Raw genomic sequence first — 115,343 nt, 5'->3', positions numbered from 1 at the left:
ATCGTAGAATCGGTCACCAACCATTATGGCTTGAGATGCGTCGACACCCAGCATATCGAGAGCGGCTTGAATCGACTCAGTCTTTGAATAGCGCGTACCGATGACGCGACCGGCAATCGCCTCGAATTGATCCAGACCCAGGCACTCGGCCATGCGGCAGGTTACCGCTTCAATACGTGAAGTTGCGATAGCGAGGCGCTTACCCTTGGCATTCAATGCATCAAGTAGCTCGACGATCCCCGGCATCACGGGATAGTCTGCAGGTTCAAGGATTTCATCGAACAGTTTGCGATACTCAGCTGCAAACGCGATGGCATCCTCCTCTGATACACCGCTAATGAGCTTGAACCCCTCTTCCAGCGGCGGACCAACCATGAGCAGCATGCGCTCACGCGGAACGCTGATACCATGACGCGCAAGGGTCTCAGTTGCCACGCGTAAAATCGCCGGAACGGTATCAGCCACCGTGCCATCAAAATCAAATAACACCACAGGGTAGTCGGCAATGTCATGCGACGCAGACGCAAGTTGCGACACGAATTCTCCCAACGCTTGAATGATATGAAAACGCCCCTATCGCGTTATTTGCGACAGGGGCGTAAAGGTGCGAGTTAAAACGCAAAGCCGCGTTACTCGGCGTCAGCCTCCTCGGCCTTCTCCTCAGCCTCGGCCTCACCCTCGAGCGGGGTGACCTCGATCTCGATGCCGAGGGTCTCGGCAGCGGACTTCATGGACAGGGAGATACGACGACGGTCGAGGTCGATCTCCATGACCTTGACCTGGACCTTGGCGCCCACAGCGGTGACCTGGGCAGGCTGGTCGACGTGCTTGTTGGCCATCTCGGAGATATGCACGAGGCCCTCGATGCCGTCACCAAGGTCGACGAACGCGCCGAACGGGACGAGCTTGGTAACGGTACCCTCGACAATAGCGCCAACGGGGTACTTCTTGACCAGCGCGCGCCACGGATCCTCGGTGGTCTGCTTGAGACCAAGGGAGATGCGCTCGCGGTTCAGATCGACGTCGAGAACCTCGACCTCGACCTCCTGGCCGACCTTGACGACCTCGGAGGGGTGATTGACGTGGTTCCAAGAGAGCTCGGAGATATGGATGAGGCCGTCGATGCCGCCCAGATCCACGAACGCACCGAAGTCCACGATGGAGGAAACGGTGCCCTTGAGACGCATGCCGCTCTTGAGCTTGGCAAGAATCTCGGAGCGCTCGGCCTTGCGGGACTCCTCGAGCACAACGCGGCGGGAAAGCACGACGTTGTTGCGGTTGCGGTCCATCTCGATGACGCGAGCCTCGATGCGGGTGCCCATGTAGGAAGCGAGGTCCTTCACGCGGCGCAGGTCAACGAGGGAGGCGGGCAGGAAGCCGCGCAGGCCGATGTCGAGGATAAGACCACCCTTGACGACCTCGATAACCTCGCCCTCGACGTTCTCGCCGGCGTTGAACTTCTCCTCGATGCGGTTCCAGGCACGCTCGTACTCGGCGCGCTTCTTGGAAAGCACCAGACGGCCGTCCTTGTCCTCCTTCTGAAGGACGAGGGCCTCGATGGCATCGCCAACATTGACGAGGTCAGCGGGGTTGGCGTCCTTGCGGATGGACAGCTCGCGGACGGGAATGACGCCCTCGGACTTGAAGCCGATGTCAACGAGAACCTCGTCGCGCTCGATCTTCACAATGGTGCCATTAACCAGGTCACCCTCATCGAAATCGGTAATGGAATTGTCGATGAGGTTGTTCATCTCCTCCGTATCGACGTCGTCGAGGGAGAAAATGGACGAGTTCTGAATCTCACTCAAAGGTGGACCCCTTTCGAACTACGGGGCCCCGATTACCTGACCTGCAGATGGTTGCGAACGGCGGGCATGTGCCCGTAGAACGCGTGCACCGTTTGGCACAATCTCGGGGGCCGACAGATACTATCGTGACGCGGACGCAATCACGTTTGAATAGACTACGGGGAAACGCTGCAAATTGCAAGGATAAAGCGGCATTTTTGTGCGAGCGGCCTAATTTTTCCAGCCATCGTACACGCGAGTAACAACCCTTTGGACCATCGCAATCACGTGCATGTCGTCATGTGCAGGTGAATCTCACGATGATTCGCGACTCGACGAGTGCGGAAAATGGCATTTTGTAATCGAGATATAAGGGCTTCTTCATTTTTTCTTGGGACCAAAGCTGCCATACTTGGGTACAACACGTGATACGTAGCCTGCGTTTGTATTTGGAAGGAGGCGCTCATGGCAGATTTGAAGGCAGTCGTGTTCGATATGGACGATACCCTGCTCAGCATCAATCTGAGCGCCTTCATCGCCATGTATGCCATGGATGAAGCGGACTTGCTTGCAAAGATTTCCCGCAAACGCACGTTTACGCTGTTCAGCGCCTACGCCAGTGCGATGCTCGATCTCAATAACGCGGAGCGCGACGAGGGCGATACCCGTACGAATTTCCGTTATTTCTTCGATGCGCTTGAGACGCGCTGTGGACTCCCCTATTCGGATCCTGCCGTTCTCGATGCGCTTGATTTTTACGAGCGCGAAATCCTTCCCCGCAAAAACGACCGCGTGGTCAGCGCGCGTCCGCGCGAAGGTGCACAAAAGGCGGTTGAAACGGTGCTCGACCATGGCTATCGCATCGCGTTGCTCACCAACCCGAGCTTCTCACGTGCATGCATCGAATGCCGCATGGCGTGGGGTGACATGCTCGATATGCCTTTTGAGCTGGTGACCACATGGGAGAACTCCACCCGCTGCAAGCCGGATGCGGGCTATTACCGCGAAGCGCTGGACAAATTGGGTCTTGCTCCCGAGGAAACGCTTATGGTGGGCAACGATCCCAAGCGCGACTTCCCCGCTGCCAGCTTTGGCCTGCAAACCGCATACGTCGGCGCAGGCGCACCCAAACGTGCACTTTGGTGCGGGTCGATGGCGGATTTTGCGGCGAATTTCAACGAAATCGAAGAGCGCTTCCATATGCAATCGAAGGCGAACCGCGAAACGTAAAAGCGGCACGCCCACGTGAACGCGCCGCCGTAAAATCGCTTGCTTTATCCCGGGCGATAACCCAGGTTAAAACCGCTAGTTCAACTCGGTCTTGCCGATCATGATGTTCAAGATCTCGACATCCGTGTCTTTCATGCCAACACGGCCCACGTAGCCCATGGCGGCGATCGTCTCTTCAACCGTCTCCTGAACCACGCCCTCGCCGGCACGGAAGCCGCGACCAGCCAAGGCCATATCGCTTGCCAAAATGCCGGCATCGACGGCAGCGGAAATCTTCGCCGCGCAGCTCGCCTTGGCACCGTCGCACACGATACCGCCCACGTTGCCGAGTGTGTTCACCACCGTCGCGCCGATTTGCGCACGCGTGCCGCCGCGCATCCACGTGATAGCGGCAGCCGCACCGCATGCAGCGCAAACCACGCCACAAAAAGCGGAAAGCGCGCCGATGTAACTCTTCACGTGAACGGCGACGAGGTCGGCAAGCGCAACGGCACGCAGTAGCTGCTCACCCTCGATACCAAGGTCGGAAGCATATGTCGCCACGGGCAGCGCGCAGGTAATGCCCTGGTTGCCCGACCCGCACACAATCACAACCGGCAAAGCGCAACCGCTCATGCGCGCATCCGAACCGGCAGCTGCACGGGCACGGGCGCGACTCGCGAGATCTTCACCACGTGTGGCAAGCAGAGTACGTCCCACCTCAGCGCCCCACGCATTGGCAAGACCTTCCTCGGAGATCTCCGTGTTGAGCTTGATCTGACGCTCCAACGCCTCGCGGGCGGCTTCGATGTCACCGGTCTCGGCAAAATCGAGGATAACGTCAAGCGAAAGTCCCGGTACAGGGGCAGCCGGCTTGGTAGCCACATCGTTCTCGCCCGCGGAATTCAGCGCGGTCATGAGCGCGCAGGTACCGCTGCAAGTGTCCTCTACGCTTCCGCCGCGAGCCGCGGGGCACAGCTGCTGCGCAGCGACGCCATCGCGCGTGCAACGCACGACGTTGGTATGATGCTCGGAGATCGCAACCTCCGACACGTGACCCAAGGCATGGGCCTTGACCTCGATATACAGGTTGGGAACGCCCTCGACCAGCGACACGTCGCAGTAGCCTTTTTGAGCAAGAAGCTCACGCGTACGAGCACGATCCGCATCGGTAATGCCCTCGAGGACCTCAAGCGAGGCGGCGGCGTTACCGCCCACCGCACCGAGGACCGCTGCGGCTTCAACACCGCGCATGCCCTCGGAATTGGGAACGGTCACGCTTTTGACGTTTTTGATGATATTGCCCGAACAACCGACCTCGAGCGACTCCGGCTCGCACCCGAGTACCAAACGAGCGAGGGCCGCCGCATATGCAACGGCAATGGGTTCCGTGCAGCCGAGCGCGCAGATAAGCTCGCCGTTAAGCAGGTCACACAGGGCCTGATCACGTTCAGTCAACATCGTTACGCCTGCCCAAAGAAACGCTCAATCTCAATCTGGGCGTTATCAAGGCAGTCGGAGCCGTGAATCACATTCTCGTTCACGTCGTGCGCGAAGTCGCCGCGGATGGTTCCGGGGGCGGCGTCGAGCGGGTTGGTGGCGCCCATCAGGGTGCGCATCTTGGCAACGGCGTCGAGGCCGGAAACGATCATCTTGATGACGGGGCCGCTCGTCATGAACGAGACCAAATCGCCGAAGAAGGGCTTATCGGCCAGGTGGGCGTAGTGCTGCTCCACGAGCTCGGTATTGAGCTCGCACTTCTCCATGCGCTCGATGGTAAGGCCGCAGCGCTCGATACGGTCGATGATGAGGCCGCTCTTGCGATCACGAACCGCGTCGGGTTTGATCATGATGAAGGTCTTTTCGAAATTAGCCATGATAATTCTCCCTTGTCGTAGTTGTTGGCATAGGCGCAATGGCACCATGGCATCGTATCGTACCTGTGGCGGAAGCGACACCGCGTGAACGGGCCTCTCCGCAAACGGTCCACGTACAAGGGAGGGGCGGCTCGATCCCAAAGTATCACCTCGGAACATTCACCGCCCGCACACAATATGAGTGGGCTCAGCTCAGGTTTCCCATCTCAATCACCGGCGAAAGGCCCATCAGCGCCGCCTCGTCGGCAACGAGCGATGAGCACACGAGCTTCATCTGCTCCCTCACTGCCGCAGGAGCCGTACCGCCTTCGGTAAAACGAGCCGAGACAACGGCTTTGATATCGAGCGCGTTTGCGATGTCCTTGCCAAATAGCGGGCTCGCCTCCTGGAACACTTCAAACGGCAACTCATCGAGTTGGCATCCGCGATGCTCGCATTCGAGCACAAGACCGCCCACGATCGCATGGGCCTCACGAAACGCCATGCCATGCTTGACGAGGTAATCCGCCACATCGGTCGCCGCCAAATGCCCCTTGTTGCACGCCACACGCATGGCATCCGTGTTCACGGTCATCGTTTTTATCATCCCCGCCATCACCTCGAGGCTCTGCAGCAGCGTACGGGCAGAATCGAGTGCGCCCTCCTTGTCCTCCTGCAGATCTTTGTTGTACGCCAACGGCAAACCCTTGCATGTAACGAACAGCTGCAGCAAGTTGCCATACACACGACCCGTCTTACCGCGAATGAGCTCGGCGAAATCGGGGTTCTTTTTCTGGGGCATGATGGATGAGCCCGTGGAAAACTCGTCCGAAAGCGTGATAAAGCCGAATTCCGTGGTACTCCACAGCACGATTTCCTCGGACAGACGCGAAAGGTGCAGAGCCATGGTGCTGCATGCATAATGCAGGTCGAGCAGGAAATCTCGGTCACTCACCGCGTCGAGCGAATTGGGAATCACCTGCGTAAAACCCATGGCGTAAGCAGATGCCACACGGTCGAGCGGATACGAGGTCCCCGCAAGCGCCGCCGCGCCGAGCGGACTGGCGTCGGCCGCCTGGAACGCCGCGAGCAGGCGCTTGAAATCGCGCGTGAACATCCAGTAATACACCAGCAGATGATGGGAGAAGAGCACCGGCTGCGCATGCTGCAGGTGCGTCATACCGGGAAACACCGCCTTGGGGTGAGCGTTCGCCACATCCACCAATGTATGGCGGAGCTGCAGGTTCGCTTCCATCAGCTGCTTGGCAAGCGCCTTGGCGGCAAGGCGCGTATCGGTTGCCACCTGATCGTTGCGCGAACGCCCCGTATGCAGGCGCTTTCCCGCCTCGCCGATGCGACGCGTGAGCTCGGACTCCACCGCCATATGGATGTCCTCGTCGTTGATGTCGAACGCGAACGAGCCGGCCTCGATATCCGCCTCGATGGCGGAGAGCCCCGCCGTGATGGCCTCAGCGTCCTCGAGGCTGATGATCCGCTGCTTGGCAAGCATCGCGGCATGTGCCTTCGACGCCGCGATATCCTGCTTATACAGGTACTTGTCAACCGGCAGCGACGCGCCAAACTCTTGTGTGGAAGTCGCGACCGTTCCCTCGAATCGTCCGCCCCAAAGCGCCATGTGCATTGCTCCTCTCACCTGCGCTGCCCCTATCGCGAGGCCGCGCAACACCCGAACGCACGCCTGCCGCAAAACAGGCGTGCGCTGTTATTCCCGCTGGGCAATCCCATCCGTAACCGAGTCAGGGGATGCAAGTTGCCCAGATCAAGAGTTCCTAGTAGTTGACCGCCTTGCCATAAGCGACGGGCTGCGTCCCCGCCACCACATCGAAAGCGGCGCTTTGCGAAGGGGCCTCGAGTGCCGCCTTCTTGGTCGCCCACGTTTTGAGGGAAAGACCCTGGATGTCGATGAAGCCCTTGGCGGCCTTCTGATCGAAGGCGTCGTCGTTGTCATAGGTGGCAAGCGCGGCATCGTAGAGCGCTGCGGCAGAGGAACGACCCACCACCACGCAGCCGCCCTTGTAGAACTTGAGCTTGACCGCACCGGTGAGCTGTTGCTGCGTAGAGGACATGAACGCATCGAGCGCCTGTTTGAACGGGCTGAACCAGCGACCGTTGTACACCTGGTCGGCCCAAAGCTGCTCAAGGGCGAGTTTGTGATGGAGCACGTCGCGCTCCAGGCACAGGTCTTCGAGCGCCTTGTGAGCCTGAATGAGAGCGAGACCAGCTGGAACCTCATAGCACTCGCGGGACTTGAGGCCCACGTAGCGGTTTTCAATCATGTCGATACGGCCGAACCCATTCTCGCCTGCGATACCGTTGAGCTGAGCGATGAGCGCGGGCAGCGGCATCTTGGCGCCGTCGAGACTGCACGGTACGCCGGCCTTGAAACCGACCTCGACATAGGTTGGCTCATTGGGGGCGTCAACCGGATCGCACGTCATGGTCCAAATGTCCGCCGGCGGCTCAGCCCATGGATCCTCGAGCACACCCGCTTCGATAGCACGACCCCACAGGTTATCGTCGATGGAATAGGGCTTCTCGATGCTCTGCGCCACCGGGACGCCGTTCGCCTTGGCATATGCGATCTCGTCGGGACGCATACCGAGGTCCCACTCACGCACGGGGGCGATCACCTTGAGAGATGGGTCGAGCGTGGCGATGGAGGTCTCAAAGCGCACCTGGTCATTACCCTTGCCCGTGCAACCGTGGGCAACATAAGCAGCGCCGTACGTATGCGCGACATCCACCAAGTGTGCGGAGATGAGCGGACGCGACAGGGCGGAAAGCAGCGGATACTTATTTTCATACATGGCGTTGGCGGCGATGGCACAGGTGAGGTACTCAGAGGCGAACTCGTCGACCATGTCCACGACCTCGACGGCGACGCAGCCGAGCATCTTCGCCTTTTCCGCGATCTTCTCAAGACCGTCATGCTCCTGGCCGACGTTGCCGAGCATGGCAATGACGTCAAGGTTCATCTCATTTTGCAGCCATTTGATGCAGACAGACGTATCGAGGCCGCCCGAGTACGCGAGTACGACTTTTTCCTTGGTGAGTTCCTTGCTCATGGGTTCGTCCTTTCATCGACGTTTACACCGAAAGAGGGATGGACCCAATCGACAGCGGTATCACTTTGAGAGTTTGAGGCGCATGGCAGGTTGCGTACTATGGCGATGGGCGCGATGTACGCCTGCCATGGCGAGATAAAAGAAAACCGCCCTTGAGGCGGTTACTCTCTCGAAACGATAATCGATTGGGTCCCGGCGAAGGCCACGTGCGACCTTCATGACAACAGGGGCAACGAGTTATCGTCGTCGAGAGATTGCACGCTGGCGTCGGCGGTTCGCAGTGGCGGCGTTCTGGCCGGGCATGATGGCGGAATCCGCCAGAGCCTGATATGTAGCCAGTGCCTGAGTCACGTGAACGAACCTTTCGTAGCGCTTGTTAATCGCAATCAGTATCCGCAAACGGTTGGTTTTGCCCGCCAAGCGGCGTTTGCGATGTTCACTATAGTAGCCTAAAGCGCTTGCAGCACAAAGAACTTTTTCAAATCGCTTGTTTTGTTTCGAAGCAGTTTCGAGATGGCGCATCGCACGTGCGCGATGGTGAGCTTGTTGGACAAAATGTGTATCCGGGTCGGGGTTGATGGCGCGGGCCGCCGGCGTTTTCCCGCGTCATGCGGTAGCGAGTGCGCCGGAGTTCGGCCAAGTGCACGACGCGGATGCACGATACGGCAGGGTTTTTGCATCCCGATCGGGTTTTGCCGAGTAGTCGAAAAACCGTGGCGACGAAACCGCTGGTAGGGGCGTCGCCGTTTTTCCGAAACGGGCCGTCTACCCGGGATTTCGCCGAAGCAATGCGAAAACCCCACCTTATTGTGCAAAGGAATTTTTTAACGCGCCGACCAACTGGGGAAACGACGATGGAGATGAATACGCGCAGATGCGCGGCGCGGCGCGACACCGCCTTGCCGCCGAATCAGGCGCCGGGCGCGGCGCGATCGCATTTTCGCTATGTCGCGCCCTCATCCCGCAACAACAAAGGACCCGTTTCCGAGTCGCCCGCCCGCGTGTCATCCGGCGCTCGGGCAGTCCCGCCCGCGACGCACGCCCGCATATCGTTCCACGCGCAGTTCCGCACGCAAAGGAGGGCCCAGTGGGCCCTCCGTCTTGCGCAGGACTGTTCGAGCATGGAATGATATGCGAGCGAGCGGCGCACCCCCCGGACGGCCCTAAGTCGGACACCCATTTTGTCCTATGAGCTCGATAGTGCACAACGTGTCTTGTTCGTTTTTCTCAGCCAATGCCGTTGAGCGCTCGTTACTCGTCCTTGAGATAACGCGCCAAAAACTCGCGCGTACGCGGATGTTGCGGATTCGAGAACAACTGCTCGGGTGAACCCTGCTCCGCGATAATGCCCTTGTCCATGAAGACGACCTCGTCGGACACCTCGCGTGCAAACGTCATCTCATGCGTCACCACGACCATCGTCATGCCGTCGCGCGCAAGCTGATGCATGACCTCGAGAACCTCGCCCACGATCTCGGGGTCGAGCGCACTCGTGGGTTCGTCGAACAACATGAGATCGGGGCGCATGCACAGGGCACGAGCGATGGCGACGCGCTGCTTCTGACCGCCCGAAAGGCGGCGGACATCTGCCTTGGCGAACTCGGTCAAGCCGACTTCCTCAAGATGCTCCATAGCGACGCGTTCGGCCTCGTCTTTGCCCATCTTCTTGAGCGTCACTGGGGCGAGCGTGCAGTTATCAAGCACGTTCATGTTGTTGAACAGGTTGAAGCTCTGAAACACCATGCCGATCTTCTCGCGCAGCTGGTTAACACCCACGCGCTCGGCGACAAGGTCCTTCCCATGGAACCACACGTGTCCCGCATCGGGAGTCTCGAGCAGATTGAGGCAACGCAAGAGCGTGGACTTACCCGAACCGGACGAGCCGATGATGGTGACCACCTGACCGGGCATCACCGAAAGGTCGATGCCGCGCAGCACCTCATGGTCGCCGAACGATTTGTGCAATCCCTCGATGCGGATCATGGGTTCTTTGCTATTCGCCTCTTGCTCTGCGACAGATGCAGCCTGCGTGTCAGCGGCATTGTCGATAAGCTCTGCCATGGTCTACTCCTCTCCCACCAGCGTCTGATCGGACGTGCTGCCGAGCGGCTCGGGCTGCACATCGAAATGACGCGCGAACTTGCCGAGCAGCCACGAGGCGATCATGGTGAGGCACAGGTAAATTGCCGCCGAGATAAGACTGGGCTGCAGCTGGTTGTAATAGATGCCCGTCACGGTTGTGTTGGCAAACATCAAATCGAACGTGCCGATAACCGAAAGAACCGAGGAGTCCTTGATGTTCACCACGAGCTCGTTAGACAGACCGGGGATGGCATGTTTGATGCCCTGGGGGAACACCACGCGCGTCATGGCCTGCCACTGCGAAAGGCCGAGCGAACGGGCACCTTCCATCTGGCCGGGGTCGACCGCCTCGATACCGCCGCGCAGCACCTCCATCATGTACGCCGTGGAGTTGAGGATGATGGTGAGCAAACCGCCCCAAAACGGCGTCCACACGGCATTGACCTCGGTGGTGGACATACCGGTACCCTTGAGCAGGCCAAAGATCGCGGGATAAATGATCATGGCCTGAATCATCATGGGCGTGCCGCGAATCACGGTGCTGTAGCCCTTGGCAAAACTGCAGGCAACACTTTTGACGGCGCGCATAAAGTCGTTATCCGCACGGTCGATTTTCTGGATGCGGCAAAACGCGAGCAGCAGTGCGAGGAAGAACGCCGCAATGGTACCGAACACGGCAAGCTCGATCGTGGTGATAAGACCTGCCAAGAACGTGTAGCGGTCATGCCACACGATGTAGAACATGCCCTGCAGCAGGTCATCCTGCGGACGGGCTGTTGCTGCGAGCGCTGCAGTCCATGCCGAGGCGATTCCCATAACCAAGCGGTCGAGAATGAAAACCGCCGTGATGGCCCACACGATATACGAGCCGTAGCGCACAGCCTGTTTGACACCCGCACGTGCAAACGGGGCTTTGGCCGCATAACGCTCTCGGTACATGACTTTGAATGCCAGGGCGATGGCGCTCAGCACCAGCCATGCCACCAGCACGTAATACATGACAAGCTCGACCGTGTAATACGGTGCGAGGAAGCTGAGCGCGGGGCGAGACATGCTGGACAGCATCATGCCGATAAACGCCACCGCGCTCGTCCCGAGCAGCACATAACGGTGGTCGTTTAGCACGAACGAAGCGAAACGGCCACGCGCGGGCGCGCTCGAAAAAACGGTACTCATAACCTACTCCTTGCCAGAGAACCTAACGCAGCGCGGGCGCACGTCGAACTCTCGACGCGCGCCCTGATTCAAGCATTGACTGTACTGATTAGGCCGGCTGGCGATCCATGCACTCGTTCCAAATCTGCTGACGCTCTTCGACCGGAATGTCAGCAATGACCTCGTTGATCTTTGCGAGGATATCGTCCTGGCCTTTGGCGATCGCCGCGTTGTCGGGCATGATCGAATCCTCGAACGTGTCTGCCATATCAAGCTGCACGAAATCCGGATACACCTCGATGAGCTTGGGCACCGAGAGCATGGAGTACGTGATGATGTCGCACGTGCCCGAGGAAAGACCCTGAACGACCAGCGGCACCGTCTCGGCGGGCGTCATGTGATTGACATCGGGGATCTGCTCGATAACGTCGTCGAACATCGTGGCCGCCTGACCGAGGATCGAAGCGCCTGAAAGCTCGGCGAACGTCGTCGCAGAGGCGAACGGGGAATCGGCCTTGGTGATGAGCACGATATCGTCGTCGATATAGGACTCGGAGAAATCAGCGGCCTGGGTACGCTCGGGCGTCACTGACATGCCGGCACACACGATGTCGATCTGGCCGTTGTTCAGCGCGTCGATAAGCGCGGAGAAGTCGAGCTTGACGGCAACGGCCTCCATGCCGAGGGCGTCGGCGATGCGCTTTGCGACCTGCACGTCATAGCCGTCGGCATAAGCGCCGGAAACGTTCTCGATGGGAATGGTGGTGTCGGAAGCCTCGGATACCTGCCAGTTATACGGAGCATATGCGGCTTCCATACCTACGCGGAGCGTCTTGCCGTCGCCGAGAACACCGGCACCGGCTGCAGCGCCATCGGCAGCGCTACCCCCGTTGGAGCTCGGGGCGGCGGGTCCACATCCAGAGAGAGCCATCATGCTTCCCATGCCCAACACGGCGAGTCCCGAAAGCTTGAGGAATTCGCGGCGCGAACGCATGGTAGAAATTTGCAGGTCAAAAGTCTCGTTGTTCATGATGTACCTCCTGAAGAATGTAGTGAGACCCCTTCCGCACGGCGCAACCAGAAGGGGCCCATCCCCTTCTCGCTTACAACTTAATGTGACAAAGTTCCGCGTGCTGGCCATAGGTTACTCCATCGAAGTGGAGTGACAGCTGTCTCGGCATTCGGAAACCTAAAAGAAACACGTACCTTACAAGACCCTGGCTCTGTTCATCTGCGTCCGGACATATCGTTCCATACGCAGTTCCGCACGCAAAGAAGGTGCCGCTGGCGCCTTCGTCTTGCGCAGGACTGTTTGAGCACGGAATGATATGTCTGAACGCAATCGAACGGACTCCTTTTACTTCGCGTCCGCCCAGGTTTCGCCCACGCTGGCATCGGCGATGAGGGGAACACGCAACTCAACCACATGCTCCATCTCCTCACGCACCATTGCGATGAGGCGATCGACCTCGCCGGTCGGGCACTCGAAATCGAGTTCGTCATGCACCTGCAAGATCATCTGCGCCGCAAATCCCTCGGCACGCAGGCGCTCGGCCACGCGCACCATCGCGATTTTGATGATGTCGGCTGCCGTGCCCTGCATGGGATGATTCATGGCCGTACGCTCGCCGAACATGCGCTGCGCCGCGATGCGCAGCTCCGGAATGGGACGGCGACGACCATAAAGCGTCTCGGCATAACCCGTGCGTTTGGCCTCTGCCACAGTTTTGTCCAAATAAGTGCGCACCCCGGGATAAGCACGGAAGTAGGCGTCGATCATCTCGCGCGCTTCGGCCATGGAGATGTCAAGTGTCTGCGACAAGCCGTACGCCTGCTGACCGTACACGATGCCGAAGTTCACCGCCTTGGCACGTGAGCGCAGAGCGGGCGTCACGTCCTCAATCCCCACGCCGAACACGCGCGCTGCCGTCTCGGCATGGAAGTCCTCGCCCTCGATAAAGGCGCTCACCAAATGCTCGTCACCGGAAAGATGTGCGAGCAGACGCAGCTCGATTTGCGAGTAGTCGATGGCGACGAAAACCGAGCCCTCCTCAATGGAAAATGCCTTTTTGACCGCATGACCCAACTCGGAACGCGTCGGGATGTTCTGCAAATTGGGATTGGAGCTCGACAGACGCCCGGTGGCCGTGATGGTTTGGTTGTACGTGGTGTGGACGCGGCCATCCGCTGCACGCAAGGGACCCAATGTGTCGAGATACGTCGACTTGATCTTCGTCTTCTCACGGTATTCCAAAATCAGACGGACAATCTCATGGTCGTGCGAAAGGTCCTCAAGCACCTTGGCATTGGTGGAATAGTATCCGCGCTGGGTCTTTTTGAGCCCCGCGGTAGGCAGGCCGAGCTTATCGAACAGAATGTGCGAGAGCTGCATGGGGCTCGACAGATTGAAGGAGTCGTCGCCCGCAAGCTCGCGGATGCGCGACTCAAGCTCCTCGATCTGTCCCGTAAGCGCAGTGGACTGCTCCGCCAGATTATCGGGGTCGACATACATGCCCGCGCGCTCCATGCACGCCAATACACGCACGAGCGGCATCTCGATTTGAGAGAAAATGGGTGCGGCGTTGTTCGCTTCCAATGCCGCAGCCAGCGGCTCACGCACCTCACGCGCGAGATAGGCAGCGCGTGCAGCGCGAACCGGGGCGTCGCTCGCGGCGCCGTCCTCCCCCACCGCAAGCGGTAGCGTTACATGCAGGTATGTGCTCGCCAGGTACTCGTCGTCAAAGCCCGAACGAATCGAATCGAGAAGGTACGCCGCGACCACGGTGTCGAATATATGCGCGGGATCGATGTCGAGCGCATTCATGTGCTCCGGCATGCTCGAGTCGATGGGAGAAAGCTCGTGGAGTAACGCCTTGATATCCGGCGCCACGACCTTGCCCTCGATAAATGCACGCAGAAGCACGCCGCCAATCAGGCCGCACGCCCCTTCAAGACCCTCAAAAGCGGCCAAGCCGAATGCACTTTCAGGCTCTTCGAACGAGAGCAAGGCGCGCTCGGTGCATACCCACAACGTATGTGTGAGGCCGAAAAGCGCCCCCTCCTGCTTGTCGTCATCGAGCGTGATGCCCAACCACTCATTTGCCTCAATGGCACGGGACAGCTCGGCAAGCGCCTCGGAAACACCCTCGCCCGTCTCCGCACGCGCCGACATGACCGCAGGCAGTTCGAACGGAGTGGCAGCTTCCACCGCCGAAGCACTGGTACCCAGCAACGCCAGGAAGCGATTTTGCATGGCGCCGATGCCAAGTGTGCCAAACGCCGAGCTCACCGCCGTAGCGTCATACGACGGGAACGAGACCTCGGATAGATCGCACTCGACAGGCGCGTTCGTCATGATGGTCGCGATTTTGCGCGAGAGCAGCGCGTCGTCGATGTGGGCGCGCAGGTTCTCACCCATTTTGCCCTTGACCTCGTCGGCATGGGCGATTACCTCATCCAGGCTGCCATATTGGGCGATGAGCGCGCTCGCTTTTTTGGGGCCGATGCCCGGGACGCCGGGAATGTTGTCAGATGTATCACCTTTAAGACCGTAGAAATCAGGCACCAAATCGGGCGTGATGCCGTGATACAGGTCGTCCACGCTCTCAGGCGTCATGATAGCGATGTCGGAGAGGCCTTTGCGTGTGGATACCACGTTCACGTGCTCGGTAACGAGCTGATACATATCGCGATCGCCCGTCACCAGGTACATGTCGCAGCCCTGCTCCTCACCACGGCGCGCAAGCGTGCCCAGGATGTCGTCACCCTCCCAGCCCTCGACCTCGAGGACGGGAATGGAAAGCGCGGACAGCAGCTCTTTGATCATGGGGAACTGCGCATGCAGATCGGGGTCCATGGGCGGACGCTGCGCCTTGTAGGTTGGCAGCATTTCCATGCGGACGCGCGGGCGGCCCTTGTCGAACGCGCACACCACGCCATCCGGCGTGAACGTGTCGACCATTTTGAGGAACATGTTGAGGAAGCCGAACACCGCGTTGGTGGGGCGGCCGTCCGGCGCGTTCATGGTGGGCGGAACAGCGTGGAAGGCGCGGTGCATGAGCGAGTTGCCGTCGATGACGGCGATAACGCGACGGCGGTCGGAAGCGGCGGGGTCGGCGGACGCGGCAATGGAAGTGTCAGTCATAGGAAGTCTCTTTCCCGATGAAATGTGTTTAACTCAGTCTACGGCACCGTGCGGACAGCGTGGCGCACGACAGTGTTCGCACGGTAAAATCACGCGCTGCCGCACGCGAACTTGCGTGAGCAAAATCGCACCGTGTTACCATAGCCTACGGTATGTACATCCACCTAAGGAAGGACTCCCATGGAGCGACCGAACGCCTGGAAGAACTATAACGACGACGCCCTTGCCGATCTTGAGCGACTCTGTACGGACTATCGCACGTTTATCAGCGAGAACAAGACCGAGCGCGAGTGCGTGACCGCCTCCGTCAAGCTCGCCGAAGCCGCTGGCTACGTGAACCTCGACACCTGCATCGCTGAGGGTCGCAAGCTCAAGGCGGGAGACAAGGTCTACGCCGTGAATCACAACAAGACGCTCATGCTCGTGAATATGGGCGAGCGCCCGCTCGAGGAGGGCATGAACATCCTCGGTGCGCATATCGACTCCCCACGCCTCGACCTCAAGCAGAACCCCCTGTACGAGGCCGGCGACATGGCCTATCTCGACACGCACTACTATGGCGGCGTCAAGGCCTATCACTGGGTCGCCACTCCGCTGGCGCTGCACGGCGTGGTGTGCAAAAAGGACGGCGCCACGGTGAACGTCGTGGTGGGCGAAGACCCAGCCGATCCCGTGTTCTGCATCTCCGACCTGCTCATCCACCTCGCAGGCGACCAGATGGAAAAGCCCGCCGGCAAGGCCGTCGACCATGAGAACCTCGATGTGATCGTGGCCGGCCGTCCCGTGGTGATCGAGGGCGACGACGAGGCGAAAGAGCCCGTCAAGCAGATGTTCCTCGACCTCATCAAGAGTAAGTTTGACATCGAGGAAGAGGACTTCCTCTCCGCTGAACTCGAGGTCGTTCCCGCCGGCCCGGCTCGCGAGATGGGCCTCGACCGCTCCATGATCATTGGTCACGGCCAAGATGACCGCGTGTGCGCCTATACTTCACTTGCCGCCCAGCTCGCTGTCGAAAAGGTCGAGCGCACGAGCGTGACGCTGCTCGTGGACAAGGAGGAGATCGGCTCCGTGGGTGCGTCCGGCATGACGAGCCGCTTCTTTGAGAACACCGTCGCCGAGGTCATGGCGCTCGCCGGTGAGGACAGCCCGTTGGCGCTGCGTCGCGCGCTTGCAAACTCCCGTATGCTCTCCTCCGACGTTTCCGCTGGATTCGACAACGCCTACGCCGACCGCTTCGAGAAGAAGAACGCCGCCATCATGGGCCACGGCCTGTGTTTCAACAAGTACACCGGCTCACGTGGCAAGGGCGGCTCCAACGACGCCGACGCCGAGTACATCGCGCTGCTGCGCGACATCATGGATGAGGCGGGTGTTGCCTTCCAGACCTGCGAGCTCGGCCGCATCGGCGCGGGCGGCGGCGGCACCATCGCCTACATCCTGGCTGAATACGGCATGGATGTCATCGACTCCGGCGTTGCCGTGTTGTCCATGCACGCCCTGTGGGAGATCACGAACAAGGCCGACGTCTATGAGGCGTACAAGGGCTACATGGCGTTCATCAACCGCGCATAAGTTTCCGCCGCTTATTCGCTCTCGCTGATTCCCGTAAAAGTCCCATTCGGTAAAACGAATGGGACTTTTACCTTAACGGCCCCTTTAAAATCGCTACCCTCATGTGGGAAGGTTAAACGCGGTAGACCAAGTAGACAAAAAATGAGCAAGTCATCTACCAGCAGTTTTTATTCCTGGGTTACCTTGTCTACTTTCGAGATCCGAATTGACCTTCCCATATGAGGGTAGCGATTAAACCCATCGAGGCATCCAAGCGTCTTACCGTGACTCATGTATCGTTTTAATTGTAAATCTCCAACTAACGACGATGACTCTTGTGCGAAGAATTCCAATTTCCGATTGAACCCCAATCCGAATACAGTTCTCGCCTTAGTTTTTCTTCTCGTTCAAGCAAAAGCTCTTTCTTTTCGCAGTACTTTTCACCAAGCTTCTCCGCGATTAAACGCACCATAGCCCGATGCCGTTGAGGTTGTACGAGCTGAGCATATGTGAGAGGAATGTACTCATATCCCATTGATGCCAAGGCTGTTTGACGATTAAAATCCATCATCTGCTGGTCTGCGTTTCCATGAATCAGTCTGCTTTGACATTCGACAACCAGCTGTTTGAGCCCGTCTTTACTCGTCAGAAGCAAGTCGGCATAGCATACACCCTGATCGCACAGCGCCCTCGCTTGACGACTTAAAGGGATTTTCTCGTTAAGAAGAACATTGAAACCCTCTCCGCCACGGGGCCTAGACAATCCATATTGAAGCCCGGCACAAACTTCAAAGGGAGACCGCGCTTCGCCAAGAAAACCCTCTGCAGCTTTCAGCAAACGAGCCGAACCACGACGTCCCTTGCTCCGTTCCGCAAACGCAATAAGCTCATCAACGCCGAGCAAAGGCGGACGTTGCCAAAGATCGGTCAGTTCATGCCGCGCATTCAAAACCGGACTCCATCCATCGCTTCCATGCCAGCCACTATCAATCAGAGCTTTAACCTGATTACGATGCTCAGATGGAAGTTTTACAACCGCAAATCCGCCGAGCATCTCATGCACGAGCATCCCCAGTTGAACATCTGATAAAAAGGAGGCTAATCCCAAAAGCGTAAATGCCGGACTTGCCACTTCGAAATAAGATCCAATCCGAGTAAAAGAACCCGACGGCAAATCTCCGGTCCAAAGATGGTTACATTGATACCTGAATCTTCCTCGATGAGATTGATCGAAAACAAGCACATGAAGCTGGCACCCTAGATAGCCAGAGATTGCTTCATCATTTAGGAGGGCAGATGCGTTGATGCGACTTGTTCGATCGAGACGCGCGAGAAAGTCCTCTCGACAAATAGAGGGAATACGGTGGTAGCGTAAAGCCGATATGTTGCAAATAAGCATGTCCATAGCTCTACGGTATCCGAGCAGCATGGTGATTGAGTCCAAATCGGGCAGAAAACAAATGCTTGTCTGTCGTACTTTCTGGAAGTATCTAACATGCAACCTGAAGCTTTGACGTGACCATCTGATTTTCGCTGGTAGCAAAGGCGTTGTAATCCGACTAACCTGACATCTGAAGTAGCTTCTCCGCAATAACAACATCTAACATCTTTGTATAACAAAAAGCGTATTAATATATTATAATTCTTATATATTAAAATACATATCGCATTATTGCTGATCGCCGCTCTGCTACGTACGGCAAACCATTAATCGCAGGTATAATGGCATCTGGAAAAATGCTTCCTACGCACAGAAGGCGGATGCATACGTGAACTCTGCAAACCACATGGAACATCATGCAATAGGTCGACACCTCGTCTCGGTCGCAGTACCGGTCTACAACGTCGAACGTTACCTTGACCAGTGCCTGGGCTCCATCCGCAGCAGCCTCGGCCGTTCGCTGCAGCTGATCATCGTAAACGACGGATCCACCGACGGCAGTCTCGCAATTGCCGAGCGCTACGCCGAGCGCGCCGAACGCGACCCTTCGCTGCCCGATGTCTGCATCATCTCCAAGGAAAACGGCGGTTACGGCGCGGCGGTCAACACGGGCTTCGCTGCGGCGGATGGCGTATACCTGGGCATCGTCGAGCCGGACGATTACCTGGACGGAGACCTGTTCGGTGAGCTGTTCGCCATCGCCCAAGCGTGCGACATACCCGACGTGGTGAAATCGACCTACAAGCGCGTGTGGATGCCGGATACTCCCGAACAGCGCATCTGGGGCTCGCTCCTGCGTCATCGCGGCGTGCGCACCTGGAGGCAGGGCGTCACGACGCTCGGTGAATCGCCTTTGCTGGTGCGCTGGCACCCTTCCGTGTGGTCGGCTATCTATCGACGCGATTTCCTCGAGACAACGAACACCCGCTTCATCGAAGCTCCGGGTGCGGGCTGGGTCGACAACCCCTTCGTAATGCGTGCCATGTGCCAAGCCGAACGCATCGCCTTCACCGACGACGCCTGGTACTGCTACCGCGAGGACCGCCCCGGTTCGAGCAGCGTTCTCAAAGGGGCGGACCTCTCACTTATCCGTTGGTTGCAAATGAGGGACGAGGCTGCGCAAAGCCGCTGGGCAAACGATGAGGGCGTACTCTCGTCCCTTGCGAGCATCGGTTTTCGATACGCCGCACATCTGTGGGATACGCCGGCCATGGACGACCCGCGTATCGCCGATCTGTTACACCAGGTCCTGCGCGGCATGAACGTGGACGCTGCACTCGGACTCAAAGACGTATCGCCTGCGGTGAAACAACGCTATCTCGCTGAAACCGGCTATGAAGGTGATGCGAACGCCGCAGGCGGAAACCACGCGTACCGTCTCGCACTCATACGCGAACTTGTATACTCTTGGCGCGAGAATGGTTTGTTCTTCGCCTGCGAGCGCGCCGGATTGCATCGGCACGCCGATGATTCTCAACCGAGCGCATAAAGGGAGCGGACGTGGCACTCAGCACACACGACAACATCGACGAGAACCGCACCGAGGCTGAAAACGCGGAAAGCGTTGCGGCTCAAACGGCTGACGGCAATGCCACGGATGCCGCCTCCCCACTCGTAAGCGTCATCATCCCCGCCTACAACGTTGAGGCCTACGTCGAGGCGGCCGTGCGCTCCGTACTTGATCAAACGCTCTCCAACATCGAGATCATCGTAGTGGACGACGGCTCCCGCGACGGAACCGGCACGATTCTCGACCGCATGGCCGCAGAAGACCCGCGCCTCACCGTGCTGCACGTGGAAAACGGCGGAGCCCCCGCGGCGCGCAACCTTGCAATCGACCGGGCACACGGGCGCTATATCGTCTTTGTGGACGCGGACGACGAATGCGTGCCCCATATGCTCGAAACGCTCTACAACCTCATGGAGCGCGATGGGTGCGAGCTCGCTGTGAGCGGCTTTGAAATCGTGACCACAACCGGCTACGGCAACGGTGAAGACTCGGGCGACAACACCTACGTCGAGGTCAAACAGGTGCCTGGCGGCACGTATCGCACCGCCGAGGAATTCCACCATGCCTCCCCTGAGCTCTTCGACAACAACATGCTCTATCCGCCCTGGAACAAGATGTTCCTGGCCAGCCGCTTAAACGACCTCGACATCCGCTTCCGCGATGTTTTCTGGGACGACTTCCCCTTCGTGCTCGACTACATTCGCGACGTAGAGCGCGTCAGCGTGACGAGTGAGCCACTCTATCGCTTCTTCCGCCGCCGTGCCGACTCCGAAACCGCCCGCTACCGCGACGGCGTGTTCGAGAAACGCGAAACGGAAAACGAGTGGATGCGCGAGCTCTATGCCCACTGGGACATGGCCGACGACACCGTGGCTGACGAGATGGTGAGCCGTCGCTATATCGAGCGCCTGGTGGGGTGTGTGGCGAACGAATGCTCGCCCAAGAACCCCAAGAGTTTTGGGCAAAAACGCGCTAAGGTGGCCGAGATGCTCGCCTCCCCCGCCGTACGCCCGGCGCTTGCCAGCGCGCGTCCGCACAGCACCAAGATGAAACTCATGCTCGTACCCTATCGCATGAATAGCGCAACGCTCTGCCTGCTATCTGGCATGTTCATCGAATGGGTGCGCGGCGCTGCCCCCACACTCTTCGCCAAGCTCAAGGCAACGCGTTAACGAAGGCCAAGCCTCCGTCCGACTCCATCGAGCCATCAGTCGAGGAGCTTGGGCGCTGCAAACTTGGTGTAGAGCACCAGCCAGATAAATGAGATCGCAAAGCCGGCGATGACGTCGGTGAAGTAATGCACTGCAAGGTAGATGCGGCTAAATCCGATGAGAGCGATGAGCACGGCAAGGGCGGAGCATATAAGTACGCGTATACGCTTGTCCTCAACCGTGCGCCACACCAGCCAGATCAACAGGCCGAAAAACGCCATGGCCGCCATCGAATGCCCCGAGGGAAAACTATATCCACCCGCATGCACCAAGCGCAGGGCCACATCGGGTCGCGGACGCTGCACGATGGCTTTGAGCACCTGGTTGAGCAAGGCAGAGCCCGCGATGTTGAACGTGCAGAACCATCCCGGATGCCTGCCGGGAACAAATGCGGCGAGCACAAGCAGCATCACGATGAGCGTTGGCGCCGTGGCGATATTGGACAGCGACTCCATGAGTGGCGTGAGCCATGGAGTGCGCACGTTGTTCACCACGAAATCGGTGATGAGCATGTCTATCGGCATGGTCACGCCCTTCCTGAACGTTAGTGCTCGACGACACGGGCCGTCGATTTCGCCGTGCTGTCATCGAACACAATGTGACATTTCCATGGCGAGCATTGTACCCATGCGCTTCCACTATCTGCGGCAATTCTGCGCTTCTGCAGTACAAACGCGTATTTGACCATGTCCGGACGATGCCATATTATCGAACATAAGTTCTATAGTGCTTCTTGGCGAAGGGAGGCTCATGGCCTACCGCGTTGACGATTTGAATGCCCATCCAACCTCCAACACATGGGAACGGACCTATATCTGCATCGACCTCAAGACGTTTTACGCCTCGGTGGAATGCGTCGATCGCGGATTCGACCCGTTCAAGCAAAACCTGGTTGTGGCAGACCTGGAACGTGGACGCTCGACAATCTGTCTTGCCGTGAGCCCTGCCATGAAGAACTTGGGCGTACGCAATCGATGCCGCGTGTTTGAGATTCCGGACTCCATCGACTACATCGCCGCAAAACCGCGCATGCGCCACTACATGGAGGTGTCTGCACGTATTTACGGTATCTACCTTGAATACGTGAGTCCGCAAGACATACACGCCTACTCCATCGACGAGTGCTTCATCGACGCTACGCCCTACCTTGCTCTTTACGGCCTGACGGCCTGCGAATTTGCCGAGCGCCTGCGCCGAGCGGTACTCGCGCGAACCGGAATCACTGCCACCGCAGGCATCGGACCTAATCTTTTTCTCTGCAAGGTGGCACTTGACATCACTGCCAAACATGAAAAGAACGGGATCGGTGTTCTCGACGAAGAACGTTTCAAACGCGAAATCTGGCGTCATCGACCCATCACGGACATTTGGGGCATTGGACCGGGAACGGCAGAACGCCTCGCAAAATACCATGTCTACGACCTCATGGGTGTCGCTGCGCTTGACCAACGCATCCTGTATCGCGAATTTGGCGTTAACGCAGAGTATCTCATTGACCACGCGCATGGCGTCGAGCCCTGTACCATCGCCGAAATCCAAGCGTATAGACCTCAGGACACCTCTTCGGTCAACGGACAGGTGCTGGCACGCAACTATTCCTATGGGGAAGCGTTGACCGTACTGCGCGAAATGGTGGAAAACTCCGTACTCGACCTTGTGGAAAAGGGGTTGGTGGCCAGCAGCATCTCACTCTCGGTGGGATATGGAAGCGAGATAAAGGAGCTGCGTAGGCTCGATGCGAGCGGAAGCGCATCGTATGTAGACGGCTGCGGGCAGCGACGCAACAGTACAGCTGAAGACGTTGCACGACAGACAACACGCCCCCCAAGAGTAGCCGCTTCAGCTGCGCGAGAAAGCACTGGTGCTCGTAGAGCTTCTGGCCAACCTGATGCGAAACGCAGTTTCCAATCCCTCAAATCCCCGGGCGAATGTTCATGCGAGAAGCCAGCTTCCCCCGAATTGGAACGCGATCTCATAGCCGAAGGAACCGTGCAGCGCGCAATGTTTCGAGGCGAACATGGTACGCAGCCCGTTCACGGACGTAAAGGATATGGTCATGCGGGCAAACAGCGAAAGCTCGGCGAACGCACGAACTCGCGTAGGAAGCTCTTGGCGTATTTCGAAACGCTCTTTGAGCAAAGCGTCGATCCGCGGCGGCCGATTAAGCGCATGAGCATAGGGTTCGGCGGATTGCTGCCCGAGGAGTTCGCGACAGTCGATCTGTTTACCGACGTAGAACGCGAGGAACGTGAGCGTGAGCTGCAGCGGGCGATCATCGACGTAAAAGGCCGTTACGGCAAAAACGCGCTCATCATGGGAAGAAGCCTGCGGTCAGAAGCCACGGGACGTGAACGCAACGATCAGGTGGGAGGACATCGTGCCTAGAGACTATTTCGATACGGCCCTGCATGACCAGAGCACGAATCGCTTGACTGCCAATGGGCAACCACGCGCAAGCCGTGCCGCGCAGTTCATGCCCTTTGCCGCTTTAACGGGATACTACGAACTCGCTCGACAACAAGAACGCGTGACGGAACCGCGTCATGAACTCACCGAGGAGGAGGCCCTCGCGCTCTCACGAACCATCACGCAGGTCAAACGCGGCGATATGATTCGCGTGACGTATTACGACTGGGATGCGTACCGCACCGCCTCGGGCATGGTGGCACGTATAGACACGACGCTCAGACGGCTGCAGATTGTCAAAACCGTCATTCCCTTTGACGACATCCGTTCCATTGAACGCGATGCGCAAATTGAAGAGGGCTAAAACTGCAAGGAAGCAAACCAGAACCCGAATACCCCACATCGAACACAAGCTCATGATGTCGTTGTATAGGAACGAGTAAACGTGGAACAATGAAAAGGTCGTTAGCACATCTGCGAGGAGGATATTTTGGACGAAGTAAGACAATCCGCCTATCGTGCAACTGCCAATACCATCATCAAAAAACTTGAACGTCGCAACATGACGGGACATCATTGCGCAACAGCCGCTGAGGCCGTCGAACTCGCGCTCGAACTCGTTCCTCACGATGCAAGCGTGACTTGGGGAGGAAGCGTAACGTTTGGGGAAAGCGGCGTGAAAGCCGCCCTTGCCAATGCGGGATGCCGTATGATTGATCGCGCTGCAGCTACCACACCTGAAGAGCAGGAGGAAATGTGGCGCAACCAGGTAAGCGCCGACTGGTTCTTTATGAGCACGAACGCCATCACGGTCGACGGAGAGCTCGTCAACATCGACGGCAACGCCAACCGACTCTCGCTCCTGTTGCATGGTCCCAAACACGTATGCGTCATCGCCGGCATGAACAAGGTGGTGGCGGATGTCGAAAGCGGTATCAAGCGCATCCGCACCGTATCCTGCCCCCTCAATGCGGCACGTCTGCACACGAACACCCCGTGTGAACTCACGGGAGTTTGCGCCGAATGCCATGCGAAAGGCTGCATGTGCTGCCAAGAGGTCATCACGCGCCATTCGCGCCACAACGACCGTATCCACGTCATTCTCGTAGGCGAACAACTCGGATTCTAGCCATCACAATCCGGCGGCAACACGTTATCTGGAAAGGACCGACATGAACAACTTCACCTTCTGCTCCCCCACCAAATTGATCTTTGGCAAAGGCGTCATCGACCACGTTGGAGAAGAGCTCGCCCACGCCGGCTACAAGCGCGCACTCATCGTATACGGACAGGGATCGGTGGTTCGTACCGGCACGCTCGATCGCGTGAAGGCATCGCTCGAACATGCTGGCGTGGAATACCGCGAGCTCGGCGGCGTGCGCCCCAATCCGGAGATCGGCTTGGTGCGTGAGGGCGCCGAGATCGTCCGCCGTGAGAGCATCGACATAGTGTTGCCTGTAGGCGGCGGGTCGGCGATGGACTGCGCGAAGGGCATTGCTCTGGCAGCGCCCTATGAGGGCGATGCGTGGGACTTCTGGCGCAAGCGCGCAAAACCCGAGCGTCATGTGCCTGTGGCCACAGTGGTGCCCACCCCCGCCTCGGGTTCCGAGGCATCGAACTCTTGCGTGATAAGCAATGATGCGGAAAATCTCAAGTGCGGCTGCACCACAGAATTCAATCGCCCCGTCATCTCGTTCCTCGATCCCGAACTCACCTTCACGCTGCCCCCTTACCAAACCGCCGCGGGCGTGACGGATATGATGGCGCACATCATGGAACGCTTCTTCTCGGGAGAGCCCTCCGTGGGCGTCACCGACAATATCGCCTGCGGGCTTATTCGCGCCGCGATCGACGCCGCAAACATCGTGATGGACGAGCCGGAAAACTATGACGCACGTGCCGAGCTCATGTGGGTGGGAACGCTCGCCCATAACGGTCTTGCCGGCTGTGGCTTGGGTGTCCCGGGGCAGCGCGATGGCGACTGGAGCTGCCACGGACTCGAGCACGAGCTCTCCGCCCTCGACACTACCATCACCCATGGAGCAGGCCTTGCCGTTATATTCCCGGCTTGGATGCGCTACGTATGGAAGAGACATCCCGAGCGCTTCCTTGCATTCGGCAAGCAGGTGTTCGGCATTGAGCCGATCGACCCCGAAGTCGATGATCTGTCTGACATCGACGAGGAAATCACGCCGGAACGCGCGGAGCACGATGCCGTTGAGGCGACCATTGACGCACTGCAAGATTTCTTCGCATCCATCGGCATGCCCACCACCCTCACTGAGCTGGGTGTTCATGCGGAAGACATCGATCAGCTGCTCAAGGGACTTCGCATCAATCGCGGAGAGCTCTTTGGATCGTTCCAGAAACTCACGTTGGATGATGCCCGTGCCATTTACGAAAGCGCGCTGTAAACTTCTAACGCCCCGATAAACCGGGGTAAAACGACGGTCAACGATAATAGCCCCGACGAGCCCATCGCTTATCGGGGCGATTGCCTTCAGTACATCGTCGCATGAATGAAATGAGCGTCTATGCCAGCAACCCGACCTGCTCCTTGAGCGCGAGAATGCGGGCAAGCGACTCATCAAGTCGCTCCGAGGATATGTCTCCCAGCTGAACTGCAGACAACACGCCGTTATAGGCTTCCTCAAGGTTCTCGGGCATGAGCAGCATGTCGCCACCAGCTTGGAAGTAGCGCACCGCCGCGTCGGCAGGTGTGTAATTCTCGGTAATGGCTCCCATGGCAAACGAATCGGAAACGATTACACCGCCAAACCCAAGCTGGTCGCGCAGCACATCGGTCATCATGGTCTTCGAAAGCGAGGCAGGCAGGCCATCGGCCGCAAAGTTCGGTGTCTCGATATGCCCAACCATGACGAGTGGGCAGCCAGCCTCAATGCCGCTGATAAAAGGAAGGAACTCGCATGCCTCGATGTCGGCGCGGGAACGCTCGGCATATACGGCGCCTGTATGCGAATCTCCCGCCGTATCGCCATGGCCGGGAAAATGCTTGATGCAAGGCAACACGCCCGCATCGAGCATGGCGTCAACCTCGGCTGCGACCATATCGGCAACGAGCTGCGGGTCGCTTCCGAACGAACGCGGACCGATCACCGTGTTATAGGGATTGGTGAGCACGTCGGCATCGGGTGCAAAATCGACGTTGAATCCAATCTCGTGAAGATATGAGCCGATGGAAGACCCCACATACGCCGCGTGCGTCACATCTCCCGAAGCTCCGATGTCGGCCATATTCGAGAAATGTTCGACGTCAAAATACCCGCTGTTCGCCACGCGGGCCACGAGCGGACCACCCTCCTCGTCGATAGTCAAGAACGGAGCGATACCGGCGCCTGCGACACAGCCCATCTCGCGCGTATTCGCAAGCATGTCGCGTAGCTGCTGATTTCCCGTAATGTTCCGTCCAAAGTAGCACAGGCCACCCACGGGATAGGTCTCAAGCGCAGCACGGGTCATGTCTCCAGCAGCCGTTGCCACGCTCACGCCCGTCAGCGATTCAGGCGTTACGATGAACAGCTGGGCGACCTTTTGTTCCATCGTCATTTCCGACAGTTTTTTCTCGGCGAACGTTGGCTCGGGCTTATTATCCTGCGCATCGGATAGTTCGGATGAACCAAGTTGCAGACCAGGTTCAGAACCTTCGTGATTGCAGCCTGAAAGCAAAGTTGCTGCAGCGCATCCAGTGGCTGCGAGAATTCCTCGACGTGAAACGTTTTGATCAGCCATGACGACCTCCCGCACCCTTTTCCCTCCTCATAAAGTGGCATATCAAATCGATAAACGCAAGATTTTGAGAGAAGAAATGCGAGGGTACCATCACAAAAAAGCGTCCGCGCATCGACGGACGCTTGTTACATGGGCCAACTTGAAACGATATGCATGGCTGTCATACGCTCGCGCATGGCAGCGATACGGACGGCATGTGGGAAGACGCGTATGATTGAAAACACGCTAGGCGATATGTCCCAAGAAGTCCTTGGTTCGATCCGACTTCGGGTGATCGAAAACCTCCTCGGGCGTGCCCTCCTCCACGATGACGCCACCGTCCATAAAGATCACGCGGTCGGCGACATCGCGCGCAAAACCCATCTCGTGCGTCACCACGATCATGGTCATACCCTCGCGCGCCAAATCACGCATGACGCCCAGCACGTCGCGGACAAGTTCGGGATCGAGTGCCGACGTTGCCTCGTCAAACAACATGACATGCGGGTTCATGGCGAGCGCACGGGCGATTGCCACGCGCTGCTGCTGTCCGCCCGAAAGCTGCGAGGGCATGAAGTCGACACGTTCAGCGAGACCCACCTTGCCGAGTTCCTCGATCGCAATACGCTCCGCTTCCTCGGCTGAACGCTTGAGCACCTTTTGCTGGGCGATCATCACGTTCTTCTTAGCGGACAAATGCGGGAACAGATTGAATTGCTGGAACACCATGCCGAGCGTCGAACGGACCTTATTGATATCGACGCCCTTCTTGGTGATGTCAACGCCCTCGACCACGATTTCACCTGAGGTAGGAGTCTCAAGAAGATTCACGCACCGCAGCATCGTGGATTTGCCGGATCCCGAAGGACCGAGCACCACGACGACCTCACCGCGATGGACATCGAGATTGATGTCACGTAGCACGACGTTATCGCCAAAGCTTTTTTGCAGTCCGCGAATCTGTACAACGACCTCGTTCGTTTGACCCTCCGGGGCACACGGCTCTGCCGTCGAAACATGTGTCATATCACTCATGAGACTCGCTCCTTACAGATTGGCGATGTGATCGGGCGGCGTCGGAACCACGGTCCCCGCGCTCTTTGCGGGCTTCTTCTCAACCTTGCCGGCATTTGTTCCCGCAGTGGAACGCGTGAGCCGCTCTTCGAGAGCGCTGACCACGCGCGCCAGGGGAAGCGTAACCACCAGGTAGAACAGGGCGGCGACCACATACGGGGTAATGGATCCCGTGGTAGCGACAATCGTCTTGGCGTACATCACGATTTCCATCACGCCGACCGCGGCGAGAAGCGACGTGTCCTTATACAGCAAGATGAATTCGCTGGTAAGCGTAGGGATCACGTTGCGGAAGGTCTGCGGGATGATAATCGAGACCATGGTCTGCGTGGCAGTCATACCGAGCGAGCGCGCCGCTTCGGACTGGCCTTTGGGAATGGACTGGATGCCCGCGCGGAAAATCTCGCAGAGATACGCCGAGGAATTCATGCCCATCACAATGACGCCCAAAACGTAGTTATCGATGTTCACACCTGCAAGCGGCAAGCCGAAAAACGCGATGTAAATCTGCAAAAACGCCGGTGTGCCGCGGATGAGGTTCACATAGATGCTCGCAAGGGTACGCAGGATGCGCGACTTGGACACACGCATGAGCGCAAACATGAAACCGAAGGGAATGGCGAGCGGAAACGCCGCCAGCACGATGGCGAGCGACATGAGGAAGCCTGTAAAGATAATGGGCAGGCTGCTCACCACGAGAACCGGGTTGAAAAACAGGCGCAGGAAGGTGTTCGAATTCCACGACGCAACCCAAGGCTGCTCTTCCAAGTAGGATTTGAACTGGTCAAACGGGGTTACCGACGTGATATGAACCGCTGGGATGCCCGCCACCTCGTGTTCGCTGCCGTCGGCAAGGACATAGGTTCCCTCGCACTGCATATCGCCGCCCTCGGACGGGAACACCACGCCGTACACCTCAAGGCGGAAGAACCGCCCCGCTGGCGCCGTTTCAGGGAATGCAAGATGCAGGGTATCGCCATCCTCTTCAATGGCAGGCTCGATGAACTCGCGCTCCATGAGGTCTTCGCCGAACAACATGGTAAGACGCAGATTCTCCGTCGAATACGTCGCCCCCTGGGGGACGGTGAGCGAGAGTCCTGAGAGTGCCTCGTCTTCATCTGCCTGAACTTCCCAGGTAATGCGTGTCTCGACGCCACCGAGAACGTCGCTTCCCGTGTCGCCGTTGGGGCGGCACGTGAGCTTCTCGACCTCAAGCGCCTGAGCCGAAGCAGGTGCCATGCTCATGGCAGCGCAAGCGACACAGCAGGCGACAAACACACGAAGCAACACGTTGCATGCGTGCGCCCATGTTCCGCAGAGACCACTGGCCTCCTGTGTTTTCCCGTTTCCCATGACATTACCTTTCATCAAGCAGCCGTTTTCATGTACGGCGGCAACTAACCTTCGTGGTGCAACTTCGAAGGCAAATAAATGCCCTCCCCGCTTCCTGCGAGGAGGGCGATTGAACCCGAAGCTTAGACGCCGTACTTGGCCTTAAGCTCGTCGATCGTCCCGTCCTCGGTGAGCTCGGCAATGGCCTCGTTCAGGGCCTTCGTGAGCGCAGGGTTATCCTTGCTGACTGCGATGGCATATTCCTCGCCCGTCGACACGGACTTTATGATCTGCTCGTTGTCGAAGGAGCTCTCAACCAGCTGGAGAGCGACGGAGCGGTTGGTCACCAGCGCCACAACCTGGTTGGACTGGACGGCGGCAAAGCAGTCGGTGGCGTTCTTGAAGGGGACCAGCTCAGCCTCGGGGAAGTTCTCCTTGGCATATGCCTCGGCAGTGGAACCGGACTGAACGGCGATCTTCACGCCCTCGACGTTCAGGGCCTCCGTGTAATTGTCGCCCGTGATGTCGGCGTTGTCCTTCATGGTTACGATGGCCTGGTCGTCCATGTAGTAGGGATCCGTAAAGTCGATCTCCTTCTCGCGCTCGGGCGTGACGGAAATCGCGGCGACGCCGATGTCGAACTTGGTGGCAGAGGCAACACCCGCGCAGATGCCATCGAAGTCCATGTTCACAATCTCGAGGTCGAGACCGAGCTTATCGGCGAGAATGCCAGCCAACTCAAGGTCGAAGCCCTTGTACTCGCCGTCCTCCATGTACTCGAACGGCTCGTACTCCGCCGACGTGCCGATTGTGAGCTTGCCCTCGCTCACAAGGGAATAACCCTCAGCGGTAGTATCCCCAGCCGGGGCGGAACCTGCGTTACCGGCAGCTCCACAACCGGAAAGCGCCATTACCCCTACCATCGCCACAGAAGCGGCGAGTGCTCCAAACTTCTTCATGGTCTTATCCTTTCTTACAAAGTATCGAATAGAAGCGGCAATTGCTTGAGGGGGCAGTATACACGCATTTGCATCAAGAGAATAAAAAATGCAGAAAGTTTCATTTCTGTTTCAATTTCATCTAAAGGAATGCATGAATCTGTTTCCTTGATGCAATTTTATTCACCGATACCAAGCTTTTCTTTGATCGTTTTTACAAAAGAACGGCCCATACTTGGTAGACATATACAAAGGCCCGACTCCACATTGGAATCGGGCCTTGTTCGATAGCGCGATGAGCACGAGCAATGCGCTCGATACCGCGCTGTATGTTTGATTGGGCGAAATGGCACCGGCAGGTTTATGCCGGTTCGTCATTCACTCCATCTTCGGACACATCTGCAGGCGGCTGGTCTGCCGGGGATGGCTGCGTCGCGCGATAACCGGAAATCGCCGTTACGGTACGCACCGATGCGGGCTCTTCGTCCTCGCCCGTTTTCTTCGCATAGCTGAGCGTGATGGAATCCCCCGTACGATAGCGCACGATATCCAACAAGCCGGGCAACGCCACGTCGTAAATCGCATTATCGCCTTCAAGCGTGAGATAGAAGTGCGAATTTCCGTCAATCACAGCCTGCGCCATACTCGCGATGGTTCCCGTCACCTCGACCTCGGAACCCACCTGCTCCACTTCCTCTTCAGAAAGGGCACCGGAAGACGCAAGCAGCTGCAGATAGTTTTCCTGGCAAGCGGCGACCGTCGCACCCGTTGCCACACTTTGATAATGCTCGACATTGATCATCGCGTACATCTTCACGAGGCCAGCATTGTCTTTAAGCGCCATGAAATATGTAGGCTGACCTGCGATATTGAGCAACAACGGATACGTTGCCTCATATTTGAGGTTCTGAACCTGTCCCTCGGCGGACGCCATCGCGGAATCCTCGGTGGCACCGGCAACCGGATAGAAATGAGACTCGCCCGTTCGCTGGTTCACCAAAATGAATCCGATGTTGGAGCTGTCCGCCGTTACCGAACTCACTCCCGTATACATATAGACGTCATCGCCTTGCGCAACATAGTTGTAGCCCAAGTTGCCGTCGGTGCCGCGCGTGGTGTGCACCACGCCCTGCTGGCCGAGCCACGAGTTGAGCCAGCCGTTCTTGTAAGCGCCACTCCAGTTATATTGCTCCACGATCAGATCGCTCGGATACGCGCGGTCCACCCATGCGGGGCAATCCTCGATGGCGTAGTCGGCGGTCTCACCTGTGCAGGCGTTTACCAGTACGACGCGCTGGATTGTCGTGCCCTCGAACAAACCGATGGTACGCCGCTGCACCGGGAAAACCCACCACGGCGTCCCGTCCTCATCGAGCTCGAAGCTCTTCTGGTCGAACATATAGGTGGGGTATTTGAGCTGCGCATAGCGATCGATATTGCGGGCGAGCGGTTCGCTCTCGGAGTAAAGAATCGGCTGCTCCAGGCGCACGACCTCGGACTCCTGCGTAACCATGTCGACCAGCACGTAGGCGGGAATGCCGCGAGAACGGTTACTCAGCCATTTGAACAAGTCGGCATACGTAAGCGGGCTCACGCGCACGGGTCGTCCGCGGTAGTTGATTTGGCTATATGCATCGGAAATCTCGAACTGACTCACGTACTCAGGGATGGAACCCATGGCACGCGAACCGAGCAGCTGTGCCGACGCGCGGTCAATCACGGGAACATCGGCGTAATCGACCTCTTCGATATCCTCGGAGAAGTCGCCTTCGGTCGTCTTGAGCACCGTGGCGTAGCGCTCGGCGTTACCGGGAATGAACGAGGCGCCCATGAGCACGCCCACAAAAAACAACACGATGACAGCAGCGGGAAGCGCCACCAAACGATTGAGCAAGGTTTCGTGGTGTGCAGAGCGAGTCGCGGCGATCTTGAGGCCGACGATCGCCACGATAGCGGCAGTGTTAATCCAGTTCCACACCTGCGGACTCTGCAGGTTGAGCGCGGGGTGGAACCACCAATAGCTCACCGCAGCGGCAATGAGAAGAACAACGACAAGTATGATGAGCGCGCGCCGACTCCATTGAGCGAGCCGTTGCATAAAAGCTGGAGTCGCGCGCCTTGCATGGCGGCCACGTGGGCGCTTAGTGCGCTTTTGCTTTCCATTCTTGCCGGAATGCGCGGTTTTTCCCTCGTTCGCAGCATCAGAGGTGGATGATGCCGACCCATCCGCATCCGATGCGGCGTCTTCGACCTCAACCTCGACGTCGATGGGTTCGTCGTCTGCCCCGCTCGGGATTTCAACGCCCGCCCGACGCAGCATTTCCAAAATCTCATCATGGTTCATGGAACAACTCAATTCATCCGTTCCCGTGCAATGTGGGGATATCGTACCCCATCGCGGCACCCGCTTTCATTACAACCCTCTTGCAACCATTACGGCTTCCTTACAAACATGGGCTTTTATGTGAAAGCTTGACCTGGAGCGCAGTCCAAGGGATAACGTTGTGCGCGCAACGAAAGGCCTCCGCGCGAATAAGCGCGACCACATACTCCAAGGAGCACCCATGTCGCAACGCAACGTATCTAAACTCGAGAAGCCCGCCATCAAGCGCACGCTGAGGCGTTTTTGGGAAGTCACCCGCATGAAACCCGGTGCGGCGTTTCTCGCCGTTTTCACGTCCGTGGCTTATGTGGCGCTCCTCACGTTCGTGAACACCTGGCTGATGGGCCTCATCGTGGATCGAGTACAAGCATCTCCCGTCGCAGCCGAACAGGTATGGGAGGTTTTCGGCCCGTACATTTTGGCACTGCTCGTCGTGAACCTTGTGGGTCAAATCTGTTCCAAACTGCAGGATTACGCTGTCTACAAGCTGCAGATAAACGGCAACTACCACCTTGCCCGCCTGTGCTTTGACACACTTTCCAACCAATCCATGACCTTCCACACCAGCCGTTTTGGCGGAGCGCTCGTAAGCCAGACGAGCAAGTTCATGAGCGGCTACACGCAGATGGTCGATGTCGTGGTGTATTCGCTCATCCCCACCATCGCCTCCACCGTCTGCACGTTTGTCGCCTTGACTCCTGCCGTCCCCGCATACGCGGTGGTGCTCGCCGTGATGCTCGTGGTGTACGTGATAGTGGCAACCCGCCTGTATCAGCGTATCTTGCCGCTTTCTGCCGCAACGGCCAAAGCGCAAAACCATCTTTCGGGCGTGCTCTCCGATGCTGTGACCAACATCCTCGCCGTCAAGACGTGCGGACGCGAGGACTTTGAGAAGCAGCTCTTCGACGAGGCGGACCTTGCCGCCATGCAGGCGGAATCCCGCAGTATGCGCGCCACTATGCAGCGCGGTTTTACCACGAGCGGCATCATTACCGTCATCATGCTGGTCGTATCCATTTTCGTGGCAGGCGGCAACGCATGGTTCGGCATTTCGAGCGGCATGCTCGTCATGATGTTCACCTACACCTACCAGCTCTCCATGCGATTCAATTACATCAACTCCATGATGCAGCGCATGAACCGCGCTATCGGCGACGCAAGCGAGATGGCGCGCATTCTCGACGAACCGCGTCTGGTTGAGGATGCCCCGGGTGCACCCGCGTTAACGGTACGCGAAGGTGCAATCGACTTCGAGGGACTTGGCTTCGCGTACAGCGATGCGGCTGAGGGCGACCATGTGTTTACCGACCTCAACCTGCATATTCCCGCTGGTCAACGCGTTGGTTTGGTGGGTCGCTCGGGCAGCGGCAAGACGACCCTCACCAAGTTGCTGCTCCGTCTTTCCGATATCCAGGACGGACACATTTACGTGGATGGTCAGGACATCTCCACCTGCACGCAGCAAAGTCTGCGTCGTCAGATTGCCTACGTGCCCCAAGAAGCGCTCCTGTTCCATCGCAGCATTCGCGAGAACATCGCCTACGGACGACCCGATGCAAGTGACGAGGAGATTCGTCGTGCTGCCGAGCTCGCCAATGCGCTTGAGTTCATCGATCGCCTCCCCGCAGGGCTCGATACGCTGGTCGGCGAGCGCGGTGTCAAGCTCTCGGGCGGCCAGCGTCAGCGCGTGGCAATTGCGCGCGCCATCCTCGCCGACGCGCCCATTCTCGTGCTGGACGAGGCGACCTCGGCGCTTGACTCCGAATCCGAGGCATTGGTGCAGGGCGCACTCGAAAACCTCATGCATGGACGCACGTCCATCGTAGTGGCGCACCGCCTCTCCACCGTTGCCGCACTCGACCGCATCGTAGTGCTCCGAGACGGCGATATCGTCGAAGATGGCACCCATGCGGAGCTTTCCGCATCCGATGGCGAGTACGCCGCTTTGTGGAATCGTCAGACCGGCGCGTTCCTAGAGACGGAATAACTCGCCAGGGATCCCGAATCCATTTCATCGTCTGCTCGGGCAGTCCTGCTCGCACGAAGCGTCCACTGGACGCTTCGGCTCGTGCGGAACTCGCATTCGACGAAATGGGTTCGGTCCCTTGCGGGCTATCACCGACGATGATTCATTTTCTACACCTACTCCGCCAAACTGCGCAGATACGTGATTTCGTGAGCGTAGCCGGAGAGGTCATCCTGCGGTGTTTCCAAAATGAACGGCAGGTCATGCAGGGCAGGATGCGTCACCAGTGCACGCAGCACAGCTTCACCGCCGCCGAGCTCTTCGTCACCCAGATACCCCTCGCCGATGCGTGCGTGGCGATCCTTGTGTGCACCACACGGGTTCTTGGAATCGTTGAGGTGCACGGCCTTCAAGCGTTCAAGCCCCACCACGCGGTCGAACTCCGCCAACACGCCGTCCAAATCATGCACGATGTCGTAACCGCCGTCGTGAATGTGACACGTGTCAAGGCAAACACCGAGCATCTCCGACCTTGCAAGTTCCGGTCGGCGCATCGCAACCGCCTCGATAATCCGCGCAAGCTCCTCAAAGCTCCGCCCGATCTCGGTACCCTTGCCCGCCATCGTCTCAAGCAGCACGCACGTGCGCTGCCCCTCAAACATCACATAGCACAGCGTCTCTGCAATCAGGACGATCCCCACATCGGCACCCTGCCCCACATGTGCCCCGGGATGAAAGTTGTAATACTGCCCTGGCAATGCCTCCATGCGCTTGAGGTCTTCCGCCATCGCCTCGAGGGCAAACTCGCGGGCACGTTCCTTGGATGAGCAGGCGTTATACGTATAGGGCGCATGAGCAACCAGACGCCCAAACGAATGCTCGTCCAATATGCGCTGAAGTCCCGCGACATCATCCAAGTCGAGCTCCTTGGCGTTGCCGCCGCGCGGATTGCGCGTAAAGAAGGCAAACGTGTTCGCCCCGATGGATAACGCAGCTTTGCCCATAGCGGTGAAACCTTTTGAAGTGGAAAGATGGCAACCGATTGTCAACACAGTGTTTCCCCTACCCTACTCATCGAGCACGCGCACGCCCAGCAAGCCCGCCAACTCAATCGCCTGCTCGGGCGCAACGATGATTCCGCGCAACTCATGGTAATCGCCCGACAACACCGGTGCCTGGAATATCGAGGTTGAGAAATCGATGCCCGCGAGCTTCGTGCCAAACACGTCCAAACGAGTAAGGTCGCATTCGTCAAAGCTCACGCGCTTGAGCTTGGCGCGCTGCAGTGCCGTCTCTCGAAGCCGACAGGAATGCAGCCTGAGCTGATCGACCGAAACTTCTGAGAAATTCGCATAGGAAAAATCCGTATCGCACGCGAAAACCCCCGCAAGACGCGCTTGAAGCAAGCTCAACCCAGGAGCAGAGCACCCCACGAAGTCCACGCGGTTGAGCCAGCCCTTATCCATGGCGCAATTGATGAATCGGCAGTTCTCAAACCTTACGTCGCGGAAGGTGCTGTCACGAAAATCAACGTGGTCGAACTCGCATGAGCGAAATGTCATTCCTTCGCAGGTCGCCGCATGGGTGCACTCGTACGCAAGCTCCATGTCCTCTACCAGCGCATGGGCAACGTACGCATCCTCATCCTCGAACACATCAAGCAGCTCATCGCTGCCCAGTTTCTGCGCAGGCGCACCGGCAACCTCTGCAAATCCCTGAAAGCGCTTGCTCAGCACCACACGTCTCCTCATCGCATGCAACCGGCACCTTCATCCAAACAAACCAACGAAAGCACCGGACCGATACCCTGCCAACCATCATACCCAAACGGCTTGCACCACCGTGTGCCCCGCGCGGTGTACACGAATTCCCCCACTGCCCTACCACTCGCATGCCTTACTATGAAATACGTATTCGATTCGAGGGGAGCATATCAACTCGTGAAAGTCATCGTCCACACCGACGGCGCATCGCGCGGTAATCCCGGGCACGGAGGCTACGGCGCCGTACTGTCCTACACCGCCCCCTCGGGCAAAGAACATACGCTCGAACTCTCGCGCGGCTATGAGCGCACCACGAACAACCGCATGGAGCTGCTGGGAGTCATCGCTGCGCTTGAGGCGCTCAACCGCCCGTGCGATGTTGAGATTCACTCCGACTCGCAATATGTTTGCAACGCCTTCAATCAGCATTGGGTTGAGGGGTGGATCAAACGCGGATGGAAAACCGCCGACAAAAAACCGGTGAAGAACGTCGATCTGTGGAAACGCCTACTTGCAGCCAAGGAGCCCCATCACGTGAGCTTTCATTGGGTGAAGGGGCATGCCGGACACGAACTCAATGAACGGTGTGACGAACTTGCCACCGTCGCCGCCGATCACGGACCCCATCACATCGACACCGGATTCACGGAGGCCTAGACGCAAGGCGAACAACGTCTCAAAATAGTAGTGTCAACTATGAAAAGTACCCAGCCAGTTCGTCCACCCTTGTTGGGCCCTTGAAAAGCACGCATTCCGTCAAGCTCCATCCATCCCAGTCCTCATCCGTACGCGAGCGAGTAGAAGGAGAAACCATGATCCGCATCGCAACCATTGGCACCAACACCATCACCTCCGTATTCATCGATGCAATCTCCCAAACTCCCGGTGCGACATTCATCGGCGCCTGTTCGCGTGACGCTGAGCGCGCGGCGAAGTTCACGGCAGAGCACGGCGGCGCCTATTCGTTCGCCTCTGTTGAGGAAATGGCCTCCCATCCCGAAGTCGACGCCGTATACGTGGCAAGCCCCAACGCCCTCCATCACGACCATGCTCTTACCTGCATCGCCGGCGGCAAGCATGTCTTCGTCGAGAAATCCTTCTGCGCCAACCAGCGCGAAGCCCGTGAGGTGTTCGGCGCCGCCGACGCAGCGGGCGTCGTTGCATTCGACGGCATGCGCCCACTTCACGACCCGGCGTTCTACGCAATACGCGATACCCTCCCCCAGCTGGGAACTATCCGCCGCGCCACCATTCGCTTCGGCAAATACTCAACCCGTTACGAGGATATTCTCGCCGGGCGTCACTCGAACGTCTTTGATTGCAATTTGGCCACCGGTTCGCTCATGGACATCGGAATCTATAGCGTCGAACCTCTCATCGCCCTATTCGGTGCTCCCACTTCGGTCAAGGCGGCAGGTGCCCTGCTCGATGAGTCCCTCTATGACCTCACGAATGGTCCCATCGACTGCGCAGGCATCATCTTGGCAACCTACCCCAACATGGTAGCCAGCACGCATCATGCCAAGAACGTCAACGACCTCGCCGAAAGCCAAATCGAAGGAGAACTCGGCACGCTCACGATCGACGCCATCGCAAATCCCGAACACGTGCGCCTCGATATGCGCGTCCAGAATCCATCGCTCGGTTCCCTTGGCTATTCGGTCGCTCAAACCGTCACGAGCGAACTTGAGCTCCCCGCCCAGCCCGCCAATCTCATGTTGCACGAAGTCGAGGACTTCACCGCTGCATGCGAGGCAGTCGCCGCCGGTACCAAGCCGGCTGAAGCTCCCGCTGGCCCCTTCGGAACCGTGGGAAGCTTCCGCGCCGTTACGCTCGCATCGCTTGCTGTCATGGATGAAGCACGCCGTCAGATGGGCGTGACTTTCCCTGCAGACAAACAGTAGCGTCAACGAGCTCGCCGGACTCCGCTGTACAAAAGCTCTATCTGCCTGCCCAAACGCATCGAAAAAATCCCACCCCGTGAAAATGGGGTGGGATTATCTATCCCGTTTCAACCGCAGAACCTACACCAGCCCAAAGTGCCGGCAGGCATTCCAAATGCCATCGTCATCAACATCGGTGGTGACATACGTCGCCTGAGACTTAACGTTATCCCACGCATTGCCCATGGCAACGCTCGTACCCACCTCCGCAAACATCGACAGATCGTTTTCACCATCGCCAAAGGCGATCGCCTCCTCGGGCGCAACGCCAAAGCGCTCGAGCGCGGCGCGCACGCCCAAATGTTTGCCGCCACCATGGGGTACCACGTCGCAAAACAACTCGGTCCAACGAGTCACGTCGACGTTTTTCGTTTTGTCGAGGAACAAGCGGTCGTCTTCCGCATCGCAAAACACATTGAGCTGGAAAACTGGTGCGGTGAAGGCATCTTCTAAATCACCGGGAACGTATGTGACGCCGACTTTTTGAGAAACTTGGCGGATGCGCGGGGTAAGCTTGCTAAAAAATGTACGGTCGCGCTGCATCACCGACATCTCATAAAGTCCTTCGTAGCAACCGTCCACAATGGCGCGAACATCTGCCTCGTCAATGCTCGCTTCCCGAAAAACCCCATGCTCGTCGTAGCAAAGCTGACCGTTAAACGTCACATAGCAATCGAAACCCTCGCGTATCTCCTCGGGAATCTCGTGTGGGGAACGACCCGTCGAGATGACGATCTTGATACCGCGCTCGCGCATCGACTCGATGGCGCGCCAGGTGCTCTGCGGAACGCGATGGGTTTTGAACTCCAGAAGCGTTCCATCGACATCGAAAAAGGCTACTTTATACATGGTTGCGATTACCCCTCAGTTCCACGCGGCGGGCGTTGTTCCGTATAGCGTTGCGCCGTCTAGCTATCTTAAAAATCCGCCGCCGCTTCGCTCTCCATCCATTCCTGTTGGAACTCGGCATAACGACCCTCGATAATCGCTTGACGTGCGCGACGCATGAGATCAAGCAAGAAATAGATGTTGTGCTGTGACAGCAAGATGCCGCCAAGCATCTCTTTTTGGGAAACCATGTGACGGATGAGCGCTCGGCTGTATCCACCCGTACACACCGGACAGGTGCACTTCTCGTCGATAGGGCGGGGATCCTTGGCGTACTTCGCATTCTTGAGGTTCATGCGGCCCGTGCTCGAAAAAGCCGTGCCCATGCGGCCCGTGCGCGTGGGCAACACGCAGTCGAACATGTCGATGCCGATACCCACACCGCGCACCAGCGTGGTCGGATTGCCCACGCCCATGAGATAGCGCGGCTTAAGACGCGGCATGTGCTCGCTGACCAGCGGAGTAAGCGTTTCGAACATGACCTCGTGCGGCTCTCCCACCGAATAGCCGCCAATGCCGTAACCGGGAAAATCGCCGGCTTCTTCCAGATGCTTGAGCGAGCGCAGGCGCAGGTCCAAATGCATGCCGCCCTGCACAATGCCGAACAGCGCCTGGTCATCGCGCGTGTGGGCCTGATAGCACTGCTCCGCCCACATGCTGGAAAGTTCCACCGCGCGCTCCACGAACTTTCGCGTAGCGGGATAACCAGGACACTGATCGAGCTGCATGCAGATGTCGGATCCGAGCTTCATGGCAATTTCCATGTTGTCTTTCGGGGTCCAGAACACATGCGAACCGTCGTAGTCCGTCGCGATAAAACGCACGCCCTCGTCCGTGAGCTTGACCGCGTCGCTATGCGAGAACACCTGAAAACCACCGGAATCGGTGAGAATGGGACCATGCCAGTTCATGAACGTGTGCAAGCCACCCAGCTCCGCAATGGTGTCCGCACCGGGGCGCATGGCCAGATGATACGTGTTGGCGAGTACAATCTGCGCGCCGAGTCCCTTTACCGTCTCGGTGGGAATGCCTTTCACATTGGCCTTGGTGCCCACAGGCATGAAGATCGGGGTCTCGATATCGCCGTGCGGCGTGTGGAGCACGCCTGCGCGCGCATGGGTTTTGGAATCCTCGGCAACGATTTCATATTTGAACAGGGACTGATCCATGTAGCTCCTACCTTAAAACAATCAAAACAATTACCAGGACAATTACCAGCACGATACCCGCCACAAACACCATAAAACGTATGCGGGAATTGCGCGTGCGCTCGCGAACAGCATGCTCCGTGGCAGCCAGTTCCTCAATCTCGCTTTCGCGTTCAAGGCGTTCGGCGCGATCGGCTTCAAGCGCGCGGGCAAGCGCTTTAGTCGCCTCGGGATGCGCGTGGATATCGTTCGCCTCATCGATGAGAGCCTGAGAAGCGTCGATGATCTCCTGCTGCTCCGTTGCTACACGCTGTTGCTCCTTCGACGCCTTTTCAAGCGTTGAGATCACGCGGCGTTGCTCCTTTTGCCGCGCTTCCGCCTCGTCTTTAGCGGTCCCGTACGCATCGCGCGCTTCATCAGCCGCTGCAGCGACGGCCTCGAAGGATGCCTTGGCGGAGGCAATGGGGCGCTCCGCCTCTCCCACGGCCACCACGGCGGCATCAACCGCCGCCTGGGTCTCATATTGAACGCGCGGCAAATCCTCCTGAGCCAGTCGCAACGCATCGGCGGCATCGGCGATTTCCCCATCGAGCTGAGCAGAGCGAACCGAATACTCCGCGGGATTGACAGAAGGGGTACGCTGCAGGTCGGCGAACTCGTTATTGAGCGTATCGAGTAGCGCCGCAGCGCTTTCAATTGCCTTTTGAGCAGCAACGACACCTTCTTCGCGTTCCTGCTTCGCGCGTTCGAGATTGTGCTTGGCATCATCTACGCGCCGTTGCAACCTGCGACCCGATTCTCGCGCAGACTTCTCCTTGTCCTCCGCCGCTTCGAGCGCGGACTTCAAGCGGCGCTCCGTCGTGGCATCGACATCGCGCATGTCATCGAGCTTTTTCTTTGCTTGGGAAATCTCGCCCGCCAGCTCCTCGATACGCTGCTCGGCTGCACGCTTCGCAGCTGACGCATCCTGCAAGCGGGAGCTTTCGCTGGAGACGATGCTTTCGTAGCGAGTCTCCACATCACGACGATGTTCGAGCTCGCACTCGCGCTCTGAAATGGTGTATTCCAAACGGCCGAGTTCATCGCGTGCCTCTGCGTGGGCACGACGCGCGGCGCTCATCTCCTTTACACTCGCCACGCCCTCGGCAAAGAAGTTACCTGCAAGCTCATTCGATTTTTGCTCGGGGACAGCAGGCTCATCTTCCTGGGTAAAGGCTTGGGTATCGGGCCTGTCTTCCTTCTCTCTCGATTCGGATGACGCCACTGGCACTTCGCCCCTGGCTGCCCGCTCCAAAAAAGCCGGCATAGTCGAGGCTGTCCTATCGTTGTTCAAGTCGTTGACCAAGCCATCAAGCTCGTCGTTGTTCTTCCCGATCTCGTTCATGTGATCCCCTCATATCGGCAGGATGCCGCATGTTCATTTTCTGTCTATCATCATATCGTCTCGGTAGGACAACGAATCGCCTGACGCATCTATTACCGCAAAAGGAAATCAAAGTTGCACGTGTCCGCAAATGATTAGCCTTCATTGACATATTGGCGAATCGATTATGGACAAAGCAAACGGCTATTCGAGAAAATGCAAATACGGGGTAGAATATCCGTTGTTTGTGGCGTGCAAAAGGAATGCACGCGCGCGGCGAACGTATTCGCCGCATCGACCGAGAGGGGACCCATATGGGACTTTTCACTGGTAAGACTGTTATCGTAACGGGTGGCGGCAAGGCCACGCTCAAGGACGGCTCCGCCGGCTCCATCGGTTACGGCATCGACATCGCCTTCGCCAAGGAGGGCGCCAACCTCGTTATCACCGGTCGCAATGTTGCCAAGCTCGAGGCTGCCAAGGAGTCCCTCGAGGCTGAGTACGGCATTGAGGTCCTCCCTGTTAAGGCCGACGTTTCCGCTGGCCAGGATAACGAAGCTGTCGTGCAGCACGTCATCGACGAGGCTATCGCCAAGTTCGGTCGCATCGATGCGCTCGTGAACAACGCCCAGGCTTCCGCCTCCGGCGTCACCATCGCCGACCACACCATGGAGCAGTTCGACCTCGCTCTGTACTCCGGCCTGTATGCCACCTTCCTGTATATGCAGAAGTGCTACCCGCACCTCAAGGAGACCAAGGGCTCCGTCGTGAACTTCGCCTCCGGCGCCGGTCTGTTCGGCAACTATGGTCAGTGCTCCTACGCTGCCGCCAAGGAAGGCATCCGCGGCCTGACCCGCGTTGCCGCCAACGAGTGGGGCAAGGACGGCGTGAACGTCAACATCGTGTGCCCGCTCGCCTGGACCGCTCAGCTCGAGAACTTCCAGATGGCATATCCCGAGGCCTTCGAGGCCAACGTTCATATGCCGCCGGCGGGTCACTACGGTGACGTCGAGACCGAGATCGGCCGCGTGGTCGTTCAGCTCTGCGGTCCCGACTTCAAGTACATGAACGGCGAGACCGTCACTCTCGAGGGCGGCATGGGCCAGCGTCCGTAAGGATTTCCATCGCTCGCATCGCGTGATATACGCACAAAGCCCGTCTGGTTTTTCGCCAGGCGGGCTTTTTGTGCAACGTGCCGCATCTGCACAAAAAAGCGGCAGCACCACTACGATGCCGCCGCTCGTTCTATGCTCTGTACGGTGGAACCACGCCCTTCCGCAATCGCCGGAACACGCCATGCAATTGCTTTGGGTCCATCGATGCGTATCCTCACCGGTCGTTATCCGGTACATCGCCGGGAACACGCGATCACACTCGCGTTCTACCTCAAAAACTCGACCTCGGTTTCGCAGGCAACGGACCCAAAGGCTGCTATATCATCCATCACCACGGGCCCACCTCCTTATCCGGTCGCGGTAACGTTGCGACGCTTGTATTTCTTACTCTGTGTATGCCCCAAAGCGCATACATCTATACCTGATATCCAAAAAAATTTGAAATAAATGGAGAAAGATGAAAGGCCTCTCCTATTCGATGAACATGGCATCACCGAAAGAGAAGAAGCGATAACGCTGCTCAACCGCTTCGGTATAGGCTTCGATGATCTGATCGCGCGTGGCAAGCGCGCTCACGAGCATCATGAGGGTCGAACGCGGCACGTGGAAATTGGTGATGAGCGCATCGACCACATGGAACGTCGATCCCGGCATGAGGTAGAGGTTGGTGGTCGCGTCCTCACGCACCACGATGTCACCCGCGCCCGTCGTGTCGGCGCTATCTGCACGGCCCTCGAATCCGCGCGCCGTCACAGGTGGAACGCTCGCGGCAACCGAGGCGTCCCACGCGCTTTCGAGCGAGCGCACCGCCGTAGTGCCCACCGCGATCACACGATGGCCCGCGGCCTTGGTGGCGTGCACCGCCTCCACAACCGAAGCGGGAACGTGGTAGCGCTCGGTGTGCATGACATGCTCGGTGGGATCGTCCTCCTCAACCAGGCGGAACGTGTCGATACCCACCTCAAGCTCAACGGTGGCCCAACCGCAGCCCTTGTCTTTGATACGCTGAATGAGCTCGGGCGTGAAGTGCAGACCTGCCGTCGGAGCCGCAGCGGAGCGTTCCTCACTCACGGCATACACGGTTTGGTATTTCTCGGGATCGCCCTCGTAGCTCGTGATATACGGCGGCAACGGCACATGGCCCGCGGCATGAATCGCCTCGTCGAGCGAACGGGGCTTGCCCGTCTCGTTCTCCCCCACCGGCTCAAAGCGCACCAAACGCCCGCCCTTGGAATCGTCCACAAAATCGAGAATCTCCGCCGTGAGCACCACAGGAGAATCCTCAGGTGCCAGCATGCCGCCGGCACGATATTCCACACGGTTGCCCGGCTTGAGGCGCTTGCCTGGATTGACCAGGCACTCCCACACGTGTCCGAGCGGATCGACATCCTCGCGACGACGCAGTAGCAGCGTTTCAGCGACGCCGCCCGTCGGCTTGCGGCCGATCAGGCGCGCCGGCATCACGCGCGTTTGATTGGCGACAAGCAGGTCGCCCGGCTCAAGATAGTCGATGATGTCGTAGAAGTGCTTGTGCTCAACAGCGCCCCCGCTTGCCAGGGCGACCGCGCCCGCACCGCATTCACTCGCCGGTGCATCGCGATGAAGCACGAGCAGACGACACGAGTCACGTGGCTCGGCGGGCGCCTGGGCAATGAGTTCGTTGGGAAGATTGTAATCGAAATCGTCGGTGCGCATAACGGCGCCTTTCATGAGTTGCTCAATACCAGCAGCTCATGATAACGCAGCCTGACCCTCGCTACGCTCAGCCTTACTGCGCTCCTTCTCAGCTTTACGTTCATCGCGCAGACGAGCGCGATCCATCGCTGCCTCGGCGGCGGAAAACCTGCAGCCGCAATACTTTTGCCGATACATCCCAAGCTCACGCGAATGACGCGTTGCCTCGGGATACCACGGGCGAAAATCGCGAATCACCGGAATGAGGCCATGAGCTGCGGCCAGCGCTTCAAGCACTTCGTTGCAGGTATCGAACAGCTGATACGGGGAAACGGCCAACGTGGTGGCGATATGCGTGAAGCCCTCCTCTTGAGCGACGCGACACGCCTCGGCAAGGCGCATGCCGTAACATGCGCGACATCTCCGCTCGCGGTCAGCCCCCAGCGGGGCGACAGCACGATCCCAACGCGCGCGATCGTCCCCCGCCTCGATGAGGCGAATCCCCCGTTTGCGCGTCCACACGCGCAGCTCGTGCAAACGGCGATCATGCTCAGCAAGGGGTTGGATGTTGGGATTAGACCAGCAAATCGTGGGCTCAAACCCTTCTTCCATCAACAAACGCACCGGTTCGAGCGAACAGGGGGCGCAACAGGCATGTAAAAGCAGACGCGTCATGAGGATTTGCCTCCATCGACAACGGAAAAGCCCGCGCGTTTCTTCGACGCCTCGTCTTGCCCGACGGATGCATCGGAAGCAGGGGCGAAGTCGCTCGTGGAAGAGGAAATGGAATCAGAAACGCCCATGGAAGTGGGAGCTGAGGCGCTTACAGAAACAGGCTTGTCGTTTCGTGTGGCAGAAGACCCGCCTTGAACGACCCGCGCCCTTTCTTGAGCAATGGGGGCATCGCTGTAAAACTCAACGCCCCATTCGGTGTCGCGACAGTGCGTGATGCGCCCATCCCGACGAATCGCTCGAACATACTCCCAGTCTCCCGTACAACCCGAAAGGTGCGCGACCGCGACCAAAAGCGTCCACAAAGGCCAAGTAAAACCGAATCCAATAGCAAATACCAGCGCCGTTACCACAACCGTGGGGGCAAGCGCGATAACCTCGTACTGTGCACGGGAATACACGATATCCGTGGCGCTCGCATAAATCATGCCCGTCTTCATATTGGCGCCAAACGAGATGTGGGCGCCCGGAGGAGCGAACTGTTTAAAGAAAAACGCATGAACCAGCTCGTGCAAAGCAAGGGTGGCGACAATCGCCAGCGCCAGAGAGATCCACCACACCCAACTGGGGCTTGCCTCGCCTTCAACGCCCATGAGTGCCAGACCCAAGGTTCCCAAAACATCTCCCAGTTCAAACGGCACAAGCGGGGCATTTCGGAATTCGCGCAAGGCAGTTATGGCACATGCCCACATAACACCCGCGACGATGCCCAGCTCAAACACCAGCGCAGAATCGCGCTTGATGGCATGCAGGAACGCCTGGTCTTCAAAAACGTGTATGTCACCGATTTTCCTCATGCGACTAAGTGTAGCGTCCCGTGCGGACAGCTGTGCGATAATGTGAGATTGCATCGGGCAACGGCCCGTGTGCATACGCATGCAATCGCCGAGCGGTCCGTCTCGCATCGGCGTCATTCGTCCCTATTCCGTTTTGAAGGAGACTCTATGGCAACCACGCCCAACCGAGCAGATCGCCCCGCCTGGCCCAAGCGCGCCGTCGTTACCGCGGGCATGCCCTACGGCAATAAGGGCCTGCATTTTGGCCATGTGGGCGGCGTTTTTATCCCGGCAGACTTCTATGCGCGCTTCCTGCGCGACCGTCTGGGTCGCGAGAACGTGATCTTCGTCTCCGGCACCGACTGCTACGGTTCCCCCATCATGGAGGGATACCGCAAGCGCCACGAAAACGGCGGTTACGCCAAGCACATCTCCGATTACGTGCAGGAGAATCACGACAGCCAGGCAACCGACCTCGCGAGCTTCGGTGTCTCGTGCGACATCTACGCCGGCAGCGCAATCGAGCCGTCGGTCCACGTGCATGAGCGTACGACAAGCGAGATCCTGCACCGCCTGCAGGAACGCGGCGTGCTCACCAAGATGTCCACCAAGCAGTTCTACGACGCATCGGCGCAACAGTTCCTCAACGGTCGCCAGGTCATCGGCCGCTGCCCCATCCAGGGCTGCAAGTCTGAGAAGGCTTACGCCGATGAATGTGACCTCGGCCATCAATTCGAGCCCGAGGAGCTCATCGCACCCAAAAGCCAGCTCACCGGCGAGACGCCCGAACTCGTTCCGGTCGACAACCTGTACTTTGACCTGCCCGCCTACCTCGACTATCTCAAGGAGTACACCGCCGAGCTCGAAGCCGATCCCACCGTGCGCTCCGTGGTGTCGAAAACCATGGAGGAGTGGCTCAACCCCGCCCAGCTCTACATCCAAAACAAATTCCGCGAGGCATTCGACGCGATCGAGGGCGAACTGCCCGAGCATACCGTTGAAGAGCCGGAGGGCAACAAGAGCTCGTTTACGGTGACCTTTCCCAGCTGGAAAGAGCGCGACGAGGCCCATGAGGTGCTCAATCGCGGCGGCGTGCGCTTCCGTTCCGGCAAGGCGCTCGTGCCGTTCCGCATCACCGGAAACGTCGAGTGGGGCGTGCCCGTTCCCAACGACTGCGGCTGCACCGACCTCACCTGCTGGGTGTGGCCGGAAAGCCTGTGGGCGCCTATCAGCTTCACGCGCACCGTGCTCGCGCGCGATGCGAAGAAACTTGGAAACGCAGGTGCCTCTGAGGGTGTTCCCACCTCCGCGATCGAGGACGCCGCTGCATCGGGCGAACCCGCAAGCGACATCATCCCCGAGCCCAGCTATACGCATTCCAGCCTAGACTGGCGCGACTGGTGGTGCTCCGAGGACGCCAAGGCGTACCAGTTCATCGGCCAGGACAACATCTATTTCTACTGCATCGCCCAAACGGCGCTCTGGGAGGCTCTAAATTGGGGCATGCGGCAAAGCACGGTTGCGGCCAACTACCACATCCTATACATGGGCAAAAAGGCCAGCTCCAGCTCGCAGACCCCCCCGCCGCTGGCATCCGAGCTTCTCGACCACTACACCCCCGAACAGCTGCGCGCCCACTGGCTCTCGCTCGGTTTGGGCGAAAAACCGGTGAGCTTCTCTCCCAAGGCGTTTGACCTGCGTGAAACGGGCAAGAACCCCGACGGTTCCGCGCTGCTCGCTCGCGATGACAAGCGCGTCATCGACCCGGCGCTCAAAGAGGGCGCCATGCTCACCGGCGTGTTCAACCGTCTCGCACGCTCGTGCTTCTACGGTATCGCACCCAAGGACGGCGACACCGCGCCCTATCGTACGGGCTGCATTCCCGCAGGTACGCCTTCTGCCGAGGTCGTCGGGGAGGCGGAAAAGGCAATCCTGTCGTTTGAGCAGGCTATGTACACCTTTGAGCTGCATCATGCGCTCGCCGTATGCGACGAATTCCTGCGCGCTGCCAACAAGCGTTGGAGCGATGCGTCCAAGGCGGCCAAAAATGCTGAGGACGACGCGGCGATGACGCAGGCGCTGGTGGATGCATTCCACGCTCTGCGCGTGGGCGCTGTGCTCATGCACGGCATCGTTCCCGCAGGCTGCGAACAGATTTGCGAGCATTTCAACGTGGCCCCGGAGGTGTTCTTCAACTGGTCACACATCTTCGATACGTGTGACGAGCTGGTCGAGAGCCTGGGCGAGAAGCCCGGCGAGCACGCGGTCAAGCCGCTGCCCCCGCGCTTCGACTTCTTCGCCAAGCATCCGTCGCAGTTTTAGCGCCTGCAGTAAACGCGGATTTGGAATAACCCAAAAATTCGCTGAATGCAACATCGGCGCCGATCCGTATTGATTGTCCAAGCAACCGTGCTATCTCCCAAGAGTTGTGTAGTGCGGTTGCTTACGTTTCTAGCTAGCTCCAAGGAGATACTATGTCCCTCGTGATGCGAAAAACGACAAAAGATGACGTTCTAACTGCTGAACTCGTGCTCCGTGACGGCAAGGCCGCACTCCATGCCCTCAACGTGCCTCAGTGGCAAGGCGAATATCCCAATCGCATCGACGTCGCTGAGGACATCGAGCACGGCGTGGGCTATGTGGCGGAAAGCGAGACCGGAGCCGTCGTGGGTACGCTCGCGCTGACGTTTGGCGGCGACACTACCTACGACGCCCTTGATGGCGAATGGCTCACCGATTCCACTTCCGTTGATGCGCGCTACGCGGTTATCCACCGCTGCGCCGTGAGCGCGAGCGCAGCTCACCAGGGAGTCATGACGTTCATGTTCTCGGAATGCGAGCGTCTAGCGCGCGAACATGGTTGCGAGAGCATGCGTATCGACACACATCGGAACAACCTCCCCATGCAGGGCCTCATTGCCAAGCGCGGTTACACGCACTGCGGCGCCATCACGCTGCCCTACCCTGGCGAGATTGACCCCGAGCGCCTGGTATTCGAGAAGGTGCTGTAGCTCCCATGGCTCGCCCCGGCATCCAAAAGCACCTCGCTATCGCGCCGCTGTTGCAATGTCCCATTTGCGGACACGCGCTTCATGCACGCGAGGCTTCGGTTGCCTGTGAAAATGGACACGACTTTGCCATCTCCGCCAAAGGTTTTCTCAACCTGTGCCCCCAGCAGGCGCCGCACAAGGGTTATGACGAGGCGTTCTTCTCCAGCCGACAGAGCGTCATGGAGCACGGCTACTACAACGTGGTGAGCGAGGGCATCATTGATGCACTGCGGGAACTGCCCCGCAACGCCGTGATCCTCGATGCAGGGTGCGGTGAGGGCTCCTATGCCAAAGCGCTCTGCGCCGCAATGGGCTGCACAGTCATCGGGTTCGACATCGCACGCGAGGGCATTCGGTGCGCTGCCCGCGGTGGAGGTCCGGTGCGCTGGCTCGTTGCCGACCTGGCTCACATTCCCGTTCGCCCTGCGCAGGCGGATGTGATTCTCAACGTATTCACACCCGCGAACTACGCGGAATTCCAGCGAGTGCTTAAACCCGGCGGCATGCTCGTCAAGGTGATTCCAGCGCCTCAACACATGCACGAGCTGCGCGAACTTGCAGGATCACAGCTTCGCAAGACGGAATTCACAGACCACGGTGTTGCCGAACATCTTGAACGCCATATGCGCATCGTGCAGCGCACGCGCGTCACCCGCACTTCTCCCGTTACACCGGAAGACGCCGTCGATCTTGCGCGCATGAGCCCCGTCTCGTTCGGCGTTAATCTTGATACACTCGACCTCGCTGCACTCTCCCACATCACCGTGGACGCGGAAATCATCTGCGCCACGTTCTAGCCTGCTGCTGCACGACTTCGGTAGCAGAGGGCTAGTTTATCTTTACGCCCGAAAAATCGCCTGTTCGGCAAGCGGCATGTTGCAGAAGATGCGTTCGACTGCCGCCTCGTATTCTCCGACCTTGCGAACCTTCCTCACCGCCCTATGCACTGCAAGCGGCTCGGCAAAGGCAAACTTGGCGTAGAACCACCACTCCTTCATGCGGAACACCGCGTTGCCGCCCATCTCGTCCAAATACGCACCGAACAGCTTGTCGTGGAAATACCTGAGCTCTTCACGAGTTGCAGCGGAACCACCGTTAATCATGCGTGCAAGCGCCGGATTCGCAAGAATCCCCCTGCCCAGCATCACATGATGGGTTTCGGGATATGCCTGAACGAAAGCATCCAAGTCGGCGAGACAGAAGACATCGCCGTTGTAGGCCACGGGAAACGGCGCTTCCCGCAGTGTCCTGCCATACGTCTCCCATCGTGGTTTGCCCTCATATCGGTCCTTCTGGACACGCGGATGGACAATGAGTTCAACAATGTTATGCCGAAGAAACGTCTTGAGTATTTGCTCGTATTCCCCATCGTCGGTAACGCCGATCCGCGTCTTAACCGAAACGGGGATAGGAGACTTTTCGCAAATCTCCCCTAGGAACACATCAAGGTCTTCGAGATTGCGGAGAAAGCCAGACCCCTTCCCCTTTGCCACAACCGTCCCCGAGGGGCACCCGAGGTTCAAATTGACTTCCTTGTAACCCATGTCGGCAAGCGAGCGGGCTGCCCGAAGAAAGTCATCGGCGTCCTTGGTAAGCAACTGCGGAACAACATCCAAACCCCGATTGTTCGCAGGATCGATTTCATCGCGGTCGCGTCCGCCAAACGAGTCCCCCACCTTCAAAGGGGTGAGAAAAGGCGTGTAATAACGGTCGAGCGCACCAAAACACTCCGCATGTACTCTGCGGAACACATGCCCCGTAATACCCTCCATGGGCGCAAGCGACAATATCACCGACGCATCAACCTCTCTATTCGGTCTTTTGGTCACAATTGCTTTTCTTTTTTGCAATCCCGAGCATAACGCTTCGCACAGTCTCGCTGCAATCAGGCATAGAAACTTCTCGTAAGCAGCCATATGCTCTTGAATGTGTTTTCTTGCTTCATTTAAAAAGAAATAGAGCAAGAAACAACATTGAGAGACGCCCGAGGAACCAAACCGTCCCGCTGTGACCGAAAATCGTTACCGCTTGCTGTGGCTGTTGCGCCAAATCTCGCGACCCAAACCCAACGCAAGAATCAGCGCGCTCGCGTATCCCAAAAAACCGATAACGGGGATACCGAAGATAACCGGCTCGATTTTGGCGTAATACACCACCGAGGAACCGATAAACAAGCCTGCAATCACAATGGACATCGAAAGACGGTCCACGATTCCGCCAACGTGGCGAAGCACCTGTTCAGAGCCGAGCACCTGCGTGTTGATCTTAAGCTGCCCGCGTGTGAGCATACGCGAAGCCAAACCCAGCTGCTCGCCCATCTCGAGCTGACCGCGCAGCGAACGCAAGCTGGCACTTGATAGTTCCTGCGCCGTCTCTTGCATACGCACGAAGCTACTTTTTTCGTTTGCGATGTGTTGCGAGATGATCTCGATCATATTGACGTCGGGCATGTATTCGCTCAGCAGACCCTCGAGCGTGACCATACCGCGCGCGAACATCGTCACCACGCTCGGAAGCTCAACGTCGTTTTTACGCGCCAGGTTGATAATCGAGGTCAGAAACTCGCCGATATTCAGATCGGCCAAATCGAGACCGGCAAAATCAGCCACGATGAAATCGAGGTCGGAAAGGAACGTCGAGTGATCGAGCTCGGACGAATCGCCGCGCGTAACGGCAAAGCGCATGAGCGAGTCTTTGAGCTTGGGAACGTCCCCTCTCGCCACGGAGAAGATCATGTCTTTAACGATGCCGCGGTCATGGCTCGACATACGACCGACCATACCGAGATCAATGAAATACACCACGCCGTCTTTGACGATGATGTTGCCTGCATGGGGATCGGCGTGGAAGAAGCCGTCATTGAGCACCTGCGTGGCATAGTCCTCCACGATAATGCCGCCGATTTCTTTCAGGTCATACCCCGCCGCAACGAGCGACTGGGGGTCGGCAATCGAGATGCCGTCGATGTAATCCATGACCACGATGTGCTCGGTGCAGTACGCCAAATACGAACGCGGGCAGGAAACACAGCCCGTTCCCTCATGGAACCGATGGAAATCATCGAGGCTGCGTGCCTCCATAAGGAAGTTCGTCTCTTCGCGAAACGATTGCCACAGCTCCTCGACCACGTCTTTGAGGTCCACGAACTGATCGGTCCGCACGAAATGCGAAGCGTGGCGGACGATGGAGCGCATGATATCGATATCCTGCGCCATGACCTGTTGTGCGCCAGGGCGCTGCACCTTGATTGCAACGTCTTCGCCGGTGACGAGGCGACCGCGATGAACCTGCGCAAGTGAGGCGCTACCCAGCGGTTTACGGTCGATATGCTCGAAAATCTCATCGAGCGGTCGGCCGTATTCCGTACGCAGGCACTCGTTTACCACCGCAAAGGGAACGGGATCGACCTCGGTGCGCAAATGGCTCAATTCGTCGCAGTATTCCTGCGGCAAAATCTCAGAACGATTGGCGAGAATCTGCCCCATCTTCACGAACATAGGACCCAGATCCTCGAGCATGCGACGCAGGCGACGAGGCGTTAAATCGTGCCACACCTCGTATTTGTAGGCGATTTTGATAATCTCGGCAATGCGCCTGCGTCTACCTGCCGCTGAGAGCTGAATCTCCTCAGAAGGAGCCATGACCTCGGGCTCTTCGGGAAACGCATCCGCCACGCGGCTACGACGGCTCCAAAGCTTCTGGAGCTCCTCTTCCACGCCCTCGAGGTTAACCGTCTCCTCGGGTGAAAGCGGGCGACGTGCGCCCGCCTCATGTTTGTTCGTCTCGGCAGTCATGTCAGATTACTCGGATTACTCCTCGACAGGCGAATCGACGCCCTCTGCTGCACCATCCTGGGCAGCGGAATCATCCCCGGACTCTTCCTCTACCTCAACGGTCACTTCAACCGTGACGGTGTTGTCGTCAACGGAATCGACAAGGTCGCGAACGTGCGCCATGAAGGCGACGCGCTCGCTCTTGGTGAGTGCGCGGACGCGAGCGAGAATCAACTCGTCGAGCACACGCTCCGCTGTGGTCTCGCCCTTCTGGCTCAAGCGTTCGGTAACCTCGGAGAACGTACCGCCTGCCTGCTCGAATGCATCCGATACCGAGCGGGCAAAATCGGGGGTCTGCTTGTCCTTGCGTACCTGCTCGCCCTTTTCGGCGAAGTCCTCCAGCGCGTCATGGGTCATCTCGGCTGCAGTTGCGGCAACTCCAAACCCAACATTCACCATGCCATTGATGAGCTCTTCAAACTTAGTGGCCATAGATGCCTCCTCTAATGGCTTGCATGTGCCTTTGCGAATACCGGCACCCGGCAAGCCTTGTTGCATTGATGTCCTTGTACCCGAGGCTGCACATCGTAACAGTGCGACGGCGAACGGTATATCCGCGCCGCCGCACTCGCCACTTTGCCTTAGCGCTCGTTATCCGACATCGCAAAGCCGTTCTTCATCGCGCAACTCGTGATGTACAGAACCTGGTCGAGCAGCTTGTCGGTCTCGGTCTTGAGCGTATCGCACATCGCGGCATTTGCCTGAGCGAGCAACGCGGAAACCTCTCCCGCTTCTGCATCGGCCGCAGCGCAATCGGTCTCACGCAGCATCTTGTGCCCCAGTGCGCCAATCTTCTCCTGATAAGACTCGATCTTTGCGCCCGTCTCGTAGAAACGCGCATTGGCCAAAGCCGCAATCAGGCGATTTGCCCAATAGAAGTTCTCGGTGCTCACACGCGCTGTAGTGTTGGAGAGATACTCGGGGAACTCATCGACATTTGCATAGAGCGCCACGAGGGCGTTGAACGCGTTGGAGCCAAATGCCATCCACTGCACGCAAGCGAACTCGGCGGGAACATAAGGACGAATCTGCAGCACAGCGAGCTGGCTGTTGCGATTGACGCCAATGGGGCGGTAGGCGCTGCGCGTAGCGGGCGTGCCCTTGGTTCCATAGCAGTCGTACGGCGTACCCTGGAAGTGCGACGAGAGGACGTACTTCACGTCCTCGATAGTCACCTTGCGCTCAGGAACGCGGCTCCACGAAATATCATCCGACTCGGGCGTGTACAGTGCGTCCGGGCCATCCCAACCATCGTGCGGATTCAGGCAGCGCTGCATATACCAGGCACGCGGAGTGTTGTACACATGGTCGGAATCGGAATGGGAGCCGAATGCATCGCGCGGATTGAAAATGTCGCCCTTTTGCAGGCCCGACATGATCTCGAGGCTCATTGCGATGAAATCGTCTTCTTCATCCTCGGACTCGTCGGCGTCATCCCAAAGTTCCGAATCGCAGAATTCCTCCTGCTCAAAGGCGTTCACCATGGTGAGATTGAGGTGGTTCTCTTCCATCCAAGCGCGCAAGTCGGAGCTCGCCATGTGGGAAACCTGCTCGCCCTCGGCATCCAACAGGTCGAAGTAATCGATGCCGAGCTGATTGGGCATGGTCACGTACGCATCGTCGGGCACGCGCTTAGCAATCCAATGATGACCACCGATGGTCTCGAGCCACCAAATCTCGTTGATATCGGAGAACGCGATACCGTTCATCTCATACGTTCCGTACTGCTCAAGCAGTGCGCCCAAACGCTCAACACCCTCACGTGCGGAATGAATATACGGAAGCACGACGGTGACGAAATCTTCCTCGCCCAAACCGCCAATCTGCTCGGGAACGTAATCGACATCGCCCGGCTCGCCCTTAGCGGGCACGTAATCCACCAGCGGGTCGGCACCGAGCACGCGCTCGTTGCTCGTAATCGTTTCGGTCGCGCTCATTCCCACGTTCGCCTCGTTAAAACCGGCGGCAGCCCATGGACCATGGCCGGGAACGGCATCGGGCCCGCAAGAGTAACGCATGGGATCGTTCGGCAAATCAAGGGAAAGATGCGAGTGCCTGCCAACATAGGTACGCGGCTGCTCCTCGGGTTTTACCACCGCCATTTTTTGCGGCTCGAAAAGCCCGTTAGGAGAATCTTCGTTACGGGCGACGATGGTCGACCCGTCATAACTTGCTTTTTTCCAACCAGAATCGTGGTACAGGGCATAGCTCCTCCTTGCTTGTTCGGTCACTGCGTCCAGTGTACCCAACCATGCGGACATACACGGCGCGTATCGACTAATTGTTTCCATCGAGTTTTTCCCACAGCACTCCAGCCTATCGGAGTACGATGGCATACGTATTCGCAATCGCAAATACATCTCCCGCCCTTAATCACGAGGGCGAACACAGAAAGGTGCATCATGGCAACCGGCACAGTCAAGAAGTCCTTCTTCAAGGAAAAAGGCTTCGGATTCATCACGCCCGACGAGCCCATCAACGGCTCGAGCAACGATGTTTTCGTCCATTTCAGCGCCATCCAGATGGACGGTTACCGCACGCTCGACGAGGGCGATCGCGTCGAGTTTGAGGTTGGACCTGGCAAAAAGCCCGGTGAGACCCAGGCAGTCGAAGTCCGCAAGATCGGTTAGCAGGCCCTAACAACTCAAGAGCGAGGCGGCAGACTTTAGGTCAGGCAATGCACGTTCATCAAGTGAGGCGCTCGCAAGGGCGCCTTTTTCTTGGCAAACAAGCGGGCTGTCTAGATTCGATTTGCTTTCGATTTCAGCAGCGCAATACGCATTAACCTGAACAGTAGACAGGCATTACCTTGAACCCGCTTGCATTCAGCACAATGCAAAACGGGGACCAGCCTATGCCAATCCCCGCCCTTCAAACAGTAACGTCCTGCTACAACAACCCGTGTTGCGCCTTGGCGGCAAGCACCACATTGCTCATGAGCATGGCGCGCGTCATGGGACCAACGCCACCCGGAACAGGCGTGATGGCTCCAGCGACCAGCTCCGCGGAGGCAAAGTCCACGTCACCGCACAGTTTACCGTTCTCATCGCGGTCCATACCGACATCGATGACAGTGGCACCGGGCTTGATCCACGGGCCCTTGATCATCTTGGGAATACCGCACGCGGCAACGAGAATGTCCGCACTTTGGCAAATACGAGCCAGCTCACGTGGGTCGGTATGTGAATGCGCAACGGAAATCGTCGCGTTTTTCGCGAGCAGCATGAGCGACATGGGCTTGCCCACAATCGAAGAACGACCGACGATAACCGCGTTCTTCCCAGCAGGGTCGATGTCATAGGCATCGAACATCTCCATGATTCCCGCCGGCGTACAGGGACGCAGGCCGGGCAGCCCGCGCACGAGCTTGCCGAGGTTCTCGGGATGAAAACCGTCGACATCCTTCTTCGGATCGATGGCGGCAACGACAGCTTCCTCGTCCAAGTGCTTGGGCAACGGCATCTGCACCAAAATGCCCGCGACCTCGTTATCGGCATTCAGTTGCCCAACGAGCTCCATGAGCTCCTCTTGCGAGGTCTCGGCAGGCAGTTTGTAGTCTTTCGAGGGGATGCCGCATTGCTCGCAGTCGCGCAGCTTTGCACGCACATACGTCGCAGAACCCTGGTCGTCGCCGACCAGGATCACCGCCAGACCGCAAGCGATGCCTTGTGCGGCGAGCTTTGTCACCTCAGCAGCCGCACGTTCGCGCGTCGTAGCGGCCAGGGCTTTTCCGTCAATAATCGTTGCCAATGAGATCGCTCTCTCCCCTAATCAAAGGTCCCCGACCCGTCGGTCGGGGACCCCATACGTTTACGCAGCGCGTTGTTCGAGCCGTCTTAGAACAGGCCGGAGATGACGCCGTTGTCGTCCACGTCGATCTTCTCCGCAGCGGGGACCTTGGGCAGGCCGGGCATCGTGAGCACGGTGCCGGTCAGCGCGACCACGAAGTGAGCACCAGCGCTCACCTTGAGTTCGCGCACCGTGATGCGGAAGTTCTCGGGAGCACCGAGCAGGTTCGCCTGATCGGAGAAGGAGTACTGAGTCTTGGCGATGCAAACGGGCAGGTTGCCGAAGCCGTTCTTGCGGAGGTCGGCGAGCTGCTGCTTGGCTGCGGGCGTGAAGTCCACACCATCGGCACGATAAATCTTGGTCGCCACGGACTCGATGGCATCGGCGATGTCGATGCCCGTCTCATAGGAGTAGTGGAAGTCGTTCGGCTGCTCCACCAGGCGCATAACCTCGTCGGCAAGCTCGAGCGCACCCTCGCCGCCCTTGGCCCAAACCTCGGAGAGGCAGACGTTCACGCCGAGCTTCTTGCACTCCTCGGCGATGAGCTCGAGCTCGGCCTCGGTATCGGACGGGAAGCGGTTGATGGCGACCACGCAAGGCAGGCCATAAACGCTCTGAATATTGTCGACGTGACGGAGCAGGTTGGGCATACCGGCGCGCAGAGCCTCGAGGTTCTCGTCATTGAGGTCTGCCTTGGCAACGCCACCGTTGTACTTGAGAGCGCGGGCGGTGGCAACAACCACAACGGCATCCGGATGGATGCCCGTCATGCGGCACTTGATGTCGAGGAACTTCTCGGCACCCAGATCGGCGCCGAAGCCAGCCTCGGTAATGGCGATGTCGCCGAAGCGCATGGCCATACGCGTTGCCATAACGGAGTTGCAGCCGTGCGCGATGTTGGCGAACGGGCCACCGTGGACAAACGCGGGCGTGTGCTCGAGGGTCTGTACCAGGTTGGGCTTCAAAGCATCCTTGAGAAGCGCTGCCATAGCGCCCTGGGCCTTGAGCTGGCTGGCGCGAACAGGTTCGCCGGTGTAGGTGTAGCCCACCACGATTTCACCCAGGCGGGTCTTGAGGTCGGAGATGGACGTGGAGAGGCAAAGGATTGCCATGATCTCGGAAGCGACCGTGATGTCGAAACCGTCCTCGCGCGGAACGCCCTGGGCCTTGCCGCCCAGACCGTCAACGATGTGACGGAGCTGACGGTCGTTCATATCGACCGCACGCTTCCACGTGATGCGCTTGACATCGATACCGAGTTCGTTGCCCTGCTGGATGTGGTTGTCGAGCATGGCGGCGAGCAGGTTGTTGGCTGCGCCGATGGCGTGGAAGTCGCCCGTGAAGTGCAGGTTGATGTCCTCCATAGGGATGACCTGGGCATAACCGCCACCAGCGGCTCCGCCCTTGACGCCGAACACGGGGCCGAGGGACGGCTCGCGCAGGGCAACGGCGCTCTTCACACCGCGGCGACGCAGACCGTCGGCAAGACCGATGGTGGTCGTGGTCTTGCCCTCGCCAGCAGGCGTGGGATTGATGGCGGTGACGAGGACGAGCTTGGCCTCGTGATCGCTTGGCTCGTTGAGCAACGAGTAGTCGACCTTGGCCTTGTCGAAGCCGTAGGGAATCAGGTGCTTGGGATCCACGCCGGCGGCCTCGGCCACCTGCTGAATCGGCAACGGCGTAACGGAATGGGCAATTTCAATGTCGGTCAGCACGGTATGCACCTTTCTCGCGTGGGTTTGCCCATCTAGAATAGCATGCGCGCGTGTACTCTCGAACGGTTCGGGCAATGGCTCCATAGAATGGGACGAACGGTATGGGGCACGAATCGCCCCCATCTATCAACATTGATCCGTCTTTGAGAGAGAGCCATTCGCGCATACCCAACAAAGGCATGCGCCTATATCAAACTCTCGGAGTCAGTGGGTTAATTTTCCACATCACCGCAGCTAACACGCAGACGCCGGCATCCCCAAATGTTCAAACGCGGCAGGAGTCGCCACACGCCCCTGCGGCGTACGCACAATCAGCCCGCATTGCAGCAAATAGGGCTCATACACATCCTCGAGCGTGTTGGCGTCCTCGCCCGTCGCGCTCGCCAAGGTCGACAAACCGACGGCACGACCGCGGAACGTCTTGCAGAGCGTCTCCAAAATCCGGATGTCCATCCAATCGAGGCCGAGCTCATCGATCTCGAAGAACTTCATAGCCTCTCGCGCTATGCCAAGTTCAATCGACCCCTCGCCGCGCACCTGTGCATAGTCGCGCACGCGCTTGAGCAGGCGATTTGCCAAACGCGGCGTACCACGTGAACGCGAGGCGACCTCCAAGGCAGACTCTCGGTCGATGTCCACACCCAAAATCGAGGCAGAACGGCAAACAATGTCGGCCAAATCCTCGATTCCGTAATAATCCAAGCGGAACGAGATTCCAAAACGATCGCGCAACGGCCCGGTCAACATGCCCGAGCGCGTCGTTGCACCGACAAGCGTGAAATGCGGGATCTCCAAGCGGATGGAACGCGCGGCAGGGCCCTTGCCAATCACAATATCGAGCGAAAAGTCCTCCATCGCCGGATAGAGAATCTCCTCAACCTGGCGATTCAAGCGATGAATCTCGTCGATAAAAAGTACGTCGCCGGGCTGCAAGTTGGTCAAAATAGCTGCAAGATCACCCGTACGCGCGATAGCCGGACCCGAGGTCGTCTTAATCTGAGCTCCCATCTCGTTGGCGACAACAGACGCCAACGTGGTCTTGCCCAAACCCGGAGGCCCCGAAAAGATCACGTGGTCCAGGCACTCGCCGCGTGTCTGAGCGGCCTCAATCAAAATACGCAGGCTCTGCTTGATATGCTCTTGCCCACAGTAATCCTCGAGTTTCTGAGGACGAAGGCCGCGCTCGACATCCAAATCGTCGGACGTAAGCTCGCCCGTCACAAATCGCTCGTTATCACCGCGACCGCCATGTGCAGCGGGCGTGGTCTCCCACAGGTCGGTTGACTCGTCAACTTCCCACATCATGCATCCATTCCCAAACGCTTCAGCGCCGCAGCCAACAGATCCTCGACGCGCATATCCCTGCCATCATACCCGCTGAGCGCCAAATCGACTTCCGCAGAAGTAAAGCCCATGGAAAGGAGTGCCGCTTGGGCATCGTCCAAAACCGTCGAAACTCCCGCGGTGGGACAATCGAGCGGCAATGGGACCGTATCGACCGATATCGACCCGGCAAGGCTTCGGTCCTTGGAGAACACGCTCTTCAACTCGAGGATGAGACGCTGCGCGGTCTTTTTCCCCACACCGGGAACCGTCGCCATCCCCTTGGCATCCTCTGCCATGACCACGGTATACAGCTGAGAAACGGAAAACTTGGAAAGCACGGCCAGCGCCAACTTTGCACCGACGCCCGAAACAGCGACAAGCCGGTCAAACATGGTGCGCTCGTCCTTAGAGTAAAACCCAAAAAGCGTCATGGAGTCTTCTCGCACCACCATACGCGTGAACAGGCGAACTTCGCTTCCAAGCGTTGGCAGCAAGGCGGCAGTTGAGCTCGAAATACCCAGCTCGAATCCAACGCCGTTGACATCGACAACTGCCATGCTGGGGGTTGCCTCAAGCAATATTCCTGCAATCTGCGTAATCATGCGTAGGGGTTTCCCTTCTGCTGAACATAGGCTCCGTTGGAGCTTGCATAGGTGCGGCGAAGATGAGCGTGACACACCGCGCAGGCAAGCGCATCGGCGGCATGGTCGGGTTTGGGATCGTGGTCGAGGTGTAAAAGTGTCCGTACCATATACGTGACTTGCGTCTTGTCGGCCGATCCGGTTCCAACTACCGCTTGCTTGATCTGCATAGGCGTGTACTCGCCCACCTCGACCCCGCATAACGAACAGGCAACGAGCGCCGCCCCGCGCGCGTGCGCGGTCGGGATGGCAGAGCGAACATTCACACCAAAATAAATGCCTTCAATAGCTGCTTCCTGTGGATGGTATCGTTCTACAACCCTCGCGAGCTCATCGGCTATTCGACGAAGACGAGCGGCAAGGTCGGATCCGGACGATGTCTCGATGCAACCATAGGCGCGGCAACGGACTTCTCCGTGGCGCTCCTCGACAATCCCCCAGCCGGTATTCGCCAAACCGGGATCGATGCCCAAGATAACCATGTCCCTCCCCCAACTCACTCGTTTCGAACATCTGTTCTACTATACCATGCGATGCGCACGTTGAGGAGAGGCGCGTTAATTCAAGGAAAAGAAATTGAAGCCACCGGGAGGCATTGACCCGGGCATTTGCCCGAAGTCATGGGGAGGCATGGCACCGGGCGTCTGACCGAACCCGTCAGAGGGGTCACTGCCCTGTTCAGCCATACGACGCAGCATCTCGCTCATATTCCCCTCAAGCTCTTGAAGCTCATCGCGCATCCGCTGCTGCCCCTCATCGCTCATGAACTCCGCTTGCTGTTCGGGGGACAAGCCGAGCACCGAGGCGATCATTCCCATCACTTCGCTTCGCACTTGCTGTCCGCGTTTTTCGCCATGTTTTTCGAGCCTGCGATACTCCGCCTCGGCAAAATCCAGAGCACGGAGCGGTTCGGCACCATGACGTCCCAGATCGGACCAGGCAAGCGAAACGGGCCACATGCGCTCGGTAAACGAACGCGCGGAGACTATGGGTACAGACGGCAACAGACGGCGTCCCGACTCGTTGCATCGAATGAGCATCATCAACAGCGCTGCAGCCTCGGGGGATGCCACAAACAAAGAGAGATCTTCCAACACGCGATTGTTGTCCACGTGCTCCAAAAGAGCGCTGTCAATGTCACCGGGCTTCACCTTGCAAAGCACCTGTTCGGCACGTTGCAACAGCACCTCGTCGAACTGCAGCTGCTCCACGGCATCGCTCAAAAGCGCCTTCATCGAACGCTCGACGGATGCCAAACTCACCAGCTCATCGGGCACCACCGCAGACGTTTGATTGCGCATGCGGGCGAGCCATTCCAGGCTCGACAAATACACGTCGCCAAACGGCGCGAGTGCGCGACGACACAGAGAAACAGCTGCATTGGCACGCAGGGCATAGTCGGTTTTGGTGAGGGCAACAAGCGGAATCGCCTTCTGCTCCTGAGCGGTATCAGCCAAAAACAGCCCTTCAACCTGTCTATTTAGCTTGTACGAAGAACCCGCTGGAACATCTCGATCAAGCAAACGCGACAAATCGGGTGCAGAGCGCTCGATAAGGCGAATGTGCAGTCGAGAGGAAACATCGCGCACATGGGCAGCGCTAACAGCGGCGCGCGCTTCCTCTTCGGGGGTCTGCGCATCTCCGCAATCGACGAACAGGCCGAGCACGTTACGGGAACCAAGGGCGTCAACCGCCAAGGCGGCAAGCAAACTGCTCTGCAAATCCCCCGTCAAGGAAACAACCGCACGATTCATACCCGCTGCTTCAACCGCATCGCGTACATACAGTCTGAGCGACTCCCACAGCCACGTTTCCTTATGATACGACGGCAGCTCGTGTGCCTCCAGCGCGTCGACATGCACGCCGCGCTGAATTTCCTGCACGAGCAGCGACTCTTCAAAGCACGGTGCCTGCGCGATAACCCTGCCGGAGTCGTCCATTACAAACGAGCCGCCCGTAAAGACGCTGTCGTCAAACCCACCGACGGGAGCCATGCATGCCATCCACAGGCCCGCGCGCTCGACTTCCGAGCGATAATAGCCATCGTTCACCGATGCCACGGCGGCCGTCGCCTCATTGGAAGCGTCGTAACCCTGCACGGGGAAATACACCACCAAATCGGATCCATGCGGGACATCCGAACAATCGCGGAAGAAATCAAAGGTAACCGCCACGCGCGCACCCGCAACCTCGAACACGGGCGGCGCCCAGGGAGACATCGGCATCTCCTCGTGATGGGCGATCATCGTAAGACGCAGCGGAACGACATTCCCACGCCTGAGCAGCATCACCTCAAAAAGCGGTCCACCCTCAAGCGGCAAGATAACGGGCACCAGACACGCAATGCCCGATGTCGAGATAGCAGTGGCGACCTGCTGCAAATGATGCAATAAGTCGTGCTCGAAATTTGGATAGTCGACGAGCGTCCCCGGCATGACACCTGCAAAGAGCGGGGCAGGCAGGCACAGCAAATCTGCACCGGCCTCCCCCGCCAAAAACACCTGCTGTTCCAAACGAGCGCAGATGCCATCCAGGTCGCCGAGACGCGCATCAATCTGCGCGAGGGCGAGCTTCATGCCTTAGAACTCTGCCTTCCAAAGGCCGTGCAGGTTGCAATAGGCGTAAACGATGCCAGTCTTGGCGCCGCCCGCAAAGAAGGTGGTGGGAACCTGACCGGGCTTGAGATAGTGAATCTCCAAGCGGCCTGCCGCCTCAAGGGCAATCCACTCGATGTAGTGCTCGGGCTCCATGGGATGCTCGACTTCACCGACCGTCACGTTGATCACATGACCTTCGCGCTGCAAATCGACTACGGGCACGTGCTTCTCCACCGCAGCGTCAACGGAATTCGCCACAACCTCGGTATAACCGGCGGGAGCAACCATGTCGGGATCGACCGCGGCCAGGAACTTGCCGCACTCATCGCACTTGAAAAACGTTGCCATATCAATCATCCCTTTCAGATGTATCTACCAGATACGCTTGGTATAGTATGCCCGATTATCCACCCTTTATGCGAGAAGAGCTAGATAACGGTCACACGTCCCTTATCGCCCACAATGCCGCGCACCTCCGCCATCAGCGGAATCGACCGCGCGTTCACACGTGTGGGAATCTCGGCTCGCATCGTTTGCCCGTCACCCTGCTCAATGAAGAGCTCCACGCGGTCTCCGCCTGGATTGGTAGAAAGCACCGTTGCCAGGCGCGTCATGTTCGCCTGCGAGAAGCGCGAGCTCGGCACCATGATCTCGAAGACCTTGGGACGACTCGTCTCCTCGTTGAGCAACAGGGGTTCGATCTCCTGCGCGATGATCTGGTCGCCTCGATCCGAACGCTCGAGCTTTCCGCGCACGCGGATGAACGCATCGGAGAGCACGGCCCCCGTCTCGGGATCCGTCTCACCGTACAGATACGACTCGCATTGCTTGTAGAGCTTGGGGAAGACCACGATGGTGGCCTCGCCTTCCATGTCCTCAAGCTGCACGATGGCCATGGGATCGCCGTTTTTCGTCACGCGCTTGCCCACGCTGGAGACCATGCCGGCCCACCAGAATGCCTTCCCCTCGGGAATCTCACGGTTGATGGCGCTGCCCGAAGGCCCCATGGTTTCAAAGCCCGTATCGATTTGCGACAGGTTGTATTCGCGCGACTTGGCGAGCGTGTACTCGTACGGTCGCAACGGATGGTCGGAAACGAAAATGCCCAGCACTTCTCTCTCAAAGGAGAGCTTCATGTGACGGTCCCACTCCTGGCCGTCCGGCTCGGGAACGACGATCTCAAAACCCGAACCCTCGACGTCGCCGAACACGTCGAACAGCGAGGTCTGACCGGTGGCGCGGTCTTTCTGGCGCTTCGTCGCAGCATCGATGATGTTCTCGGGGTTGTCGCGGTCGACGAAATGCATGAGCTGACGACGCGGATAGCCCGTCGAGTCAAACGCGCCCGCCTTGATGAGCGCCTCGACCACACGGCGATTCGCCTGGCTAGAATCCACACGCTCCACGAAGTCATGTAGGTTCTTGAAGAGACCGCCCTTCTCGCGCTCCTCGATGATGGCGCGCGTAACGCCCTCGCCCACGCCTCGGATGCCAGCCAAGCCAAAACGCACGCCGTCGGCCGTAGCCGTGAACTCCGTACCGGACTCGTTGATGTCGGGCGGCAGCACCGCGATGCCATCGTGACGGCACGCGGAAACATAGTGCACGATCTTGTCGGTCTTGCCCGTATACGACGTCAGCACAGCGGCCATGTACTCGTTGGGATAGTGAGCCTTGAGCCAGGCGGTTTGCATCACGAGGATGGCGTAGCCGGCGGAGTGCGACTTGTTGAATGCGTAGGATGCGAACTCGAGAACGTCGTCCCAGATCTTCTGCGCGGTTGCACGGGCGTAGCCGTTCTTCTCCGCACCGTTCATCCAGTGGTCGTAAATGGTCTCGTCTTCACCGTCTGACCAGTTGAAGACCTCCTCGGTGAGCATCTTGATCTTCTTTTTTGCCACCGGTTTGCGAATACGGGAGTCAGATTCGCCCTTTGAAAAGCCGCACATCTCAACCGAGATGAGCATGACCTGCTCCTGGTAGACCATCGTGCCGTAGGTTTCGCCCAAGATGTCGTCGAGACGCGGGTCGTAGGAAACGGCCTCTTCCTTGCCGTTCATGCGGTTGATGTAGCTCGTGACCATGCCGGCGCCGAGCGGACCGGGACGGTACAGGGCGATAAGAGCGACGACATGCTTGTATTCGGTGGGACGCATGTTCTTGATGGTCGCCGTCATGCCGGCAGACTCGACCTGGAACACGCCCGCAGTGCGGCCGGCGCTCATAAGCTCGAAGATCTTTGGGTCGTCAAACGGAATGGCGTCCACATCGATGTCGATGCCGAAGTTCTTTTTGATGTTGGCTTTTGCCTTTGAAATGACTGTCAGGGTGCGCAGACCCAGGAAGTCCATCTTAAGCAGGCCCATGTCGGCAACCGTATGGCCTTCGTACTGGGTGATCTCCACGCCGCCCTTGGTATCGAGCTTGGTAGGAACGTGCTCGTTGACCGGATCGCGGCAGATGAGAACGGCGCACGCATGCACGCCCTCACCGCGCGTCAAGCCCTCAATGGAAAGCGCCGTGTCGATGATACGGTGCGAGTCTTCATCTTTCTGGTAGGCCTCCACAAAGTCGGGGCTGTACAGGTCCTCCTTGCCGGGAACCTTTTCAAGCACTTGCCTGAGTTTGACCTTGGGGTCGGAAGACACCATCTTGGACAGGCGCTGGCCCACGTACACGGGGTAATCCAGCACGCGAGCCGCGTCGTTGATGGCCTGCTTGGCCTTGATGGTCGAATAGGTGATGACGTGCGTGACCTTCTCGGGGCCGTAGAGCTGGCGAACGTGCTCGACAACCTCGAGCCTTCGCTCATCGTCGAAGTCCATATCGATATCGGGCATCTCGGTACGTTCGGGCGAGAGGAACCTCTCGAACATGAGGCCGTTCGAAAGTGGATCGAAGGTGGTGATGTCCATGGCATATGCAACGAGTGCACCGGCAGCCGAACCACGGCCCGGACCGACGCCGATGCCGTTTTGCTTGGCCCAGCGCACGTATTCAGCCACGATGAGGAAGTACGCGGCAAAGCCCTTGTCACAAATGACCTTGTACTCGAACTCAAAACGCTCGCGAATGTTCACGCCGGCGATTTCCTTGCCATCCCAGTCGGGACCATAGCGCTTGGCCAAGCCCTCCTCGCACTCGCGGCGGAACTGGCTCTCGTGCGTCTCGCCCGGGTCGAGCAGCGGGTAGTTGGGCAGGATGATACTGTCCCAATCGAGCTCGACGTCGCACTTCTCAGCGATCTCGACGGTGTTATCGCACGCCTCGGGGCAGTACGGGAACAGCGCGCGCATCTCGTCCTCGGTCTTCATGTAGAACTCGGAGCCCTGCATGCGCATGCGGTTGGGGTCATCAACCTTGGAGTTCATGCCGATGCACATCATGACGTCCTGCATGGGGGCGTCATCGCGCGTGAGGTAATGGAAATCGTTGGTTGCGATGACCTTCACGCCGACGCGCTGCGCGATGGCGATGAGCTGCTTAGAAAGGTCCTCGTCAGTGATGCCGGAGTCGGTCGTGATTCCGTGTTCCTGAATCTCGATGTAGAAATTGCCGGGCTCAAAGGTATCGCGGAAGGTCTCGGCCCACTCGATGGCGGTCTCGATTTCCCCACGGTCGATGCACTTGGGGATAATACCCGCGATGCACGCCGAAGACGCGATGATACCCTCGCGATGACGGCGCAGGTTGTCGAGCGTCACGCGCGGTTTGTAGTAGAAACCCTTGACGGCAGCCTCGGAGACGATCTGCATGAGATTGACGTAACCCTCTTGGTTCCGTGCGAATAAGACCAAGTGATACAGTTCGGGCTTGCGGTCGCGCGCAAGGGTCTCGTCGGGTGTGAAATAAACCTCGCAGCCGAAAATGGGCTTGATGACCAGCGGGGGTTTGAGGTCGTCGATATTGCCCGTTGCCTCCCACTGCGCGATGTCCTTCATGTGCTGGGCGTACCCGCGGGGATCTTTTTCCGAATCGGGCACCTCGAGTTCGTCGCGACGGCCCTTGGACAGGAATGAGCGATCGTGGCTCCACACCTTGTATTCCGGCGTGGAGTGGTTGATGGCATCGCAGGCAAGGCCGAGCTCCGGGATGCCGTACATATACCCGTGATCGGTGAGGGCGATGGCGGGCATGCCCAAGTCGACGGCGCGCTTGACCATATCTTTAATACGCGTGGCACCGTCGAGCATCGAGTACTCGCTATGGTTGTGCAGGTGGACGAACGCCATGTACTTGAGCTCCAATCTGATGTGCTATGAGAACTCCGAGCCACAGCTCGGTCGCATTTTGAACAGGTTCGATTCTACCTGACCGACTGGACATAAATCGTGTAGGCCTCATGGCGCGCGGACAATTTCCCAACAGACGTGAATTCGCTTCGGATCAGACATACTCCTTTCAGGTGTGGCTTCGCTTCGCTCCACAAAACACCTTTCAGGAGCATGTCCGCCTCCTCGCGATTCCACTGCTGGAGCTAAGCGCACGGACTGCTTCCCGAAGGGCTTTTTGTGAGCGCAGCGAACCACGCCCGAAGGAAAATTGTCCGTGCGCTCGGGTTACCACGGCGCTACATCTCATATGCGACCACCTGGGGTTGTGTAGGATCGTCGGGGTCCACCTGCTCCACGCGTACGAACTTGAGCGTCACCTCCGTGTATCCCTGCTTATGCAGCACATCGGCATAGACCTGCGCTTGCAAATGGTGCTTTTCCTGCAATTGCTCAGACGTCTCGCTCGGCGAACCACCGGTCTTGTAGTCGATGACCAGCGCGCGCTCGGGATGAGCGGGGTCGATGCAGAGCAGGTCGATCGCACCCTCGGCATACGGGGCAAAACGCTCCGCGAGGTCGTCCATGCCGCGGCTGTAGAACGGAACCTCCGCCCGCACACACGGCCACTCAAGCGCCTCGGCACGAACCTTCGATGATGTCCAACGAGCGAGGGCGGCGTCGATACGTGTACGCTGATCAGGCCCACAGCCCCAAAAACGGCACAACGCGTCCACGCGCTGCGCAGGCACATTCGGAGCATCCATCTCGACCATCCACTGGCACGCATCGTGGAACACCGAGCCAAGCGCCGTCGCGTCGCTCGCGCCACCATTTTGAGAACGCGCAATGCCCGGTTCGACCCCGGCATCTATTGCAGAAGAACCCGCATCATCGGAAACAACGCTCTCCGCCTCGTCGTCAACATGGAAGCGCTCCGCATGTGCAAAGTCCTCCGCCTCGGCATGAAGCTCTTTCGAAACGGAGGAGTAACTGTACGACAAGCGCGCAGGGCGTTCGCCGAGAGTCACGCTCACAGGCACACGAGCGGGCTCAACCAACGTAAACTGACGTGTACGCGGCGTCTGATCCGTCTCGGGCTCTTCCCCATCATCTGTGTGAGGGCCAAACTCCTCAAGGCTATACAAACGATGGACGCCGGCCTTCTTGGGGAAAGGCAAATCCTTGCCCAAAAGCGTGAACTCAAAGTCCCCCTCATGCGAGTTGGAAAATGCAAGCGAGGTCGACGAAAGATCCGGCAGGTCGTTGTTGCCGGCATCGACCGGCAGTATCCTGCTCAGCACCTCACCCACAAGCGACGTACCGTGGCCGCGAACCATCTCAGAGGCCGCACTCGCCCCCATCGCCAAAATCGCAACCTCACGTGCACGTGTCAACGCGACGTACAGCAAGCGCGCGGCCTCTTCGTAGTCAAGCGAACGGCTCCTGTACCTCATATACGCATGTGCTTCCGCAGCGGTTTGGGGAAGCGAAGCGGGCAGCGTCTCATCATCGAACGACGGCTCATCAAGCATGTCTTTATCGCCCGCAACCTCATGAAGATTGGGGACGGCCGTCCATCGAACGGCGTCACCCTGCTCGCAAAGCTGCAGCAAATCACTATCGTTTGAAATGCCATCACACTCCGCCACGGCAACGACGGGGAACTCCAAGCCCTTGGATGCATGCACGGTCATGATGCGCACCGTGTCCTCACCGCCGCCGTTAAGCGTTGCGGGCGACTCCTTGATGTGTTCCACATGATCGGCAAAAGCCCGCGCAACCAGACGCGGCGCGAATTCGCGACCCGCACTCTCCTGCCCCACAATGCCGAGCGCTTTAAGGACGTTGGCCGCAACGGCGCGATCCTGTGCCCCACCGCGCTGCTCGAGGCGATACAACCAACCCGATTCGTGAACGGCATCGCGCACGATCGCGGACATCGGGTCGCATCCAACACGGGCGAGGGCTCGCGACAAAACCTCACGGGCGCGCATGAGAAGGAGCACGTCACCAAAGGATTCAAGCAGCTCACCGTTTAAAAACACATCTCCCGTCAGGGTGCGTGTGTCGACAATCCGAGTCTGCTCATCGACATGCGTGGCGAGTGCCAGAAGTTCCGTTGCACCCAAGCCGAACATGGGCGACGTGAGCAACGGCATCAGACCATTTTGCCCGTCGTCGGGATTTGCCAAAAATGCAAGCAGGGCTTTGATGGCGCCAACCTCAGGCGCATTGCGGAACACCGACGTGCCACCCGACACCACGCACGGCATCCCGGCCGCGCGCACCGCTTGCGCATACATGTCGGCATTCGTGAGTTTTCTCATAAGGATGACCATGTCACCAGGAGCAAAACCCTCCTCGTCGCGCAGACGCGCAAAGCGCTTCGCGATCGACGTGGCCTTTTGTTGGGCGCGCTCATCTGAGGTACCGCCAGCCACCAATATCGCCTGACGGCGCGACGTCGATGCGCCCAGCACGCAAGCACCCTTGCGATCCTTCTCGCCGCATGATTCCAAATGCAGGAAGTCGCGTCCCAGCGGGTTCTCTTCGCCCCCCTCAAATACCTTGTCGGCAAAGGTCAAAATGTCCGCATGGCTTCGATAGTTGATATCGAGGCTCAACACCGTGCCTTCGTCTTCGACCTCTCGCTTTTTGTTGCGAAATACCGAAACGTCTGCACCACGGAAACGGTAAATCGACTGCTGGGCGTCACCCACGGTACAGAGCTCGCGGCCGTCAGGGCTACAGAGCAATCGGACAAGTTCCACCTGCTGTTGGGCAGTATCCTGGAACTCGTCAACCATGACCATCTTGAATCGCCCGGCAAACTCCGCTCGAATCTGCGGGTCGTTTTTAAGCGCGTCATACGCGAGCGACAGCAAGTCGTCATTGTCGAGAACGGACTTTTCACCCTTGAGCGCCTTGAATTCGCGCTCGACCTCCTTGGCCAACTCAAGAAGCTGCTCGCAGGCATCCTGACGCTGCGCCAAATACGCCTCGGCAAAGAAAGCGGTACGCTCGGCGCGAACGGCGTCAACCGCTTCTTTCTCGTCCTTACCCATACCCTTCGCGCGTTTATTCAGTTTTCCACATGCGTTAAAGCACGTACGGAGCGCAGGCAAGTCGCGTTCGGAGGCAACATACGTCTCAATCGCATCGAGCGCGGTGCGAGCAATGGGAGCGTTGGCGTACGCAGGGGTCTCGGCTATCTCACGGTACGCTTCCATGAGCAGGACGTACGAAGGACGAGGCACGACCTGCTCAAAATCGTCAAGCGCATAAACGGATGCCGAAACCTCAGAAAGCATCTTGGTGAGAAGCGAGATGAGATCGTTTGCACAGAAAGACATCCCCGTGCTCTCGAGCTCAAACGCCGAAAGCAAAGCGCTGTAAGGCCCCTCACCTGCCGCATCATTGGACTGCGCTCGGCGAATCACATGCTCGATTGCCGAACGTTTCAAATCGTCCGCATAAAGCGCGACCTCAAACGATGGATCGATACCCAAATCGAGCGCATGGGCGCGAATGATGCGCGAACACATGCCATGAATGGTCGAAATCCAAGCGTTGTCTACTTTGGATGCCTCGTCATCCATCCCCTCTTCAATGAGCGCCGCGCGGATGCGCTCTTTTAGCTCAGCGGCGGCTTTCTCGGTAAACGTGATGGCGAGCACCTGGTCGATGCTGTCGAGAAACGGCTCGGGCACGTTCGGGTCTGCCCATTGATCGCGCGGCTTCGAGCCGGGGCGCAGAGCATGCATGATGCGTTGTGTGAGCACGAACGTCTTGCCCGATCCGGCACCCGCCGAAACGAACAGGGGCCCCTCAAGCGTCTCGACGATGCGCGCCTGTTTTGGATTGAGTCCCATCTAGCGCCTCTTTTCACACATGGTCAGCGGGCAGAACTTGCAGGAATCCGAAGTCGGACGCGGAGCGACGTCTCCAGATTGCAGTCGATCGAGTTCGAGTGAGATGGCATGTTCAACGTGAGAGAGCAACTCCGAGAACTCCATGGTTCCATCGTGTTTGACTCGCGTGCGGCCTTTGACCCCCGGAAACGATGTGAGCTTGTCGTCGGGAAACGCCGGCGGCTCGCATTCGGTCAAATTGTTGGAAACCGCACCGGCGATGGAAGGGCCACGCAAGCCGTAGTACACGGCACCTTGGGCCTGTCCATCCGTTACTCGCTCCAAAGCGCTCGCATACATGAGCGTTTGCACCTTGGGAGATTTGTCCTTATCCCTTCCCGGAAGCCAATCGCTCGGCAGCGATTCGTTCTCATCTAGCTGCATCGTGGGGTCGGCGCATGCCATTTCCGCCGCATTGGCACCCGTTTTGTAATCGATGACCACAAAACGCTCGCCATTCCCCGCGCTGGGGGCAAAATCCACGCGGTCGATGCGCCCGCCTAAAGGACGCCCCGCATAGGTAACACCCTGCTTATCAAAGGAATACTCGAATAGCGTCGGAACGTACGGGGAAAGCATCACGGCATCATGGTCTACAACCCTATGAAACCGGGTACGCAAAGCATCGATGCGCGCACGCTCAAGTTCGTCCAAGGCAACCAGGCCATTGCGAACGGCGCGCGGGCGCTCATCCTTCGAATATTTGCCATGGGTGTAGCGACCGTTTGCATGGTCCTCGCACATTTCGTCGAACGCGATGTCCATTTCCTCGTGGCAACGGTCGACATTCTCGGGTGTAATGCGACCCAAACCGCACTCAACCAAACGCTCGTAAAAGCGCTGCATGACATCATGCGAGAAGTTTCCGATCTCAATGGGGCCAAACTCCACATCCAGACGGCGCGAGTTAACTCGATTGTTCACAAACCAGCGATACGGGCAGGCTAGATAGTTCTCAATCTGTGAGGCAGAAAGCGTACGCGTAACAAGACGACCGCCCACGCTGCGCTGACGCAGCAAAACATACGCGGCAAGTTCATCGTCAAGCACATGCTCGCCCATGCGAGGAGCATCATCCACGCACGCGCCCTCCCCGCCTGCGGCATCGAGGTTTTCGTAGAGCATGTGCTCTCCGGGCAGAACTGCGATGAGTTCAAGGTGCCCCTTCGCCGCCGCCTTATCCCGAAGCTCGGCGTAGGCAAGCGCGGGGAACCGCTTTTCCGCCGCATCGTCGAAACTCACATAGGAAAGCACCGCATCATGACGTGCCGCTTGCAAGCAGCGCGCAACAATATCGCGTTGGCATGCCGCCGCGGCGGCACTGATACCGGTACAACCGAGCTTTGCAGCAAGTACGGAGCTCACCGTATCGCGCTCGGTGAGCGGATAAGACTCGGCATCGACATCGGCAAGCAGCACCGCGCCAAAAGCGGCATCCTCATGTTCGGCAAGGCAATCAATACGCATGATGGACACGCAAGGCGCTCCGCACGGTGTGTCGGAAGCGTTAACTTGTTCCGTAAACGGACCATACGCACGCATCGTGGACACGTTCAGTTCACGCAGCGCCGTAAGCGCCGCTTCGTCGGATACACCCAAGATGCGAGCTTGCTCAAGCACCTCACGAGCACTTTGCAGGGCAAAAAGCTCGCCACATTGGGCAGCCGGCCCTTCTGTTCCAAACGCGGAAGGGGGCATTCCCTTGGCCGCCTCATACATCAAGCGCAAGGCCCGAGAGAACTGCTTGGCATCGAGTGCATCGATGACATCTTTGACCACCACGGGACACGGAACGCGCCCCTGTTCCTCCGCGCGAGCGCGTTCACGGTTGAGCTCACGGCTCTGCATGCTATCAAGCTGCGCAAACAGCGACTGCTTGGTGAGACCGCGGTTCTTGCGCAATTGGGTATCGAGCGCCACCGCAACATGACGAACGAAGGGTCCCACACCCGAAAACGGCGAGCGAACCCAGTCTGCCACTTCGGGCGCGGGCCACCATGCACTTCGCTCCTGCGTATCCATGCGATCAAGCAGGTCGATAAGCTGGAAAAACGCTTGGCCCGCACGCGTACGGGCAAACTGCTCGAAGTCCTCCGCTTGAGCGGAAATCCCATGGGTAGCCAAACGGGGGCCGAGTTCTCGCAAAAGCGCCATGGGGTCGGGCGCGCCAATCGCCACGCATTCCTCCAACAGGCAATTTGAACCAAGTTTGACAACAAGCTCGGTATACGACGCTGCGCGAGCCGTGGGCCCACATACCTCGGCAAACGAGGGCTCGGGCGCATGAGGGCCCGATTCCTTCACAATATGGGCTGCGCAATCAAATCGATCGCACACGCTCTGTATAAGCGCGCTGTACCGATCGTTGTACAGGAAGGCAAGTGAGCCATTTTGCGCAACGACTTCGAGCAAACGCAATAAGTGCTCGGAAAGCTCCGTTATCCCACGAACCGCTACCGCACGCGCACACGCAGGACAACGCACGGAGAACTGCGTGCCCAGAACCTCGGCCGCTGCCGACGGCTCGATGAGACTATGGCCGTCCAGCAACGCCCCATAACGTTTCAGCATCTCAATCGAGCGTTGCTCGGCACGGGAGAGCTTGGTCTGACCGGACGATTCAGATGCGACATACGGATAACACTCGCGAGCCATCTCGGCAAGCATGTTCACCGATCCGGGATTGTTCTTTAACGATGAGGTCGAGGCTTCCTCGTCTGCATCGGCATCTGCAAGAACCTGCGCCATGAGCAGACGGCGCTGCAACGTGCTTGCCAGTTGGCTGCCGTCGCCAAATTGCTCCCACAAACCGGCAATCCATGCCTTGGGAGTCACCACATCGACGCCCGTCCCCACACCAGCATCTGCCAAATTACGACGGCAAACTTCGCCTTCGGCATAACTGGGAACAAGCAATGTCACGCGACCATAATCGTGTAGCAAACTGGCAATTTGCCCGATTTCCCCCGCGTTGAGTGCCGTACCGGCATTCGTTGTATATGCAGAACTCGCCATATCGCCTCGCTCGAACGTACTTTTCCCACCGATTATCCTACACGCCCGCCCGGACACGAAATCAAGTATGGACGATTTGGTGCACAAAAAAGCGGCCTGCGATCCCCCGCTGGCCGCTTCGATCCACGTATGCCTGGAAAATCTCCAGCCTTGGTAAATTACTGGAAATTCATCTCCAAAAACGAAAGGGCCGTCCACTTGGAACGACCCCATCCAATACCCATTCAAACAGCCTTGCTGTCCTACTTTGCGCCCTCAAGCTTGACGAGAACGCTGCGATAACCACCACGCTCGCCATTAAGCGCCTTGGAAACGCGGCTCACCGTGGTGGAAGAAGCACCCGTGCGTGCCTGGACCTCAACGTAGGGCTCTCCCTCATCGAGGTAACGGGCAACCTGCAAACGCTGGGCAAAATCGCAAATCTCGCGCGGCGTGCAAAGATCGACGAGAAATGCGCGGACCTCGTCGCGGTCCTCAAGCGACATGACCGCATCCACAAGCTGCTCGACATCAGCTCGCTCGAGCATCTTTTCAATATTCAAATAGCTCACCAGCCCATCCCATCCGTGCGTCCAAACACCTAAATCCGTGCATATCGGCGTAAAAACGCTGACCACTCGCGTAATCAGCAAGCAAAGTTTAGCACACTACTGTACTAAAGTACGCAGGGGCTCACATTATTAAAATTGCATATATCGCATTTGCATGCTGGGGAAATCGCTTGTATTTCACCGCAACGACGCCATTTCACAGACCGGCTTTCTGCCCGGCATGACTTGGACACGCCATGGGTACAAGCGTCATAGCGTCTGCTTGGGCGCACACCTGACCATCTGCAACACGTCCGTTCGTACCACCCCTGCAATAGGCTTCCAAACCGTTTCATGCATGCGCCCGCACACACAATCGCGGTTCGCATGTCTCAAGAAAGGACTCGCCGTGAGTTTTCTCCTCAATTGGCTTTTGACTTCGATTGCCATTGCAATCGCAACCTTCATCGTCCCCGGCATCATACCGTTCGGCATAGCTGAGACATGGATCTGCTTTGCCGGGGTCGGCCTGTTCCTCGGCATCGTCAACTCGCTGGTCAAGCCCTTCATCACGCTGATATCGCTGCCGCTCACCTGTTTAACACTGGGCATTTTCCAACTCGTGGTGAATAGCTTCATGCTCGAACTCGCCAGTTGGCTCTCGGTCAACCTGCTCGGCGCGGGCATCGCTATCAGCGGCTTCGGTTCCGCATTCATGGGCGCCATCATCGTGAGCATCATGTGCGCGATTCTTGGTTCAATCGTCGACGAAGACTAGGCACGCAGGGCAAGACACGTGGCAAGCGAGCACTCTTGCCCCAAGCCAACAATGTCTTGTTTTTCAACTGGCAACCATCCTCGTTCTTTGACGGGCAGCTACTTTTGCTCCTCCGTCGCGCAAGCCGCAGGATCTACCATAAGATCGGCAAGGCGCACCCCGTCGAGATAGCCTGAAATCATCTCGTCCAACTTGGTCCACATGCCGATGGTCCGACACGCCTCCGCATGCGGGCAATTCTTATGAGCTCCGTCGAGACAGGCAACGGGCGAAAGCGACCCTTCCGTCAGGCGTAAAATCTCCCCTACCGTGAACTCCTCGGGCGAGCGCGTAAGACGATAGCCACCGCCTTTTCCGCGCATGCCTGAGAGTAGGCCGTTGCGAACGAGAGTCGACAGGATATTCTCGAGATATTTTTCCGAAATTCCCTGGCGCTCGGCGATATTCTTGAGGGGGATGCGACCTTCATCGTCGTGCTCAGCCAAGTCGACCATGACCCTCAGCGCATAGCGCCCTTTTGTGGAAACCAACATGACGCATCCTTTCATGATCGATTGTTACTTGCAGCCTAGCATATTCCCTATCCACAGGTCGGTATTATCGTCAACGGCGCACGTAAGCGGCGTAAAACACCCGTTCCCGCCATATAGGCATACCGTTCGCGGCACCTATTTCGGCCTTAATTAGAAACGATTGACGCCAGATTCGCGCGGAATACGTAATGCAAAGTCATTCAGCAACTGAAATACCTGGCATCAATCACATTATTGCAGCGCAACGCTCCGCGCACATAGTGGGTTTGCGGGTAAAATCGTTGCTGCCCAACGTATCGCCCAACGCCACAGCAAAGGAGGAAGCATGTCGAAAGAGCGCGTCTTGGTTGCCATGAGCGGCGGCGTCGACTCAAGTGTCACCGCCTACTTGCTCAAGCAAGCGGGATACGACTGCTTGGGGGCTACCATGCTGCTCCATGGCTCGGGACCCGGCGATACGTGCGGTAGCGGATCGGATGCGGATGATGCCGCAGCCGTTGCGCACTCACTTGGCTTTGCGCACAAGACCATTGACATGCGTAAAACGTTCGCCCACGAGGTTATCGAAAAGTTTGTGCGCACGTACGAAGACGGGCGCACGCCCAACCCGTGCATTGACTGCAACCGGTATCTCAAGTTTGGCGCACTACTCGAGCGCGCGCTTGAACTCGATTGCTCCTATATTGCGACAGGCCATTATGCTCAGGTTTCCACACTTGCAAACCGATCAGGCGCAAGCACTTCGGCTGAACTTGCAGCACGCGCGGCCGAAACGGAATTGCTCGGAAAGATTGCCCAACGCAGCGGCGGCGCAGACCGTGTTCACACGCTCAGCTGCGGGGTTGATTCCACCAAAGACCAAAGTTACGTGCTGTACTCCCTCACGCAAGAACGCCTCATGCACACGCTGCTGCCTTTAGGTGGCCTGCGCAAGGAGCGCGACGTGCGGCGCATCGCGCGCGAGCAGGGCTTTGCAAATGCCGCCAAACGCGACAGCCAGGGCATTTGTTTCGTCCCCAAAAACGACGTGGCGGGCTATCTCGAACGGCGCCAGGGAGCCCCACTCCCCGCAGGCAACATCATCAACACCGCTGGTGAGATACTCGGTACGCACGAGGGAGCCATTCGCTACACCATCGGGCAGCGAAAAGGGCTAGGGGTCGCCTGTGCGCATCCGGTCTATGTCACGGACATCGACACCCGTGCCAATACCGTTACGCTGGGAGAACGAGAAGACCTTCTAGCACGGGGCCTCATTGCAGACGACTGGATTTGGAGCGCGCCCGCCAACGTTATGGAAGAGCTCCTTGATGAGGCAGGCAGCGAAGGCCTGCCTGTCAGCGCGAAGATTCGCTACCGTCATGCGAGCCGCATGGCAACGCTACGCAGGTCGAAAGAAGCGCTCGGAGCCATTGTGCTCACCTTCGATGCGCCCGAGCTAGCCATCGCCCCTGGTCAGGCAGTCGTCGTCTACGCAGGCTCGGTTGTACTTGGCGGCGGCACCGTCTTACGCGCATTCTGACAGGCAATCACCAGCTCACTTGCATGGCAAAAGCGCCGTCAGGAAGTCACCATATGCCCAGGTGTGCAATCCGCCTGTCAAAAACGAACAGCTACGCCCCGTATCCCCCGCGTGCCCAAATATAAACCACTGCGTATACGATGAGGAGAACAGCAACGAGCACTTTCTTCCACAAAGGAAGGGATGGCTGTGGACGAGTATTCCGTGCAGGTACATTGAAATTCGGCGGCGTATCATTCGCGGGAGCTACTTGTCCGCTGCGCTCGCTCGAAGGAACACTGCCCTCATTGGCAAACATGTCTCCCATGAGCTGGGAAATGTCTTGAACTTCCCCTTCAAAAGAGGGTTCAGCTTCCCGCTTTGAACGGTCGTCCAACATATGAGCTCCCTCACAAACCGCTTACCGACGCATTACGCCTTCGCGGTCGTCTTCCGCACTTCACGATCCCAGAACATGAGCAAAAACGCTGCAAGTAACAGCAGCGAGCACACGCGGATAGCCGCCAACCCAAAGCGATCCAAGCACCAGTTGCCCAAAATCGCACCCACCACAAAGCAGGCGATCACGCCGAAGTACAACAGACCGTTTTCCAAAAACCCGCGATTGTGCGTGATGATGTAATCATCCACGTTTTGCAATGCGCTGCGCAGGTTGCCAATGCACATGGTCGTGGCCACGCCCTGACCGTGAATCTTCCTAAAGCTCTCCACTTGCATACCGCAGGCAAGCGACGTCAGGCAATTCGCCACCAAATTCTGATCGTCGCTCATGCAGCTCACCACGAGCAAGATGATGCCTTCAAGCAGCACGGTAACCTGTCGCCAATGAATGCGGCTACCAAAACGCTCGTGCACCAAATCACTGCCCATAATCCCAAGGGCAAACGAGAGCACCGGCAAAAAGAACGTCGCGGCACGCGCGAAGTTGCCCTCCGAGATATGCACACCCGTGAGCAAGATATTGCCCGTTTGCGCGTTGGCGAACACACCGCCGCGACCCATATAGGAATACACATCCATAAAGCCGCCCACCAAGGCGAGAATGATACCGAGCTCAATAGACTCGGAAACCTGTTTCGCGCGTTCCATGACACCTTTCCCCTTACGGCGCTGCCAGCCTCCCTATAGAATACGATAGATGCATGCACCATGCGAAACATCCAAATCGGAGGAAACATCGTGGCAAAACACAACAGCGCACATCAGGTGAACAGCCGCCCCACACGCGAGGCGTTTTTGCCCGTTACGCGCGCCGACATGGATGCGCGCGGCTGGGAGCAGTGTGATTTCGTGTACGTCAACGGCGACGCCTACGTGGATCACCCCTCCTTTGGTGCTGCCATCATCTGCCGTGTACTCGAAGCGCATGGCTACAAGGTGGGCTTCATCGCGCAGCCCGATTGGCGTGACCCGTCCTCCATCCAAATACTCGGTGAGCCGCGCCTGGGGTTTTTGGTCTCCGCCGGCAATATGGATTCCATGGTCAACCACTATTCGGTAACTAAACACCGCCGTCGCGAGGACGCCTACACCCCCGGTGGTGTCGCAGGCAAGCGACCCAACCACGCCGTGGTGGTCTACAGCAACCTCATTCGCAGCGTGTACAGGCACACACCCATCATCCTCGGCGGCATCGAGGCGAGCCTGCGCCGCCTTGCCCACTACGACTATTGGTCCGACCAGCTCAAGCGCTCCATTTTGCTCGATTCCGGCGCCGACCTGCTCATTTACGGCATGGGCGAGCACCAGATCGTCGAAGTCGCCGACGCCCTTGATGCTGGACTCCCCATCGAGCAGATCACCTACATCGCCGGCACGGCCTGGCGTGCCGCGGGTACAAATGCGCTCGATTCCGTAGTCGACTACGAGCTGCTACCCAGCTGGGACGAGCTCAACGCCGACCGTCTCAACTACGCCCGCTCGTTCAACACACAATATCGCAATATGGATGCCATCACCGCCGTACGCCTGGTGGAGCCCTATCCCCATAACGTATGGGTCGTGCAGAACCCGCCCGCACTTCCGCTCACGGAAGAGGAGATGGACGCGGTTTACGACCTGCCCTATGCTCGCGCATGGCATCCCGACTACGACGCTGCCGGCGGCGTTCCCGCATTTGCCGAGGTGAAATTTTCCCTCTCATCAAATCGCGGGTGCTTTGGCGAGTGCTCGTTCTGCGCACTGGCCTTCCATCAGGGGCGTGTACTGCAAACACGCAGTCGAGAGAGCATTGTGCGCGAAGCGATCGAACTCACACACGATCCCGACTTCAAGGGCTATATCCACGACGTGGGCGGCCCCACGGCGAACTTCTTCCGACGCGCCTGCGATAAACAGGTCAAGCATGGAGTTTGCCAGGGCAAGCGATGCCTTTGGCCCAAGGTGTGTCGTCAGATGAAGGTTGACGAGAGCGGTTACACCGAGCTCCTGCGTGAGTTACGCGAAATACCCGGTGTCAAAAAAGTTTTCGTACGCAGCGGCATCCGTTTTGACTACACCATGGCAGATCCGTCCGACGAGTTCCTCGAAGAGCTCGTGCAGCATCATGTGAGTGGCCAGCTCCGCTTGGCCCCCGAGCATGTGAGTGACAAGGTGCTCGCCATCATGGGCAAGCCACGTCGCGAGGTCTACGACGCATTCTGCAAACGCTTTGACGAGGCGTCAAAGCGTGCGGGCAAGCAGCAGTACGTAGTTCCCTATCTCATCTCCAGCCACCCTGGCTCGACCATGAAGGAAGCCGTCGAGCTCGCCGAAGCCGTGCGCGACATGGGATACATGCCCGAGCAGGTACAGGATTTCTACCCCACTCCCTCCACCATGTCCACGTGCATGTTCTACACCGGCGTGGATCCACGCACCTTGGAGCCCGTTTACGTCGCGCGCAACCCACACGAGAAGGCCATGCAACGTGCGCTCATCCAATATCGCAAGCCGGAAAACTACAAGCTCGTCAAAGAAGCGTTGCACAAGGCAGGTCGTGAAGACCTTATCGGCTACGGCCCCAAATGCCTTATCAAGCCCGTTCCCCCGCGCCCCACCGCAGCGGGAGCCCCCAACAAAAATAATTCTAAACATCAGGCAGCACCGAAGAGGTGCGCGGCGCGGAAATCATCAACCCGCACAAGCGGTAGCGCTCAAAAAAAGCGCTCCCCCAAAGGGAAGCGCTCTTAGCCGCATATCGATTTTCTAATCGGAATCCGGCAGCTTGCCAAACGTGGCAATGTACTCCTCGTCATCCATCCAATCGATGATGTCGCCTGGCTTGCATTTCAACGTCTCGCAAATAGCGGTGAGCGTGGAAAAACGGATTCCCTTCAGACGCCCCGTCTTGATGCGCGATACGTTAACCGGCGAAATACCGATCTTCTCGGCAAGCTCGAGGGAAGACATCTTACGGTCTGCCATGACTCGATCAAGTCGCATGACAATCGGCATTGCATGCCCTCCTCTCGTTACAGAATGTTATTTGAATCTTCTTGTAGCATTCTCCCATACTCAAAGATAGCAGATAGCGCAAAGAAAATCAGTGAAAAAAGTAACACACGAAGGTTCAAAAATGGTTCTTGTTTCAAACTGCCCGTTAGTTGAGCCAATTCTGCAGGCATTGTGAAAGAGGGGGTGAGCAACCCGGCGATGACGATGAGCACATAGAGCACGCCCATGGCAAGCAACCGACGGGTCTGCTTGGGAGAGAAGAACTCCCCTTTTCGCGTGATGGCAAGAGAAAAGCGTACGAATAGAATCAAAACGATGGAGTCAAATACCAAGGTGAGCGCATCGAGCACGATTGTAGTGACAACGTTGAAGTTGGATATACTCGAGGCGTCGGCCAAAATGGTCAACTTGTTGAAGCAAATCCAAAGATTGAGTAGCACACCAACGCACATTACGACGCAGACCGCACTCAACCCCCATTTCATTTTTTTCTGACGATCCGTCATCGTACGCCTTTCCCACAGACTTACTAGAAGCCGATCTTGATTCCACCGATGATCGCGCAAGCGGCGGCGGGGGTTTCCTGCTCAATAGTAAACAGCATGATAAACTACTCCTTTTTATTTAGGAAACCTGAGATACAAAAGCCTCAACTGTTTTATCGAGACTTCGGCGGTAGAAGACGCAATACGGATCGCGCCTGCCAATTTCGCCGTTTTCATCGTAAGATCGGGCCCGACATCCACCTCCACACAGGTACCGATGTTCGCACGATGAGCAGCCTGCAATCTCATCGACTGCAGGCATGGAAAACTGTTTGATGTGCTTTGCGAGCGTAGTCGCATCGTCGGCAAACGCATTGCCCAAAAGCAGCTCGGGCTTATGCAGCATATGACAGGGATACACGTTGCCGTTTGCCGCAACGCTCACATTCGTTTTGCCCGCACCGCATGCGCGACGAACACGAAGCGCGCGACGGAGATCGAACTCGTCATCAATCGAAACAACAGAGGCTTCCTGCCCCAGCGAAAACATCCGATCGGCCAGCTCGCAAAGGCACGCGTCGCACGGCATAAGATCTCCCAGCTCTGCGCTCGACCCACTCAATAGGCTGAAGCCCACAGTTGCGCCCAACTGCTCTGCCACCTCAAGATACACTGGAACGTCATGTATATTTTTGGCGTGGAGGGTGGGAAGGATGTGCGCATGGATGCCCGCCTCTTTGACCATTGCAACGGCATGGATGAGCCTGTCGAAGAGCTGATGCTCACGAATATATGCAGGACCATCAGGCGACGCACCATCGAATGAGATGGAAACGATGTCAGCCAGGCCTGCCAACTGCGCAAGGTTTTCTTTGGTGCACAGCGTACCGTTGGTGAGTACGACGACCTCCCCCATGCCGCACGTCTTCGCATGCCGCGCAATATCTGCCAGGTCCTGACGCACAAACGGCTCCCCGCCTGAAATCACCAAACGCTTCACGCCAAGTTCAGCCAACACGTCAACCGCATGCTCCAAATCGGAAAGCGACGGGTCACATGCACGATTACGATTGGCATCTGCAGAATAGCAGCCCACACACGATAGATTGCAGGTGTTCGTCACATGAAGGTAGGCGGACTGCAAAACGAGTCGCTCTTCCAACTCATCAAAGGCGCCCTGTGACTCCAGATATGTCACAAGCTCTGCGCACTTATCTGTAATCTCATCGGGAGAAACCTCACGGACAAGCAATGCGTCGCACAGGTTTGCACCCGCGAATGTGAGGCCCACCAATCCGCCTGTCGCAGTATTACCCACCACGGGAATACCACCCAACGAAAAACGAACGATATGCGATCCGAACTTCACGAAGTGATACCCCATCCCACGCAATATATGAACAGCACTAAGCGCAGGATATTAAACTATTTGTATAGCATATATGTAAAGTGTAGTTTACAAGGCTCTTTCGCCAAATGGGAAACGTGAGTCCAAGCGGGTGCGCCTAACGAGTGCACTCAGCGCGTGCGCTCGATCTCCACGGCGACCGTCTTAAGCGGTAAACCGACCGGAGCCCATGGCTTCTCAATCCTCACACGCACGCCGTAAGCGCGCGGATACCGATCGAGCAACATGGCGGCAGTCCCCTCGGCGGCAGCCTCGATGAGTTTGAAAGTATGCGCGCGCAGGAACTCGTCGATGGCATGCGCCGCATCACCATAATTGATGGACGCCGACAAGTCGTCCGTCTCCCCGGCGCAACGCGTATTGGTGTAGAAGGTCACGCTCACCACGAACTTTTGCCCAAGCTTGTTTTCCTCAGGGTAGACGCCATGGCGCGCGAACACCTCGAGACCCTCGATGCAAATCCTGTCGAGCTGATGCAGCTGCTCGGAGCCCACCGTCGCAAGCTGCGTGCGCGTTGCCGGCAGACCAGCCTCGCGACGCGCCAGCGCTCCGCGATCGTCAACGATGTTTTCGGGAAGATGCTTCTGTTCCATGTTCGTCCTCCTCAGGACAGATGCTTAAGTGCTGTAAGACGTGCGCAGCTAGATGCGCAGCTCAAGGTTCTTGCGCTCGTCCGGCCAGTTGCAGTCGTCCCGAACAGGGCAGGCATAACACGGGCGCGAGATATGGTCGGCTTCTTTGATAAGACGCGCAAGCACGCATGTGCGCGTAGGAGAACAGTTCGATGGGTCCGATTCTCCAGCCTTGCTCGAACCGCGGTGCCCTCGAATGGCCTGCAAGATGCCAGCACGCTCTTGCTCGGAAAAACGCATATCCTCGGGAAGCGAGTCGAGGATCGCCGCAGCCACACGTACGCCCGCCTCATCATGTGGCTCGCCCGTGGCATACTGGGCGGCACGCCCTATATCATGCAAAAGCGCCGTGGCGTACATGACCTCGCGATCAACGCAGGCACCTTGCTCCACATTCAGAATCCAGGCAATACGTGCCACGTCGAGCAGGTGGGCACGTCCGTGTTTGCAAAACTGGCGATGTTCCTCGGCGCTTTCGATACCGGAGAGCGCCTCCAAAAACATGGGCGTCTCGATAATCGCCTGGACACGCGGCATATCCATCATCGCACGGCCTCCTTCCTCCCCCATCCTACCCACCCCGAACCGAGACGTCCCCTTAGAAATCACCTACCCAGTCCTACACAATTCCTTCACGATTTAGTAGAATGGAAAGCCGCGAGCGCCATAGGACACGCATTCGCCGTGCCGTCTCGGACGCTTTGCAGGAAGGAAGCATCTATGGGCCTTTTCTCATGGTTTCACAAACGTTCCGAGGAGCATGAGCGGCAAGATGCGCCCCCGGCCACCTCTCAAGAAAGCGCGCCCGCGCAGAACGCACAGCCCTCACCTGAATGGGAATTGGTTCCGGCATATCTTCCCGTAGACCCGCATGAACATACCGTCGCAGTCGTGATTGCCTCAGCCATCGCCGCGGGCGACCGCACTTCAAGCGAGCTCAAAGTCAAGCGTGTGCTCTTGCCAAACCCCGAGCATCGCCTTGTCACCGCCATCGCCACGGCCCTTGCCGCCGGCGCACTAGAGCACAGCTCTTTTTCCGTCAAAAACATCTACAAGATGAAAAAGGAGGGCAGCCATGCTGCGTAAATTCAAGATCTCGATCGACGGGACCCAGTATCTGGTTGAGATGGAAGAGGTCGGCGCCCCTACACCTACACCCGCTGACGTCGCGCCCGCGACTGTGGCCGTACCCGTAGCTGCACCTGCCCCGACACCTGCAACCCCCGCCCCGGCACCCGAGCCCGAACCCGCAGCCGCAGCACCTGTCACCCAGGCGCCCGCAGGCGCCTTCGTGCAGACCGCTCCGATGCCCGGTACCATCCTCGACATCCATGTGAAGGTGGGCGACACCGTCACGATAAACCAGCCCATCATGGTGCTTGAGGCCATGAAGATGGAAAACGAGGTCGTCGCCGACAAGGACGGCGTCATCGCCTCCATCAACGTGGAGAAGGGTGCCATGGTCAACCCCGGCGACGAACTCTTCTCGCTCAGCTAACCAACCAGACACTTTGCATCGCGCCGCCCCGAGCGGCGCTTTTCTACCAATCCGGAAATCGAGGTCGTAATGGAAACATTACTTGAAGGCGTCATCGCGCTGGGAGCCGAACCCGGCCGCATCGCGATGATTGCAATTGGCTGCCTGCTCATGTACCTGGGCATTAAGAAGGAATACGAGCCCACGCTGCTCGTCCCCATGGGACTCGGCACCATCCTGGTCAACATCCCGGCGTCCGGCGTGCTCATGACCGGCACCGAACCCGGCCCGTTCCAGATCCTGTTCGATGCCGGTATCGAAACCGAGCTCTTCCCGCTGCTGCTGTTCATCGGCATCGGAGCCATGATCGACTTCGGCCCGCTGCTCGCCAACCCGTTCCTTCTGCTCTTCGGCGCCGCGGCGCAATTCGGCATCTTCTTCGTCACCATCGTCGCCGTGCTGCTCGGCTTCAACATCAACGACGCTGCGAGCGCGGGTATCATCGCCGCCGCCGACGGTCCTACGTCGATCTTCGTGGCCAACTCACTCGGCTCCAAATACATGGGCGCCATCATGGTCGCCGCGTATTCGTACATGGCGCTCGTGCCCATCATCCAGCCCATCGCCATCAAGGCCTGCACCACCAAAAAAGAGCGTGCCATCCGCATGGTCTATCGCCCCGGCGAGGTGTCGCAGACGGCCAAGATCCTCTTCCCCATCACCATCTGCGTGGTGGCCGGCCTCATCGCACCCGTGTCCTTGCCACTCGTTGGCTTCCTCATGTTCGGCAACCTGCTGCGTGAGTGCGGCGTGCTCAACTCGCTCTCCAACTCCGCCCAAAACGAGCTCGTGAACCTCATCTCCATCCTGCTCGGCCTCTGCGTGTCCGTGAAGATGGAGTACAGCGAATTCCTGCAGTTCGACACCCTCATCATCATGGGCCTGGGTCTGCTGGGCTTCATCATGGACTCCGTGGGCGGTGTCATGTTCGCCAAACTGCTCAACCTCTTCCGCAAGGAAAAGATCAACCCCATGGTGGGCGCTGCGGGCATCTCCGCCTTCCCCATGGCTTCCCGCGTGGTGCAAAAGCTCGCCACCGAGGAAGACCCAGGCAACTTCATCCTGATGCAGGCTGCTGCGGCAAACGTCGCCGGACAGATCGCCTCGGTGGTTGCCGGCGGTCTTGTCCTCGGCCTGCTGCTATAGAAAGGAGCGCTTATCATGGCAGAATTCCTGAATGGCATCGCTCTTTCGGGCGACCTTCCCGTCGCATTAGAAATTCTCGTACTGGGCTGGGGCGGCATCTTTGTCGTCATGATCCTCATTTACCTGATCTCGATGGCGCTCGCCAAGTTCTTCCCGCCTTCGAAGGAGGGCTAAACCATGGCTCAACGCGTTCGCTTTATGGAAACCGTTCTACGCGACGGTCAGCAAAGCCAAATCGCCACCCGTTTGCCCATTGAGGACATGCTGCCCATCCTCGAGACGCTCGACCAGTGCGGTTTTGAGGCGCTTGAGGTGTGGGGTGGCGCCACGTTCGACAGCTGCCTGCGCTACCTCAATGAGGATCCGTGGGAGCGCTTGCGCACCATCCGCGCGCATGTGAAGAACACCAAGCTGCAGATGCTGCTCCGCGGCCAAAACCTGCTGGGTTACCGCAACTACGCCGACGATGTGGTCGAGGGCCTCGTAACCAAGGCCGTGGAAAACGGCATCGACGTGGTGCGCATCTTCGACGCGCTCAACGATACACGCAACCTCGTGACCGCCACACGCGCCGCCAAGGAAGCTGGCGGCGAAGTGCAATCGTGCATCGCATACACCACAAGCGAAGTGCACACGGTGCAGTACTTCACCGACCTGGCGCTTGAGATGGCCCGCACCGGCGCGGACTCCATCTGCGTCAAGGACATGGCCGGCGTCCTCACACCCGAGGTCGCCTATGAGATCGTGAGCAACATCAAGGAGGCGTGCGACCTTCCCGTGCAGATCCACACGCATGACACGGCGGGCATCTCGCAGCTCACCTACCTCAAGGCGATTGAGGCGGGTGCGGACATTATCGATACCTGCTCCTCCCCCTTCTCCGAAGGCACAAGTCAGCCGCCCACTGAGTCGTTCGCGATTGCGCTTGAGGGCCTGGGCTATGAAACCGGGCTGAACATCGACAAGCTCGAAGAAGTTGCCGCATACTTCCTGCCCATCCGCAACCGCTTCCTGGACGAGGGACGTCTGAACGCTCGCGTGATGGGCGTCGACCCCAAGGCGTTGGTGTATCAGGTTCCGGGCGGTATGCTTTCCAATCTGCTCGCCAACCTCAAGGATATGCACGTGGAGGAAAAATTCCCCGAGGTGCTCGCCGAGGTTCCGCATGTGCGCGCCGATTTGGGCTATCCCCCGCTCGTGACGCCGCTCTCGCAGATGGTGGGTTCGCAGGCGCTTATGAACGTGATTTCAGGCGAACGTTACAAGGTGATTCCCGCCGAAATCAAGGACTACGTGCGTGGACAGTACGGACGATCGCCTGCGCCGATTTCTGATGAGATTCGCAAGAAGATCATCGGCGATGACGAGGTCATCACCTGCCGCCCCGCCGATTTAATTCCGCCGCAAATGCCGCACCTGCGCGAGGAAATCGCGCAGTACGCGCGCAGCGAAGAGGATGTGCTGTCCTATGCGCTTTTCCCCGACCAGGCACGCGACTTCCTCGGCCGTCGCGAAGACCCGTTCTATGACGTGCCCGTACAGGAAGTCACTGTTAGCGTGGACGTGGCATAACGAGGCACGAGTCTTGACGTAACGCGACGGTTTGCGCTGACGCGTTACCGAAGAGCGCGCCGGGTAGGCGCCGATGTGCCTGACGTGGCGTGACGGTTTGCGCTGACGCGTTATCGGGCATCCAACCTATCTTGCAGGCCGCAATGACACAGCGACGGCATCGTATTTGATATGCGTGCCGTCGCTTTTTTGCAGCACGGCGCGGCCCCAAGCGTCGACGCCTTTGAATATGCCCTGGTCAATTAGGTCGCCATCGATGGCATAGACGTGCACTGGTTCGTCGACAAAGGCGAGCGCGGCGTTGTACGCATCCGCAAGCCCATACAGCGTGGGAGTGTCGCTCGTAGCACCCGCCACATGTCGCTCCCACGCGTTGACCTCAGACAAGATGCCCGCACGCACTCGTTCTGCCAAGTCGTCCAAACTTGGGGCTTCGCACACATCGTCGAGCGCGTCGATCAGCCCCGCGGGAGGCAAAGCTGCGGGGCCGGCACTTGCTGTTGTGCCCGCACGCTCGCTCCCCACTTGTCCATGCCCAGTTTGCAGGAAGCCCTCATGTTCAACTTGCCACACGTCCCCACGCTTAAGCTGCGGTACGTGCATGTTGACGCCCACACCGCATACCGCATACGTGCCGGCATTCGAAGTCCCCAGTTCAACCAGAATACCCGCAAGCTTTCGTCCTTCAACCACCACGTCGTTGGGCCATTTGAGCTGAGCGCGCGAGCAACCCGCCGAGCGAAGGGCCCTAAGGATTCCCAATGCGCAGACCACGGGTAAGCCAGGAAGCATATGCGGCGAAACGTTCGGACGCAGCAACACCGACAAGTACAGGCCGCCTTGAGGCGATGCCCAGCCGTGCGCACGCTGACCACGGCCCGCCGTTTGCACACGCGCCCGAACCGCCATACCATGCGGCGCATCCGCGCGTCCGCGCACCATGAGCTCGGCGTTGGTGGAACCGAGCTCGTCATACACTTCTATGGGGGGAAGACTCATTTTGCCCTAGCGCCCCAGCATACGGAAGAACCGTGCCTCGAGGGCAGGATCGTCTTCAAATACGCCGCGACGCACGAGCGTCGTGGTCTTTGTTCCGGGCTTTTGCACGCCGCGCATCGTCATGCACATGTGCTCGGCTTCAACCAGCACAATGGCACCTGCGCAATCAAGATCCTCCATAAGGGCATCGGCGATTTGTGCCGTCAGGCGCTCCTGCAATTGCAGGCGGCGGGCAAATACCTCGACCGTGCGCGCAAGTTTAGACAAGCCCGCCACACGCCCGCGCGGCATGTAGCCGATGGTCACCGTACCGTAAAACGGCAGCATGTGGTGCTCGCACAGCGAGTAGAACATGATGTCGCGCTCGATGACCATACCGGAATCGGAAACCTCAAAGGTCTTGGACAGATGGTCTGCGGCACGTTGGTCCATACCGCCTGCGAGCTCGGCATACATGCGGGCCACACGGTCGGGCGTCTCAACGAGACCCTCGCGCGTGGGGTCCTCGCCAATCCCCTCAAGCAACAGGCGAACCGCCTGCCTTACCTTCTCTTGATCGACCATCTTGGACCTCTCCCCACTTCTGTTCTTCACACGCAGTATGGTAACACTGCCCCGATGGCCTAATTACCGTGTGAGATACGGCTTTAGGCCGAAAGCCTACATGCTGTGCGTGGCGTACACTTCCTCGTCGTTCCACAGGCAAATGGCCTCGGCAGGCGTCTTTCCCGCCGCCAAAGCGGCACGCGTGGCTTGCATGTCGATCAAGCGCTGATTCGACGACCCACGAAAACGTAGCGTGATGTCGTACAGTTCCTGCACGAACGGACCGTCGACCAGGATGTCGATGCACTCCATCAGGCGATCGGTGTACTCGGTATAGTGGCGTCCGCCGGGAACGAGCTCGACATGCCAGGTGTCGCCGGTAAAGCACCAAATCGACTTACCGCTCCCCCGCGGGAACGTCTCTCGCACACGCTCAATGAACTCCACCAAACCCGCCTGGTTCTCGGGCTCCATAGGCTCGCCGCCCAGCAGTGTGAGACCGTCCACGTATGAGGGGCGCATGCTCTCGATAATCTGATCTTCGACCTTACGCGTGAAGGGATTGCCCGCAGCAAAGTTCCACGCTACCTCGTTGAAGCAGTTCTTGCATCCGCGACGACATCCGCTCACGAACAGCACCGTACGCACGCCCTCGCCGTTAGCAATATCGAAATATTTGATCTCAGCGTAGTTCACGACAATCTCCGATCCACACTAATAAGCTTGTTTTTGAGATACAAGGCCGTGCAATATGACCATCTCGCTCGAAGGGTCATATTCGTATATCACATCAAATGGACCCACTGCGCACTTACGCACCTGTAAGCCGAAAGCCTCAATGATTGAAGCGGGCAAATTACGAGACCCGCTCTCGGGAAACATTTCTATCATTTGAAGCGTTAGCCTAAGCCGCTTCTCCATCCTCTTGGAATAAATCGTTGATGCATCATCGAGAAACTGCTCGGTATACCGCAGTCTAGTCACAAGAAGCCACCCGTTCATGCAAAGCTGCGAAGAACGCATCGGTTCCCTCAATATAGCGGCCCTCTGCAATATCAGCTCGGCCGTTGAATATACAAGCCTTAACGCGCTCGGCGTATGCGGCCTCTTCGGCCGCATCTTTCAACCTTTGCTCAAATAGCTCCTCGCTCATGAGAACAAAAGCCGCATTGCCATTCTCCGTGATATGGACAACGTCATTACGTGCGGCGTCCCTCACCTCGCGTTGACGGGTTTTTAGGGCAGCAGAGGAATAGATACTCGCCATACCTCATTCACATCCTTTTTAGATGCCTTTTTAGGTATCTCATATGGTACCAGATTTAGGGATAATCCTCATCATCTTACGTACACAAAGCAGTTGCAGAGTGTGCGCAGGATGGCTGCGACATATATCTCCCGCGCGCAGTTCCGCACGCAAAGGAGAGCCCAGCGGGCTCTCCGTCTTGCGCAGGACTGTTTGAGCACGGGCGATATAAGTCGCAGCCGCGCCCCGTCGGGATCAAATTCTACAGATGCAGCACGCGATCGCGGATCTCTTCGGTACGTCCCTGGTTCCAGAACTGCGTACCGATATAGCCGCAGGTACGACGGGCAACGTTCAGCGTTTCCTGGTTGCGGTTGCCGCACTTGGGGCACTCCCACACCAGCTTGCCGTCGTCCTCGACGATCATGATCTCGCCATCGTAACCGCACTCCTGGCAGTAGTCGCTCTTGGTGTTGAGCTCGGCGTACATGATGTTGTCGTAGATGTACTGCATCACGCGGATAACGGCCTTGAGGTTGTCCTGCATGTTGGGCACCTCGACGTAGGAGATGGCACCGCCGGGGCTCAAGCGCTGGAACTGGCTCTCGAACTTCAGCTTGTCGAAGGCGTCGATCTCCTCGCTCACGTGCACGTGATAGCTGTTGGTGATGTAGCCCTTATCCGTGACGCCCGGGATGATGCCAAAGCGGCGCTGCAGGCACTTGGCGAACTTGTAGGTGGTGGACTCGAGCGGCGTGCCGTACAGCGAGTAGTCGATGTTCTCCGCGGCCTTCCACTCGGCGCACTTGTCGTTCATGTGCTGCATGACGTCCATGGCAAACGGCGTACCCTCGGCAGCGGTGTGCGAGGCGCCGGTCATGTACTTCACGCACTCATAGAGGCCCGCATAGCCGAGCGAAATGGTGGAATAACCGCCGTACAGCAGCTTATCGATGGTCTCGCCCTTGTCCAAGCGAGCCAGCGCACCGTACTGCCACAGAATCGGAGCGGCGTCGGAAAGCGTGCCCAGCAGGCGCTCGTGACGGCAACGCAGAGCGCGATGGCAGAGCTCCAGACGCTCATCGAAGATCTCCCAGAAGCGATCCATGTCCTGATGCGAAGAACAGGCCACATCCACCAAGTTGATGGTCACGACGCCCTGGTTAAAGCGACCGTAGTACTTGGGCTTGCCCGGCTCGTAGTTCTTGGCGCGGGCGATGTTGTCATAACCGTTGCCCGTGCGGTCGGGCGTGAGGAAACTGCGGCAGCCCATGCAGGTGTAGCAATCGCCGTTGCCCGGCTCCTCACCCTTGGAGAGCTTGAGCTCGCGCATCTTCTTCTCAGAGATGTAGTCGGGCACCATGCGCTTGGCAGTGCACTTGGCGGCGAGCTGCGTGAGGTAGAAGTACGGGGAGTCCTCGGTAACGTTATCCTCTTCGAGCACGTAGATGAGCTTGGGGAACGCCGGGGTAATCCACACGCCCGCCTCGTTCTTAACGCCCTCGTAGCGCTGGCGCAGCGTCTCCTCGATGATCATGGCGAGGTCACGCTTCTCCGCCTCGGAACGGGCCTCGTTGAGATACATGAACACGGTCACGAACGGAGCCTGGCCATTCGTGGTCATAAGGGTCACGACCTGGTACTGGATGGTCTGGACGCCGCGGCGGATCTCGTCGCGCAGACGGGTCTCCACGACCTCGGCGACCTTCTCCTCGGGAGCATCGACGCCCAGCTCCTTGAGCTCGGCCTCCACCTGACGGCGAATCTTCTGACGGCTCACCTCGACGAACGGGGCGAGGTGCGTAAGCGAGATGGACTGACCGCCGTACTGGCACGATGCGACCTGCGCGATGATCTGCGTGGCAATGTTGCAGGCGGTCGAGAAGCTGTGGGGGCGCTCGATGAGCGTGCCAGAGATGACCGTGCCGTTCTGCAGCATGTCCTCGAGGTTCACGAGGTCGCAGTTGTGCATATGCTGGGCGAAGTAGTCGGAGTCATGGAAGTGAATGATGCCCTCATTGTGAGCTTCGACGACCTCGGCGGGCAGTAACACGCGCTGCGTGAGGTCCTTGGAAACCTCGCCGGCCATATAGTCGCGCTGCACGGAGTTAACCGTGGGATTCTTGTTGGAGTTCTCCTGCTTGACCTCTTCGTTATTGCACTCGATGAGCGAGAGGATCTTGTCGTCGGTGGTGTTCTTCTGGCGCTTGAGGCTCTGCACGTAACGGTAGATGATGTAGCGACGGGCGACCTCATAGCGATCGAGAGCCATGATCTCGTCCTCGACCATGTCCTGGATCTCCTCAACCGAAACGGTGTGACCGGCGGTCTCGCAACGATCGGCGACGTTCTGAGCGGCATAGACCACCTGGCGCTCGGTGAGACGCTCGTTGTCCTTCACCTCTTCGTTGGCCGCCTTGATGGCGTTGATGATCTTTTGTAAGTCGAATACAACTTCGGATCCGCTGCGTTTAATGATCTTCATGACCCGTCCCTTTCACGAGGCGCAAGCGCGCATGCATACCGTTTTCAGAAAGAAAAGCCCCGTTTTGCGTCACGACACAGCGCGAGAAACCGGGGGCTCAACTGATGTCCGCTCTCTATAATAGAGCATCTTTTGGCCATATCTGGTGATTCTTTTTTACATGCACCACTATATATAGTGTTTTAGCAGGTAGACGTAATGTGCTTATTTTGACGCGCATTCGGAAGGGATGCCGACGCAATGAAAGCGTCTTGCCCCACAACGTCCCGACCAGCAGGTTTGATGACAGCTGGGAAAAAGTGGTCTTGTGGACGCTCCACAAGTTTTCCGCTTACCGTCCGCAAACGGTCAAAACCATTTCATTGAAGCGTACCAAACCACATATTGTGATTGGGGGTACGAGGCACTCAGTACCATCTCCGTTCGACATACCCTCGCCCGAACCACATCTGCTTACACTGCTTTCATTTGACACGGGATTCGAAAAGCGTCGCATATACGCAAGAAAATGTAAAGAAATACAAAAACTTGCGGTCCTGCGACGCTTTTGTTTACCGGAGCGTAAAGTCGAGCATTCCGAAGCGCCTGAAAAAACGCCAAACCTCGCACTTATTGCACGCGAAGAATCGCCTCATCACCTTCACGGTCGATTTGCCAGCGGATCGTGGAAACGGCCTGCAAAAGCTGCGTATCATGCGTGACGAGGACAATCGCGCCCGGAAAGGCGACAAGCGCCCGCTCGAGCGCTTCGATTGAACCCACATCAAGATGATTTGTCGGCTCGTCGAGGATGAGCAGGCACGGGTCTCTCAATAGTTGCTCGGCAATGAGAAGTTTCTTGAGCTCACCCGGGCTGATATTCGATCCTTCACACAGCGCATCGGGATCGGTGTTCAACCCTGCGACCAGTGAAAGCACGCGACCCCGGTCCGCGTTATCAAGCGCACGCAGCCGCTCAAGTGCCGCACGCCGCATGGACCCATCGACTTCCTGCGGAATAAACGCGTATTCAATTTGCTCGGGAACCAGCGCCAGCATATGTCGCAACAGAGTCGTCTTCCCCACGCCGTTTTTGCCCGACAGGCCCACATGGTCGCACGGCTCAATCCAAAGCTCGGGGACATGCAATGTTAATGCGCCGTTTCGCACGTCACGGGCGGGAATGTGCAGCACGGACTTCGACTGCGCGGCATGTCCCGGCAGCACAATCGACGCTTCGTAACGTTTGAGGGTACGGCTTTCCAGCGTTGCTTTCGAGGCACGATCAGCACGACTCGCCATCGCGCTTGCCGCTCTGCCCGCAATTGCATCCTTTGAAGTGACCTTCGCAAGACCAAGACGCCCGCGCGTATCGCTATCGTGCTTATCCACATGCCGAGCACTCAAGCGCGCCTTCGAACGGGCGGCCTCCTCGTTGCGCCTTTGAGCCTCAGCGACAAGCCTGCGCTCTTCACGTCGAGCGTTCTCATGCTTTTTCGCCTGCGCATCCCGCTCGTTGCGCGCCAACTCTGCCACCTTCGAATACCCACCCGGACGCGTCACGATGCGTCCGGCTTCAAACACGACACATTGATCGACCAGCGCATCGAGCAGTGTGCGGTCATGGGAGATCAGAACACCGATCCCCTTGTATGACTTTAATCCCCGCAGTAAGAGCTCGCGCGTCGGCGCGTCGAGGTCATTTGTCGGCTCGTCCAACACAAGAACCTCGGGACGCCGACAAAGTGCGCACGCAATCTGCACGCGCTTCTTTTGACCGCCCGAAAGATGGCCGTAATCCCACATCCACGCCTCGTCTATTTCCAACAAGTTCCGGAGCTGCAGGGCCTCGCGCCCCCAATCGACGGCAAATTCATCGAGGTTATCGGGCGCACGTGACGTGTCCTGCGGACAATAAACGGCGAACAGCCGGGGAAACACCGAGCCGGCATCCGGTACAAGCCGACCTGTGGCAATGAGAGCAAGCGTGCTTTTCCCGCATCCGTTGTCGCCGATGACGCCGGTCCAGCCGGACGGAAACGTTGCATTTACGCGCTCGAGAGCGGGCGTTGCAGCACCTTCGTAGGTGTACGTGATATTGGTAAGGTTCAACTGCATGGTATTCCTCCAAAACGGAGGTCGTAATCGAGGTGCATTGCGACGAACATTTCACATGTGCGCGGAACACGCCACATGACACAAGCCACACCACGGCGGGTCAAACAGAAAACAAACGCGTCCGACAACGAAGCGAACCGATGAACTGTGCATAGACTCCGAACGGCGAAAGGCCTACAAGATGCATAACGATGCGGCACCCGAAACACGACCGAGTGATTACAAGGAAGTTGGTTGCCTAAACGGCATCGTTATTTCTTCATGCACCCGACCTCTCCCGAGGCGTCGCTTGCCAAAGGCTCCGCCGGAACAATGCGACGATTATAGCACCAGATCAAGTGTCCGATCCGCTTTGAGGTGGCAGTTGGTCACCAAGTCGACATTGCGGGCATCGGAGTTGAGATAGAACTGCTCAGCCTGCTCGGGTGTGCTCCCGCCGGCAATCTTGCGGCCAACCAGGCGATCGTGCAAAACCGCGGAATCAACGGAAAGGAAAACGGTAAGATCTGCAAGTTGCGCGAGCTCACGCCAGGGATCGGCATCGAGAAGCAGGTAGTTACCCTCTACGAGCAGCGTCTCCGCCGTGAGCGGGATAGTCTCAGACGAAACGTCGTGAAGCTGGCGAGAATACACGGGCCAACGGTCCCGAGCAATAAGGGCGGAATGAAGTGCGTCGAAATCAAACGTCTCCGGCGCGCCCTTTACAGATGCAAGATGATGCTCCTTAAGCCAGGCGTTCGTGTGGTGAAAGCCATCCATGCCGAGTGCCTGAATCGAGCATCCCGCCGCGCGCACGAGAGCCTCGATGACTTGGACGAGCGTCGACTTTCCCGACCCGGGAGCACCGGCCAGCAGCACGAGCTTCGGACGTGTGCGAACGATATGCTCTACCAGAGGAACAATCTGCTCGTTCATCATCTCTGCGGAATAATGGGCCTCAACGGGAAGGCCGTTCACCATGAGAGAATAGTCGGCTGCCTCCCGAACGACTGCCGATGATTGACTCAGAGCTTTCCCCACACCTGCAATTCCCTGCTCCACGACCTGCCTCCTTGCCCTTGGCGAATGAAGCGAGCTTCCCAAACTATAGTCGACAGCCCGCTTTGCGCTCACGCACGGTAAGATAAAACACGATGAAACGGTAAACAGCCGAGCAAACATCAAACATCGACTAAACCTGATAGGCAACTACGACCCGCAGGAGAAACTATGAAAGAAACGCTTACGTATATCGGAGAACAGCTGCACGCGCTCACCGCCATTGCCAGCCCCACCGGATACACCGCGCACGCAGCAGATTATCTCATGGAAACGCTCACCGATATGGGCTTTGCGCCCGAACGCTCCAACAAGGGAAACGTGCTCGTGTGCATCGGCGGCGAGGGTGACCCGCTCGTGCTCGCCTCGCATATCGACACCCTCGGCGCGATGGTCCGCTCCATCAAGGACAACGGGCGTTTGCGCCCCACCACGCTCGGAGGACACCAGTGGAGCACGGCCGACGGCGAGAACTGCACCATCCACACACGCGACGGGCACGTTTACACGGGTGTGGTGCTCAACACCGAGCCCTCTGCCCACGTCGCAGACGAAGCGGTCGAAATCAAAGAGGAGAACATGGAAATCCTGCTCGACGAAAACGTGTCGAGTAAGGAAGATGTGCTGGCACTCGGCGTGCAGACCGGCGACATTATCGCTATGGACCCGCGCACGGTCATCACGAAGAGCGGCTATATCAAGAGCCGTTTTCTAGACGACAAGCTTTCCGCCGCGATTCTATTGGGCATCGCCCGTGCCGTGCGCGAGGAAGGGCTTGCGCTCAACCGCAAAGTCACGCTCATGTTCACGGTTTACGAGGAGGTCGGTCACGGCGGAGCGGTGGTGCCCGCCGATACGTGCGAGATGATCTCGGTTGATATGGGTTGCGTGGGAGCCGATCTCGGCTGCACCGAGCGCATGGTATCCATCTGCGCAAAGGATTCCGGCGGTCCCTACAACTATGAGCTGGTCGGCAAGCTTGCCGAACGGGCGCGCGAACATGGGCTCGGCTATGCCATAGACGTGTATCCGCATTACGGCTCCGACGTCGAGGCGACCGTTTCCGCTGGATATGATATCCGCCATGGCCTTATCGGACCCGGCGTGTACGCCTCACACAACTACGAGCGCTCCCATCTGGACGGCGTGCGCAACACCTACGAGCTCGTCCGCGCTTATATCACGGATTAGCGCTGCGTCGAGAAAGCCTTCGGAAGACGGCTGCAGTGCATGACGGTTACAGTGCACGACAACAGCACGCCGACGCAGCACGCTGCAACAGTGAGAAAATGCAACGCGCCGCAGTACGCTGCAAAAGTACGCCGCCGCAACGCCCACCGTTATCGCATGGTATTCGGCTCGCAGCTACAACACCCAACCGCCATCGCATCCTTGTTAGAAAGGCGCTGTATGCCCACGCTCTTCATCGACGCCGACGCCTGTCCCGTTACCCGCGAAGCTCTCGCCGGTGCGCGAGCGGCGCGCATCCCATGCGTTATCGCAGGTAATACCACGCAAAACCTCGAACGACGCATCCGTCGGGACGACCCGCGCGACGCCGATCACGCCCGCGGTCGCGACAACACGCACCCTGGATTTTGGGTCGAGGTGCTCGACGTCTCCACCGGTGCCGACAGCGCTGATTTTGCCATCATCGAGTGCCTCGAACCAGGTGACGTCGTGGTGACGCAGGACATCGGGCTGGCGAGCATGGCGCTCGGACGAGGCGCCGCCGCCATCGGCGTGCGCGGACACATCTACGAAAAGGCGACGATCGACATGCAGTTGTTCATTCGCCATGAAGAGAAGAAGGTTCGGCGCGCCGGCGGACGGACAAAGGGACCATCCGCCTTTACCGATGACGACCGCGAGCGCTTCACCCGCAACCTCGCCAAGCTGCTGAAAGATGCGTTGAAAGCCTGGGAGCGAAGCTAGGCCCGCGTATAATCGCGCGCAAAGTCAGAGGTCGCTCGAGGAATAGCCCGGCCCACAGAGCTTCTCCGCCCCCGCTTGAAAAGCTGCAGATCAACCCTGGTATCGAGGCAAAACCTACAGTCCCAATACCAGCAAAACGAGTCCCCACGCGATGGACGCGATCAGCATAAGCGCCACGATGAGGAGATTTTCGCGCGGGCGACGATTGGCGCGGAACAAAACCAGATACCCGATACCCGCCGAGACCAAAAGACCTGCCATGAGCGGGGCAAATCCCAGCACACCCGCAAGATAAAGCTGCGTGATCGCCACGCTCGCCGAACAGTTGGGAATCAGGCCCACCAGCGCCGAAAAAATGACCGTCAGCACCGTGTTGCCACCGAGCATCGCCTCGAGAGCGGGCTCCCCCGCCGTTTCCAGCACGGCGACCAATACGAACGAAACCAAGAAGATGAATACGGCTACCTGCAGTGTATGCGAGCAGGCGCTGCGCACGATCGAGGTGAGCGCGCCGCCCGTGTGCTCGTGGGCGTGACCGTGGCCCGCATGGGAGTGACCGTGGTCATCATGTCCATGCCCGCTGCGAGTGTCGCCATCTTGGGCGGCTCCACGCCCCTCATGCCCCTCGCGTTCATCATCCTCGTCGCATGCAACTCCGACAAGGCCACATGCCGCGCCGTCATCACACCCGCAATGATCCTGCTCGCATAGGCGATGGATGTGCTCAACGCCCGACCCCGCCTCAGCCACGTCGTCCATCAGATCGTCTACCTGGGACAACAAATTGGCAGAAGCGGCAACGGCATCCCGGGATACATCGGAACGCGCCGACCTCGCGCGCAAACGACCGCGCACCGCACGCACGCCGAGGTCGATCAAAAAGCCCGTCACCAGGGCGATAAACACTTTGAGCCCTAGAATCTTGCCCACGGTCCCAGCGTCAACACGCTCGGCAACCAACAGGGGCAGCATCTCATCCGACGTCGAGAGCAGCACGGCGACGAGTGTGCCCAAGGTGACCACGCGTCCTGCATACAGCGTGGCGCCCACCGCGGAAAACCCGCATTGGGGCACGACGCCCGCAAGTGCGCCAACCAGAGGACCCGCCGCCCCGGCCCGCTGCACCATGTCGTTTACACGCTGACCCGCAGCATGCTCCAACGCCTCAAGCAGCAGATACGTTACAAACAAAAACGGCACGAGCGCGAGCGTGTCTTTGCCCGCGTCCAGCACGATATCCATCATCAAATCCATACAGGGGCTTCCCCATCACATCGCATCAAGTTGGGCTACCAGCCCATTCGTACGTTTGTATGTTCCCACTTTAGCCATTGCGAGCCTGCCAACGCCAACGCTCCACAACGTAAACACGCCCCAACACTCGCCCAAGCCCCTATACTTTGATAGGCAAATCGTTACGACAGGAGCACCTATGAACGCCCAACAGGCACTTGAATATTCGATGCAGCCCTTCATCCCCATGTTCATCTACGGGGATTACGACGCCATGGAATCCGAACGTCAACGCGGCGAGGAGGCCCTCAAGGCGCTCATCGATGAATGGAACACCAACGAGAACCCCAACTTCTCGTTCGATACCATCCTCACGCTCGCCGACCAAAACCGCGAGCTGTGCGACCAAATCGGCGAGGCGCGCCTGCGCAATCTTTCGAGCCCACTTCTAGCCCGCAGCCTCTCCGACGCCGACACCTGTACGGGCATCGGCAAGCTGCAACACCGTGCTGCCAGCGCCGTCGCACGCGAGGTCCGTGGAGATCGAGACGCATATTCCGTCGCGTACGTGCGCAAACCTATCAAGGGCACGGTCCTTGGCCTCGACATCGAAACCACGGGAAGGGCTCCCGAGCGCGGCTACATCATCAACGTGGGCTGGGAACTCATGGAGCTCACCAGCGATGCGGTGCCAACCGATGCCGAAGCGCATTACTGCGGCATCCCGGAGATGTATCGCGAAACGGGCGTTCCCCTTGAGAACATCCACCATATCCAGTGGAGCGACCTCGAAGGTCAAACGCCGTTCCGCCAGGACGTGAACTTGCAAAAGACCCTGCTCAAGCTCATGAAAAAGTACCCGTATATGGCGCACAACGCCGCATTTGAAGACTCGTGGTTCATGCTGCATCTCCCCGGCTACGCCGAAGCGCGCAAGGCTGGCAAGATTATCCCCATTGACACGCGTCACATTTGCCGCTCCATCGACGGCGAGGTCCGCACGCTTCCGCGCGAAAGCGCACCGGCCAGCCTCGAGAACTGGGCGCGTCGCCGCGGTACGCTTGCAGGAGGAGAGGTCGAAACGCACCTCGGACTGGACGACACCGACCTCATGCTTCGCACAGTCCAGGCGGAGTTCAACCTCAAAAACATGTTCGCCAGGTAAGTGCCTGCGCGTGACCTTGTGCACAAGAGGTCGTTGCGTGGCACTTAGACAGGCACGCGAATGCCTCGCACGTGGCGTAACGCACCGCACTCGGCATCACAATTAAAATCAACTCAAAAACCGCTGGTTGCCTGCATGCCAGGTGCCGGCGGTTTCTTATAACGGCAAACCAAAAATCTGCCAGTCGTCGCTCCTCTGTGCCGTTTTTAGAAAAAACGTATCCGCTCGACAGTTTTATCTTGACATATGAACATACGCTCATATAATCACAAATAGAAAGTATGAACGTCTGCTCATATGAGAGGAGATTTCAATGGAGAGCACCGAATCCACTGTAACCAACGACCTGCCTGATGAGGAGCTTCTTTACGACCTTGCCGACCTGTTCAAGGTCTTTTCCGATACCACGCGCATCAAGATCCTCTATGCGCTCGTCACCGATGAGCACAGCGTCAACGACATTGCCGAGATAACCGGAACCTCGCAGTCCGCTGTTTCCCACCAGCTGCGCATCCTCAAGCAGGCACATCTCGTCAAGTTCCGTCGCGATGGCCGCACGATCAACTATTCACTCGCCGATGACCACGTCCTCACCATCCTCGATCAGGGCCTTACGCATATCTGCGAGTAACACGGCAAAGACAATCAGGCCCAAAACGACAAACACCCGCCTACAAACGCCAACGCATGTATAACCACGTCAACCTCCCCGAAAGGAACCATCATGCGCAAGTCTTTCAAACTCGATGAAATCGATTGCGCCAACTGCGCCGCAAAACTCGAAAACAAGATCAACCAGCTCCCCGGCGTCACGTCCGCTTCCGTCAACTTCATGTTGCAAAAGCTCACGCTCGAGGCAGATGACGCCTCGTTTGACGACGTGCTCGATTCCGTCGTCAAGCTCGTATCTGACATCGAACCGGACTGTGAAATCCTCCGCTAACCGCCGTCAAAAGGGTGGCATCTATGAACAAGAAACAGAAAAAGTTGCTCAAGCGCATCCTCATGGCTTTGGCGATCTTTTTCGCCATTCTCCTTATCGATGAGACCGGCCTCCTCGTATCGGCTTTCGGTAGCACGGGTGCCGTCTATGCAAGCTTCGCGCTGTATCTCATCCCCTACCTCATCGCAGGTCATGACGTGCTGCGCAAAGCGTGGCACAACATCCGCCGAGGCGACGCCTTCGACGAGAGCTTTCTCATGACGGTGGCGACACTCGGCGCCTTTGCCATGGTCTTGTTCCCCAGCGCCGACCCGCATATGGCCGAAGGTGCGGCCGTCATGCTGTTCTACCAGGTAGGAGAACTGTTTCAAAGTTACGCCGTGGGCAAGAGCCGTAAATCCATCGCGGCGCTCATGGACATCGCGCCAGACTACGCGCACATCGAGCGCGACGGCGAACTCGTCGATGTCGATCCCGCGGAGGTGCCGGTGAATGACATCATCGTAGTCAAACCGGGCGAGCGCGTGCCCATCGATGGAATCGTTATCGAGGGAGCAAGCCAGCTCGACACGTCCGCCCTCACGGGCGAATCCGTCCCCCGTTCCGTCGAAGAAGGCAGCGAAGTCATCTCGGGCTGCGTCAACATGACCGGCGTCCTGCATGTGCGCACCACCAAGCCCTTCGGTCAATCCACCGTCAGCCGCATCCTCGAGCTCGTCGAAAACGCAAGCGAGAAGAAGGCCCGCACGGAGAATTTCATCACGCGCTTCGCCCGCGTCTATACTCCTGCGGTCACCATTTCAGCCGCGATGCTCGCCATCATCCCGCCGCTTGCGGGCCTGGGCGCATGGGACGAGTGGATCTTGCGCGGACTGACGTTCCTCGTGGTCAGCTGCCCCTGTGCGCTGGTAATCTCGGTACCGCTTTCGTTCTTCGGCGGCATTGGCGGAGCGAGCCGCTTGGGCATCCTCATCAAGGGGTCCAACTACCTTGAGGCGCTTTCCAAGGTCGACACCGTGGTATTCGACAAGACAGGTACCCTCACCAACGGCACGTTCGAGGTGGTCGCGGTACATCCCGAGGCCGGCGTCGACGCCGATCGCCTACTGTTCCTCGCCGCTCACGCCGAATCGCTCTCCAACCACCCCATCGCCCGTTCCGTCGTTAACGCGTATGACAACGAGGTCGATCAACAGCTCGTGGCAAACGCCCAAGAGCAGTCGGGACACGGCGTAATAGCCACCATCGAGGGGCGCAAGGTCTTGGTCGGTAACGACAAACTCATGGCAGAACACGGTATTGAGCACCCTTCGTGCAAACTCACGGGGACGATGCTCCACGTTGCGTGCGACGGCGCATACCTCGGCCACATCGTCATCTCCGATACAATCAAAGAGGATGCTGCGCAGGCCATACGCGATCTGCACGCAAGCGGTGTCAAACGCTGCATCATGCTCACCGGCGACCGCGCAGATGTGGCAAACGACGTGGCACAGCGTCTTGGAATCGATGAGGTGCATGCACAGCTTTTGCCGCAGGACAAGGTCAGCAAAGTTGAGGAGCTCCTTGCCAACGCTCAGGGTAATCTCGCCTTCGTGGGCGACGGCATCAACGATGCGCCCGTGCTCACACGAGCGGATGTGGGGATCGCCATGGGCGCTATGGGATCCGACGCCGCCATCGAAGCCGCCGATATCGTGCTCATGGACGACAAGCCGAGCAACATCGCGCGGGCCATCCGCGTTTCACGCAAGACGATGCGCATCGTGTGGCAAAACATCGTCTTCGCCATCGGCGTCAAACTGCTGATCCTCGTTCTCGCGGCCGTCGGCATCGCGGGCATGTGGCTCGCGGTTTTTGGCGACGTGGGCGTGGCGATCATCGCCATTCTCAACGCGATGCGCGCCATGCGCATGGCATAATGGAGAGCTGTCTGCGCCGAATCAACCGCTGGCACAGCGCTAGACGCCGGATGGCACGGAACAAGCAAACCGCTGGCCCCGCGCCCAATCCGAATGCAGTTCGCACTTTTCGTCAATGCGCAAACGAGCACATCCCGTCCCTAGGAGTACGTGTCCATGTCGACCCCGAACCCCGAGAGCACCACGTCTACTGAACCCGAGCGCATGTCTGGCTACGCCAAGTTCTGCGTAGGCCTGCTCACCGCACTCGGATTCTCGCTCGGCTGCTCCGAGTTCATCATCATCGGCATCCAGCCCGAGATCGCCGAGGCCTTCCATGTCTCGCTCGCGCAAACCGGTGTGCTCATGAGCATGTTCTCCATCGTCTACGCCGTGCTCACGCCTCTGTTGGCGCTCACCACGGGTCGATTCTCCCGTCGCACGCTGCTCGTCACGTACTGCGTGCTCTACTGCCTGGGCAATGGCCTGTCGGTGCTCGCCGTCAGCTTTGAAATGCTCCTTGCAGCGCGCCTGCTCATCGGCGGTGTATCAGGAGCCCTCCTCGCCGTAGGCACCACGTTCATTCCCGATGTCGCCGGAATGAACCGCATTTCCTGGTGCGTCTCGCTCATGTACGCCGCGTTCTCCGTAGCGCTCGTCATTTGCACGCCCGTTTGCCACTACATCGCTGCGATGTGGGATTGGCATCTCGCCATGATCGGCACGTTTGCCATGACCGTCATCGTGTGCAGCGCGCTCGTCGCCCTACTCCCGCGCACCGGCGCCACCGACGCGCCCGCCACCGCGCGCGATCAGCTGCCGCTCTTACGCGATCCCCGTATGCTGAGCGGCATGGCGATTTTCTTCTTCGGCGTGGGCTCCATGTATGTATTCTACGGCTACATCACCCCGTACCTCGAGGATTTTCTCGGTATGAGCGCCGTCGAGGCGAGCGGCACCTTGATGGCATATGGCGCCATGTGCTGTATCTCCAACCTGATCTCGGGCTGGGGCGATACGCACTTCGGCCTGAAAACGCTGCTGGTGAGCTTCTCCGTCCAAGGGCTGTTGCTGCTCGCCTTGTGGGCGGTCGGTCCCGCCATGCCATGGGCACTCGGTGTCGTCCTCGCCCTCGGCATCACGATGTATGTGGTGAGCACGCCGTGCGTCTCGATGTTCATGACCACCGCTGCTGAGAAGTACCCTCAGGCACTTACCCTGGCAAGCTCGCTTGAACCCACCTCCTTCAACATCGGTATCGCCTTTGGCACGGCAGTGGGCGGCATGGTCATTTCAGGGCCCGGCATGGGCTATGTGGGCCTGGTCGGCGCGCTGTTCTCCATCCCCGCGCTCATCATCACGGCGCTCGCCGTCAGGATTTCGCAGCGCTAGCACAAGCGCTCAAGCCAGCCTCACATACCCCCATAACGCAGGCCCTCGACGCTTGCGCTCGCACTCATGCTGGAACTTGCCTCCAACACGAGCCTTCGATATCTCCCGCCGCGGACTCCCTCAGCATGAACTTGGCGAGTACAATGGAAGGGTTGAATATCCGCCCTACGTGCAGACGTGGGGAAACGTGAAAGGAAGTACGCATGAGCTGCGAGCATGCAGAAGCCGCCGGCGGACAGTCCACTCCGCAGGAGTTTGAAGAAAACAACCTTTCCGAGGTCAAGCGCGTTATCGCCGTGCTGTCCGGCAAGGGCGGCGTGGGCAAGTCCCTCGTCACCGGCTCCCTCGCCGTCGAGCTGGCACGCGCGAGCCACAAGGTCGGCATCCTCGACGCCGACATCACCGGCCCCTCCGTTCCCAAGATGTTCGGCATGAGTGGACGCCACGCCATGGGCCTGGGCAACTTGCTCCTTCCCGAGATTTCCGAGCGTGGCGTGAAGGTCATGTCCTCCAACCTGCTGCTGCAAAACGAAACCGACCCGGTACTGTGGCGCGGTCCCGTCATCGCGGGTGCCATCCGCCAGTTCTGGAGCGAGACCTCCTGGGGTCCGCTTGACTACCTGCTCGTTGACATGCCTCCGGGAACCGCGGACGTCGCGCTCACGGTCTTCCAGTCCCTGCCGGTCGACGGTATCGTCATCGTCACAAGCCCGCAGGACCTCGTGTCCATGATCGTGTCCAAGGCCGTGAACATGGCCTCCAAGATGGACATCCCTGTGCTTGGCATTGTAGAGAACATGAGCTACCTCGAATGCCCCGACTGCGGTAAGAAAATCGAGGTCTTCGGCAAGAGCAAGCTCGACGAGGTAGCGGCGCAGTACGGCCTCGATATCCTCGACCGTCTGCCCATCAACCCCGACTTCGCCGCCATGTGCGATGCGGGCACCNGTGCGCCCCGTAGGCGACCCCCCCGCCTATGACGTTGTTGTTATCGGCGGTGGGGCCAGCGGCCTCGCCGCCGCCATTTCCGCCGCACGTCAAGAGGCGCGGACATGCGTAATCGAGCGGGACGTCCAATCGGGTCTCTCCATCCTTGCCACTGGCAACGGCCGCTGCAACATCTCCAACGCCACACTCGAACCACGACATTATCGTCACCCCGATGTAGCTGCCCGCGTGCTGGGCATGGCACCTGAACGCGAGATTGCCGAATTTTTCGAATCCCTCGGTCTGATGTTTGCCGAGGAGGGAGAAGGGCGCCTTTACCCTGTTACGCGACGTGCCGAATCCGTACGCGACGTTTTGCTTGCTGCCTGTTCGCGCGCGGGTGTTGAGCTGCATTGCTCCAGCGAGGTAATCCGCGCCGGATATGCCGGCGGGCGCTGGTCGCTTACAATCAGCGAGCCAGCACAACCTCTTTCGTTCAAGCATGCGCAAGACGGAAAAACCGAGCTGCGACGTGCCCGTAAAGCGGCAGCGGAAGCTGCGCGCACTGAGCGCATGCTACGCGCGCAAAGCGTAATCATCGCGAGCGGCGGCACTTCAAACAATCTATGTGACCTATTCAACATTCCGCATATTGAGGCGAATCCGGTCCTCTGCCCTATCGCCTGCGAGCTCGCTTATCCGAACGCCCCCCAACTTTCCGCACTCGATGGGCTGCGCGTGGAGGCAACACTGGCACTCGTCCGTAAAGGCGCCGTCGTCGCCTATGAGGAGGGCGAGGTGCTTTTCCGACCTTATGGCATTTCTGGCATTGCGGCCTTCAACCTCTCCCGAAAAATCGAGCCGAACGATTCCATCCAACTCGACCTCTTCCCCGCACTCAATGACGCACAGCTTCACCAGCTACTCATTGAGCGTGAGAAACTGCTCGGCCCCTTCGAGGACGATCCTGCGTGGTTTGACGGCTTGCTTGCCCGTCCGCTCGCGCGCGTCGTGTGTGAACTGCTCAGGCCTGCGAACAAACCGCTTGTCTCATGCGCCTCGCTGCTCCATCGCCTTACGTTGCATGTAACCGGTACGACCGAACATGCACAGGCGCAAGTGCAGCGCGGAGGCATCCCCTTCGAGGTCGTCGATCTCGATTCGCTCGCGTTGCTCCACCATGAGGCGCTCTTCGCCTGTGGCGAGGCACTCGATATGGATGCCGATTGCGGAGGCTACAACCTCGCATGGGCCTGGATTTCCGGCATGTGCGCAGGCAACGCTGCGGCATCCGCGCTCGCCCATCGCGCCTAGGGAGGAAATCATGCTCGAAATAACCGAAATTCCCTGCACGCTCAAACGCGGAGCAACGGAAACAGGTTGTCTTGATAGCGCCGTGCGCGCGATTTGTCCCCTCTTGGGAATTGAACCCGACGATATCGTCCACATCGCTCTGCGGCGCAAATCCATCGATGCCCGCAAAAAGACCAATGTCCATTTCATGTTGAGCGTACGCGTCGAACTTGAACCCTCGATCGACGAGCTTGAACTCCTTGAACACGTTGACCCACGTGAATGCCGTCGCGTACGCGCGGTCGATCCTAACGAGATGGAGTTCCCCCCGCGTGTCGCTCCCGCCATCAATCCACGTCCTCGACCCGTCGTCGTGGGCGCGGGGTGTGCCGGGCTCTTTGCCGCCCTCACCCTGGCAGAAGCGGGACTCAGCCCGTTGCTCATCGAGCAGGGCGACGATGCCACGCGCCGAGCCCACGCAGTCGAGCAGTTCAATCGTACGGGCAAGCTCGACCCCCTGAGCAACATTCAATTTGGACTGGGCGGCGCCGGCACGTTTTCGGACGGCAAGCTTAACACGGGCACCAAGAACCCCGCACATCGCCTCGTTCTCCAGACGTTTGTCGATGCGGGCGCCCCGCGCGATATCCTCTGGGACTCCAAACCGCACATCGGCTCGGATATCCTGCCCGAGGTCGTTACCAACATCGTCTCTCGCATCGAATCACTCGGTGGAGAAGTTCGCTTTCGCACGCGCTTGACGCACATCGAGCGAGACAATCAAGGCGCCATCAAATCCATCCTCATCGAGCACGAGGGACATGAGGAGCGTCTTGAAACCCATGAGGTCATCCTTGCCTGCGGGCATTCTGCACGGCCCGTATTCGAGCTCCTGCAGCGTCAGGACATCATGCTGGCGCGAAAGACGTTCGCTATGGGCGTACGCATCGAGCATCTGCAGGCAGATATCGACCGCGCGCTCTATGGAACCGCTGCGAGCCATCCCGCGTTAGGAGCGGCCCCCTACAGCCTGGTTGCGCATCTGCCTAATGGACGCAGCCTGTTTAGCTTCTGCATGTGCCCGGGAGGAGAAGTGGTCGCCGCGGCGTCCGAGCCCGGCGGCGTAGTCACCAATGGTGCAAGCCTCAATGCACGCGCTGGCCGTAACGCAAATGCCGCACTTCTCGTCAACATCACCGAAGACGATCTTCCCGGCACCGATCCACTTGAAGGCTTACGCCTGCAACGCGCCTGTGAAGAAGCGGCCTTTGAGCTGGGAGGTGGCGAGTACCGCGCCCCCGCTCAACTACTCGGCGACTTCCTCAAAAAACGCCCCAGTACTGGCGCGGGACGCATCAAACCCACCTATCCGTGTGACGTCACGTGGACGGAACTCGACAGCACGCTGCCGCCCCACGTCATCGAGACGCTGCGCGCGGGCATACCGTTGCTCGACCGTAAGCTTCGCGGCTACAACGACCCCGAGGCGGTCCTCACAGGCGTAGAAACCCGCTCCAGCTCGCCTGTTACCATCGTGCGCGACCGCAGCACGTGCGTCTCCGTTAATACCCCGGGTCTCTATCCATGCGGAGAGGGCGCGGGCTATGCGGGCGGCATCATGAGCGCCGCAGCCGACGGCATCCGTTGCGCAACCGCAGTCATTGAGCAGATGACCAGCTGATAAACGCCCTTAATTGCGAGGCAGCACATATCTCTCCGTGCTCAGGCAGTCCTTCTCGCGACGAAGGCGCCACTGGCGCCTTCTGTTCGTGCGGAACTGCGCGTGGAGCGATATGTGCCCCGAACAAAGAATCGACTGTTCAACAAACGCGCTCAAACGATATGCATCTCAAACAAAGGAACGGCAATCAACGGCCTTCACACAGACGCATGTTACAAGCAAGCCGCATCATTTGAAATTTCGTGCGCTTGAAACACGTTTTGTGCCTGATCATTTTCATTCAAAAAACCGGACTGCTTGAGCACGGAGTGATATGCGCCCGCGCCCTGTAACACTTAGCAAACTTGCCCATATGCACAAAGCGAACGGCGCCGCAATACGACAAACCTAGTGCTTCATGTGCGGCGTAAAACCCTTGCGTTGGCGCGAGCCGGCGAACTTCGAGCCCTTGCGCGCATCCCTGCGCAACGCCTCAATAACGTCACTCTCACTCGTTCCCTCGAGCATGGCTTTGAGACTCACCACCGCATCGCGCAGACGCGCTGCCTCTTCAAAGTCCATCGCCTCCGAAGCGGTGCGCATGTCGTCTTCCATGGTTGCGATAATGCGCGCAACCTCGTCGCGAGGCAGATCCGCCAATTCAGCTGCAAGGCGCTCGCCCGTCGAGCGAGCGTCATCCGCCGCGCCTTCCTCGCCTTCAGATCCCGCAGGTGAATAGAACGCGCCATGGCCGAGCGAGTCGCCACGCGAACGGCTCTTCTTACCCACGTTGTCCTCGGCCTCGGCGATGAAGCTCGAGATGTCGTTGATTGCCTTGCGTACCGTCTTTGGTTCGATGCCGTGATCCTCGTTGAACTTCATCTGAATGGCGCGACGACGGTTCGTCTCGTCAATCGCCTCGCGCATGGAATCCGTAATACGATCGGCATACATGATGACTTCGCCCTCGGCGTTACGGGCCGCACGACCGATCGTCTGGATGAGCGAACGGCGATTGCGTAGAAAACCTTCTTTGTCGGCATCGAGAATCGCCACAAGCGAAACCTCAGGCAGGTCCAGACCCTCGCGAAGCAGGTTGATACCAACAAGTACGTCGATCTTGCCCTGGCGCAAGTCGCGCAGGATGTCGACGCGATCCATCGTCGCGGTGTCGGAATGCATGTAATTCACGCGAATGCCCGCATCGAGCAGGTGATCCGTCAGGTCCTCCGCCATGCGCTTGGTCAGCGTCGTAACCAGCACGCGTTCTTTCTTCGCCACGCGTGAACGAATCTCGTCCAGCAGGTCGTCAATCTGCCCGCGAACCGGACGCACATCGATCTTGGGATCGAGCAGACCGGTCGGACGAATGATTTGCTCAACGTTGTTCTCGCTCACGCGCAACTCGTAATCGCCCGGCGTCGCGCTCACGTAAATGAACTGCGGAATGCGCGCCTCAAACTCATCGAAACGCAGGGGGCGATTATCGAGCGCACTCGGCAGACGGAATCCGTGCTCAACGAGTGTCACCTTACGTGAACGGTCGCCTTCATGCATGCCGCGAATCTGCGGCACCGTCACATGACTCTCGTCGATGATGCACAACATATCCTTGGGGAAATAATCGATAAGCGTGAACGGCGGCTCTCCCGGTTTACGGCCATCCAAGTGACGCGAATAGTTCTCGATGCCCGTGGTAAAGCCCATCGTCTCGAGCATTTCCAGGTCATAGCTCGTCCGTTGTTCAAGACGCTGCGCTTCAAGCAGCTTATCGGAGGCCTTGAGCTCGGCCACACGCTCCTCAAGTTCCTCTTCAATCGTCTGTAAAGCGGCCGTGACCTTGGGTTTTTCCGTAACATAGTGCGACGCCGGCCACACGGGGATCGCGTCGTACTCGCGAAGCATCTCACCTGTAACCTCATCGATCTCGGCAATGAGCTCAACCTCATCGCCGAAGAACTCGAATCGCAGCGGATGCTCCGCATACGGAGGGTACACATCAACCACGTCTCCGCGCACGCGGAACGTACCGCGTGCAAGGTCGTAGTCATTGCGATCGTATTGGATATCGATGAGCGCATGAATGAACTCGTCGCGTTCTAGCGGCACTTTCTTGTCAACGTTTGGAGCCAGTCCCGCGTAATCCTCGGGCGAACCGATGCCGTAAATGCAACTCACTGAGGCAACCACGATCACGTCCCGTCGCGAGAGCAGCGAAGCAGTTGCCTGATGGCGAAGCATTTCAACTTCCTCGTTAATCGAGGAGTCCTTTTCGATGTACGTATCACTCGAAGGAACGTAGGCTTCGGGCTGATAGTAGTCGTAATAGGACACGAAATACACGACCGCGTTATTCGGAAAGAATTCTTTGAGCTCGCTGGCGAGCTGAGCGGCGAGTGTTTTATTGGGCGCCATGACAAGCGTGGGCTTACCCAACGCTTCAATGGTTTTTGCCATGGTGAATGTTTTGCCGGAGCCCGTCACACCTAACAGAACCTGATATCGATCGCCGTTCTCTACGCCCTTTACCAGCGATTCGATAGCCTCAGGCTGATCTCCGGACGGCTCAAAAGGTGAAACGACCTCAAAAGGTGCGGTTTTGCCCGACACACCAAAACGCTTGAGCTCTCCGCCCACACGCTCAACTTCAATTTCCGCCATAGCGCACCATCCCGCTCGCGCATCCACGCATTTTGATTTCAGGCCGAAGAAGCAAATCCAACAACACTGAAAAAAACGTACATATGTTCTGAATATTTTATTCTACGCAATCAGACCCGCACTGTCTAGGGCAATGCGCTACATGGATGCAAAAGCCTCCGGATACAACTCGCGGTATCGTGACTGTGCCATGTTCACACGCACGAGATACGCCTGTGTCTCGGGAAACGCTATCACCTTATGCAACGCGTCCCCCTCCTGCGTCCATGTCTCAACGTTTCCCATGCCGGCATTATAAGCGGCAATCGCCTTATCGGTCGCACCGTTGAAATAAGACAGCAAGAACGAAAGGTATGCGCAGCCAAACTCGATATTGGTTTCAGGATCCCGCAGGTTATCGGCAGAATAAACCGTGCCATCTATGTAACCTTTGACAACGATATCCTGGGCAGTTTCTGGCATAAGCTGCATCAAACCAAGCGCCCCGCGCTCAGACTCCGCCTCTGAATCCCAGCCAGACTCGGTCCGAATGATTGCAGCAACAAGATACGGATCCACACCATATTTGCTCGCAGCTTCGGTGATTTTTTCCTCATGCTCAAGCGGGTACCACGCCTTGAACAACAGCGAAGGCCCAAAAGAGTACACATAGGAAATCACACCGAAAAGCAAAACAACAGCGAGGGGCAAGACGCGAAACCACGTCAAAAATTTCACGCGTCTATTCATACTCACCTCCACTTGTTGATTGAATTAAGCCATGTTCCGCCAAAAGATTATCGAGGGCGCCAAACAGCGCATCATTATCGCCCTCATTGGGAATCACGCGCGAGGCAAGAGCACAAAGCTCTTCCTCAGAGGGCTGAACTGAAGCACGTGCATCAAAGTCCTCAGGTGACATGCCGCGAGAAATGGCTCGTTTTCGACGCACATCCAAAGACGCAGTGATGGCAATAACTTCATCTGCCAGCCCAAAAGCCTCGGTGAATTGCGCAGCAACGGACACTTCTACAACCGTAAACTCATGCGACGGAACAAACGCACCACAGCAGGGAGAAGGAGAAAGAATGCGCGTTAGGTGTTCAAGAAGAACGGGATAAACAAGTACGTTGAGACGCTTCGTCTGCTCAGAACAGGCAAAAGCACGTTTTGCGAGCACAGGAAAACGTACGGATCCAGACTCATCAAGCACGTCCCAACCAAACTCATCAGCAATCGAAGCAACAAGGTCGGAACCAGGTATATACAGGTCTTTTACCATTGCATCAAGATCAATACGATAAGCGCCCCTTGACTCAAGATATCGCGCGGCAGTCGATTTACCAGAGGCAATGTTGCCAATGAGAAAGATCGTAAACATTGCACTCCGTTTCAAAAAAGACAGACCAACCTACGAAACGACAATTGTAGTCCCAATGTCATGCAGAGTTATGGAGCGAAGAAGTATCCACAAGATACGAAGGGTCGTTGAGAGTAACTCGCTTCAGGTGCCATTTGCAGGCTAAGTCAATAGACGATTAATTTGATTGCAATGAGAATGAACAGGAAGAAAGAACGCGATGTCCCGACTCAGGGAGAATGGGGGGCGACGCGGGTTATAGAAGAGAATACCCGCTCAATGCAGGAGCCACCCGAAAAGAATAACCCCGATCTATCGCAGATCGAGGCATGAAAGAAGGACCGTGCAAACACAAGGAGGGCCCCGGCCGAGACTCGGCCGGGGCCCTCCCCCGCGTCGGGACATGACGCNGGCGGGACGCCGTATCCATGAACTTGAACAAATGTCTGGGTGTCGCACACCGTCACCCGGAACTGGCCGGGCGGCGGTCTTGTCGTTGCAACTTACTCTTTTCAGATTTTGCAGATTGGAAGATTGCTTCGTTCTCGCAATCAAAAAGAAGAATCGATCAGATCGTTTCAAATAGATCCGTCTGTCGCTATGCGGCTCTCAAGGTACGCGGGGTGGACCCCGGGGACCGGACACGCGAAGGGACCTCGGAGGGACGCTGAAACATCGGCACACCTGCCGTAACTTCTTGTGAGATATGTTCTCTGTTGCCTTCTGAAAGCCTTATGCTCCCTAGAAAGGAGGTGATCCAGCCGCACGTTCCCGTACGGCTACCTTGTTACGACTTCACCCCCCTCGCCCTCCACACCTTAGGCGCCTCCCCCCTTGCGGTTGGGCCGGCGACTTCGGGTGCAGACGACTCGGGTGGTGTGACGGGCGGTGTGTACAAGGCCCGGGAACGCATTCACCGCGGCATGCTGATCCGCGATTACTAGCAACTCCGACTTCACGGGGGCGGGTTGCAGCCCCCGATCCGAACTGGGGCCGGCTTTGTGGGATCCGCTCCGGCTCGCGCCATCGCATCCCGCTGTACCGGCCATTGTAGCACGTGTGCAGCCCAGGGCATAAGGGGCATGATGACTTGACGTCGTCCCCGCCCTCCTCCGGATTGACTCCGGCGGTCCCGCATGGGTGCCCAGCTTCACCTGCTGGCAACATGCGGCGGGGGTTGCGCTCGTTGCTGGACTTAACCAAACATCTCACGACACGAGCTGACGACAGCCATGCACCACCTGTGACCGCTCCTTCCGGCCCCCGGGTCTCCCCGGGCTCACGGTCATGTCAAGCCCTGGTAAGGTTCTTCGCGTTGCTTCGAATTAAGCCACATGCTCCGCTGCTTGTGCGGGCCCCCGTCAATTCCTTTGAGTTTTAGCCTTGCGGCCGTACTCCCCAGGCGGGACGCTTAATGCGTTGGCTTCGGCACGGGGGGACGGTTCCCCCCACACCTAGCGTCCATCGTTTACGGCTGGGACTACCAGGGTATCTAATCCTGTTCGCTCCCCCAGCTTTCGCGCCTCAGCGTCGGTGCCGGCCCAGAGGGCCGCCTTCGCCACCGGTGTTCCACCCGATATCTGCGCATTCCACCGCTACACCGGGTGTTCCACCCTCCCCTGCCGGACCCGAGCCGGGCGGTTCCGGGGGCGGGCGGGGGTTGAGCCCCCGCATTTGACCCCCGGCCCTCCCGGCCGCCTACGCGCTCTTTACGCCCAATGAATCCGGATAACGCTCGCCCCCTACGTATTACCGCGGCTGCTGGCACGTAGTTAGCCGGGGCTTCTTCTGCAGGTACCGTCTTGTCTCATCCCTGCTGAAAGCGGTTTACGACCCGAAGGCCTCCATCCCGCACGCGGCGTCGCTGCGTCAGGGTTCCCCCCATTGCGCAAGATTCCCCACTGCTGCCTCCCGTAGGAGTCTGGGCCGTGTCTCAGTCCCAATCTGGCCGGTCGGTCTCTCAACCCGGCTACCCGTCGTCGGCACGGTGGGCCGTCACCCCGCCGTCTACCTGATGGGCCGCGGAGCCATCCCCTCCCGTCTGGGCTTTCCCCGCGCGTCCATGCGGACGTGCGGGCGCATCCGGTATTACCCTCGGTTTCCCGAGGCTATCCCGGAGGAGGGGGCGGGTTCTCCACGTGTTACTCAGCCGTTCGCCACTCGCTTCCGCCCGAGGGCGGGTGCCGTTCGACTTGCATGTGTTAGGCGCGCCGCCAGCGTTCATCCTGAGCCAGGATCGAACTCTCCGTCCAATGAGGGACCCGGGGGGTCCCAATCGGCACGGTGTGCCCGTTCCGGCCAGCGATCATCGCCGATCGGATTCAGTTTCGCGTTTCTTCTAGTCTGGAGTAAAGGTGAATTGAACGGGGCCTGACGTATGATTATCAGACCTTACGCTCGACTCTTCGATACATTCGACTGCTGGCTCCATCCCATCGGATGGGCCTGCCTCTCTCTTCCGTCTCTTCGCGGTATCCGGTTCTCAAGGTACC

General features: G+C 58.3%; 91 protein-coding genes, 1 rRNA gene and 2 pseudogenes (1 of these 94 running past the window's edge). 34 read left to right on the top strand and 60 right to left on the bottom strand.

The genetic code is table 11. The features are described 5' to 3' along the window. Together C1711_RS00495 and rpsA are read right to left on the bottom strand one after the other, a co-directional pair. Positions 1-537, bottom strand: the 5' portion of a protein-coding gene (locus tag C1711_RS00495; protein WP_102337309.1) for an HAD family hydrolase. The gene continues 168 nt to the left of window position 1, outside the view; 537 of the gene's 705 nt are visible here — the first part of the coding sequence; its start codon is at positions 535-537; the stop codon falls past the left edge of the window. A gap of 92 nt (positions 538-629) precedes the next feature. Further along, a complete protein-coding gene (rpsA, locus tag C1711_RS00490; protein WP_102337308.1) occupies positions 630-1,808 on the bottom strand; it encodes a 30S ribosomal protein S1 in 1,179 nt (392 codons plus the stop codon). Between the two features lie 444 nt (positions 1,809-2,252). On the opposite strand from rpsA, the gene C1711_RS00485 reads away from it, so the two are divergent. Then, entirely contained in the window at positions 2,253-3,017 is a 765-nt protein-coding gene (locus C1711_RS00485; protein ID WP_102337307.1) for an HAD family hydrolase, read from the top strand. Positions 3,018-3,092: 75 nt separating this feature from the next. Here the strand turns inward: C1711_RS00485 and C1711_RS00480 are convergent, their stop codons facing one another. The 8 genes from C1711_RS00480 to polA all read right to left on the bottom strand — a co-directional run bounded on the left by C1711_RS00480 (position 3,093) and on the right by polA (position 15,319). Continuing rightward, entirely contained in the window at positions 3,093-4,457 is a 1,365-nt protein-coding gene (locus C1711_RS00480) for an L-cysteine desulfidase family protein (protein ID WP_102337306.1), read from the bottom strand. A gap of 2 nt (positions 4,458-4,459) precedes the next feature. Next, entirely contained in the window at positions 4,460-4,873 is a 414-nt protein-coding gene (ndk, locus tag C1711_RS00475; RefSeq protein ID WP_102337305.1) for a nucleoside-diphosphate kinase, read from the bottom strand. A gap of 187 nt (positions 4,874-5,060) precedes the next feature. Further along, the gene (argH, locus tag C1711_RS00470; protein ID WP_102337304.1) at positions 5,061-6,488 is read right to left on the bottom strand and encodes an argininosuccinate lyase; all 1,428 of its coding nucleotides are present in this window, start codon (positions 6,486-6,488) and stop codon (positions 5,061-5,063) included. Positions 6,489-6,642: 154 nt separating this feature from the next. Beyond that, entirely contained in the window at positions 6,643-7,938 is a 1,296-nt protein-coding gene (locus C1711_RS00465) for an argininosuccinate synthase (RefSeq protein WP_102337303.1), read from the bottom strand. Positions 7,939-9,189: 1,251 nt separating this feature from the next. Then, entirely contained in the window at positions 9,190-9,921 is a 732-nt protein-coding gene (locus C1711_RS00460) for an amino acid ABC transporter ATP-binding protein (RefSeq protein WP_102338492.1), read from the bottom strand. Between the two features lie 81 nt (positions 9,922-10,002). Then, the gene (locus tag C1711_RS00455) at positions 10,003-11,196 is read right to left on the bottom strand and encodes an amino acid ABC transporter permease (protein WP_199824817.1); all 1,194 of its coding nucleotides are present in this window, start codon (positions 11,194-11,196) and stop codon (positions 10,003-10,005) included. A gap of 88 nt (positions 11,197-11,284) precedes the next feature. Further along, positions 11,285-12,205: a transporter substrate-binding domain-containing protein gene (locus tag C1711_RS00450; protein ID WP_234346132.1), complete on the bottom strand. Its 921-nt coding sequence runs from the start codon at positions 12,203-12,205 to the stop codon at positions 11,285-11,287. Between the two features lie 327 nt (positions 12,206-12,532). Beyond that, positions 12,533-15,319, bottom strand: a complete 2,787-nt coding sequence (gene polA, locus C1711_RS00445; RefSeq protein WP_102337302.1) for a DNA polymerase I — start codon at positions 15,317-15,319, stop codon at positions 12,533-12,535. A gap of 180 nt (positions 15,320-15,499) precedes the next feature. Between polA and C1711_RS00440 the strand changes: the two genes are divergently transcribed. Next, the gene (locus C1711_RS00440; protein WP_102337301.1) at positions 15,500-16,891 is read left to right on the top strand and encodes an aminopeptidase; all 1,392 of its coding nucleotides are present in this window, start codon (positions 15,500-15,502) and stop codon (positions 16,889-16,891) included. A 298-nt stretch (positions 16,892-17,189) separates the two neighbouring features. Here the strand turns inward: C1711_RS00440 and C1711_RS07680 are convergent, their stop codons facing one another. Beyond that, the gene (locus tag C1711_RS07680) at positions 17,190-18,275 is read right to left on the bottom strand and encodes a hypothetical protein (protein ID WP_159060012.1); all 1,086 of its coding nucleotides are present in this window, start codon (positions 18,273-18,275) and stop codon (positions 17,190-17,192) included. Positions 18,276-18,639: 364 nt separating this feature from the next. Here C1711_RS07680 and C1711_RS00430 point away from each other — a divergent pair, with 364 nt between their 5' ends. Continuing rightward, positions 18,640-19,800, top strand: coding sequence for a glycosyltransferase (locus C1711_RS00430; RefSeq protein WP_102337299.1), 1,161 nt, complete (start codon positions 18,640-18,642; stop codon positions 19,798-19,800). An 11-nt stretch (positions 19,801-19,811) separates the two neighbouring features. Continuing rightward, positions 19,812-20,993, top strand: coding sequence for a glycosyltransferase family 2 protein (locus C1711_RS00425; protein ID WP_199824816.1), 1,182 nt, complete (start codon positions 19,812-19,814; stop codon positions 20,991-20,993). 35 nt (positions 20,994-21,028) lie between these two features. Here the strand turns inward: C1711_RS00425 and C1711_RS00420 are convergent, their stop codons facing one another. Continuing rightward, a complete protein-coding gene (locus C1711_RS00420; RefSeq protein ID WP_102337298.1) occupies positions 21,029-21,556 on the bottom strand; it encodes a phosphatase PAP2 family protein in 528 nt (175 codons plus the stop codon). 226 nt (positions 21,557-21,782) lie between these two features. Here C1711_RS00420 and C1711_RS00415 point away from each other — a divergent pair, with 226 nt between their 5' ends. The 4 genes from C1711_RS00415 (at position 21,783) to C1711_RS00400 (ending at position 25,852) form a co-directional block, all read left to right on the top strand. After that, positions 21,783-23,417 carry a Y-family DNA polymerase gene (locus C1711_RS00415; RefSeq protein ID WP_102337297.1) on the top strand — a complete coding sequence of 545 codons (1,635 nt, stop codon included), beginning with the start codon at positions 21,783-21,785 and terminating at the stop codon, positions 23,415-23,417. Next, positions 23,410-23,802, top strand: a complete 393-nt coding sequence (locus C1711_RS00410) for a YolD-like family protein (protein WP_234346131.1) — start codon at positions 23,410-23,412, stop codon at positions 23,800-23,802. The genes C1711_RS00415 and C1711_RS00410 overlap by 8 nt, the downstream gene beginning before the upstream one ends. A gap of 126 nt (positions 23,803-23,928) precedes the next feature. After that, a complete protein-coding gene (locus tag C1711_RS00405) occupies positions 23,929-24,567 on the top strand; it encodes a lactate utilization protein (RefSeq protein WP_102337295.1) in 639 nt (212 codons plus the stop codon). Positions 24,568-24,610: 43 nt separating this feature from the next. Continuing rightward, positions 24,611-25,852 (top strand): iron-containing alcohol dehydrogenase, encoded by a 1,242-nt coding sequence (locus C1711_RS00400; protein WP_102337294.1) that lies wholly within the window; start codon positions 24,611-24,613, stop codon positions 25,850-25,852. Between the two features lie 118 nt (positions 25,853-25,970). Here the strand turns inward: C1711_RS00400 and C1711_RS00395 are convergent, their stop codons facing one another. From C1711_RS00395 to C1711_RS00375, 5 genes are all read right to left on the bottom strand, one after another. Next, the gene (locus C1711_RS00395) at positions 25,971-26,999 is read right to left on the bottom strand and encodes a glycoside hydrolase family 3 protein (protein WP_234346130.1); all 1,029 of its coding nucleotides are present in this window, start codon (positions 26,997-26,999) and stop codon (positions 25,971-25,973) included. Positions 27,000-27,413: 414 nt separating this feature from the next. Beyond that, positions 27,414-28,193, bottom strand: a complete 780-nt coding sequence (locus tag C1711_RS00390) for an amino acid ABC transporter ATP-binding protein (protein WP_102338488.1) — start codon at positions 28,191-28,193, stop codon at positions 27,414-27,416. Between the two features lie 21 nt (positions 28,194-28,214). Next, positions 28,215-29,594, bottom strand: a complete 1,380-nt coding sequence (locus C1711_RS00385) for an amino acid ABC transporter permease (protein ID WP_102337292.1) — start codon at positions 29,592-29,594, stop codon at positions 28,215-28,217. A gap of 122 nt (positions 29,595-29,716) precedes the next feature. Continuing rightward, positions 29,717-30,532 (bottom strand): ABC transporter substrate-binding protein, encoded by an 816-nt coding sequence (locus tag C1711_RS00380; RefSeq protein ID WP_102337291.1) that lies wholly within the window; start codon positions 30,530-30,532, stop codon positions 29,717-29,719. Positions 30,533-30,872: 340 nt separating this feature from the next. Continuing rightward, entirely contained in the window at positions 30,873-32,855 is a 1,983-nt protein-coding gene (locus C1711_RS00375; RefSeq protein ID WP_102337290.1) for a Tat pathway signal sequence, read from the bottom strand. Positions 32,856-33,075: 220 nt separating this feature from the next. Between C1711_RS00375 and C1711_RS00370 the strand changes: the two genes are divergently transcribed. After that, positions 33,076-34,881: an ABC transporter ATP-binding protein gene (locus tag C1711_RS00370; RefSeq protein ID WP_102337289.1), complete on the top strand. Its 1,806-nt coding sequence runs from the start codon at positions 33,076-33,078 to the stop codon at positions 34,879-34,881. A gap of 155 nt (positions 34,882-35,036) precedes the next feature. On the opposite strand, the gene C1711_RS00365 is transcribed toward C1711_RS00370, so the two are convergent. Both C1711_RS00365 and C1711_RS00360 read right to left on the bottom strand, forming a co-directional pair. Beyond that, a complete protein-coding gene (locus C1711_RS00365) occupies positions 35,037-35,912 on the bottom strand; it encodes a deoxyribonuclease IV (RefSeq protein WP_102337288.1) in 876 nt (291 codons plus the stop codon). A gap of 15 nt (positions 35,913-35,927) precedes the next feature. Next, entirely contained in the window at positions 35,928-36,599 is a 672-nt protein-coding gene (locus C1711_RS00360; RefSeq protein WP_234346127.1) for a pentapeptide repeat-containing protein, read from the bottom strand. A gap of 162 nt (positions 36,600-36,761) precedes the next feature. Here C1711_RS00360 and rnhA point away from each other — a divergent pair, with 162 nt between their 5' ends. Continuing rightward, positions 36,762-37,280 (top strand): ribonuclease HI, encoded by a 519-nt coding sequence (gene rnhA, locus C1711_RS00355; protein ID WP_102337287.1) that lies wholly within the window; start codon positions 36,762-36,764, stop codon positions 37,278-37,280. Between the two features lie 155 nt (positions 37,281-37,435). After that, entirely contained in the window at positions 37,436-38,527 is a 1,092-nt protein-coding gene (locus tag C1711_RS00350) for a Gfo/Idh/MocA family protein (RefSeq protein ID WP_102337286.1), read from the top strand. A 120-nt stretch (positions 38,528-38,647) separates the two neighbouring features. Here C1711_RS00350 and C1711_RS00345 read toward each other — a convergent pair whose 3' ends face one another. The 3 genes from C1711_RS00345 to C1711_RS00335 all read right to left on the bottom strand — a co-directional run bounded on the left by C1711_RS00345 (position 38,648) and on the right by C1711_RS00335 (position 41,986). Further along, entirely contained in the window at positions 38,648-39,415 is a 768-nt protein-coding gene (locus C1711_RS00345; RefSeq protein ID WP_102337285.1) for a Cof-type HAD-IIB family hydrolase, read from the bottom strand. A 68-nt stretch (positions 39,416-39,483) separates the two neighbouring features. Continuing rightward, the gene (tgt, locus tag C1711_RS00340) at positions 39,484-40,623 is read right to left on the bottom strand and encodes a tRNA guanosine(34) transglycosylase Tgt (protein ID WP_102337284.1); all 1,140 of its coding nucleotides are present in this window, start codon (positions 40,621-40,623) and stop codon (positions 39,484-39,486) included. A gap of 7 nt (positions 40,624-40,630) precedes the next feature. After that, positions 40,631-41,986: a coiled-coil domain-containing protein gene (locus tag C1711_RS00335; RefSeq protein ID WP_102337283.1), complete on the bottom strand. Its 1,356-nt coding sequence runs from the start codon at positions 41,984-41,986 to the stop codon at positions 40,631-40,633. Positions 41,987-42,279: 293 nt separating this feature from the next. On the opposite strand from C1711_RS00335, the gene C1711_RS00330 reads away from it, so the two are divergent. After that, positions 42,280-43,080: an SDR family NAD(P)-dependent oxidoreductase gene (locus C1711_RS00330; RefSeq protein ID WP_102337282.1), complete on the top strand. Its 801-nt coding sequence runs from the start codon at positions 42,280-42,282 to the stop codon at positions 43,078-43,080. 471 nt (positions 43,081-43,551) lie between these two features. On the opposite strand, the gene queA is transcribed toward C1711_RS00330, so the two are convergent. The 3 genes from queA to C1711_RS00315 are packed head-to-tail and all read right to left on the bottom strand — an operon-like array spanning position 43,552 to position 46,283. Beyond that, the gene (queA, locus tag C1711_RS00325; RefSeq protein ID WP_102338486.1) at positions 43,552-44,775 is read right to left on the bottom strand and encodes a tRNA preQ1(34) S-adenosylmethionine ribosyltransferase-isomerase QueA; all 1,224 of its coding nucleotides are present in this window, start codon (positions 44,773-44,775) and stop codon (positions 43,552-43,554) included. 36 nt (positions 44,776-44,811) lie between these two features. Continuing rightward, positions 44,812-45,429, bottom strand: coding sequence for an epoxyqueuosine reductase QueH (locus C1711_RS00320; protein WP_102337281.1), 618 nt, complete (start codon positions 45,427-45,429; stop codon positions 44,812-44,814). Then, on the bottom strand, positions 45,426-46,283 hold the full coding sequence (locus tag C1711_RS00315; protein WP_234346125.1) for a DUF3267 domain-containing protein: 858 nt from the start codon (positions 46,281-46,283) through the stop codon (positions 45,426-45,428). Before C1711_RS00315 ends, C1711_RS00320 begins: the two co-directional genes overlap by 4 nt. A 147-nt stretch (positions 46,284-46,430) precedes the next feature. On the opposite strand from C1711_RS00315, the gene C1711_RS00310 reads away from it, so the two are divergent. The 3 genes from C1711_RS00310 (at position 46,431) to C1711_RS00300 (ending at position 50,109) form a co-directional block, all read left to right on the top strand. Continuing rightward, on the top strand, positions 46,431-48,584 hold the full coding sequence (locus C1711_RS00310; RefSeq protein ID WP_102337279.1) for a methionine--tRNA ligase: 2,154 nt from the start codon (positions 46,431-46,433) through the stop codon (positions 48,582-48,584). Between the two features lie 152 nt (positions 48,585-48,736). Then, positions 48,737-49,273, top strand: coding sequence for a GNAT family N-acetyltransferase (locus C1711_RS00305; RefSeq protein ID WP_102337278.1), 537 nt, complete (start codon positions 48,737-48,739; stop codon positions 49,271-49,273). A gap of 5 nt (positions 49,274-49,278) precedes the next feature. Next, positions 49,279-50,109 (top strand): methyltransferase domain-containing protein, encoded by an 831-nt coding sequence (locus C1711_RS00300; RefSeq protein WP_102337277.1) that lies wholly within the window; start codon positions 49,279-49,281, stop codon positions 50,107-50,109. A 42-nt stretch (positions 50,110-50,151) separates the two neighbouring features. Here C1711_RS00300 and C1711_RS00295 read toward each other — a convergent pair whose 3' ends face one another. The 4 genes and pseudogenes from C1711_RS00295 to C1711_RS00280 all read right to left on the bottom strand — a co-directional run bounded on the left by C1711_RS00295 (position 50,152) and on the right by C1711_RS00280 (position 55,351). Beyond that, positions 50,152-51,141: a tRNA dihydrouridine synthase gene (locus tag C1711_RS00295; protein ID WP_234346122.1), complete on the bottom strand. Its 990-nt coding sequence runs from the start codon at positions 51,139-51,141 to the stop codon at positions 50,152-50,154. A gap of 192 nt (positions 51,142-51,333) precedes the next feature. After that, on the bottom strand, positions 51,334-53,106 hold the full coding sequence (locus tag C1711_RS00290) for an ABC1 kinase family protein (RefSeq protein ID WP_102337276.1): 1,773 nt from the start codon (positions 53,104-53,106) through the stop codon (positions 51,334-51,336). Between the two features lie 15 nt (positions 53,107-53,121). Then, the gene (locus C1711_RS00285; RefSeq protein ID WP_234346120.1) at positions 53,122-53,577 is read right to left on the bottom strand and encodes a hypothetical protein; all 456 of its coding nucleotides are present in this window, start codon (positions 53,575-53,577) and stop codon (positions 53,122-53,124) included. A 149-nt stretch (positions 53,578-53,726) separates the two neighbouring features. Next, positions 53,727-55,351: pseudogene (locus tag C1711_RS00280) on the bottom strand (C69 family dipeptidase). A gap of 196 nt (positions 55,352-55,547) precedes the next feature. Here C1711_RS00280 and C1711_RS00275 point away from each other — a divergent pair. Continuing rightward, the gene (locus C1711_RS00275; protein WP_102337275.1) at positions 55,548-55,775 is read left to right on the top strand and encodes a cold-shock protein; all 228 of its coding nucleotides are present in this window, start codon (positions 55,548-55,550) and stop codon (positions 55,773-55,775) included. A gap of 259 nt (positions 55,776-56,034) precedes the next feature. Here the strand turns inward: C1711_RS00275 and folD are convergent, their stop codons facing one another. The 11 genes from folD to C1711_RS00220 all read right to left on the bottom strand — a co-directional run bounded on the left by folD (position 56,035) and on the right by C1711_RS00220 (position 74,955). Beyond that, entirely contained in the window at positions 56,035-56,895 is an 861-nt protein-coding gene (gene folD, locus C1711_RS00270; protein WP_102337274.1) for a bifunctional methylenetetrahydrofolate dehydrogenase/methenyltetrahydrofolate cyclohydrolase FolD, read from the bottom strand. 86 nt (positions 56,896-56,981) lie between these two features. Next, positions 56,982-58,649, bottom strand: coding sequence for a formate--tetrahydrofolate ligase (locus C1711_RS00265; RefSeq protein WP_102337273.1), 1,668 nt, complete (start codon positions 58,647-58,649; stop codon positions 56,982-56,984). Between the two features lie 234 nt (positions 58,650-58,883). Beyond that, complete coding sequence (ruvB, locus tag C1711_RS00260; RefSeq protein WP_102337272.1) at positions 58,884-59,951, bottom strand: Holliday junction branch migration DNA helicase RuvB; 1,068 nt, start codon at positions 59,949-59,951, stop codon at positions 58,884-58,886. Next, on the bottom strand, positions 59,951-60,577 hold the full coding sequence (ruvA, locus tag C1711_RS00255) for a Holliday junction branch migration protein RuvA (RefSeq protein ID WP_102337271.1): 627 nt from the start codon (positions 60,575-60,577) through the stop codon (positions 59,951-59,953). The genes ruvB and ruvA overlap by 1 nt, the downstream gene beginning before the upstream one ends. Beyond that, positions 60,574-61,098, bottom strand: a complete 525-nt coding sequence (gene ruvC, locus C1711_RS00250) for a crossover junction endodeoxyribonuclease RuvC (protein ID WP_102337270.1) — start codon at positions 61,096-61,098, stop codon at positions 60,574-60,576. The genes ruvA and ruvC overlap by 4 nt, the downstream gene beginning before the upstream one ends. A 75-nt stretch (positions 61,099-61,173) precedes the next feature. Further along, positions 61,174-63,192, bottom strand: coding sequence for an NAD(+) synthetase (locus C1711_RS00245; RefSeq protein ID WP_102337269.1), 2,019 nt, complete (start codon positions 63,190-63,192; stop codon positions 61,174-61,176). Between the two features lie 3 nt (positions 63,193-63,195). Further along, positions 63,196-63,561 (bottom strand): desulfoferrodoxin family protein, encoded by a 366-nt coding sequence (locus C1711_RS00240; RefSeq protein WP_102337268.1) that lies wholly within the window; start codon positions 63,559-63,561, stop codon positions 63,196-63,198. Between the two features lie 80 nt (positions 63,562-63,641). Continuing rightward, positions 63,642-67,445: a DNA polymerase III subunit alpha gene (gene dnaE, locus C1711_RS00235; protein WP_102337267.1), complete on the bottom strand. Its 3,804-nt coding sequence runs from the start codon at positions 67,443-67,445 to the stop codon at positions 63,642-63,644. Between the two features lie 338 nt (positions 67,446-67,783). After that, positions 67,784-71,359 (bottom strand): UvrD-helicase domain-containing protein, encoded by a 3,576-nt coding sequence (locus C1711_RS00230; RefSeq protein ID WP_102337266.1) that lies wholly within the window; start codon positions 71,357-71,359, stop codon positions 67,784-67,786. Beyond that, complete coding sequence (locus C1711_RS00225) at positions 71,360-74,413, bottom strand: PD-(D/E)XK nuclease family protein (RefSeq protein ID WP_159060010.1); 3,054 nt, start codon at positions 74,411-74,413, stop codon at positions 71,360-71,362. It abuts the gene before it with no gap. A gap of 242 nt (positions 74,414-74,655) precedes the next feature. Then, a complete protein-coding gene (locus tag C1711_RS00220) occupies positions 74,656-74,955 on the bottom strand; it encodes a YerC/YecD family TrpR-related protein (RefSeq protein ID WP_102338484.1) in 300 nt (99 codons plus the stop codon). 397 nt (positions 74,956-75,352) lie between these two features. Here C1711_RS00220 and C1711_RS00215 point away from each other — a divergent pair, with 397 nt between their 5' ends. Beyond that, on the top strand, positions 75,353-75,721 hold the full coding sequence (locus C1711_RS00215) for a phage holin family protein (protein ID WP_102337264.1): 369 nt from the start codon (positions 75,353-75,355) through the stop codon (positions 75,719-75,721). Between the two features lie 98 nt (positions 75,722-75,819). On the opposite strand, the gene C1711_RS00210 is transcribed toward C1711_RS00215, so the two are convergent. Continuing rightward, positions 75,820-76,254: an RrF2 family transcriptional regulator gene (locus C1711_RS00210; RefSeq protein WP_102337263.1), complete on the bottom strand. Its 435-nt coding sequence runs from the start codon at positions 76,252-76,254 to the stop codon at positions 75,820-75,822. A 325-nt stretch (positions 76,255-76,579) separates the two neighbouring features. On the opposite strand from C1711_RS00210, the gene C1711_RS00205 reads away from it, so the two are divergent. Then, a complete protein-coding gene (locus C1711_RS00205; protein WP_102337262.1) occupies positions 76,580-77,776 on the top strand; it encodes an MnmA/TRMU family protein in 1,197 nt (398 codons plus the stop codon). A gap of 91 nt (positions 77,777-77,867) precedes the next feature. Here C1711_RS00205 and C1711_RS00200 read toward each other — a convergent pair whose 3' ends face one another. After that, on the bottom strand, positions 77,868-78,155 hold the full coding sequence (locus tag C1711_RS00200; protein WP_102337261.1) for a hypothetical protein: 288 nt from the start codon (positions 78,153-78,155) through the stop codon (positions 77,868-77,870). Between the two features lie 32 nt (positions 78,156-78,187). Beyond that, complete coding sequence (locus C1711_RS00195) at positions 78,188-78,865, bottom strand: YoaK family protein (protein ID WP_102337260.1); 678 nt, start codon at positions 78,863-78,865, stop codon at positions 78,188-78,190. A gap of 90 nt (positions 78,866-78,955) precedes the next feature. Here C1711_RS00195 and C1711_RS00190 point away from each other — a divergent pair, with 90 nt between their 5' ends. Further along, the gene (locus C1711_RS00190; RefSeq protein ID WP_234346117.1) at positions 78,956-80,947 is read left to right on the top strand and encodes a YgiQ family radical SAM protein; all 1,992 of its coding nucleotides are present in this window, start codon (positions 78,956-78,958) and stop codon (positions 80,945-80,947) included. A gap of 15 nt (positions 80,948-80,962) precedes the next feature. Here C1711_RS00190 and C1711_RS00185 read toward each other — a convergent pair whose 3' ends face one another. The 5 genes from C1711_RS00185 to C1711_RS00165 form a co-directional block, all read right to left on the bottom strand. After that, positions 80,963-81,211, bottom strand: a complete 249-nt coding sequence (locus C1711_RS00185; protein ID WP_102337258.1) for a helix-turn-helix domain-containing protein — start codon at positions 81,209-81,211, stop codon at positions 80,963-80,965. A 17-nt stretch (positions 81,212-81,228) separates the two neighbouring features. Next, positions 81,229-81,717, bottom strand: a complete 489-nt coding sequence (locus C1711_RS00180; protein ID WP_102337257.1) for a hypothetical protein — start codon at positions 81,715-81,717, stop codon at positions 81,229-81,231. A 118-nt stretch (positions 81,718-81,835) separates the two neighbouring features. Further along, the gene (locus C1711_RS00175) at positions 81,836-83,065 is read right to left on the bottom strand and encodes a radical SAM/SPASM domain-containing protein (protein ID WP_159060009.1); all 1,230 of its coding nucleotides are present in this window, start codon (positions 83,063-83,065) and stop codon (positions 81,836-81,838) included. A gap of 149 nt (positions 83,066-83,214) precedes the next feature. Beyond that, a complete protein-coding gene (gene folB / locus C1711_RS00170; RefSeq protein WP_102337255.1) occupies positions 83,215-83,697 on the bottom strand; it encodes a dihydroneopterin aldolase in 483 nt (160 codons plus the stop codon). Between the two features lie 48 nt (positions 83,698-83,745). Then, positions 83,746-84,282, bottom strand: a complete 537-nt coding sequence (locus tag C1711_RS00165) for an HD domain-containing protein (RefSeq protein WP_102337254.1) — start codon at positions 84,280-84,282, stop codon at positions 83,746-83,748. A 174-nt stretch (positions 84,283-84,456) separates the two neighbouring features. Between C1711_RS00165 and C1711_RS00160 the strand changes: the two genes are divergently transcribed. From C1711_RS00160 to C1711_RS00145, 5 genes are all read left to right on the top strand, one after another. Beyond that, the gene (locus tag C1711_RS00160) at positions 84,457-84,822 is read left to right on the top strand and encodes a hypothetical protein (RefSeq protein WP_234346115.1); all 366 of its coding nucleotides are present in this window, start codon (positions 84,457-84,459) and stop codon (positions 84,820-84,822) included. Beyond that, the gene (locus tag C1711_RS00155) at positions 84,812-85,234 is read left to right on the top strand and encodes a biotin/lipoyl-containing protein (protein ID WP_102337253.1); all 423 of its coding nucleotides are present in this window, start codon (positions 84,812-84,814) and stop codon (positions 85,232-85,234) included. Before C1711_RS00160 ends, C1711_RS00155 begins: the two co-directional genes overlap by 11 nt. Positions 85,235-85,303: 69 nt before the next feature. Then, a complete protein-coding gene (locus C1711_RS00150; RefSeq protein WP_102337252.1) occupies positions 85,304-86,419 on the top strand; it encodes a sodium ion-translocating decarboxylase subunit beta in 1,116 nt (371 codons plus the stop codon). Positions 86,420-86,434: 15 nt separating this feature from the next. Further along, positions 86,435-86,593: an OadG-related small transporter subunit gene (locus C1711_RS07770; RefSeq protein WP_199824815.1), complete on the top strand. Its 159-nt coding sequence runs from the start codon at positions 86,435-86,437 to the stop codon at positions 86,591-86,593. A 3-nt stretch (positions 86,594-86,596) separates the two neighbouring features. Then, positions 86,597-87,991: an oxaloacetate decarboxylase subunit alpha gene (locus C1711_RS00145; protein ID WP_102337251.1), complete on the top strand. Its 1,395-nt coding sequence runs from the start codon at positions 86,597-86,599 to the stop codon at positions 87,989-87,991. 126 nt (positions 87,992-88,117) lie between these two features. Here C1711_RS00145 and C1711_RS00140 read toward each other — a convergent pair whose 3' ends face one another. From C1711_RS00140 to C1711_RS00105, 7 genes are all read right to left on the bottom strand, one after another. Further along, on the bottom strand, positions 88,118-88,990 hold the full coding sequence (locus C1711_RS00140) for a biotin--[acetyl-CoA-carboxylase] ligase (protein WP_102337250.1): 873 nt from the start codon (positions 88,988-88,990) through the stop codon (positions 88,118-88,120). 6 nt (positions 88,991-88,996) lie between these two features. Beyond that, complete coding sequence (folE, locus tag C1711_RS00135; RefSeq protein WP_102337249.1) at positions 88,997-89,554, bottom strand: GTP cyclohydrolase I FolE; 558 nt, start codon at positions 89,552-89,554, stop codon at positions 88,997-88,999. A gap of 96 nt (positions 89,555-89,650) precedes the next feature. Further along, positions 89,651-90,232 carry an anaerobic ribonucleoside-triphosphate reductase activating protein gene (gene nrdG / locus C1711_RS00130; protein ID WP_102337248.1) on the bottom strand — a complete coding sequence of 194 codons (582 nt, stop codon included), beginning with the start codon at positions 90,230-90,232 and terminating at the stop codon, positions 89,651-89,653. 280 nt (positions 90,233-90,512) lie between these two features. After that, positions 90,513-90,803, bottom strand: coding sequence for a hypothetical protein (locus C1711_RS00120; RefSeq protein WP_102337246.1), 291 nt, complete (start codon positions 90,801-90,803; stop codon positions 90,513-90,515). A 241-nt stretch (positions 90,804-91,044) separates the two neighbouring features. Then, entirely contained in the window at positions 91,045-93,267 is a 2,223-nt protein-coding gene (gene nrdD / locus C1711_RS00115; protein ID WP_102337245.1) for an anaerobic ribonucleoside-triphosphate reductase, read from the bottom strand. 609 nt (positions 93,268-93,876) lie between these two features. After that, complete coding sequence (locus tag C1711_RS00110) at positions 93,877-95,364, bottom strand: ATP-binding cassette domain-containing protein (protein WP_102337244.1); 1,488 nt, start codon at positions 95,362-95,364, stop codon at positions 93,877-93,879. 321 nt (positions 95,365-95,685) lie between these two features. Continuing rightward, complete coding sequence (locus C1711_RS00105) at positions 95,686-96,405, bottom strand: nucleoside/nucleotide kinase family protein (RefSeq protein ID WP_102337243.1); 720 nt, start codon at positions 96,403-96,405, stop codon at positions 95,686-95,688. Between the two features lie 168 nt (positions 96,406-96,573). Between C1711_RS00105 and C1711_RS00100 the strand changes: the two genes are divergently transcribed. After that, positions 96,574-97,593, top strand: a complete 1,020-nt coding sequence (locus C1711_RS00100) for a M42 family metallopeptidase (protein WP_102337242.1) — start codon at positions 96,574-96,576, stop codon at positions 97,591-97,593. A 219-nt stretch (positions 97,594-97,812) separates the two neighbouring features. Further along, the gene (locus C1711_RS00095; RefSeq protein ID WP_102337241.1) at positions 97,813-98,337 is read left to right on the top strand and encodes a YaiI/YqxD family protein; all 525 of its coding nucleotides are present in this window, start codon (positions 97,813-97,815) and stop codon (positions 98,335-98,337) included. Between the two features lie 114 nt (positions 98,338-98,451). Here the strand turns inward: C1711_RS00095 and C1711_RS00090 are convergent, their stop codons facing one another. Further along, complete coding sequence (locus C1711_RS00090; protein ID WP_102337240.1) at positions 98,452-99,591, bottom strand: putative manganese transporter; 1,140 nt, start codon at positions 99,589-99,591, stop codon at positions 98,452-98,454. A gap of 178 nt (positions 99,592-99,769) precedes the next feature. Here C1711_RS00090 and C1711_RS00085 point away from each other — a divergent pair, with 178 nt between their 5' ends. The 8 genes and pseudogenes from C1711_RS00085 (at position 99,770) to C1711_RS00050 (ending at position 108,872) form a co-directional block, all read left to right on the top strand. Then, complete coding sequence (locus C1711_RS00085) at positions 99,770-100,735, top strand: 3'-5' exonuclease (RefSeq protein ID WP_102337239.1); 966 nt, start codon at positions 99,770-99,772, stop codon at positions 100,733-100,735. 313 nt (positions 100,736-101,048) lie between these two features. Further along, on the top strand, positions 101,049-101,366 hold the full coding sequence (locus C1711_RS00080; RefSeq protein ID WP_102337238.1) for an ArsR/SmtB family transcription factor: 318 nt from the start codon (positions 101,049-101,051) through the stop codon (positions 101,364-101,366). 93 nt (positions 101,367-101,459) lie between these two features. Beyond that, the gene (locus C1711_RS00075) at positions 101,460-101,678 is read left to right on the top strand and encodes a cation transporter (RefSeq protein WP_102337237.1); all 219 of its coding nucleotides are present in this window, start codon (positions 101,460-101,462) and stop codon (positions 101,676-101,678) included. A gap of 23 nt (positions 101,679-101,701) precedes the next feature. Next, entirely contained in the window at positions 101,702-103,600 is a 1,899-nt protein-coding gene (locus C1711_RS00070) for a heavy metal translocating P-type ATPase (protein ID WP_102337236.1), read from the top strand. A 156-nt stretch (positions 103,601-103,756) separates the two neighbouring features. Next, positions 103,757-104,971: an MFS transporter gene (locus C1711_RS00065; protein ID WP_102337235.1), complete on the top strand. Its 1,215-nt coding sequence runs from the start codon at positions 103,757-103,759 to the stop codon at positions 104,969-104,971. A gap of 203 nt (positions 104,972-105,174) precedes the next feature. Then, positions 105,175-105,915: pseudogene (locus tag C1711_RS00060) on the top strand (P-loop NTPase); the annotation flags it as partial. Between the two features lie 4 nt (positions 105,916-105,919). Next, complete coding sequence (locus C1711_RS00055; RefSeq protein ID WP_234346113.1) at positions 105,920-107,212, top strand: NAD(P)/FAD-dependent oxidoreductase; 1,293 nt, start codon at positions 105,920-105,922, stop codon at positions 107,210-107,212. 10 nt (positions 107,213-107,222) lie between these two features. Then, on the top strand, positions 107,223-108,872 hold the full coding sequence (locus tag C1711_RS00050) for an NAD(P)/FAD-dependent oxidoreductase (protein WP_102337233.1): 1,650 nt from the start codon (positions 107,223-107,225) through the stop codon (positions 108,870-108,872). A gap of 387 nt (positions 108,873-109,259) precedes the next feature. Here C1711_RS00050 and uvrB read toward each other — a convergent pair whose 3' ends face one another. The 4 genes from uvrB to C1711_RS00030 all read right to left on the bottom strand — a co-directional run bounded on the left by uvrB (position 109,260) and on the right by C1711_RS00030 (position 115,103). After that, the gene (uvrB, locus tag C1711_RS00045) at positions 109,260-111,512 is read right to left on the bottom strand and encodes an excinuclease ABC subunit UvrB (RefSeq protein ID WP_102337232.1); all 2,253 of its coding nucleotides are present in this window, start codon (positions 111,510-111,512) and stop codon (positions 109,260-109,262) included. 138 nt (positions 111,513-111,650) lie between these two features. Beyond that, complete coding sequence (locus C1711_RS00040) at positions 111,651-112,241, bottom strand: lytic transglycosylase domain-containing protein (protein ID WP_102337231.1); 591 nt, start codon at positions 112,239-112,241, stop codon at positions 111,651-111,653. Next, on the bottom strand, positions 112,234-112,872 hold the full coding sequence (gene coaE, locus C1711_RS00035) for a dephospho-CoA kinase (RefSeq protein ID WP_102337230.1): 639 nt from the start codon (positions 112,870-112,872) through the stop codon (positions 112,234-112,236). Before coaE ends, C1711_RS00040 begins: the two co-directional genes overlap by 8 nt. A 724-nt stretch (positions 112,873-113,596) precedes the next feature. Beyond that, positions 113,597-115,103, bottom strand: a 16S ribosomal RNA gene (locus tag C1711_RS00030). Between the last annotated feature and the right edge of the window lie 240 nt (positions 115,104-115,343).

This window comes from Collinsella provencensis (assembly GCF_900199705.1).
Lineage (GTDB): Bacteria > Actinomycetota > Coriobacteriia > Coriobacteriales > Coriobacteriaceae > Collinsella > Collinsella provencensis.
Note: the sequence above shows the minus strand (reverse complement) of the source record. Positions and strands in the feature narration are given on the sequence as shown.

Excerpts from the sequence above, each read along its gene's own strand:
- C1711_RS00485 (WP_102337307.1), top strand. The coding sequence starts at position 2,253 with ATGGCAGATTTGAAGGCAGTCGTGTTCGATATGGACGATACCCTGCTC.
- C1711_RS00480 (WP_102337306.1), bottom strand. The coding sequence starts at position 4,457 with ATGTTGACTGAACGTGATCAGGCCCTGTGTGACCTGCTTAACGGCGAG.
- ndk (WP_102337305.1), bottom strand. The coding sequence starts at position 4,873 with ATGGCTAATTTCGAAAAGACCTTCATCATGATCAAACCCGACGCGGTT.
- argH (WP_102337304.1), bottom strand. The coding sequence starts at position 6,488 with ATGGCGCTTTGGGGCGGACGATTCGAGGGAACGGTCGCGACTTCCACA.
- C1711_RS00465 (WP_102337303.1), bottom strand. The coding sequence starts at position 7,938 with ATGAGCAAGGAACTCACCAAGGAAAAAGTCGTACTCGCGTACTCGGGC.
- C1711_RS00460 (WP_102338492.1), bottom strand. The coding sequence starts at position 9,921 with ATGATCCGCATCGAGGGATTGCACAAATCGTTCGGCGACCATGAGGTG.
- C1711_RS00455 (WP_199824817.1), bottom strand. The coding sequence starts at position 11,196 with ATGAGTACCGTTTTTTCGAGCGCGCCCGCGCGTGGCCGTTTCGCTTCG.
- C1711_RS00450 (WP_234346132.1), bottom strand. The coding sequence starts at position 12,205 with ATGAACAACGAGACTTTTGACCTGCAAATTTCTACCATGCGTTCGCGC.
- polA (WP_102337302.1), bottom strand. The coding sequence starts at position 15,319 with ATGACTGACACTTCCATTGCCGCGTCCGCCGACCCCGCCGCTTCCGAC.
- C1711_RS00440 (WP_102337301.1), top strand. The coding sequence starts at position 15,500 with ATGGAGCGACCGAACGCCTGGAAGAACTATAACGACGACGCCCTTGCC.
- C1711_RS07680 (WP_159060012.1), bottom strand. The coding sequence starts at position 18,275 with ATGGACATGCTTATTTGCAACATATCGGCTTTACGCTACCACCGTATT.
- C1711_RS00420 (WP_102337298.1), bottom strand. The coding sequence starts at position 21,556 with ATGCCGATAGACATGCTCATCACCGATTTCGTGGTGAACAACGTGCGC.
- C1711_RS00415 (WP_102337297.1), top strand. The coding sequence starts at position 21,783 with ATGGCCTACCGCGTTGACGATTTGAATGCCCATCCAACCTCCAACACA.
- C1711_RS00400 (WP_102337294.1), top strand. The coding sequence starts at position 24,611 with ATGAACAACTTCACCTTCTGCTCCCCCACCAAATTGATCTTTGGCAAA.
- C1711_RS00395 (WP_234346130.1), bottom strand. The coding sequence starts at position 26,999 with ATGGAACAAAAGGTCGCCCAGCTGTTCATCGTAACGCCTGAATCGCTG.
- C1711_RS00390 (WP_102338488.1), bottom strand. The coding sequence starts at position 28,193 with ATGACACATGTTTCGACGGCAGAGCCGTGTGCCCCGGAGGGTCAAACG.
- C1711_RS00385 (WP_102337292.1), bottom strand. The coding sequence starts at position 29,594 with ATGGGAAACGGGAAAACACAGGAGGCCAGTGGTCTCTGCGGAACATGG.
- C1711_RS00380 (WP_102337291.1), bottom strand. The coding sequence starts at position 30,532 with ATGAAGAAGTTTGGAGCACTCGCCGCTTCTGTGGCGATGGTAGGGGTA.
- C1711_RS00375 (WP_102337290.1), bottom strand. The coding sequence starts at position 32,855 with ATGAACCATGATGAGATTTTGGAAATGCTGCGTCGGGCGGGCGTTGAA.
- C1711_RS00370 (WP_102337289.1), top strand. The coding sequence starts at position 33,076 with ATGTCGCAACGCAACGTATCTAAACTCGAGAAGCCCGCCATCAAGCGC.
- rnhA (WP_102337287.1), top strand. The coding sequence starts at position 36,762 with ATGAAATACGTATTCGATTCGAGGGGAGCATATCAACTCGTGAAAGTC.
- C1711_RS00350 (WP_102337286.1), top strand. The coding sequence starts at position 37,436 with ATGATCCGCATCGCAACCATTGGCACCAACACCATCACCTCCGTATTC.
- C1711_RS00345 (WP_102337285.1), bottom strand. The coding sequence starts at position 39,415 with ATGTATAAAGTAGCCTTTTTCGATGTCGATGGAACGCTTCTGGAGTTC.
- tgt (WP_102337284.1), bottom strand. The coding sequence starts at position 40,623 with ATGGATCAGTCCCTGTTCAAATATGAAATCGTTGCCGAGGATTCCAAA.
- C1711_RS00335 (WP_102337283.1), bottom strand. The coding sequence starts at position 41,986 with ATGAACGAGATCGGGAAGAACAACGACGAGCTTGATGGCTTGGTCAAC.
- C1711_RS00330 (WP_102337282.1), top strand. The coding sequence starts at position 42,280 with ATGGGACTTTTCACTGGTAAGACTGTTATCGTAACGGGTGGCGGCAAG.
- queA (WP_102338486.1), bottom strand. The coding sequence starts at position 44,775 with ATGCGCACCGACGATTTCGATTACAATCTTCCCAACGAACTCATTGCC.
- C1711_RS00320 (WP_102337281.1), bottom strand. The coding sequence starts at position 45,429 with ATGACGCGTCTGCTTTTACATGCCTGTTGCGCCCCCTGTTCGCTCGAA.
- C1711_RS00315 (WP_234346125.1), bottom strand. The coding sequence starts at position 46,283 with ATGAGGAAAATCGGTGACATACACGTTTTTGAAGACCAGGCGTTCCTG.
- C1711_RS00310 (WP_102337279.1), top strand. The coding sequence starts at position 46,431 with ATGGCAACCACGCCCAACCGAGCAGATCGCCCCGCCTGGCCCAAGCGC.
- C1711_RS00305 (WP_102337278.1), top strand. The coding sequence starts at position 48,737 with ATGTCCCTCGTGATGCGAAAAACGACAAAAGATGACGTTCTAACTGCT.
- C1711_RS00300 (WP_102337277.1), top strand. The coding sequence starts at position 49,279 with ATGGCTCGCCCCGGCATCCAAAAGCACCTCGCTATCGCGCCGCTGTTG.
- C1711_RS00290 (WP_102337276.1), bottom strand. The coding sequence starts at position 53,106 with ATGACTGCCGAGACGAACAAACATGAGGCGGGCGCACGTCGCCCGCTT.
- C1711_RS00285 (WP_234346120.1), bottom strand. The coding sequence starts at position 53,577 with ATGGCCACTAAGTTTGAAGAGCTCATCAATGGCATGGTGAATGTTGGG.
- C1711_RS00275 (WP_102337275.1), top strand. The coding sequence starts at position 55,548 with ATGGCAACCGGCACAGTCAAGAAGTCCTTCTTCAAGGAAAAAGGCTTC.
- ruvB (WP_102337272.1), bottom strand. The coding sequence starts at position 59,951 with ATGTGGGAAGTTGACGAGTCAACCGACCTGTGGGAGACCACGCCCGCT.
- ruvA (WP_102337271.1), bottom strand. The coding sequence starts at position 60,577 with ATGATTACGCAGATTGCAGGAATATTGCTTGAGGCAACCCCCAGCATG.
- ruvC (WP_102337270.1), bottom strand. The coding sequence starts at position 61,098 with ATGGTTATCTTGGGCATCGATCCCGGTTTGGCGAATACCGGCTGGGGG.
- C1711_RS00245 (WP_102337269.1), bottom strand. The coding sequence starts at position 63,192 with ATGAAGCTCGCCCTCGCGCAGATTGATGCGCGTCTCGGCGACCTGGAT.
- C1711_RS00240 (WP_102337268.1), bottom strand. The coding sequence starts at position 63,561 with ATGGCAACGTTTTTCAAGTGCGATGAGTGCGGCAAGTTCCTGGCCGCG.
- dnaE (WP_102337267.1), bottom strand. The coding sequence starts at position 67,445 with ATGGCGTTCGTCCACCTGCACAACCATAGCGAGTACTCGATGCTCGAC.
- C1711_RS00230 (WP_102337266.1), bottom strand. The coding sequence starts at position 71,359 with ATGGGACTCAATCCAAAACAGGCGCGCATCGTCGAGACGCTTGAGGGG.
- C1711_RS00225 (WP_159060010.1), bottom strand. The coding sequence starts at position 74,413 with ATGGCGAGTTCTGCATATACAACGAATGCCGGTACGGCACTCAACGCG.
- C1711_RS00210 (WP_102337263.1), bottom strand. The coding sequence starts at position 76,254 with ATGTTGGTTTCCACAAAAGGGCGCTATGCGCTGAGGGTCATGGTCGAC.
- C1711_RS00205 (WP_102337262.1), top strand. The coding sequence starts at position 76,580 with ATGTCGAAAGAGCGCGTCTTGGTTGCCATGAGCGGCGGCGTCGACTCA.
- C1711_RS00200 (WP_102337261.1), bottom strand. The coding sequence starts at position 78,155 with ATGTTGGACGACCGTTCAAAGCGGGAAGCTGAACCCTCTTTTGAAGGG.
- C1711_RS00195 (WP_102337260.1), bottom strand. The coding sequence starts at position 78,865 with ATGGAACGCGCGAAACAGGTTTCCGAGTCTATTGAGCTCGGTATCATT.
- C1711_RS00185 (WP_102337258.1), bottom strand. The coding sequence starts at position 81,211 with ATGCCGATTGTCATGCGACTTGATCGAGTCATGGCAGACCGTAAGATG.
- C1711_RS00180 (WP_102337257.1), bottom strand. The coding sequence starts at position 81,717 with ATGACGGATCGTCAGAAAAAAATGAAATGGGGGTTGAGTGCGGTCTGC.
- folB (WP_102337255.1), bottom strand. The coding sequence starts at position 83,697 with ATGGAACAGAAGCATCTTCCCGAAAACATCGTTGACGATCGCGGAGCG.
- C1711_RS00165 (WP_102337254.1), bottom strand. The coding sequence starts at position 84,282 with ATGATGGATATGCCGCGTGTCCAGGCGATTATCGAGACGCCCATGTTT.
- C1711_RS00160 (WP_234346115.1), top strand. The coding sequence starts at position 84,457 with ATGGGCCTTTTCTCATGGTTTCACAAACGTTCCGAGGAGCATGAGCGG.
- C1711_RS00155 (WP_102337253.1), top strand. The coding sequence starts at position 84,812 with ATGCTGCGTAAATTCAAGATCTCGATCGACGGGACCCAGTATCTGGTT.
- C1711_RS00150 (WP_102337252.1), top strand. The coding sequence starts at position 85,304 with ATGGAAACATTACTTGAAGGCGTCATCGCGCTGGGAGCCGAACCCGGC.
- C1711_RS07770 (WP_199824815.1), top strand. The coding sequence starts at position 86,435 with ATGGCAGAATTCCTGAATGGCATCGCTCTTTCGGGCGACCTTCCCGTC.
- C1711_RS00145 (WP_102337251.1), top strand. The coding sequence starts at position 86,597 with ATGGCTCAACGCGTTCGCTTTATGGAAACCGTTCTACGCGACGGTCAG.
- C1711_RS00140 (WP_102337250.1), bottom strand. The coding sequence starts at position 88,990 with ATGAGTCTTCCCCCCATAGAAGTGTATGACGAGCTCGGTTCCACCAAC.
- folE (WP_102337249.1), bottom strand. The coding sequence starts at position 89,554 with ATGGTCGATCAAGAGAAGGTAAGGCAGGCGGTTCGCCTGTTGCTTGAG.
- C1711_RS00120 (WP_102337246.1), bottom strand. The coding sequence starts at position 90,803 with ATGGCGAGTATCTATTCCTCTGCTGCCCTAAAAACCCGTCAACGCGAG.
- nrdD (WP_102337245.1), bottom strand. The coding sequence starts at position 93,267 with ATGAAGATCATTAAACGCAGCGGATCCGAAGTTGTATTCGACTTACAA.
- C1711_RS00110 (WP_102337244.1), bottom strand. The coding sequence starts at position 95,364 with ATGCAGTTGAACCTTACCAATATCACGTACACCTACGAAGGTGCTGCA.
- C1711_RS00100 (WP_102337242.1), top strand. The coding sequence starts at position 96,574 with ATGAAAGAAACGCTTACGTATATCGGAGAACAGCTGCACGCGCTCACC.
- C1711_RS00095 (WP_102337241.1), top strand. The coding sequence starts at position 97,813 with ATGCCCACGCTCTTCATCGACGCCGACGCCTGTCCCGTTACCCGCGAA.
- C1711_RS00090 (WP_102337240.1), bottom strand. The coding sequence starts at position 99,591 with ATGGATTTGATGATGGATATCGTGCTGGACGCGGGCAAAGACACGCTC.
- C1711_RS00085 (WP_102337239.1), top strand. The coding sequence starts at position 99,770 with ATGAACGCCCAACAGGCACTTGAATATTCGATGCAGCCCTTCATCCCC.
- C1711_RS00080 (WP_102337238.1), top strand. The coding sequence starts at position 101,049 with ATGGAGAGCACCGAATCCACTGTAACCAACGACCTGCCTGATGAGGAG.
- C1711_RS00075 (WP_102337237.1), top strand. The coding sequence starts at position 101,460 with ATGCGCAAGTCTTTCAAACTCGATGAAATCGATTGCGCCAACTGCGCC.
- C1711_RS00070 (WP_102337236.1), top strand. The coding sequence starts at position 101,702 with ATGAACAAGAAACAGAAAAAGTTGCTCAAGCGCATCCTCATGGCTTTG.
- C1711_RS00065 (WP_102337235.1), top strand. The coding sequence starts at position 103,757 with ATGTCGACCCCGAACCCCGAGAGCACCACGTCTACTGAACCCGAGCGC.
- C1711_RS00050 (WP_102337233.1), top strand. The coding sequence starts at position 107,223 with ATGCTCGAAATAACCGAAATTCCCTGCACGCTCAAACGCGGAGCAACG.
- uvrB (WP_102337232.1), bottom strand. The coding sequence starts at position 111,512 with ATGGCGGAAATTGAAGTTGAGCGTGTGGGCGGAGAGCTCAAGCGTTTT.
- C1711_RS00040 (WP_102337231.1), bottom strand. The coding sequence starts at position 112,241 with ATGAATAGACGCGTGAAATTTTTGACGTGGTTTCGCGTCTTGCCCCTC.
- coaE (WP_102337230.1), bottom strand. The coding sequence starts at position 112,872 with ATGTTTACGATCTTTCTCATTGGCAACATTGCCTCTGGTAAATCGACT.